Raw genomic sequence first — 115,343 nt, 5'->3', positions numbered from 1 at the left:
TGGTGGCGTCGCACGATCCCGTCCCCGAGCTTCCCTTCGAGCTGGGGGTAGACCGAGAGCAGGTCCTTGGAGAACCGGGCGACGATCTCTTCGTCGGAGAGCTCGAACAAGGCGTCGGCCGACGCACCGCCCGCGAAGCATGCCAGCGCACCGCCCGGCTCGCGCGGTCCGGCTCTGCGCATGGCGGCAGCGTGGTTGAACATCGCCTGGAAGGAGAGCTGCGGCGTGGAGACGCCGAGGAGCCCGTCCCAGGGCTGAGGCCCCTCCTCTTCGGTGAAGAAGCCGACGATCACGTACCGGCCGTAGCGGATCTCGTCGAACGCGTCACGGTGCGTCTGCGGAAGTTCCGGAAGGATCTGCAGCGCGACGTCGCTGGGAACCGTGACGATGGCGCGTTTCGCGCGCAGCCTCACCGGGCGGCCCGCGTCGACGTAGTTCACAACGACCCCGTCTCCGCTCTTCTCCACGGACCGGACGGTCGAGTTGAGCCGAAGGCGTTCCCCGAGGTCCTCGGCAAGGATGTCGGTCAGGGTCTGGTTACCGCCGACCGGCAGGGCGAAGTTCGGCACCTTCGCCGGGTCCGCGAGGGCGAGTCCGATCGACACCACGAGCTGGGTCGCCGCCGTCTCCGCCGGCTCGCACCCCATCCACTGCCCCGACCAGGACCGGACCACGGCCCGGGTCAGATCGGAGCGGACACCGCGCAGGAGGTCGGATGCGAGACGCCTGTCGAGCTTGGCTCGCACCCTCTTCGCCAGCCGGCTGTCGGACTCCAGGAACGGGACGGCCGAGAGGATACGGGCCCCGACCATCGCCATGCCGACCCGGTCCATGAAACTCATCCGCGTGCGGAACATGAGGGCGAATATGTTGGACGTGTCGACCAGGACCCCGTTGAGGACCAGCCCCACGCTCGTGTCGGCCAGCGATCCCATCTCGACACCGTGCCGGTGGAGAGCGTCGATCAACGGTCCGGTCCCCTCCGTGAACTGGGTCCCGACGTTGATCCAGTAGTCGCCCTTCCGGACCGTCTCGACGCGTCCGCCCGGCCGGTCCCCCGCCTCGAGCACAACGACGTCGGCCTTGCCTGCGACGGTCGTCGCCGCCATGAGACCCGACATTCCCGCGCCGACGACCACGACGTCGCAGGTCTCCTCGTCCACACGTTCCCTTGCGGCCATGGCTCGTGACTCCTTCTGCCTGTTCGTCATCGGTCTGCACCGTCGGCCCGGCGGTGGTGATCAGTTCCCGGAGCGGCGCCGCGCCGGGCGTTCCGCCGGCTTCCGTTGATCAGGTCGTTGAAACGGTCGACGGTCCAGATGGTGCGCAGCCCCGAAGCGCCCATCATCAGAGGACGCGGGAAGGTGGGCTTCTTCGCCCAGAGGGTCTTCAGGTCCTCGTGCTGTTCGCCGTCCACGATCAGGTCGGCGATGAGGGAGCCGGCGTACGGCGCCTGGGCCAGGCCGTGACCGTTGCAGGCGACCGAGTAGAAGACGTCGCCGCCGATCGTGCCGGCGACGGGAAGCCATGACGGGGTGATCGCGACCCATCCGCCCCAGGCACGCGCGGCCGCGACGTCGGCGAGCGCGGGGAAGCGCGTTTCGAAGGCACGTGCGAGGTCGGCGACAACCGCCTGGTCCGGCTTCCTCGGGGGAAGCGGGTGGTTCTTCCCCCGCACGAGCCGGCGGACGCCGAACACGATGGTGTTGCGTGAGGTGAGCCGGTAGTTCTCCATGATGTTGTGCTGGGTCACCACCCCCGACCGGCTGGTCCAGCCCAGCGCGGCCAGGCGCGCGGGGTCGATCGGCTCGGTCTCCACCTCGCTGACCCAGATCGGCACGGAGAGCCGCTTCGGAGTGATGGCCAGATCGCCGCCGAAGGCGTTCGTCGCGAGTACGACCTTGTTCGCGCGGACCTCGCCCCCGGGCGACCTGATGACGACGTGATCGCCGTTCCGGGTGACGTCGGTGACGCGTGTCCGCTCGAATACCCGGGCGGTCGACGCGAGCACGGCGCGGCGGACGCCCAGGCTGAACGCGCCGGGGTTCATCGTCCCGCCGACGGATTCGCGCATGCCGCCGAGGAATCCGCGCGGGATGCCGAGCTCCGCGCTCGTGCCCGGTTCGACCTTCGCGCCGGCCTTCCGCAGGAGCTTCGTGACGCGGCGCACCCGGCCCATCTGCCCACGGGACACGGCAGCACAGACGTTGCCCGTCGCCTCGTAGTCGCAGTCGATGTCCAGTCGTTCGATCATCCGCTCCAGGAAGTGCGCGGCGTTCTCGGCGAACCGGACGACACCGGGAAACCTCCTGGGGTAGAGCATGCTCAGGAGCTGGATGTCGCCCCCCGGGGCGCCTGCCACCTGCCCGGCGTTGCGCGAGGCGGAGCCGTAACCGCAGAACTCGGCCTCCAGCAGCACCACGTCCCGGCCGCGCTCCGCCAGCCGCAGCGCCGTCGACATGCCCCCCAGGCCGCCGCCGACGACCGCGACCTCACAGGTGACGTCCTCTCGCAGGGCGGACCGGACATCGCTGGGCGGGTCGGTCCACCCGCTGAAGCTGGTGTACTCGACGTCGTCCGTCTTCATCTCGCTGTTCCTCGATTCGCGTCGTACGCAGTGGGGTTGCCGTTCCGGCTCTCTCGGACCTCAGCTCAGTTCGCGCTTGAGGATCTTTCCGGTGCCGGTCATCGGCAGGCTCGGCACGATCTCGACGATGCGGGGGTACTTGTAGGAGGCCATCTGCTCCTTGCCCCAGGCGACGAGCTCCTCGGCGCTGACGGCCGCATCCCTTTCGAGGATCACGAAAGCCTTGATCTCCTCGCCGTGGCTGTCGTGCGGAACGCCGATGACCGCCGCCAGGCTCACCGCGGGATGGGTGAGCAGTACCTCCTCGATCTCGCGGGGATAGACGTTGAAACCGCCGCGGATGACGAGGTCCTTCACGCGGTCGACGACGTAGTAGAAACCGTCCTCGTCGCGCCGTGCGAGGTCTCCGGTGCGGAACCATCCGTCGCGGATCACCTCGGCCGTCGCCTTCGGGCGGTTGTAGTAGCCCTTCATGACGTTGTGACCCCTGATCGCGATCTCGCCGACCTCCCCGGCCACGGTGACCTCCGTCCAGTCCGGCCGGATCAGCTTCAGCTCCACACCCCAGATCGGGACGCCGATCGAGCCCGGTCGGGCTTCGAGCCGGGGGTCGCTGAACGTGGCGACGGGCGACGTCTCGGACAACCCGTACCCTTCGAGCACGGTGATGCCGAGGCGCTGCTCGACCTGGCTGATGATCTCGACAGGCAGGGCCGCCCCACCGGAGATCCCGATCCTCAGGTGCGCGGCGATCCGTTGGACGTCGATGTCGTCGGTGAGGGCGTTGAGCAGCCCCCACCACATGGTCGGTACCCCGGCGAAGAACGTGATGACCTCGCGGTCCATCAGCTCGACCACCTCACGGGCGGCGAAGCGCGGCACGAGGTGCAAGGTCGCGGCGACCGAGAACCCGGCGTGCATCTGCACCGTCGCACCGAAGGTGTGGAACAGCGGAAGGCAGACCAACTGACTGTCCGCGGCCGGTTCGTTGCGGAACAGCCGGTTGCAGGCCATCACGTTCAGCATCGTGTTGGCGTGGGAGAGTTCGGCGCCCTTGGGCCGACCGGTCGTTCCCGATGTGTACAGGATGGTCGCGGTGTCGGTCGGCTCTCTGACCACCGACTCGAACACGGTGCTCATGCCGGCGAGCGCCTGGCCGAGCGTCTCGGCACCGGCGATCGGACTGGGGGCTTCCGGGTCGGCGGTGATGACGAAGAAGTGCTCCACCGTCTTGACCTCGCGGTGTCCGGCATGGCCCTCCGCGGCCATGGGCAGCTCCGGAGTTCCTTCGAAGCAGAAGTACGCCGAGACGTCCGCGTCGTCGAGGTGGTAGGCGATCTCGCGGCCCTTGAGCAGGACGTTGAGAGGTACCACGACCGCCCCGGCCTTCAGGACGCCGTAGTAGACGATGGGGAAGTAGGGGAGATTGGGGCAGCTCAGTGCGACCTTGTCGCTGGGCTGGACACCGCGGGACACCAGCAGGTTGGCGACCTGGTTCGCCGCCGCGTCGACCTGGCGGTAGGTCAGCCGGTTCGAGCCGAGTACGAGCGCGTCCCGGTCCGGGTACGTGCGGGCGGAGTCTTCGAGGAGGATCGAGAGGTTCAGCATGGGAGTTCTCCAGCGGCGGGGGGTTGGTTCATCGGGCGACGCGGTTCACAGCGGAAGGTCCGGCGAGTCGACGCCGACCACCCGGTCGCCGCAGAACACGCGCACCGACTCGGCCGGGCCGTGACCGCCGATGCCGGCCGGCCCCCAGAAGCTCTGCGCGGAATCGTCGCCGAGGTCCGCGACCTTCGCGCCGTTGACGCGCACCTCGCCGGACTGCACCCGCGAGCCGACCGCGATCGCCCGCTCGACATCGCCGCCGAAGACGTAGGCGTCGAGTCCTGAGGGGTTGGCGTTCGCGATGCGCAGCGCCTCCTCGTCGGAATCGACGGCGTGCACGGACACGAGGGGACCGAACAGCTCCGCGGTGGCCTTCGCCGGGTCGGCCCCGGCGGCGACTGTCGGCGAGAGGAAGAACCCGTCGAGATCCGGGAGTCGGGCCGGCTGGTGGATCGTGGCTCCCAGGGCGCGCAGTCCTTCGATCCGGCTCTCCAGCGTCGCGAAGTGCGGTGCGTTCGAGATCGGGCCGAGCTCGACGCCCTCGTCGAGGGAGTGACCGACCACGACCTTGGCGATGCGCTCGGTCAGCGCTTCGAGCAGCGGCCCCACCAGGCTCCGGTGGGCGAGCACCTTGCCCGGCCCCTCACACCATTGGCCGTTCAGCTTGGTCATTCCCTCGAAGATGCCGTCGGCGGCGACCTCGACGTCGGCGTCGTCCAGGACGAGCGCGGGGTTGTTGCCGCCGAGCTCCAGCTGAAGGACCTTGAAGTCCTCCGCGGCGGCGCGGGCGATCGCACGGCCGGCGACCGGGCCGCCGGTGAACGAAACGACCTTGATGCGCGGGTCACCGGTCAGCGCGGCGCCCACCTCGCCGCGGCCGTGCACGAGTTGCAGGGCGCCGGCGGGCAGTCCGGCTTCGACGAAGCACTCGACGATGATCTGGGCGCTGCCCGGAGCGTGCTCCGACGGCTTCAGAATCACCGGGCACCCCGCCGCGACCGCGCTCACGACCTTGGCCGCGGGGATGAAGCTCGGGCCGTTCCACGGGGTGAGGATCGCGGCGGGTCCCCACGGGACCTTGTACAGGCGGACGTCACGGCCGTCCGCCGCCAGCGCTCGCACGCGGGGGATGCTCAGCAGTTCCGCTGCCGTCGCCCGGATCCTGGCGGGCAGGAAGGCGGCCACCTTCCGCGTGACGCCGATCGGCACGCCGCTGGTCAGGGAATCCGTGCGGGCGATGTCCTCCGCTCGGCTCTCGACGAGCACGGCGACGCGTTCCAGCATGTCCGCGCGCTCTCGACGGGCCCCGTCGTCCCACCGGCCGACGCCGTACAGGCGCTCCGCGTGCCGCAAGGCCCGTTCGACGTCCCGGGGTCCGGTCGTGACCATGGGGTGCACCGGCCGGCGGGTGTTGGGGTCGACGTTCCATTCGCCTTGGACCGTCTCGCAGTCGCTCCAGGCGTCCGCGATGTAGTTCACCGGCCGGGGGACGGCCGTCTCGCTGCTCGACATATGAGTCACCTCCGCGTCCGTGTTCCTCAGGCCTTCAGGTCGACGACGACGCGGGTCACGTCACCGCTGCGCATCGCCTTGAAGCCCTCGTTGATCTCGCCGAACGGGATGACCTGCGTGACCATCTCGTCGAGCAGCAGCCGCCCCTGCTGGTACAGGCGTGCGAGCTGGGTGATGTCCTGGCGCACCTGACCGGAGCCCATGTACGAGCCGATGAGGCGCTTCTCGCCGAAGAAGAAGTCCGACGCGGGCAGGGTGAGCTCGGTACCTGCCGGGGCGATGCCCACCAGGGTCGCGGTGCCGGTCGCCCGCAGCACCGACAGCGCCGTGGCCGCGGTGCGCGCCGAGCCGACGGCCTCGAACGAGTAGTCGACCCCGTCGCCCAGCAGGTTCCGCACCTCCGCGGCGACGTCGTCGGCGCCTCCGTGCACGACGTGGGTCGCGCCGTAGCCGCGCGCGGCCTTCAGTCGCGCCTCGTCCAGGTCGATCGCGACGATGGCCGAGGCCCCCGCGAGCCTGGCTCCCTGGATGATGGCCGATCCGACGCCGCCGCAGCCGATCACCGCGACCGTGCTCCCCGGACGCACCCGGGCGCCGCGGAAGACGGCGCCCACGCCGGTGATGACACAGCACGACAGGAGACACCCCACGTGCAGCGGCACCGCGTCGTCCAGCTTCACCAGCGCGTTCTCCCTCATGAGGGTGTGCCGCGAGAACGCGCCGATGTCGCCGAGCCGCTCGACCGGCCGGCCGTCCGCCAGCTGGAAAGCGGGACGCGGACGTCGCCGGATCTCCTCGGTGCGCAGGCACTGCGTCGACCGGCCGGCCTCGCAGTTGACGCACCGGCCGCACGACGGCGTCAGCGCCCCGACCACGCGGTCGCCCGGGCGCAGCCCGGTCACCGCGGAGCCGGTCGTCTCGACCACGCCGGCCACCTCGTGTCCCACCACCACCGGCAGACCGGTCGGCACCGTTCCGGTCATGTAGTGCAGATCGCTGTGGCACAGACCCACGTGGGAGACCGCGACGCGCACCTCGTCGGGCTCGGGATCGTCCACCTGGATCGCGGTCATCTCGAGCGGCTCGTTCACCGCGGTGAGTACCGCGGCCTCTGTGTCGATCACGTCCAAGTCTCCTCTGTCGTTCGTTCCGTGAAAGTGATGCGGTGTCGCCCCGTCCCGGAGCTATGCGCCGGCGCCCTTCGCGGCCCAGAAGCCCTCGATGCCGGCGCTGAACACCCCGCTCTCCCAGGCCTTCTTGGCGGCGACGTCCTCACGGGCGAAGGCCTGCTCGATCTCTTCGGGCTGCGGTCGCAGGAGCGCCAGGTGAAGCGCCGTCGTGTTGCTCTCCGGGGTCCAGGCGGCCACCAGGTCGATGGCCCGGTCGACGAGTTCGTCCGACGCGACGATCTCGTCCAGGAGACCGATCCGCAGGGCCTCCTCGGCGCCGATCCGCGGCGAGCCGAGGACCATGCGCATCGCGTGGTTCCGGACGAGGCGCGTCAGCAGCAGGCTCGACGCGTTCGAGATCGTGATCCCCCGGCCGTTCTCCGGCTGGTAGAACTCCGTCGCCGGGGTTCCGATCCGGGCGTCGCAGCAGAGGGTGATCTCCGAGGCGCCGCCGACCGCGAGACCGTTCACCGCCGCGATGACGGGAACTCGCGTCTCCACGATGGCGCGTGTGATGTCGTGGAAGCTCTCGAACGCGCCCCGGACCTCCTCGTACGAGGTCGGCACGGACTGGAGGTCCTCGCCCGACGAGAACGCCCGGCCCTCGCCGGTGAGCACGATCCCGCGTACGTTCTCGCCGGAGCCGTATGCGCGGACGGCGCGGGCCAGCCGCAGTCGCGTGGCGACGTCCATGGCGTTCAGCTTCTCCGGACGGCGCAGCGTCAGCACCGCCACACCGCGGACGACCTCGACGCCGAGGGAGTCCGTGGGCGGGACCTCGGGCGCGCCCGCGGTCCCGCGCCGGGTGCCCAGGTCGTAGGTGACGCCGGGCTCGGCCGCGGCGCGCTCCTTGAGCGCCGGCTTGGACACGCGCTCGGACGGTGTACGGGGGAAGTCGGCGACGAACTCGACGTAGCGCGGCACCTTGAAGCGGGCGAGCTGCCGACCGGCCCGGTCGATGATCCGCGCGGCGGTCGTGCGGTCGGCCGGCATCCCGGCGGCGAGCTGGACGAAGGCCTTGACCTCCTCGCCGAACGTCTCGTCGGGTTCGGCGACGACCGCGCTGGCCACGACCGCGTCGTCACGTTCGAGCACGGCCTCGACCTCGGCGCTCGCGATGTTCTCGCCGCCGCGACGCACCATGTCCTTGATCCGCCCGACCAGTCTGATGCCGCGGTCAGGCCGGCGGACGACGACGTCTCCGGTGTGCAGCCAGCCGTCCCGCAGCACCTGGGCGGTGTCCTCCGGACGGTTCCAGTAGCCGCGCATCATCGGCTTCCCCGAGACGATCAGCTCACCTGGCTCGCCGTCGGGCACGTCGGCGCCCTGCGGATCGACCACCCGGACCCGCTTGGTCGGCACCGGAAGCCCCAGGCTCCCGCTTCCCACGGCAGTCACGTCGTCGACGGGAGCGACCATGTCGACGCCGGACTCGGTCATACCGTAGATCTCCCGCCACGGCGCGCCCCAGCGTTGCTCCAGCTGGGCGTGGAGCCCGACCGGAACGCCTGAGCAGAGCACCAGGCGCACCTCGTTGTCCAGGTCGTCGAGGCCCGGCGGCTGCTTGAACAGCAGCGTCGGCATGGATCCGAGCACGTAGAAGAAGGTCGCGCGATGGCGGCGGACGTCGGCGAAGAAGCCCGACGCGGAGAACCGCGGGAGCACGACCAGCGGGGCCCCGACCGTCAGGGCGAGCGCGGTGTTCCACTGCGGGTCCATGTAGGAGAACGGCTGAGCGGTGAGCAGGACGTCCTCGGCGCCGAGTCCGGTCGCCGCGGCGCAGGTCCAGCCCAGCCGCACCCAGTAGTCGTGGGTGAGCATGCACGCCTTGGGGAAGCCGGTGGTGCCCGACGTGTACTGCAGGTTCGCCAGGGTCTCGCCGGTGGGGCGCACCTTCGGAGCGGTCGCCGGGAACGGCGCGGAGCCGTCATCGGCGACGTCGACGATGCGCAGCTCCGCCAGGTCGTGCTCACCGGCGGCGACTTCCGTCAGGAGAGCCGCCCGCTCGCGGTCGGTGAACACGACCCTGGCTCCCGAATCGCGCAGGAGGAACGTGAGATCGGCCCTCTTGTACGAGGAGTTGACCGGCACCACCACAGCGCCGGCCTTCAGTGCGGACAGCCACACGACGGGCCAGTGCACGATGTTCGGGAGCATGATCGCGACGCGGTCGCCCGCCTGGACGCCGTCGACCTCGATCAGCCGGTGCGCCAGCCTGGAGGTCCAGGCGTCGATCTCGGCGAAGGTCCAGGATTCGTCGCCGAAGCGCAGGAACTCCTGATCCGGCGATCGCCGCGCGCGCTCGGACAGCAGGCCGGTCAGCGTCGTGGTGGAGGGGTCCTCCCCCATCTGCCCGGGCCTGACGGCCGGTCGCGGACGGTGCGGGACCACGTTTCCCTCTGGCGTTTCCTTCACGACCACGGATGCTTCCTCTGCATGGGACGTTCTCCTCGGTTCTCTGCCTCGATCGCGGCCGGCGCTTCCCTGGCCGCGACGGGATCGTGGCTGCTCAGGCGTCGGCGGGGCTCTGTTCGCGCCGGTCCGGCTCCGCGTCGGCCGACTCGTTGTGGGCGTGCAGGGCGCGGTAGGCGAAGTAGTACGTGCACATCTGGAAGGCCCAGGTGCTCAGCGCGGCGATGTAGAAGAGGGTGTGCGCCTCGTCGTCGCCCGGGATGCGGACGAAGTCGTAGGTCGCGGCGATGGTGAACGCGGCAGCGGTCGCCAGTCCCGCCACGATGGCCGTTCCCCTCGCGCCGATCGCCCAGAGCCGCTTCGAGAAGTAGATCAGGAACAGAGTGGTCAGCACGTTGACGACGACGTAGAAGATGTCCAGGGCCAGGCCCAGCCGTTCGCCGAACAGCTGCAGGAGGAGTCCGACACCGGCCGCGAACGCGAACACCCCGACGTCGGTCGCCTTGGACGGCTTGTACCGGTGCGTCGCACCCATCAGGCCCATGACGAGAATCAGCGTGATGCCGACCGACCGGGAGAACGCGTCGAGGAAATGCGCCGCGGTGTACATGGGGCTGTCCTCGTCGGCCCCCAGGAGCGCGTAGACGAGGAAGTTCGTCCCGGAGGTGGCGACGATGATCCATTCGAGGCCGAGCAGGTAGTTCCCGTATTCCCGGATGAACTTCCATCCGAAGGTGAAGCCGGCCGTGATCATGAACACGTCGGCGAGCAGGAAGAGCGCTGCTTTGAGTTCCATGTGTCCTCGGTTCCTTGAAAGCCTCGTCGGCCTCCACGGCTCTGCCGAAGGTCTCGGTCGAGCGAGACCGGCGAGGGCCGGGGCGTTCACGAGGGGGTAGACATTCATGCTGCTGCATCACGGTCGACCGATCAAGTCATCTGACCAACTATTTCCGCAAAGCTGCTGCGGCCTGGGCTGATGCCGCCGATCCGCCTGTTAGCCTGGTCGCTGACTTGATCGATCGTCCAACTTCGGCAGGGGGCACAAGTGGCACGCGTACCGGCGGCCGAGCGGCGCAACGACCTGGTGAACGCCGCCATCCAAGTGATCGCGAGCCACGGCGTCGACGGGGCGACGACCCGCCGGATCGCCGAGCAGGCCAACGCTCCGCTGGCGACGCTGCACTACTGCTTCCAGTCCAAGGAGCTGCTGTTCGCAGCCGTCTTCGAACGGCTGGCGGAGCGGTACCGCGAGGTTCTGGTCGCGAACGACGTGCACGGCGACGTGAGCGCGACGGCGCGTGCGATCCTCCGCGGACTCATGAACTGGTATCTCAAGTCCTCGGATTTCGCCTCCGCGACCATCGAGCTGATCAGCTGGGCGCAGCGCACGAGGGAGCATCCGGCCGAGGCCGTGTACAACGCGGCGTTCAAGGTCATGCGCTCGATCCTCGAGAGAGCGGCCTCCGGACAGGACATCGCGCCCGAGACGATCGACCAGATCACCTACGTCGTCGGCGCCCTGTCGGACGGCTACGTCATGAACTGGCTGACGTACGCCGATCGCGCCCAAGCCGCCCGGCAGGCGGAGGTCGTCATCGACGTCCTCGATGCGTGGCTGGCCGCGAAGCTCGCCTGATCACGAGCAGCGCCGCCGGGTCCGCCGGGCACGGCGGTGGCCGGCGGACCCGAGTGCGTCCGCCGGCGACGGCAGGCGGACGCACTCGGATCCCCTCGTCACAGCCGCTTCACGGATTCCTCGACGATCCACGTCATCGTCGGATCGTCGCTCCTCATCCATTCCGGATGCCACTGGACACCCAGAACCGGTGCGTCCGGGAGCTCCACCGCCTCGACCACGCCGTCGGCCGTCCGGCCCGTCACGACGAGCCCCTCGCCGCAGCGACCGACTGCCTGGTGGTGCCAGGAGTTGGTGACGGTCCGCGCTCCGAACAGTCCCGCCACGATCGAGCCGGGCCGGAAGGTCACGAGGTGATCGTCCGTGCCGTCGGTGAGCGCGGCCTCCTGCGACAGGTGCCGCACCTCGCCGGGCGGCAGGTCGGCGATGAGCGTGCCGCCGAGCGCGACGTTGAGGATCTGCATGCCCCGGCATACCGCGAGCACCGGGATCCCTCGGTCGAGCGCGGCGCGCACGAGTGCGAGCTCGTACGCGTCCCGCTCGGCGTCGTGGACCATGGGGTCCGTACGCGGGTCGACGTCGCGGACCACGGCCGGGTCCCCGCCCCAGCACGCCGGATGCAGGTCCTGCCCGCCGGTGACGACGACGCCGGCCAGCCAGTGGCAGACCGCCTCCGGGTCCGTCTCGTACGAGAGATTCACCGGGAGCCCGCCGGCCCGTGCGATCCGGATGCCGTAGTCCGACATGTAGCTGTCGGCGCAGCGATCGCCGTACCGGGGGTCCGCGCCCCTGATCAGGTCCAGCCGGATCCGCCGACCGGTGATGCCGATGAGCGGCCGCGCCGGGGCCGACGCAACTCCGTTCCCGCTCACGGCAGTTCGAAGTAGCGGGTGGACTCCCACGGGGAGAGTTCGGTGAACGGGTCCCCGCCCGCGGTGTGGAACTGCATCCACTCCCACCGGCGTGATCCGACCCAGTAGTCCACGAAGTCGGAGCCGAGGAGGTCGCGCAGGATCGGATCGGCTTCGAGCGCGGCGGCGGCCTTCGTGATGGTGTCCGGGAGGCGTGTGATGATCCCGGGCGGCATGCACCACGCCATGTCGGTGACCGGCTCCGGCGGTTCGATCTTGCGTTCCAGACCTGCGATCACACCGGCCAGCACGCCGGCCAGCGCGAGGTACAGGTTCGCGTCCGCCCCCGGGACCCGGTACTCCAGGCGGGAGTACGACGGATGTCCGCACACCGCCCGGACCGCGGTGGTCTTGTTGCTGATGCCCCAGCTGACGGTGACCGGCGGGCCGCTGAGATCCACCAGGCGCCGGTACGACGTGATCTGCGGGAGCACGATCGAGCAGTTGCCCTCGATCGTCGCGAGCAGGCCGCCGATGGCGTGGCGCATCGTCTCCGACGGCCCCTCCTCCGCGTAGAACGTGTTGACGCCGTCGCGCTGCAGAGACAGATTGATGTGCGAGGCCTGTCCGTAACCCGCGGTGGGCTTCGCCATGAAGGTGACCGTGTGCCCGCGGTCGAACGCGACCTCGCGCATGATCTGGCGGGTCCGTGCCCAGGCGTCACCGATCGTGATCGGGTCGCCGGGAGCCAGGTTGATCTCGATCTGGCCGGCGGCGTCCTCGTCGCTCCAGGCCTCCCACTCGATGCCGACCGCGTCGAGCCGGTTGGCGACGGCCTTCATATAACCGGTCCAGTCCTTCGACTTCGCCAGGTGGTAGGCCGTACCCGCGCTCCCGCCGAGGGGAGTCAGGTCGCGGTATCCGCGTGCGCGCGCCTCGTGGACGGACTCCTCGAAGACGGTCGCCTCGATCTCGACGGCGACGGTCGCGGTGAAGCCGAGCGAGGCGAGGCGGCCGACCATCTTCCGCGTGAGGTTGCGCGGACAGAGAGGGACCGGCGTGCCGTCCTTCAGCCAGTAGTCGCCGACCACGGCGTCGAGACCCGGCTCCCACTCGACCAGGGTCGACATGTCGGGGCGGAAGTAGACGTCGTCCAGATGCCCGCGCCAGTCGGGGAAGGCGAAACCCAGGGCCGGGGCATTGCCGAGGTCGAGCCCGAACAGGAGGTCGGCGAAGGCGAACCCCGAGTTCACGCCCGAGGCGAACTTCTTCGGCGCCACGGTCTTGCCGAGGAACGAGCCGTCGTGGTTCGTCGCCTCGAGCCGGACGGCCCGCGTTCCGGCATCGCGGACGTCAACTCCCGCGACGGGCTGGGTGAGTTCAGACATCGTAACGAACCTTCCAGGATGCGCCGACCATGACCGACAACTGGGAAAGGGTGCCCTGAACCCCGAGCACACCCGTGGACAGGACAGCCAGCAGGTCGTCGGCTCCGGAGAACACGCCGGCGAGCGCCTCGGGGGCTCCGGCGATCAGGTACTGCGTCGTGCCCTCGCCGAGCACGACCTGCTCCAGGCCCTCGGGGCCTTCGGTGACCGCGACGAGCACGTCAGGAATCCCCGGCACGGAACGCGCTGCAGTCCAGAAGTGCTCGGCGGCTGCCTGCCAGCCCGGTACCGGCGGCGACAGCGCGAACAGCACGTCCGCGGCGAACTCGGCGTCGCCCGAGGGAGCGTCAGCGGGCGCGAAGCGGGCGTTCAGGTCGACGGTGATCGCGGCGTCGGGTTCGGCGGGGGCTCCGCTCGAAACGGCGACGACGCCGCCGCCGAAGGTGATCGTCGCCGCCTGCGGCGTGTCGTGGGACCGGATCGCCACCGTGGCGGCCGCCTTCCGCAGCAGAGGGAGGGCATGGCCCGCGCGGGCGGAATCCCGCAGGGTGCGGCCGATCAACCGAACGAGGGGAGTCGCATCGTCCTCGATTCGGATGACGACCTCTCCGGCCGCCTCTGCGCCGGACACCGCAGGGACCGTAGTGGTTTCGGTCATCCTCCAGTCCTTTCGACTTCGGGAGATCGCGCGCGCCGCGCATCGGCCGCTCCGGATCTCGCATGGGGTGATCGACTTGGTCAAGTGACTCGATCAGATGACTAGGATGGTGGGGCACGGGTTACCACATGTCAATGACTTCAGAGAGGTCCCGCCGTGAACGAAGCGCAGCCGCCGTACTGGGATCAGCTGGACGCCGATGCGCGGTTCGTCGCCCGCCTCATCGCCGAAACCCTCAAGGAGCCGGTGCGCGAACTGGGTCCGGAAGCGGCACGGAGACTCCTGGCGACCACACCGCCGGAGCAGCCCCTCACCCCCCTCGACCGGGTCGATCGCCTGACCCTGCCCGCCCGCTCCGGCGAGCTCCGCGCGCGCCTCTACCACCCGGACGGCTCACCGGCCTCCGCGGACCCCCGCCCGGCGCTGATGTACCTGCACGGTGGCGGATTCGTGCTCGGCACCCTTGACGGAGTCGACGAGGTCTGCCGCGCCATCGCCGCCCGATCCGGGTGGGCGGTGTTCTCCCTGGAGTACCGGCTCGCGCCGGAGCACCCCTATCCGGCAGCACTCGACGACTGCGTCGACGCGTTCGCCTGGCTGCGCCGGTCGGCCGCCGGGCTCGGCATCGACCCGGACATGGTGGCCGTGGGGGGAGATTCCGCGGGCGGCAATCTGGCCACCGCCCTCTGTCTCAAGCTTCGGGACCTGGGGCTCGCGCAGCCCGCGTCCCAGGTACTCGTCTATCCCGCCGTCGACGACTCGTTCGCCACCCCGTCCTGGACCGAGTTCGCCGACGCCCCCCTGTTGACCGGCGCGGACGCCCGCTGGTTCTGGGAGCAGTACCTCGGACCGGACCCTGTGGGAGACGCCTGCCCTCTCGCCGCCCCGATGCGCGCCGAATCGCTGCGCGGTCTCCCGCCGGCACTCGTTCTCACCGCCGCCGTCGACCCGCTTCGCGACGATGCCGAGGCGTATGCCGAGAGGCTGCGGCAGGACGGCGTCGAGGTCACCACGATCCGCTGCGCCGGTGTGTTCCACGGCTTCTTCACCGAAGTGGGCGTGTTCGCCAGGACGGACGAGGCGATCGACCGGGTGGCGCGCCACCTGCGGGACGTCGCCGACACGTGAGCATGCGCGGCCGCGCAACTCGATTCGCATTCGACTATTGACCGCCGCTCGGGCCGCTGACTAGCCTGACTTGGTCATACGACCAAGTCGAATGACCAATACCGGCTCCTCGGCGTACCGAGGGTGCACGGCCCCGCCGCGGCTGACGGCCGGATGCCGCCCGCGTTTCGACTACCCGAAGGCAGATGCATGACAGACAAAGCCCCCGCCGCCGCCCCCGTCGTCGACGTCCTCTGTGTCGGTGCGGGATTCTCCGGCCTCTACGCCGCCTACAAGGTCGCCGAGAAGGGCTGGACATTCGCCGGATTCGAGGTCGCGCCCACCGTCGGCGGCACGTGGTACTGGAACACGTACCCCGGTGCGCGGTGCGACGTCGAGAGCGTCTACTACTCGTACTCGTTCAGCGAAGAGCTTCAGCAGGAATGGACCTGGAGCGAGCGCTTCGCTCCGCAGGCCGAGATCCTCCGCTACATCGATCACGTCGCGGACCGCTTCGACCTGCGCCGGCACTTCAGCTTCAACACCCGGGTGACCTCGGCGACCTGGCTCCCGGACGAGCGCCTCTGGGAGGTGGCCCTCGACTCCGGCGAGACCCGGCGGGGCCGCTATCTGCTCGCCGGCTCGGGAGGCCTCTCGACGCCCAAGGACTTCGACGTGCCGGGCCTGGAGAACTTCGCCGGGACCACGGTCTCGACGAGCCGGTGGAACATCCCGCTGAGCGATCTGGCGGGCAAGCGCGTCGCCGTCATCGGCACCGGGTCGTCCGCCGTGCAGTGCATTCCACTCATCGCCGAGGTCGCCGAGCACCTCACCGTGTTCCAGCGCACCCCCAACTACGTGTTCCCCGCCCGGAACGCCCCGCTGTCGGCGGACGTCGTCGGCGAGATCAAGGGCAGTTACGCGGCGATCCGCGAGGAGTGCCGGCACTCGCTCGGCGGCATCCCGGACCGCATCCCGGATGCCGCGGCGTTCGACGTCTCCGACGAGGAGCGGCGCGAGCGCTACGAGAAGGCCTATGAGCGCAGCGGATTCACCGGTGTCGGCGGCGAGTTCTCCGATCTGCTGACCGACGCGAGGGCCAATGAGACCGCGGCGGAGTTCGTGCGCGAGAAGATCCGCCAGATCGTCCAGGACCCCGGGACCGCCGCCGTCCTCGAGCCCCGCTTCCACGCGCTCGGCGCCAAGCGCAGCTGCTTCGGCACCGACTACTACGAGACCTTCAACCGCCCGAACGTCTCGGTGGTCTCCCTGCGTGACCAGCCCATCGACACCATGACGAGCGACAGCATCGTCACGGCGGGCGGCTCCTACGAGGTCGACGCCCTCGTGATGGCGATCGGGTTCGACGCCTTCACCGGCCCCCTGTTCGCGCTCAACGTCTCGGCCCCGGAGTCCGGCAGGCTGCAGGACGCGTGGAGCGACGGAGTCAGGACGTACCTGGGCATCATGACCGCCGGGTTCCCGAACTTCTTCATGATCGCCGGACCGCAGAGCCCGGCACTGGCGAGCAATGTCGTGGTCACGATCGAGCAGGCCGTCGACTGGATCACCGATCTGATCGGACACGCGAGGGCGGAGGGCGCCGAGGTCGTCGAGCCGACGGCCGAAGCCCAGGACGACTGGGTGAAGATCACCGAGGACACGGTGAACCAGACGCTGTACGCGACCACCGACTCCTGGTACCGGGGTTCGAACGTGACCGGCAAGCCGGCGACGTTTCTCGGCTATGTGGGCGGCGTCGGCAAGTACCGCCGGATGTGTACCGACCTCGCCAAGCACGGCTACCCAGGCATCGGGCTCGACGGCGCGACCGTCGCCCGCCGTATCGGCCGCATCGACGAGGAGATCGCATGAAGGTCGTGCACCAGCGCTATGTCGCCCACTCCGAGGCACACTACGCGGGGAACCTGGTCGACGGGGCCTTCGGGCTGAAGCTGTTCGGAGACGCCGGCACGCACCTGGCGATCACCATCGACGGCCACGAGAGCCTGTTCGCCGGGTACGCGTCGGTCGAGTTCCTCGCCCCGGTCCGCGGCGGCGACGTCGTCGAGGCCGAGGCCCGCCTGGCGTCGAAGGGGACCCGTAGCCGGACCGTCGACTTCGAACTGCGCGTCATCTGCCGCACGGTCGACGACTCCGGCCGGGCCGAAGTGCTGGCAGAGCCCATCGTCGCCACCCGGGCCCGAGGCACCGCCGTCGTTCCGGCCGACGCCGGAACGACGGCTCGGTGACCGTCGGGGGGAGGGCCCTCGACGCGTAGACGCACGGCGCGGTGGGGCGTTGCATCCCCCTTTCCAGGCAGGGAGTTCGGCCAGGCCCGGTCCGGGGCGATGCGGGATCAGCGGACCGGCAACGGTGGTCGCCGACGGCACTCACCGTTGCCGGTCCTACTGCGTCCCTGATCCCACACGGCGGCCGGGCAGGATCCGGCAGCTGGATGGTGGCCGGGGCGGGCACGACCGTGCCCGCCCCGGCCACCCGCGTACTACGCGGCCGTGCCCCAGACATGCCGGTCGGCGCCGTCCGGGCCGTCACCGCGTCGGGGCTCGGGCGGTCGGTCGCGGTCGGCAGGGGTCGGGACGGAAGGGAAGCGCACGGAGCCTCCGGGTAGTCGGGGTGATGGGTGAAGTGACGGCGACCGGTTCGGGACACGGGGCTCCGGCGGACGTCGGCGTATCGCCCTGCGCCGGGCCGTCCACCGGTCGGGTGCCGTGCCGGCTGCCCGAGCGGCGACCTCGCTGTCGCCGTCGGCATGGCAGGCCGGGAGCCTGACTCGATCTCGAATCGAATTTGAGTTTAGAGCTGTACGGTGATGGACTGTCAAGGCCCGTCGAGGGCGCGAGCGCTCCGGCCGTCCACTGCCGTGGCCGGCGGAGGGCCGGCCTCGCGGTGGGGTCGGCCTCGCCGCCCGCTCCGCCACCGCCTTCAGGACAGGCGGGCGACCGGGCCCTTGGATACGTTGCACTCATGGAGCAGGACGTCTCCGCGTTCCTCGGCCGCCTGGCGCGTGAAGTGAGGCCGCGCTCGAACCAGTGGGCCGGCCTCCTCATGCAGCGCATGCGCGGCGAGCTTCCGGAACTGTGGGAGGACGAGGACCTCGCCCGGGTCGCGCTGAGCGAGACGGTCGACCACGTCACGGCCTTCCTGGACGGGCTGGAGCACAACCGCGACGTGACGCGGGCCGAGCTGCCACCTGCCGCCCTGGAACTCGCTCGCCGATTCGCCGAGGGCGGCGTACCGATCAGCACGCTGCTCCGCGCCTACCGCCTCGGGCACGTCACCCTGCTCGAGCTGTTGCAGGAGGAAGCCGCCCGGCTCACCGACGACCGGCAGCTGACCAACGACGCGATCCTCCGACTGATCGCGACGGCGTTCGCGTACGTCGATCACGGTTCGGAGCAGGTGGTCACCGCCTACCAGGAGGTACGCGGCCGGCGGATGCAGCGCAGGCTCTTCCTGGCCAACGAGGCGAGCAGGCGGATCGGGACCACACTCGACACCGCCCGTACCGCCCGGGAGCTGGCGGAGGTCGGCGTGGACCACTTCGCCGACCTCGTCACCGTCGACCTCCTCGAGTCCCTCCTCCGCGACGGGGGGCCACAGCCGCCGACGGACGCACCGCTGCTGCGACGCATCGCCCAGCGATCCGCCCTGGACGGCTCTCCGGACTCCCCGGTCGGCACGGGCCGATCGCACACCTACCCGGCGGAGTCGGCGCCGGCAGAGGCGCTGGCCACGGGGCGGCCCACGCTGCTCCGGGTCACGACACCGGACGCCCCCGCACCATCGACACCGGACGCCCCCGCTCCCCCGGCGCCGCCCGGCCCGCCCGACTTCGGCATCCACTCGGTACTGCTCCTGCCCCTGCACGCGCGAGGCGCCACCCTGGGCCTGGCCCAGTTCGCCCGCGATCGCACCGCCTCGCCGTTCGACGACGAGGATCTTCTGCTGGCACAGGAGATCGCGGCCCGGGCGGCGGTGTACATCGACAACGCCCGCCGGTACACCCATGAACACACCACCGCACTCACCCTCCAGCGCAGCCTGCTACCGCAGGGGCCGGTGGACCAGTTCGCGGTCGAGACGGCCTCCCGCTACCTGCCCAGCGGGTCCCGCGCGGGAGTGGGCGGTGACTGGTACGACGTGATCTCGCTGTCCGGCGCCCGGGTCGCCCTCGTCGTGGGCGATGTCGTCGGCCGCGGCCTGCACGCCGCCGCCACCATGGGCCGCCTGCGGACCGCGGTCCGCGCTTTCGCCGACCTCGACCTGATGCCCGACGAACTCCTCACCCATCTCGACGACGTGGTCATCCGCCTCCAGAAGGAGGAGGCCCGCGAGGGAGCCGAGATCAGCGCCACCTGCCTGTACGCGGTCTACGACCCCGCCACCCGTCTCTGCTCCCTCGCCAGCGCCGGGCACGTGCCGCCGACCGTGGCGACCCCCTCGGCCGGTTCCAGGGCGGTCGACCTCCCGGACCTGCCGATCGGTCCGCCGCTGGGGCTGGGTGGACTTCCGTTCGAGACGGCCCAGTGGGAACTGCCGGAGGGCAGTCTGCTCGCCCTCCACACCGACGGCCTCATCCAGGACCGTGCGCGTGATGTGGGCGCCTCGCTGACGCTGCTGAGCGACACCCTCGCACACGCGTCACGGTCTGCGATGACGCCGGACGAGGCCTGCGAACGGCTGCTGACCAGGTTGCTCCCCGAGCGCCGCGTCGACGACGTCGCGCTCCTGGTCGCGCGCACTCGGGCACTCGATCCCAGCCACGTCGCCACGCTGCACCTCCCCTCCGACCCGGCAGCCGTCTCCGGCGCCCGCCGCTTCACGACGGAGACGCTGACCGCCTGGGGACTCGACGAGCTCTCCTTCGCCACGGAGCTGATGGTCAGCGAACTGGTGACGAACGCGATCCGCTACGGCAAGCCGCCCGTCCACCTGCGGCTCATCTTCGAATCCACCTTGACCTGCGAAGTCTTCGACACCAACAGCACCGCCCCCCACCTGCGCCGCGCCCGGACCTTCGACGAGGGCGGCCGCGGCCTCCTGCTGGTCGCCCAGCTCGCCGAGCGCTGGGGCACGCGACACGGCCGCGAGGGCAAGGTCATCTGGGCGGAACAGGCGCTCGCACAGCCGCACCTGCCGTGACCGGGCGCCGACCACGCCGCGGCCCTCGCCCCTGGTCCTCCTCCGACGGGACGCCACCGTGCGCCGGGGCAGGTCGTCACCTTCCCGACCGCGCGGCCGGGACGACCGCGCGGTCACGACGCGCCCACGGTGGGCACGCCGTGGGCGTCAGCCGCGCGGCCCTGACCCTGCGGAGGCGTACGTCTCGAGGTAGGCGGTGACGAGGCGGCGAGCTTCGGCGATCGTGGCGTCGTCACCTGCCGGAGAGCGCCGGAACGCGACATCGAAGAGCCGACTGCCCACCTCGAAGGCGAGCAGCAGCGGCAGCACGGGCGTGTCGGCGAGGACGAAGCCCCGCTCCACAAGGTGGCGCCAGAGCCGCTCCGCCTGCGCCTCGTCGAAGGCGTGCACCAGCTCGTCGAGCGTCCTGTGGCGTCCCGCGAACCACAGTTCCGTGCAACTCGGGTGCCGACGGAAGTAGTCGAGGTGTAGGTCGATCATGACGTCGACGGCCTCGGGCAGCGTCCGCGCCGTCGGACTGTCCAGAGCAGCGCCGATCAGCGTGTCGAGCTCGCCCATGTGCTGCTTCAGGAGGTCGGCGTCGACCTGATGCCGGTCGGGGAAGTAGTGGTACATGGAGGCGGTCGGGATGCCCGCACGTTCACCGATGGCCTTGAGCGTGGCGGCCTCGTAGCCCTGCTCGCCGAGCAGCGCCGCGGCGGCGTCGAGGATGGCGCGCCTGCGCTCCTTCCCGCGGCGCTGTACCACGGTCGGGCGAGCCGGTGGGGGGCTTGTCGTTTTCTTCTCGAACACGATTCGAGATCGTATCAGCGACGCTCCCGATTCTCACGCGAGCGAAGGTTGACAGGTTCCGCACGACTACCCTTAGAGTCGAATCCGAATCGAGATCGATTACGCGTCTCGGCCAGGCTGCCGCCGCCCCATGCCCGGCCGGTCGGCCCCAAGGTCGCGCTCGACGCCGGACTCGCCCCACTCAAGGAACACCGATCATGCACTTCGCCTTCGACCCGCACACCGAACTCCTCCGCGAGAACCTGCTCGACCTGATGTGGAGTCACGTCCACGCGGCGGAGCCGGTGTTCCAGCAGCAGCTCGGGGCTCTCGACGACCGCTGGGCCTGGGACTCGGTCCCGGTCCTCGGCGACCTCCGAGCCGAGGCCCGCCGCCGTGGCCTCTGGAATCTCTTCCTCCCCGGTCACGAAGGGGGCGGCCTGACCCATCTGCAGTACGCGCCTCTCGCCGAGATCACCGGCCGCTCGCCGGACCTCGCGCCCGCCGTCCTCAACTGCGCGGCTCCGGACACCGGCACCATGGAAGTGCTCTCCGTGTTCGGCACCGAGGCACAGCGCAGGGAGTGGCTGGAGCCGCTCCTCGCCGGCGAGATCCGTTCCGCGTTGGCGATGACGGAACCCGACGTCGCCTCCTCCGACGCCACGGACATCGCCACGTCGATCGTGCGTGACGGCGAGGACTACGTGATCAACGGCCGCAAGGGGTGGATCACGGGAGCGATGAACCCCAACGCCCGGGTGTTCATCGTGGTGGGCAGGACGGACCCGGAGGCCGACCGGCACCGACGGCAGTCGATGGTCCTCGTACCCCGGGACACCCCCGGCCTCGAGATCAGACGCGCCATGGAAGTCTTCGGCTACGACGGCCACGGCCACGGCGGCCACGCGGAGATGGTGTTCCACGACGTACGCGTGCCGGCGGCGAACCTCATCGGGCAGGAAGGCGACGGCTGCGCGATCGCCCGCGCCCGACTGGCCCCGGAACGGATCCATCAGTGCATGCGCCTCATCGGCGTCGCCGAACGGGCCATCGAGCTGATGTGCGCCCACGCCGAGGAACGCGTGGCCTTCGGCAAGCCGCTCGCCCGCCAGGGTGTGATCCGCGACTGGATCGCGGAGTCCCGGGTACGGATCGAGCAACTGCGCCTCCTGGTACTGAAGACCGCCTGGCTGATGGACACCGTCGGCGACAAGGGCGCCCACACCGAGACCCAGGCCATCAAGATCGCCACGCCCCGCACGGTCCAGTGGATCCTCGACAAGGCGGTCCAGACCCACGGCGCGGCCGACCCCTCCCTCGACTTCCCGCTCGCCCGCACCTACGCCTGCATCCGCTCCCTGCGCTTCGCCGACGGCCCCGACGAGGTGCACAAGAACGCCCTCACCCGTGCCGAACTCAGCCGAAGGGCCACCGCAGGCGACGGTCGAGCGGCGGGAGCCGGCCCATCGCGGCACCTCATCACCTCGGCCAGGAAGCACCCGTGACGAGGACGTGTCCCAGGAAACGATCGAGGGGCCGTTTCAGATCTCTCTGAAACGGCCCCTCGACCTGCGACTCTTTCGAGTCGGGACGACAGGATTTGAACCTGCGACCCCTTGACCCCCAGTCAAGTGCGCTACCAAGCTGCGCCACGTCCCGATGCCCGTGCCCCCGGCGTTTCCCCCGGTGGCGGCGTGCAAGAGAACATTACCTCACTCCGTGCGACGCCGGACGCACCCCTCGGGGGTGTGGGCGGCATCGGCGCAGGCCGGGCGGGTTCGGGAGAGAATGGCGGCGTGGACAGGACGCCGAGGGACCGGGACGTGGAGGGGCGCGCGCGCAGTGGGCGGCCCCGGGACGGGTTGGGGCGGCCGTTGCCGTACGGGGCCGAGGGGGTGCCGCGGCAGCCCGAGGGCGTGGTGCGGAGCCCGGAGGCGACCCTGCGCGAGGCGCAGCGGCTCCTCGACGCGGGGATGCCGTTCCACGCGCACGAGGTCTTCGAGGACGCGTGGAAGAGCGGGCCCGCCGGGGAGCGGGATCTGTGGCAGGGGCTCGCCCAGCTGGCAGTTGGCCTGACGCACGCGGCACGGGGCAACGCGGCGGGCGGGGCACGGCTGTTGCTGCGCGGCGCCGCGCGGATCGCCGGGCTGTCCGATCCGTATGGGATCGATGTGGGCGGACTCGTGCGGTGGGCCCGTGCACTGGCCGACCGCGCGGGCGAGGTGACGGACGCCGCCGACGAGGCGCCGCGTCTGCTCGGGGAGTGACACGGCGCCCGGGACGTGTCACCAGGTGAGCGGCAGTTCCAGGGGCGCGCGGTGGATCATGGTCGGCCGCATCACGACCTCCTGGTCCTTCGCGAGCCGAAGTCCGGGGAAGCGGCGGGTGAACAGCTCCAGGGTGAGCCGGAGTTGGGTGCGGGCCAGCTGGGAGCCGGGGCAGCCGTGCGCGCCGTGACCGAAGCCGACGTGGCGCGTGGGGCTCGCGGGCCGTGTGATGTCGAAGGTGTCGGCGTCCTCGTGGCGGGCCTCGTCGCGGTTGGCGGAGCCGTACGCGACGAAGAGGGTGGCACCGGCGGGCAGTTCGGTGCCGGCGAGGACGACCGGGCGGGTGGTGGTCCGGCGGAACCCCTGGACGGCGGTGTCGTAGCGGACCGCTTCCTCCACCGCCCCGGGTATGAGCTCGGGCCGGGCGCAGAGCAGCTCCCACTGGTCGCGACGGCGCAGCAGGTGGTGGAGCGCGGTGCCGATCAGGGCCGTGGTGGTCAGGTGTCCTGCGATGAGGATGTTCTGGAGGTTGGAGACGAGTTCGCTGCGCTGGTCCCGGGTGAGTTCGCGGGGGCCGGGCCCGAGGCCGGTGTCGGGGGCCAGGGCGGCGACCATCGTGGAACAGAGGTCGTCGCGCGGCCGGGCGCGCCGGTCGCGGGCGTAGCGGTCGAGGAGGTGCTGGAGGGCGAGCACGTCCTCGGCGGCGGCGAGCTGCTCGTCCTCGGTCATCGGCCGGAAGAGGAGCTGTTCGGCGCGGTGTCCTCCGTGCACCGCCGCGGGCACGTCCTCGGGCTCGAACCCGATGAGCCGGCCGATGACGGCGCCGGGGAGCTCACGGGCGTAGGACGCCATCACCTCGGTCCGGCCGTCCGCGGCGAAGCCGTCGACGAGGGTGGTGGCGACCTCGGTGGCGTACGAGGTGAGGGCCGTGACGCGCGCGGAGGAGAGGCCCCGGTTGATCGGCGCGCGGTGGCGGCGGTGGGCGGCGCCGTCGGTGGAGACGACGGTGGGCCGTTGGCCGAAGCCCCGGGAGAGGACGCCGAAGACGGCGGGCCCGGGCAGGACGTCGGGCCGCAGGGCCTGTGCGGAGGAGAAGTCCTCGGGCCTCAGCAGCACTTCGCGGACGTCGGCGTCCCTGGCGACCAGCCAGGCGTCGAGTTCGGGGACGAAGGTCAGACCGGCGGCCTGCCGCGCCTGTGCGTAGAGGGGGTACGGGTCGCGCTGCAACGCGTCGAGCAGCTCGTGACGTGCGTACGTCGTCGGGTCCACGCTGCGCCTCCGGAACGGGGAAGGTGCGGAGCTCGGGCAGGTGCGAACACGGTGCGCTCCCGCCATGGTGACCGGCGCCGTGTGCCCCTGGCTACGCCCCGGAGGCGTTCAGCGCGCGACGCAGCACGGAGGTGTGGCTGACGGAGGGGTCCTTGGCGGCGGTGAGGAGGGTGACGCGGCCCTTCGCGGCGAGGGTGCGCAGCCCGTCGAGGGCCTCGGCGGCGGCGGGTTCGGCGAGCTCGTCCTCGTACCGCCGGCAGAACTCCTCGTACGCGCCCTCCGCTCCGTGGTACCAGCGGCGCAGCTCGGTGGAGGGGGTGAGCGCCTTGGGCCATTCGTCGACGTGGGCGTCGGCCTTGGCGAGGCCGCGCGGCCAGAGCCGGTCGACCAGGACCCGTACGCCGTCGTCGGGTGAGGGGGCTTCGTAGATCCGTCGGACGCGGACGTCGGGGGCAGCGGAGGGCATGGGTCCAGGGTGCCGGAGGGGCCGGGCGGTCACACCTCGGCGCGCCCCGTCGGCATCAGCGCGGGCAGCAGGACGGAGTCGACGAAGACGCGCATGGTGGAGGCGTCGGCGAACCGCTCCTCGAAGAGCCGCTCGATGCGGAGCATGCCGAGGAAGCAGGGGGCGACGAAGCCGACCGCCGGGTTCTCCGGGTCGATCTCGCCGCGTTCCGCGGCCCGCCGGAGGATCTCGTCGAGCGCCGCGATCTCGGGGCTGATGACGGTCTCGCGGAGCGCCTCACGCAGATCGGGGTACTGGACGTACGCCTGGCTGACGGCCTCCATCACCTCCGCGTCCCGGTCGCGGCGGGTCGCGGCGAGGTGGGCCGCCTCGCGGAGGTCCCCGGCGAGGGAACCGGTGTCGATGCCGGCGAAGAACACGCAGCGCTGCTTGGCGAGGGCGGCGGTGACGAGCTTCGGCTTGGTCCCCCACTGACGGTAGAGCGTCGCCTTGCCGCACTTGGTGCGGGCCGCGACGCCCTCCATGGTCACCGCGTCGTAGCCGCCCTCCCGGAGCAGGCAGAGCACGGCCTCGTACAGCTCGGTCTCCCGCTCGGGGGTGATCTTGCTACGGCGGGCGGCTTCGGTCGCGGCCTGCGTGGACATGGCTTCCTCCCGGACAGCTCTCTGCACATACGAGAGTAGGGGGTGCACAATCGAGACGCAAACGTATCGAGACGCTTGCGTCTCGATGAATTCGGATCTAGGCTTCCTCCGTTTGCAGGCGATTTGACGGGAAAAAGGGGCCGGGTATGGCTGCCGGGATACGCGGGACACGTCCCACCGGACCGGGGCCGACCGCTACCCCGAACCCCCCGGACGGACGGAGCCGCCCGAGACCGGCACCGGTCCGTGAGCTGCTGCTCGTCACCGCGCTGTTCGTCGTCTACAAGTGCGGCCGGCTCTTCGCGAACGGCCACGAACTGCGGGCCTTCCACAACGCCGACCGGATCTGGGACGCGGAGCGGGCCGTCCACCTCCCGGGCGAGGGCTCCGTACAGACCCTGCTCCTGCACGGGGAACTCCTCGTCCGCGCCGCGAACACCTACTACGCGGCCGTGCACTTCCCGGCCACGATCGCCTTCCTCGGCTGGCTCTACTGGCGCCGCCCCGACCACTACGTGTGGTCGCGCCGCGTCCTCGCGCTCCTCACCGCCGCCGCGCTCGCGCTGCATCTGCTGATGCCGCTCGCCCCGCCCCGGATGCTCGACGCGACGGGGCTCGTCGACACGGCGCGGGTCTACGGACCGTCGGTGTACGGCGCGACCCCCGCGACGGACTCGATGGCGAACCAGTTCGCCGCCATGCCGTCGCTCCACTTCGGCTGGGCGCTGATGGTCGCGATCGGCCTGATCGCCGCGACCCGCACGCCGTGGCGGTGGCTCTGGCTGCTCCATCCCGCGCTGACCCTGCTGGTGATCGTCGGCACGGCCAACCACTACTGGTTCGACGCGCTCGCCGCGGCGGCGCTGCTCGGCCTGGCGCTCGCGGCCGTACGGACTCCGGGCAGCGGCCCCGCCCCGTCCGGCGGCCTCCCGCGCGTCCCGGCGCCCCGGCCGGCGGGGGCCCTGCGATGAACGGCCTCCAGGGCACCGTGTTCGCCGTCCTTCTCTCCCTGGTCTCCGCGGCGGGGTACGCGCTCGCCGCGGTCGCCCAGTCCCGGCTCGCCGCGGCCTCCGAGGGAGGACACGGCGCGCTCCGCGCACTGCTGGCGAACGGCCGGTGGTGGTCGGCGGTCGGCCTCAACGCGGCGGGCGCACTCGCCCATGTGGCCGCGCTGCACTACGGGCCGCTGACGCTCGTTCAGCCGCTGGGGGCGCTCACGCTGGTGGCGGCGCTGCCCCTGGGGGCCTACTGCGCGCGGCGGCGGGTGACCCGGGCGGAGTGGCGCGGCGCGCTGTGGACGCTGGCCGGCCTCGTCGGCCTGATCTCGGTCACCGGGCCGGCGACCCCGGGTGACGCGCTCAGCCTGCGCGAGGCCCTGGTCGTCGCGGCCGTGACGGCGCTCCTGATCGCGGCGCTCGCCAGCGGCGGCCTGCGCCGAGGGCCGCGCGAAGGCATGCGGCCGCCGGGCGGGGGCGAGAGCTCACGAGCACGGGGCGACGGCGCGCCCGGGCGGGGGCCGGGGCGGTCGGCGGGACGCGGGCCGGCGACGAGCCGAGGGTCGGCGACGGGGCGAGGCTCGGCGGGGCGAGGGCAGGTGACGGGGCGAGGGCCGGTGACGGGGCGGGGGCTGGTGACGGGGCGGGGGCTGGGGCATGCCACGGCGTCCGGGATCGCCTCCGGGGTCGGCTCCGCGCTGACGCAGACACTGACCGCGGCGCTCGCGCGCGAGCTGCCGGGCGGACCGCCGGCCTGGTGGCAGACGGCCCTCATCGCGGTGCTGATCTCCGCCTTCGCGGTGGGCGGACTGCTGCTCTCGCAGACCGCCTACCGAGGCGGACTCGCCGCGCCGCTCGCCGTCGTGAACCTGTCCAACCCGGCCGCCGCCGCGATCATCGGTGTGGCCCTGCTCGGCGAGACGTTCCGTGCGGGCGCGTGGGGCTGGCTGGTCGCGGCCGCCGCCTCGGCGGTGGCGGCGCGCGGGGTGGTGCTCCTGACGACCGGAACGGGAAGCGCCCCCGCGCAGCAGCCCCCGTCGCCGTCTCCTGTGGTCGCCTCCGGGCAGCCGCTCCCCGCACCCCGCACGGACGACCCGACGACCGCCCCGGCACCCGCGCCCGTCCCCGGCTGACGACCGACGGCGACCCCGGCACCCGCGCCCGTCCCCGGCTGACGACCGGCCGCCAGCGGGTCCGTCGCGGACCGGTCGCCGCCCTCCGTCCCGGCTACCGCCGCGAGGGGGCCCTGCCCCCGGGTGCACCGGTCGCCGCCCGCCAGTCGGAGTACGGCGAGGAGTTGCCGCGCAGGCTGCGCCTGGTCCGGGCACCCGCACAGGACGACGCCGCCACCGGAACCGCCACTTTCGTCACCTTGACGAAAACCAGCCGGGAGCCCTATCGTCAACGTGACGACAAGGGGGAGTTCCCATGGCCGACATCACCCGCCGCGCCGGCTGGCGCCATCTGCGGTCCGCGCCCACGGCGCACATCCGTCACCACCGGCGCGGACGCCTCGTCCACGACGGGACGGGACTGAGCTTCTGGTACCGCTCCCTGTCCGCGGCGCTCTCCGAAGTTCCGGTGAACGACCGGGAGCTGGCGATGGCCTTCCACGCGCGGACCGCCGACTTCCAGGACGTGAGCGTGCAGTCCACCGTCACGTACCGGATCGGCGAGCCGGAGGCGGCGGCCACCCGGCTCGACTTCTCCATCGACCCGGACACGGGCGCGTGGCGCGGGGCGCCGCTGGAGCAGATCGCCACGCTGCTGACCGAGACGGCCCAGCAGCACGCGCTCGACGTCCTGGCGCGCACGCCGCTGGCGGCGGCGCTGGTCGACGGCGTGGCGGCGGTACGGGACCGGATCGCGGACGGTCTTGCGGCCGAGCCCCGGCTGCCGGCCACCGGGATCGAGGTGGTGGCGGTGCGCGTGGTGGCGATCCGTCCGGAGCCGGAGGTGGAGCGGGCGCTGCGCACTCCGGCCCGTGAGCAGATCCAGCAGGAGGCGGACCGGGCGACGTACGAGCGGCGGGCCGTGGCGGTCGAACGCGAGCGGACGATCGCCGAGAACGAACTCGCCAGCAAGATCGAACTGGCGCGCCAGGAGGAGCGGCTCGTCGAGCAGCGCGGCACCAACGCGCGCCGCGAGGCCGAGGAGAGCGCCGCCGCCGATGCCGTACGGGCGGAGGCGGAGGCGGTACGGAAGGTCCGGCTGGCGCGGGCCGAGGCGGAGGCGGCGCGGGAGGTCGGCGAGGCCCGGGCGGCCGCGCAGGCGGCGTGGCTGCGGGTGCACGGGGAGGTCGACGCGGGGACGCTGCACGCGCTGGCCGCGACCCAGGCGGCGCAGAACCTTCCGCGCATCGAGAGCCTGACGGTCTCCCCCGACGTCCTGACCACCCTGCTCGGCCGGCTGGGCGGCGGCGGGGCGTCGTCGTGAGCCTGGCGCCGCGCGCGGTGCTCGTGCACCGCGTCACGGAGTACGAGGAGCTGCTCGCGCGGCACGGTACGCACGGGCAGGCGGCGTTCTTCCTGTCGAGCCGGGGCCGGGGCATCGAGGACGTACGGCTGCGGCACGAGCGGAACCGGCGGGGGCTCGCGGAGGTGGCGGCGGCGGTGCCGCTGTCGTGGCGTCAGGCGAGGGTGGAGCGGGCGGATCTGGACCGGTTCCTGTTCGGGCCCGAGGACGTGGTCGTGGTGGTCGGGCAGGACGGTCTGGTGGCCAATGCGGCCAAGTACCTGGACGGGCAGCCGGTCGTCGGCGTCGACACGGACCCGGGGCGGAATCCGGGGGTCCTCGTACGGCACCGGGCGGCGGACGCGGGAGCGCTGCTCAGGTCGGCGGTCGCGTCGGCGGGGCGGACGGGGGTGGACGAGCTCACGATGGCGGAGGCGGTGACGGACGACGCGCAGCGGCTCCTCGCCCTGAACGAGATCTACCTCGGGCCTCCGAGTCACCAGACCGCGCGCTACACCCTGGCGGTCGAGGGCGCGGGGTCGGCGCCGGAGCCGCAGGCGTCCTCGGGGGTCCTGGTCGGGACCGGCACGGGCGCGACGGGGTGGCTCCGCTCGCTCTGGCACGAGCGCGCCGCCCCGCCGGCCCTCCCCGCCCCGACGGCCCGCCGCCTGGCCTGGTTCGTCCGCGAGGCCTGGCCGTCGCCGACGACGGGCACGACGCGGGTGGAGGGCGTCCTGACCGAGGGCGAGTCCCTCCACCTCACGGTGGAGTCGGACCGCCTGGTCGCCTTCGGCGACGGCATGGAGTCGGACGCCCTGGAACTGACGTGGGGCCAGACGGTCCACGTGGGCGTGTCGAAAACGGCCCTCCGCCTGGTGGGGTGAGGCGGGCGCACGGGGCGGGGGCGCGGGCAGGGTGCGCCGGGGGCGGGCGGGTGCGGGCGGGGCGGGGGCAGGGTGCGCGCCGGGCGTCCCGCGGCGGCCCCGCCGCGACGTGCCACCTCGCGGCCGGAAAGCGTCGTCGGGTGCCGGGCGGCCGCGTCGCGGTCGCTAGGATCGGGCCGCTTCGCCCGGTTCGCCCCCCCTCACCGCCCCGTGCTCGCCCGGCTGTCGAAGGAACGCCCATGGCCTCCCCCACCCCCGGTACGCTCCACATCGCCCGCGCCACCCTTCAGGACTGGGCGCTCGTGCGTACCTGGGCGGCCGCGGAGGGGTGGAACCCGGGGGCGTCCGACGCCCCGGCGTTCTTCGCGCAGGACCCGGAGGGGTTCTTTCTCGGCCGGATCGACGGGGAGCCCGTCTCCGCCGTCTCGGTCGTCAACTACGGCGACCGGTACGCCTTCCTCGGCTTCTACCTCGTCCGCCCCGACCTGCGCGGCCGCGGCCACGGCCTCGCGACCTGGCGGGCCGGCCTCGCACACGCCGGTGACCGGACGGTCGGCCTCGACGGGGTCCCCGACCAGCAGGACAACTACCGCCGCTCCGGCTTCGCCCCGGCCTACCGCACGGCCCGGTACGTCGGAGACCCGGGCGCGGCAGGAGCCCCCGCGCCGGACGTGGTCCCCGCCGCCCAGGCCGACCCGGCCGCACTCGCCGCGTACGACAGCGCCTGCCACCCCGCCGACCGGCCGCGCTTCCTCGCACCGTGGCTGACCACTCCGGGCCACCGTGCCCTGGTACGGGTCACCGGCGGACGCCTCACGGGGTACGGGGTGGTGCGGCCGGCCGAGGAGGAGGCCCGCATCGGGCCCCTGTTCGCGGACACCCCCGCGGACGCCGCCGTCCTCCTGGACGCGCTCGCGGCCGAGGCGCGGGCCTTCGGCTCGCCGCACATCGCGATCGACGTCCCCGAGGTCAACTCCGCAGCCGTCGCGCTCGCCGTGGAACGGGGCCTCGAGCCCACGTTCGAGACGGCGAGGATGTACACGGGGGCGGTCCGGCCGGTGGCACGCGACCGGGTCTTCGGCGTGACGACACTCGAACTGGGTTAGGACCCACTCGAACTGGGCGAGGCCCGGGACCGCAGCGGGGTCCCTCTGTACCGAAATCGCCCCCCAAGGCCGCTTTGTACGGCGACATTTCCGCCACGAAGCCGGCGGGCGGGCCACCCTTCCCCCCAACCCCCGTGTGCCCCGCACACCCTCCCCCGCCCCCCTCGGGGGGTGACAAGGGTTTTCCCCGTATCGGGTTCATCTCGCCGTTCCCTACTGTCTGCCGCACCGGCAGATCCCATCCCCCGAACCCCGTGACAGGTTCATGGGGAGCGGTGGGTAGTGTCCGCCGGTGACGGCCTTGACCCGGGCCGTCGTGTCGCCGGTGGCGGCGCACGGGCCCCCCAAGCCCAGGGACCGACGGACCGCGACCCCACATCGCCCCGTGGATCCCGCGCCGCCGCCACTGCTCCGCACCTACGTCGTGCCTGAAAGGGAACACCTTGAACAGTTCCAGGCGGAGACTCATATCCGTCGTGGTCGCGAGTGCCGCGATCGTCGGCGCCGCTGCCACCTCCTCCGGGGCGTTCGCCGCCGCCCCGGCCGCTGCCACGCCGAAGCCCGCTCCGGCCGCGCAGGCGATGACCACGCTGCCCAGCGCACCGGTCGAGAAGGTCATCGTCACCTACAAGACCAAGACCGCCGAAGCCGGCTCCAACGCCGCCGCGAAGACCGACGCGGCCGCCAAGGGCGCCGTGACCGGCGAGAGCCTCTCCTTCGAGCGCCGCCTCGCCGGCGGCGCCGCGCTGGTCGACCTCGGCGGCAGCGCCACCAAGCAGGACGTCACCGAGGTGATGGCCGCCTTCCGCGCCGACCCGCAGGTCGCCTCGGTGGAGCCCGATATCCGCGCGTACCCGATGGCTGTCGCCCCGAACGACACCGACTACGCGAAGCAGTGGGACCTCTTCGAGGCCACCGGCGGCATGAACGTCCCGACCGCCTGGGACAAGACGACCGGCTCCGGTGTCACCGTCGCCGTCATCGACACCGGCTACGCGGCCCACACCGACCTCGCGGCCAACATCGTCAACGGCTACGACTTCATCTCCGACTCCGCGGACGCCCGCGACGGCAACGGCCGTGACACGAACGCCAAGGACGAGGGCGACTGGAACGCCACCGACAACGAGTGCGGCCTCGGCTCCAAGGCCTCCAACTCCTCCTGGCACGGCACCCACGTGGCCGGCACCATCGGCGCGGCCACCCACAACACCAAGGGCATCGCGGGCATCGCGTACGACGCGAAGATCCAGCCCGTGCGTGTCCTCGGCAAGTGCGGCGGTTCCTCGGCCGACATCGCCGACGCCATCACCTGGGCGTCCGGCGGCTCGGTCCCGGGCATCGCGGCCAACGCGACCCCGGCGAAGGTCATCAACCTGAGCCTGGGCGGCGCGAGCTCCACCTGCCCGAGCGTCTACCAGAACGCGATCAACGGCGCCGTCTCGCGCGGTACCACCGTCGTCGTCGCCGCGGGCAACAGCAACGCCAACACCTCCGGCTTCACCCCCGCGAACTGCTCGAACGTCATCACCGTGGCGTCCACCAGCCGCGAGGGCAACCGTTCGTTCTACTCGAACTACGGCACCATCGTGGACGTGGCCGCGCCGGGCGGCGAGACCCGCCGCGCGACCGACACGCCGGGCACCGTCACCACCCCCGAGAACGGCATCTACTCCACGCTGAACTCGGGCGCGACGACCCAGTCGACCGAGAACTACAAGCCCTACCAGGGCACTTCGATGGCCGCGCCGCACATCGCCGGCCTCGCCGCCCTGCTGAAGTCGGCGAAGAGCAGCCTCACCCCGGCCGAGATCGAGTCCGCGATCAAGGCCAACGCCCGTCCGCTGCCGGGCACCTGCACCGGTGGCTGCGGCACCGGCATCGCCGACACCGCGAAGACCGTGAACGCGGTCACCACGACGACGCCGCCTGCCGGCAACGTCTTCACGAACGCGACCGACGTGACGATCTCCGACAACACCACCGTGTCGTCCTCGATCGCCGTCACCGGCCGCACCGGCAACGCCCCCGCCGCCCTCAAGGTCGGCGTGGACATCAAGCACACCTGGCGCGGGGACCTGGTCATCGACCTGATCGCTCCCGACGGCACGGTGCGCAACCTGAAGGCCTCCTCCAGCTCGGACAGCGCCGACAACGTCGTGACCACGTACACGGTCGACGCGTCGAGCGAGGTCGCCAACGGCACCTGGAAGCTGCAGGTCCGCGATGTGGCATCGGGTGACACCGGCTACATCAACTCGTGGAACCTCACCTTCTGATCCACCCCTGAACCACCCCCCACAACAGCATCACTGCTGGTCAGCGGCGCGCTCGTGGTCTACACCACGGGCGCGTCCTGGCGTGATGACCGGCGTCGGCTGTCCGTATGCCGGACAACAGGCCTGGACTGCGCCGCTGCGCTCCGTATTCTCTGCCTCACGGGGCTCACGGGCAGGGCCCGAGTGCCGGAGGGGGTGGACACGTGACGACAGCACACCTCCCTCCACGCCCCGGGGGCGTGGGGGCACCCCCCGCGCCGGTGGGCCGGGAGGAACTGCTCTCCAGACTCGAACGCGTCCTGCACTCGCGCGGCCGCGCGCTCCTCACCGGCACCGCGGGGGTCGGCAAGACGGAGGTCGCGGTCGCGGAGGCGGCCCGGGCGGAGTCCCGCGGCGAGACCGTCCTGTGGCTGGCCACGCTGCCGGCCGACCGTGACATACCGGGGGCGGCGGCGGCCGCCCTCGTCGCCTCGGCGGCGGCGACGGTGACCTGGCCCGCGGCGGGCGACCCGGCGGGCCCCTTCGCGCCCGAGACGCCCCGGAGCGGTGCCGCTCTTCCGGGCGTTCCCGCGCCGCGTACCGACGCGGGAGCGCCCGCGCCGCGTACCGACCTCGCCCCCGACGGCGACCCCGCGCGGCAGGCGGGCCCCGCCGACCCCGCCGCGAGCGGTGCCGCCCACGCCGGTCACCCGGTTCCTGCCGGTCACCTCCCCCGCCACCCCGAGGATCCCGAGGGTTTCCGTGCGGCCGTCGGCCCGGTCACCGCGTCCGGGGTCTTCGACGGGCTCCCCGGGCCCCAGCGGACCGCCGTCGCGATGCTGTGCCGCGAGGCGCCCCTGCACGACGGCGGCTGGGACCCGATCGCCCTGCGGCTCGGCATCGCCCAGATCCTGCGGGCCCTCACCGCGCGCGGCCCCGCCCTGCTCGTCGTGGACGGGGTCCAGCACATCGACGCCGACAGCGCCGACCTGCTGCGTTTCGCCCTGCACCTGGCCCCGCCCGCGCTGCGGGTCATCGCCATCGAGACCCCCGAGGCGTACGGTGCCGAGGACGGCCACGACACCCGGCTCTGGGTGCCGTCGGAGGCCGACATCCTGCTCGTACCGCCCCTGCACGCCGACGAGATCGCCGAACTCCTCATCCACCACCGGCTGCCGTCCCGGATGGCCGGGCGCATCCACAAGGCCAGTGGCGGCAACCCACGCCTCGCGCTGGCCGTGGGCCGCTCGCTGGCCGACGCGCGCAACACGCCCGTCCACCACGCCGAGGCGCTGACCCTGTCGGGCCGGGCCCGCGATCTGGCGCGCCAGCTCCTCGGCGCGGCGCCGCCCGACGTCCGGCAGACGCTGCTGCTCGCCGCCCTCGCCCTGCGCCCCACGGCGGCCCTGATACGCCGGGCCGGGCGCCCCGACGCGGAGGCGGACCTCGCGGCCGCCGAGCGCGCCGATCTGGTCTCCCTCGCCGAGGACGGCACGGTCGCCTTCACCGCCGGGCTGCTCCCCTCGACACTGGTCCACGACGCCTGCTGGGCCGATCGCAGCGCCGGGCACGCCGCGCTCGCCGGGGTCGTCGACGACTCGGTCGAGGCGGTACGGCACCGGGCGCTGGCCACGGACATCCCGGACGAGGCCCTCGCCGCCGAGGTCGCCGAGGCCGCCGATCTCGCCCGGCGCCGGGGCAACAGCGCGCTCGCCGCCGAACTGGCCCTGCTGGCGGCCGAGTCGACGCCGGTCCGGCACGCCACACAGCGGATCACCCGGCTCGTGGACGCGGCCGAGGAGGCAGCCCGTGCCGCCCGGGCCGATCTCGCGATGCGGGCGGCCACCGATCTGCTGGCCCGCGACGCGGCCCGCTCCGACCGGGTCCGCGCCCGGCTCGCCGTCCTCGACACCGCGGGCCAGGGGCTGACCGGCCTCGACGAGATGTACGTGCACGCCATGGAGGACTCCGAGGGCGACACCGCGCTGCGGTCCGGCGTCCTGCTCCGGCTGGCCGTCAAGTACGTGCTGGCGGACGGGGATCCGCTGCGCTCGCGGGCCGCGGCCGTCGAATCCGCCGCTCTGGCCGCCTCGGTGGGCGACCCCCGGACGGCGGCGCAGGCCCTGACCGTGCAGGCGCGGATGGACCGGGCGCTCGGCGCATCGGACGCGGAGTCGGTCCTGGCGCAGGCGCGGGGCCTGGAGATGGCGGAGCGTCCGCTCGGGATCCGTAACGCCGCCCAGATCCTGACGATTCGCCACGCGCTCTTCGACGACCGGCTGACCGACGCCCGCGACCAGCTGAACGCGCTGCTTCCGCTGGTGCAGCGGCGCGGTTCGGTGGAGGACACGATCGAGCTGTTCTCCACGCTCGCCGCGATCGAGTCCCGTATCGGGGCCTGCCCGGCGGCGCTCGTGCACGCGGGACAGTCGCTCGCCCTGACCTTGGAGGCGGGCCTCTCCCCCGGGCCCGCCTGGTACACGCTGGCGCTCGCGGAGACGGCCGGCGGCAGCTTCGCCAGGGCCGCCAGCTACGCCCGGCGCAGTGTCCAGGCGTCGGAGGAGGAGGGCGACCGGGTCTTCCTCTCCCGCAGCCTCTACGCCCTGGGGCGCGTCCAGCTGATCAACGGGGACGTGGCCTCGGCCCTGGAGACCCTGCGCCGGGTGCAGGCCAACGAGCGGGCGCAGTCGACCGTCGACCCGTCGATGCTGCGCTGGCACGAGGAGCTGGCGGAGGCCCTGCTCGCCAACGACGCGGCGCAGGAGGCGGCGGAGCTGCTGGCCGAGGTGCGTCCGGTCGCCGAGGGGCTGCGCCGGACGACCGTACTCCTGGGCTGCGACCGTGCGTACGCGCTGTATCTCGCCGGGTGCGGGCGGACCGACGAGGCGGCGGAGCTCCTCACCCGTACGGCCGAGCGGTTCGCCGAGGCCGGACTGCCGCTGGAGCACGGCCGGGCGCTCGTCTCGCTGGCGCGGGTGGAGCGCCGGCGCCGGCGCCGGTCGGCCGCGCAGAGCGCGCTGCACACGGCGGCCACGGTCTTCGAGCGGGCGGGGGCGGCTCCCTGGCTGGCGCTGGCGAGCGAGACCCCGGCCGGGGAGGACTCCCTGCCCGCGCTCTCCTCGCTCACGGACGCGGAGCTGCGGCTCGCGCATCTGGTGGGGCAGGGCGCCAGCAACCAGGAGGCGGCGGCCAAGCTGTATCTGAGCGTGAAGACGGTCGAGGCGCGCCTCACCCGGATCTACCAGAAGCTGGACGTCCGCTCGCGGGCGCAGCTGGCGACGGCTCTGCGCGGCTGACGCCCGTCACACGGTGGGGGACGAGCGGCTGTCCGCCCTCGCCCACCGGATCGCGCAGGTCACCGGCGGCGCGGTCCGCCGCCCTCAGACGGTGAACGGCTTCTGGTTCAGGAAGGCGGGCGCCGGGCTTCCGGTCGTGTAGAGGTTCGGGCTCTGCGTGGCGGGCAGCCGGCTCTGGATCGCGCGGTGGAAGGAGCGGTGGCCGCCGCGGAAGGCGCCCTCGTTCCAGACGCCGAGGAGGGCCTCGGTGAAGGCTCCGTTGACCGGTCCGTCGGAGGCGACCTGGTTGTCCTGGCAGGCGGAGACGAGGATCGCCGTCGGTTCGGCCGCCGCGCCGTCGGGAGACTCCTTCTCCAGGGAGCGCTGCAGCTCCGCGAAGAAGCCCTGGTCCCGCTCGTAGATCTCCTGCTGCTTCGGAACGGGCATCAGCCGGACGCCCGTCTCCGGCTCGGGCGCGCCGGGAAGCTCGATGCCGCTGCCGCTGTGGCAGCAGTCGAGCAGCGCGAGGATCCGGACGCCGTCGGCGCAGCCCTGGAACTCCCGGTACAGCTCGTCGTCGAGGAACTGGCGGTCGTACAGCACGAGCGTCTCGTCGAGCGCGTCCGGCTCGTCGTCGGATCCCGTGACGTCGGGTATCTGCCCGCCATGACCCGAGTAGGTGAAGAGCAGGATGTCGTCGGGGGCGAGTCGCCCCGCCGCCTCGCGCAGCGCGGCGGTGACGCCGTCGACCGTGCACTCGGCGGTCAGCAGGACGGTGTCGGAGAAGCCCGCCGCGCGGGCCAGCCGGGCCATGTCCCGCGCATCGTTCTCGCAGGCCAGGAGGGCACCGTCCCAGCCCTCGTAACGGTCGGGGTCGACCGTGTTCAGTCCGACGTGGATGGACAGTCCGGCGGGCATGATGCGCCTCCTTGGACGGGGTGGGGATCCGGGCGCGGGGGCGGCTGATCGAGTGGCCTGCGTGCCCGGTGCCGAGCGCGACCCTTCATTGCGCGGTACTTACATCGTATGGAACCGACCGATCCTCCGCCTGCTCCACCGCACCCGCGCGCGGGCGGACAGCGCCACGAGTCGTTCGCCGACCGCACCGGCTACGAGGAGGGCTTCCTGGGTCCGGCCGTGCCGCTGCCCCTGCCCGTCCGCGCCACGGTGGAGACGGTGATCCTGCCGTACACCCACTTCACGGTGGTCTTCCGACCGGACCGGCGGCTCGCCGCGTCGACCGGGGTCTGCATCCAGGGCGGGCAGCTGTCCGAGGACGTACACGGGGACGACGCCTGGGAGTTCGACCCACGGCTGCCCGAGGAACAGCAGGCCGGCAGCGAGGTCTACCGGAACAACAGTCTGGACCGGGGCCATCTGGTGCGCCGGCTCGATCCGGTGTGGGGCGCGGCGGCCGTGGCGGCCCGGGCGAACACCGACACGTTCCACTACCCGAACGCGGCTCCGCAGTCGGACGTCTTCAACCAGGGCAAGCAGCTCTGGCAGGGTCTCGAGAACTACTTCCTGGACCACGCGGCCGCGTTCGACCGCAAGCTGATCGTGCTGACGGGCCCGGTGCTGCACGACTCCGATCCGCCCTACCGGGGGATCCAGGTGCCGATGCGCTTCTGGAAGGTGACCGCGTTCATGCAGGAGGGGGCGCTGGCCTCGACGGCGTACGTCCTGGACCAGAGCCCCGACCTGAGCCGGGACGCGGAGCGGGCCCTGGCCGGTGCGAAGCCGGGCGCGCCGCCGCCGCTCGGTCCGTTCCGTACGTACCAGGTTCCGGTCTCGGACGTCGCGGAGCTCACGGAGCTGGAGTTCGGGCCGCTGCCCGACGTCGATCTGATGCCGCCGTTCCGGGCGGCGGAGGATCGCTGGCGGCGCCTGGAGTCGTTCGACGACATCGCCATGCAGGGCTGAACGGGCGGCCCGGCGGGCGGATCGCCCGTTTGCCACCGTCCCGGCCCGGTGAAACCATGACAGGTATCAGTCAGTCGGTCCGCCGCGGCGCGGGGACCGGCTGGACAGGAGGGACGTCCGGGAAGGCCGGGACCGCCGGGCAGGTGCGGAAATGCCGCTCACCGAAACGGAATGGGGACTCGTCACCAGCTGGGTGGGTGAGTACCTCCTCGACACCCCCGATCCCGCCGTCCGGCTGCGGCAGGCCGGTCTCTCGCCGGACTTCGTCACGGATCTCGTGCTCACCCCGGACCGCGACGCCAACGCGCGCCTGGTGGTGGGTTCGGCGCGCAAGGACATCGCCCATCAGCGTGCGCTGCTCGACGCCGTGGCCGGGCTCGACGCGCTCACCGGCGCGGGGAACGCCGAGGCGCGGAGCCTGCTGAGAAGGCTGCGGGAGGACGAGGAGCTGCTGCGTTCCGCCCAGGACCCGTTCCGCACGGTGGTGCTCGCGAACGGGACCGAGGCGTTCATCGACCGGTCCGAGCTGCGTGAGAAGCTGCGCGGTTTCGTCGCCGACCCGGAGCAGACGGTGCTCGTGGTGGACGGCGAGCCCGACAGCGGGCGCTCGTACTCGTACCATCTCATCCGCCATCTGGGGCAGCACTGCGGCTTCCGTCCGGTACGCGTCACCCTCTCGCGCACCTCCACGGCCGCGAGGCTCGTGGAGCGCCTCTCCGATGTCGTGGCGGCGCCGGGCGAGGACCGCTTGCCCTTGAATCCCACACAGTTGAACGATCCACTGCCCTCGATCGACGACGCCGTGCACCGGATCGTCAGCCGGGCGACCGCGGCGGAGGAGCGTTTCTGGCTGGTGCTCGACGAGTGCGACAGGCTCGATCCGGGCTCGGACGTCTGGGACTGCATCGGCAAACTCGCGCTCGCCATCTACGAGCACACGCCGGTCCGGAAGGACGCCGTACCCCGGCTCGTCCTGCTCGGGTACTCCCCCGCGATGCGCCAACTCCCCTATGACATAAGGAAGAACGAGTGCCGGGACACGGCCCGCGTCGTGACCGAGGACGATCTGCACGCGTTCTTCGAGGAGTTCTTCGCCACGGAGCGGCCCGCGCCCGATCCCGCGCGGCTGCCGGATCTGGTCGCCGTGGCGGTCGCCGGGGTGCTCCGCTCGGTCGACACCCCCGGCTCCACGGACAGTTACATGCGCCGGGTGTGCACGGCGGTGGAGGAGACGGTACGCGTCCACCGCTCGCTCGCCCCCGGCGACGACACCCCCGCCCGGCTCGACGCCGCGCTGCGGAGCACGGCCCAGGCGCCGCCGTCCGCCGCCCCCGCCGTCCCGGACCTGCGCCGGGCCTACCGCGAAGCGGCCTGCCTCCTCGACGAGTTCGACCCGGCCCGGCTGCGGCTGCCCGGCGAGAGCGCCCCCACCGGGCGCGCCGCCCTGGCCCTCGTCGACGACTGCGCGGCGCTGGCCGCGCACCCCGTCCAGAGCTGGGTCCTCAAGCCGGAGGTACGCGAGGAGACCCTGAGCGCGCTCCCGGGTCCCGAAGCCGCACGGCGCGCCCTGGAGGCCGCCATCGACGTCGTACCCGACGGGCCGGGCCCCGAGCGCACGGCCCTCGCCCTGCTCTCCGGCCTCCCGTCCGAGCTCTCGACGCTGGGCGTCGAAGGGCTCAGCGACACCCTGCGGGCCGTGCTCTGGCTGCGCAGGATCCCCGGCACGAGCGGCCTGCCGGACGTCGACGACCTGCAACACCGCCTGGAGCGTGCACGGTTGCTCCAGCCGATGGAACGGCTGATCGAGGGCACGGTCCACGGGCGGCAGCGCGAAGTCGACTCCCTGCGCGCGTACATCGAGCTGCCGGCCGAGCCCGCCGAGCCGCCCGTCCTGATCCACGGCGTGGGCGGCATCGGCAAGAGCACCCTGCTCGCCACGTTCCTCGTCGAGAGCCTCCGGGACTCCCCGGACGGATTCCCCTTCGCCTGCATCGACTTCGAGCGGCCCACGCTCTCCATCCACGAACCCGCCACCGTGCTCGCCGAGATCGCCCGGCAGCTCGGCATTCAGTACCCGGACCGACGGGCCGCGTTCGACGCCCTCGCCGACGCGTGCGAGGAGACCGCGGCGGCCCAGCGGGGCGAGCGGAACCAGCTCGACGAGCTGTACCAGCTCTCGGCCACCCGCGCGACGCTGGGCCGCGACTTCTCGGCGGGTTTCCACGCCCGGGCCAGCGCCCGCGAGCAGGAGCTCGCCGGCGACGTCGCCGAGCTGGTCGCCGAGGCGGTCCGCACGCCGGAGGGCGGCACGGCCCCGCCGCTGGTGATCGTCATCGACTCCTTCGAGGAGGCGCAGTACCGCGGTTCGCCGGTCATGGGCCGGATGTGGGCGATCTGGACGGCGCTGCGCGCCGCCTATCCCCGGCTGCGGTTCCTCGTCGCCGGACGCGCCCCGATCGAGCACCCGGCCAAGGTGCTCGCGCCGCGCACGATGGAGATCGGCGAGCTCGACCACCCGGCCGCCGTGGACCTGCTGATGTCCTGCGGGGTGGCGGACGAGACGATCGCCCGCGACCTCGTCGACCGGATCGGCGGCCACCCGCTCAGTCTCAAGCTCGCGGCGCGGACCACCGTCCTCCTGGGCGCCGGCTCCGAACCCCTCGGCGACCTGCTGCGGAGCCTGCCCTCCCGGCGGCGGTACTTCCACCACCAGGTCGACCAGATGCTCATCCAGGGCACGCTGTACGACCGCATCCTCAAGCACATCGCGGACGACGCCGTACGCGCCCTGGTGCAGGCGGGTCTCGCGCTGCGCGTGATCACCCCGGAGCTGATCCAGGAGGTGCTCGCCGAACCGGCGGGGCTGCGCGTCGACTCCGCGCAGGAGGCCCGGTCGCTCTTCGGCCGGCTGGTCTCGCGGCTCGACCTGATGGAGTCGGCGGGCCCGCAGGCCGTACGGCACCGGGCCGATCTGCGCTCGATCATGCTGCGGCTCTCCGACAGCGCGCGGACGGACCTCATGCGGGCCGTGGACCACCGCGCGGTGGAGTACTACGCCGCCCGCGAGGGTCCCGCCGCGCGCGCCGAGGAGATCTACCACCGGCTCCGGTTCGGCCAGAACCCCCGTGCGGTGGAGCGGCGTTGGCAGTCCGGCGTCGCCGGGTACCTGGCCGGGGCCGACCGGGACATGCCGCCCCGTTCGGCCGCCTTCCTCCTCGGGAAGCTCGGCGGGCACGTACCGGACCGGATCATGGCCGAGGCCGATCAGGAGGACTGGGAACGGATCGCGGCCCGCGAGGTCGAGGACCTGCTCACGCAGGGGTACGTGGAAGGTGCGGCCGAGCGGCTGACCGAGCGCCGGCCGTGGACCCCGTGCAGCAGACTGCACGGGCTTCTGGTGGAGACCCTGGCACGGTCCGGGCGGATCGCGGAGGCACGGGAGAGCGCCGAGCGGGCCGTGGAGGGCGCGGGCGAGGCGGCGTGTGACAAGACCCGGCTGGAGCTGCTCCAGCTCTCCGCACGGCTCGCCCAGGACGAGGGCGACCTCACGGACGCCGCCCACGACCTCCAGGAGGCGGAGGACGTGGCGGCCGGGCTCGGCCTCGCCCACGAGTCGATGGGCGTCCTGGTGGCCCGTTCGCGTCTGGCGGCGCTCTCGGACGAGGGCTCCGCGGAGACGGACGTACGCCTCGCCCGGACCCTGCGCGACATGCCGGACGAGGAGCTGGCACGCCAGCCGGCGCTGGCGCGGGCCGCCGCGGCCACGGCGTCCCGGGTCGACCCCGAGGTCCTGGAGCACACGCTGCGGCTGGTGGGGCTGCCGGCCGACGACGAGGCGGTGATCGACGCCCTCGTCCGCTGGATCGACGCGGCGATGGCCGATGAGCCGCAGCTGCGCCAACCCCTGACCCGGATCCTGGAGTCGGCCGCCGGAGCCCGGCGGACGCAGCCGCCGCCGAACGCCGTACACGCCGTCGGGCACCCGGCCGCGGAGGCGCCCGTGAACACGGCCGCGATGCCACGGGCCGAGGTGGAGCGGGCTCTCCGGGAGGCGCGCAGGCGCGGAACCCTGGACAGCGTCGCCTGGCGGGCGCTCATGCTCCGCGACCGGAGCGGTGACCTGGTCGAGGGGGTCGCCGCCGCCATGGACGCCGGCACCCCGGCCCGCGGCCCCGCCACGGAACCCGCCACGGGCAGGGGCGGGACGGGCCTGTGGTCGCAGCCTCCGCCCGACGCGGCGGAGGGGGCGGTGCGGGCGGTGCCGTACCTCTCCGCCGAGGATCTCGTACGGGTCCGCAACGCGGCCCTGGACGCCGGGCTCGCCGAGAGCGAGGTGCGGCGGCTGCTCTTCGCGGGCACCACCGCGCACTTCCGGGCGAGCCTGCCGACGATGGACAGCCCCCTGCGCCAGATGCACTCCGACCTGGACGTGATGAACCAGGTGGAGCGGCTGATCGACGGGACGGTGCCGCTTGAGGTCTGGCTGCGCAACGCCATCTCCCAGACGGTCGAGTCGGGCCCGCTCACCGTCCTTCAGCGCGCCCTGGACGACGTGGCGCGCGACGCCGCCGGCGAGCCGGACCTGCCGGCCGGTCCGCTGCCCGCCGAGACCAAGGAGGAGATCATCTTCCGGGACGACACCGTGCCGTTCGAGTTCCTGCACGGCGGCGTCCTGGCCGGTGCGTCGGTCGCCCGGCTGAAGGTCCCGCCGTACGAGTCGGGCCGGCCGATGCAGCCCGCCTACCCGCACGCCGGTACCGGGTGGCTCATCGCGCCCGGGCTGCTGATCACCAACCACCATGTGGTGAACGCCCGTACGCGCGCACCGGGCGTACGGCTCAGGGCCGCCGAGGACGACCTCCAGCTCCAGGTGCGCAACTCCCGCTCCCGCTTCGACTTCGGCGCCGACGAGACCGAGACGGAGGAGGCCACGGCGGGCGCGCTCGTCGCCTGGGACGAGGGGCTCGACTACGCGCTGATGCGCCTGACGGACGGCGTGCCGCCCCGCCCGGTGCTCCGCGTCGCGAGCGTGCCGCTGCTCCTGAACGGGCCTGATCCGGTGGCGGTCAACATCATCCAGCACCCCGGCGGGCAGCCCAAGCGCGTGGCGCTCCGCAACAACCTCGTCTTCGAGGCGGACGAGCGGGACGTGCGGTACTTCACCGACACCCGCAGCGGATCGTCCGGTTCACCGGTCTTCACCGACGACTGGACCGTGGTGGCGCTCCACCGCGGCACGCGCAGGGTCGAGGAGGTCGCCTACCAGGGCAGGACGACGGCGTTCGTGAACGTCGGCACCCAGATGAGCCGGATCATGGCCCATCTCAAGGAGGCGAGACCGGAGTTGTACGAGGAGATCACGGGCGCCCAGTCGGCGCCGGCCACCCCGGAGACCCACATGTGGGCCGCCTGAGACGAGAGGTCCCGGGCGCCGAGCGGTGCGGGCGGAGTGGCCGAGAGCGGTGCGGGCGGAGCGGCCGAGAGCGGAGAGGCGGAGGTGGCGGGAGATGGAGACACGGTACGGATCACCGGTCGCGACCGGTCCCGAGCAGGTCTTCGGCGACCTGCGGGGCGTCGCCGCGCGGGTGCGCGGACACCTGGAGGCGGAGATCTCCGAGTCGGTGGAGGAGCTGCCGGCGGACGAGGCCCCGGCCGGCCAGATCTCCCGCTTCGCGCAGGAGGAGCGGGCCCGGGTCCTGGAGGCGGGGGTCGCCGGGCTGGAGAAGATGGCCGCGGACCGCGCGGACGAGATCGACGAGGACGAGTACTTCGGGGTGGAGGCGATCGTCCTCCTCGAAGGCCGGCCCGCGATCCTGGTGCAGGGTCAGGACTTCGCCGCGCAGGACGGCGACTGGTCCGTCCTGGAGGCCGGCCGGGCCGCGATCCGTGAGTCGATCGCGCGGGTGGGCCGCGTGGAGGTGACCGGCCACCCCAGTCTGGACTGGGTCGGCACGGCCTTCCTCGTGGGTCCGGAGACGGTGATGACCAACCGGCACGTGGCCGTGGAGTTCAGCCGCGCGGAGGACGCGGGCTGGTCGTTCCAGCAGGGGATGACGGCCCGTGTCGACCCGGGCGAGGAGATGGCCGCGGCGGAGCGGCCGGCGGGCACCGGACCGCCTCCGTACGAGGTCGCCGAGGTGATCGGCATCCACCCGGACGTCGACATGGCGCTGCTGCGGGTCGTTCCGCCCGGCGGAGGCGCGCTGCCCACCCCGCTCGCGGTGGCCGCCGACGCCCCCGCGAACGTGCCCGGCCGGCCGGTGTACGTGATCGGCTACCCGGCCTGGGACGGACGCCGCAACGAGCCCGAGTCGATGCGGCGGATCTTCATGGACGTCTACAACGTGAAGCGCCTCCAGCCGGGCACGGCGACGGAGTTCACGCCCGGCGGGCTGGTCATGCGGCACGACTGCTCCACCCTCGGCGGGAACAGCGGCTCCCCGGTCTTCGACCTGACGGACCACCGGGTCCTCGGCCTGCACTTCGGCGGCCGCTACCGGTTCGGCAACTACGCGGTGCCGCTCTGGGAGCTGATCGACGATCCGCTGCTGGAGCGGGCGAAGGTGAACTGGGTCTGAGCGGCACCGCAGCCCGGCCTGGTGAGGCGCTTCACTCCCCCGCGGCCTCCGCGGCGATACGGTCGAACTGCGCGCCCATCGCCTCGGCGAGCGCCTGGGCGGCCGACAGCGGCCGGACCATGACGGTGAAGTCGTCGATCCGCCCGTCCTCGTCGAAGTGCAGGAAGTCGCACCCCTGGATCCGGCGGCCGTTCACGGTCGCGGTGAAGACGAGGGCGTGGTCGCGGCCGGCGGGGTCGGCGATCTCGCGGACGTACTCGAAGTCCTCGAAGACGCGCATCACCCCGCGCAGGATCGCCCCGGTGATCGCCTTGCCGGCGTACGGCTTGAAGGCCACCGGGCTGGTGAAGACGACGTCTTCGGCGAGCAGCGCCACGATGGCGTCCCCGTCACGGTTCTCGACCGCCTTGCGGAACGGGTGCATGAACCCTCGCTCAATAGTCAACTAATTGAATAGGCGAGAGCGAGGCTAGGGGCGGGCCCGGGCGTTGTCCAGACCGGGCGCGGCCCCACCGTCGGAACGGCTCTCAACTGCGCAGATGCGACGCACCGTTGAGGTCCAGGATCGTTCCCGAGGCCCATTCGGCCGCAGGGGAGGCGAGCCACAGCACGGCCGCCGCGATCTCCTCCGGCGCGGCCACCCGGTCGAAGGGGCTCTGGGCGCGGATCGCCGCGCCCTCGGGGCCCTCCAGACGGGGAGCGACCCGTTCCGTGGCGAAGAAGCCCGGGGCGACCGAGGCGACGCCGATGCCGTGCGGGGCGAGCGAGACCGCGAGCGACTGGCCGAGCGCGTGGACGGCGGCCTTGGTCGCGCCGTAGGCAGGGTGGTCCGGTTCGCCACGGAAGGCCCCCCGGGAGCCGATGTTGACGATCCTTCCGCCCCGGCCCTGGTCGATCATCCGCCGGGCCGCGAGATGGCTCAGATTCGCCGTGGCGACCAGGTTCACGGCCACGTGCCGCTGCCAGACGGCGACCCACTCCTCGTACGAGGTCTCCGCCAGGGGGTGCCGGATGTTCACCGCCGCGTTGTTCACCAGCACATCGATCCCCCCGAGCGCCTCCACGGCCGTGTCCGCCACGGCCGCGGCCCCGGCCGGATCCGCGAGGTCCCAGCCGATCAGCACGTGCCCGGTACCGGTGAGGGAGTCGAGGGTGGCCCGGGCCTCGTCGGCACGGGAACCGAAGTGGACGGCGACCCGGTCGCCGTTGGCGGCGAACGCCTGCGCCACGGCGCGGCCCAGGCCCCGCGAGGCGCCGGTGACGAGGACGCGCCGACCCGATGCGGGCAGGTTCATGGAAGCTTCGCCTCTCTGACGACGACGTGCGGCACCTGCGACGATACGGGCCGGCCTCGCACGAAGATCATCGAGGGTTTCGTGCCGCCGCCGCCGGATGCGGACGCGGTTCGCGTACCCCTCGATTCGCCCTGGATTCGCCCTGGATGCGACGGCGTGGACGTACCCCGCCCGACCGGGCCGACGCGCGCCCGCACCATGGAACGTGGCCGGCCAAGGGATCCGCCGGACTCGTCACGACGACTGGCGGTCCGCTCCCGCGGCGCGATGATGGAGGGGACCCGTGCGCCCGCGCCGTGGACGTGCAGTGGTGGCGTGGTGGCTGCGGGGAGGAGGAGGGATGCGGTCTGGATGAGCATGGCGGCGTTTCCCCCGGCCGGCCAGGACCCGGCGAGCGCTGAGCTCGCCGTGGAGCCCGGTGGGCTTCTCGACGTACTCGGGGTGGCCGCCGTCGTCGTGGACACGACCGGCCGTATCGTCCTGTGGAGCCCGCAGGCGGAAACGATCTTCGGATACGCGGCCGCCGAGGCCCTCGGCCGGCCCGCCGCCCCGCTCCTGGTCGACCAGGACCACCGGGACCGGGTGGTGACCCAGTTCGAGCGGGTCATGTCGGGCGGCGGACCCTGGGCCGGAGTCTTCCCGGTGCGTCACAAGGACGGCCGTACGATCCCGGTCGAGTTCCGCAACACCCGCCTCCAGGACGACGAGGGGCGTGTCTACGCGCTCGGCCTGGCCACGGACGCGGCCACCACGCGACGCGTGGAACAGGACCTCGCCCTGTCGGCCCGGCTGGTCGCCCACTCCCCGATCGGCCTGGCCGTCTTGGACCTCGACCTCCGGTTCGTCCTGGTCAATCCGGCACTGGAACGGATCGACGGCCGTACCGCCGCGGGCCATCTGGGCCGTACGTTCAGCGAGGCCGTCGCGTCACCGGACGCCGAGGCGCTGGAGGGGGCGCTCCGTGAGGTGCTGGAGACCGGGGTTCCCGTCCTCTCCAGAAACGTGCGCGGCTCCGTCCGCTCCGGCGGGCGGGACGGGAGGGAGCAGATCTGGTCGATGTCGCTGTACCGCCTGGAGACCTCGGGGCAGCGCGTCGTCGGGGTCGCCGTCTCGGTCGCGGACATCACCGACCAGCACCATGCCGCCAGGGCGGCCGCACGCGCGAGGCGCCGCCTCGCGGTGATCGCGGACGCCTCCGAGCGCGTGGGCACCACGCTCGACCTGGATCTGACCGCCCACGAGCTGGCGGATCTCGTGGTGCCCGAGTTCGCCGACATCGCGGCGGTGGACGTCCTGGAGGACATCCTGACCGGGCCGCACCCCGGCGGGACGCGGGCCTCCGGACCGGCCGTGTTCCGCGCCCTGGCGGTGAAGGCCGCCTACGCCACCCCGGCGGAGGAGGCCGCCGACCCGGTCGGCAGACCGGCCCGTTACGGCATCGAGCGGCTGGTCACCCAGTGCGCCCGCACCGGGCGCCCGGTGCTGGTCGAGCACGTCACGGAGAAGGACCTGGCCCGCATCGCCCGTGCCGGCTCCGCCGCCGCGCTGCTGCGCAAGGCGGGCCTCCACTCCTACCTCGCCGTCCCCCTGCGCGCCCGGGGTGTCGTCCTCGGTGTGCTCGACCTGAAGCGCGCGCGCAACTCCGTACCGTTCGACCAGGACGACGTCCTGCTGGCCGGGGAGCTGGCGGCCCGGGCGGCGGTGGCCATCGACAACGCCCGCTGGTACCGCCACCAGAGCCAGGCGGCCCTGGCGCTGCAACGCCACATGCTGCCGCACGGCCCGGCGCGGCTGAACGGGCTCGACGTGGCCTACCGCTACCAGCCCGCCTCCGCGGCGGTCGAGGTCGGCGGGGACTGGTTCGACGCGATCCCGCTGCCGGACGGCAGGACGGCCCTGGTCGTGGGGGACGTGATGGGCAGCGGTATCAACGCCGCCGCGACCATGGGGCAGGTGCGCACGGCCGCCCGCACCCTCGCCGGGCTCGGACTGTCGCCCTCCGTGGTCCTGACCCACCTGGACCGTACCGTCGTCGACCTCGGCGACGCGATGGCCACCTGCGTGTACGCCGTGTACGACCCCCACGAGGGGCGCTGCCGGATCGCCAACGCCGGACACCCTCCGCCCGTGCATGTGCCCACCGGCCGGCCGCCCCGCCTTCTCGACCTGCCGACGGGCGCTCCGCTGGGCGTCGGCGGGGTCCCCTTCGAGACCGTGGAGATCTCCTTCGCGGCCGGTGACGAGCTGGTGCTGTACACCGACGGCCTGGTGGAGACCCGTGACCAGGACATCGATGTCCGGCTCGCGGCCCTCACCGACCTGCTCGGCCAGTCCTCACTCCCGCTGGAGGAGACCTGTGACCTGCTCCTGGGCGCGCTGCGAGGCCCCGACGACCACGACGACGTGGCTCTGCTGATCGCCCGGGCCCAGCCTCTGTACGGCACGTGGAACGGCCGAGAGGAGGAGACACCGTGAGTGACACGCCCTTCCCGCGTGACAGCCTCCTGCCCGTCCCCGAGGGCACCGCCGGTGCCCTGCTCGACGGCCGGGGACGGATCAGCGGCTGGACCTCGGACGCCCGGGCGCTGCTCGGCCGGCCCGCCGCCGATGTCGTCGGCCTGTCGGCGCGCGCCCTCCTCGCGGACCCCACGGCCTGGCCCGCGCTCGTGACGGCGTACGCGCGGGGGGCGCGCGGGGGCGAGGCGGTGCTGCGCACGGGCGCGGGCGAGCACGCGCACGTCGTCTTCCGGGCCTTCGACCTCGCCGACGTGGGCACGCACGACGGCATGGCGGGGGTGGGGACCGGAGCGGGATGCCTCGTCCTGGCCGCCCCGGCGGCGCTGGCCGTCCGCTGGCATCAGGACCGCGCGTTCGTCAGGGAGCTGTTCCTCCAGGACCGGGTGGGACTCGCCGTCTTCGACTCGGGGCTGCGGCTCCTGCGGACCAACACCCACCTCCTGCCGTACACCGGCGTGCCCTCGGATCTGCGCGGCCGGCGGCTGAGCGAGTTCCTCTGGCCCGGGGACGCGGCGGCGATCGAGGAGAAGCTGCGCGAGGTCCTGCGCACGGGCCGGCCGCTGATCCGGGCGGAGAAGGTCCTGCGGACCATCGAGGATCCCGGGGGAGGCGTGGTCATCGCGATCTCGGCGTTCCGCCTGCAGGCACCCGACGGGCAGGCCCTGGGGGTGACGGCGCTCTTCACCGACGTGACCGAACTGCACCGGGCCGGCCAGCGCCTGACGCTGTTGCAGCACGCCACGGCCAGTGTCGGCGGTTCCCTGTCGGTCAGGGAGACGGGCAGGGAGCTGGCCACCGCGCTGGTGCCCGGCCTCGGCGATCTCGCCGTCGTGGAGATCGCCGAGGCGGTGACCCTGGGCGAGGAGCCGGTGCCCGACCGGGAGGGGCGGCTGCGGCTGCGCCGTACCGCCGTGGCGGGACGGCCGGCGGCCGAGGACGGAGATGTCGCCGCGGACGTCGGCCTCGTCGTCGTCGAAGGCGACGGCGACGGCGCCCCCGGACCCGACAGCTCCGGCGGCTACCCGATGACCATGACGGCCGCGCTCCGCGCGCGGGGCATGGTGCTCGGCCGGGTGTCCGTGAGCCGGAGCGCCGACCGCGGTCCGTACGAGAGGGCCGACGAGGACCTGCTGCGCGAGATCGCCGGCCGCGCCGCCCTCGCCCTGGACAACGCCCGGCGCTTCACCCGTGAGCGCCGCGCGGCCGTCGGTCTCCAGCGGAGCATGCTGCCGCCCACGCAGACCGAGACGGCCGCGGCGGTCACGTCGGGCGTGTACCTCCCCGCCGACACCACGACCGGCGTCGGCGGAGACTGGTTCGACGTCATTCCGCTCTCCTCCGCGCGCGTCGCCCTGGTCGTGGGAGACGTCGTCGGCCACGGCCTCGCGGCCACCGCCACCATGGGAAGGCTGCGGACGGCCGTACGCACCCTCGCGGACCTCGACCTCGAACCCGACGAGCTGCTCACGCACTTGGACGACCTGGTCTCCCAACTGCTCGCGGAACCGGAGGAGACGGACAGCGAGGAACAGCGGGAGCGCGAGAGCGGTGAGCAGAACGGCTACCGCCGCGACGGCGACCACGACGACGGCTGGCACATCGGCCACCCCTCGTCCCCCACCGGCGCGACCTGCGCGTACGCGATCTACGACCCGGTCTCGCTGCGGTGCACGGTGGCCTCCGCCGGCCATCCGCCGCCCGCCGTGGCGGACCCGGACGGCAATGTGACGTACCTGGAGGTGGACCCGGGCCCCCCGCTCGGGGTCGGCGGGCTCCCCTTCGAGATGACGGAGGTCGACCTGGCCCCCGGATCCGTCCTCGCCCTGTACAGCGACGGACTGATCGAGGGAGGGGACGGCGACCTGGACACGGGCATGGCCGACCTCGCCGGCCGGCTGGCCCGACCGGGCGCCCTGACGCAGTCCCTGCGTGAACTCGGCCGCGAGATCGTCGCGGGCCGGCACCGCCCCGGTGACGGGCACGGCGAGAGGCTCGGGGACGGACTCGGGGACGACGTCACCCTGTTGCTCGCCCGCACCCGGGCCGTACCGCCCGAGGACGCCGTCCTCTGGCCGATCGACGCCGATCCGGCGGCGGTCGGCACCGTACGGGAGGCCGCCGCGACACAGCTGCGCGCGTGGGGACTCGAGGAGCTCGTCTTCACCACCGAGCTGGTGCTGAGCGAACTGGTCACCAACGCCATCCGGTACGCGGGAGGGCCGATCGACGTACGGCTGATCCGCGTCGCCGGCCGCCTGATCTGCGAGGTCTCCGACCCCAGCGCCACCCACCCCCGGATGCGCCGTGCGCGGCTGACCGACGAGGGCGGCCGCGGCCTCTACCTGGTGGCCCAACTCGCCACCCGCTGGGGCAGCCGCTACAGCCGGAGCGGCAAGACCATCTGGGCGGAACAGGACTTCCCGCCCCCCGCCGGCTGACGCGGCGTCCGCCCGGACGCCGCGCCCCGGGCGGAGCCGCCGCCGCTCAGCCGGCGGCGACGGGTGTGAGGAGCACGAAGTCGGCGCCCGCCGGGTCGAGACAGACGGCGAGCCGGCCGACGCCCTCCGCGTCCTCCGGTCCCATCTGCACGCTGCCGCCGTTCGCGGTGACCTTGGCGACCGCGGCGTCGCAGTCCGCGACGGCGAAGACGGGGTGCCAGTACGGCCGTCCGTCCGCGAGGGCGAGGTTCTCCGCGGGCATGCCCATGACGCCGCCGTGCATGCGCTCGTCGGGGAGCCCGGCCGGGGTGATCACGGCGTACGCGCCTCCGCCGCCGGGCAGCTCCATGTCGCTGAACTGCCAGCCGAAGACGCCGCCGTAGAACTCCTTCGCGGCCGCCGCGTCGCTCGTGTACAGCTCGGTCCAGGAGAGCGAGCCCGGCTCGTCCACCAGCTCGACGCCCTTGCTCGTGCCCGGCTGCCAGACGGCGAACTGTCCCCCCAGCGGGTCGCTGTACTGCGCCATACGGCCCCACTCGTCGAGCTGCATCGGCGCGACCCGGACGGTACCTCCCGCCCGCTTCACCGTCTCGGTCGTGTCGTCCGCGTCGGCGACGCTGTAGTAGAGCATCCAGGCGGAGCGCGCGCCCTCCTCGGTGAGCCTGCCGAGCCCGGCGACGATCTTTCCGTCCTTCCGGAACATCCCGCCTTCCATGCCCTCCGCCTCGCCCATCGACTCGTACTCCCAGCCGAGCACCGCGCCGTAGAAGGCCGCGGCGGCCGGGACGTCGGGGGCACCGAGGTCGAGCCAGCAGGGGGAGCCGGGTACGAAGTCAGTGGTGATCATGGCAATGGCCTTTCGCAGATCCGGGTACGTGCTCAGCCTTGCACCGGACACCGCCCGTCGCCCGTCGACGCGGCGCGGCACGGGGGCCGCTCCCCACCCCGTACGGCCGCCCCAATACCGTCCCTTACCGGCCACGCGCAAGGTGTCGTCCGGAGAATCCTCGCCCACGCACTAGACTGGCGGGCTGTTTGGCGCCGGAACGGAACAACCCGGGCAGACCCGGGCTCCGTCGGCGACCCGGACGTTGCCGGGAACGAGACGCGAGGTCCGATGGCAGCCACACCCGAGCCCGGTGAGGTCACTCTGCTCGACGGCGGGGACGCGTGGGACGAGGAGTCCGGCAAGTCCGCCCGGTTCTCCGCCGGCCCCGCCGCCCCGGTGCGCACGCTCGTCGACATCTTCGAGGCGTCCGTACGGGCCCACCCCGACGAACTGGCCCTGGACGACGGCCGCACCCGGCTGACCTACCGGGCGCTGGCCGCCGAGGTCGAGCGCCGGCGGCGCGCCCTGGCGGAGGCCGGAGTGGGGCTCGGGGACCGGGTCGGCGTCCGCGTGCCCTCCGGGACCAACGAGCTGTACGTGTCCGTCCTCGCCGTGCTCGCCGCGGGCGCCGCCTATGTGCCGGTCGACGCGGAGGACCCGGACGAGCGGGCCGAGCTGGTCTTCGGCGAGGCCGGGGTCCGGGCCGTCCTGGGCGCCGCGCAGCGGATCGACCTGACCGACCGTAGGGGCGACGGTGCGCCCGCGAGCCGGCCCGGCCCCGAGCACGACGCGTGGATCATCTTCACCTCCGGCTCCACCGGCAGGCCCAAGGGTGTCGCCGTCAGCCACCGCAGCGCCGCCGCGTTCGTGGACGCCGAGGCCGCGCTCTTCCTCGTCGAGGAGCCGATCGGACCCGGCGACCGGGTCATGGCGGGACTCTCCGTCGCCTTCGACGCCTCCTGCGAGGAGATGTGGCTGGCCTGGCGCTACGGCGCGTGCCTGGTTCCCGTCCCCAGGTCCCAGGTGCGCAGCGGCGCCGACCTCGGCCCCTGGCTGGTGGAGCAGGAGATCACCGTGGTCTCCACCGTCCCCACGCTCGCCGCGCTCTGGGAGCCGGAGGCCCTCGACGAGGTCCGGTTGCTGATCTTCGGCGGCGAGGCCTGCCCTCCGGAGCTGACACAGCGTCTGGTCACCGAGGGCCGCGAGGTGTGGAACACGTACGGCCCCACCGAGGCCACGGTCGTCGCCTGCGCCTCGCTCCTGACCGGTGAGGAGCCCATCCGGATCGGTCTCCCGCTGAACGGCTGGGAACTGGCCGTGGTCGACGAGTCCGGCGAGCCGGTGCCGATGGGCGGCAGCGGCCAGCTGGTGATCGGCGGCGTCGGGCTCGCCCGCTACCTCGACCCCGAGAAGGACGCCGAGAAGTACGCCCCGCTGGAATCCCTCGGCTGGGAGCGGGCCTACCGCAGCGGCGACCTGGTCCGCGCCGAGCCGGAGGGGCTGGTCTTCCTCGGCCGCGGCGACGAGCAGATCAAACTCGGCGGCCGCCGCATCGAGCTGGGCGAGGTGGACGCGGCGCTCCAGGCCCTGCCCGGTGTCGCCGGCGCGGCCGCCGCCGTCCGCACCGCGCGCAGCGGCAACCAGCTGCTCGTCGGCTACCTCGTCACCCAGGACGGCTGGGACCACGCGGCGGCCGTCGAGCGGCTGCGCGCCGAACTGCCCGCCGCCCTCGTGCCGCTTCTCGCGCCCGTCGCCGAACTGCCCACCCGCACGTCGGGCAAGGTGGACCGCGACGCGCTGCCCTGGCCCCTGCCCGAGGCGGAGACCACCGGCCCGGCCGAGCAGCTGTACGGGACCGAGGCATGGCTCGCCGAGCAGTGGAGCGAGACCCTCGGGGTGGCGGTCACCCGCGCCACCGACGACTTCTTCGCGATCGGCGGCAGCAGCCTGGCCGCCGCACAGCTCACCACCCGGCTGCGTACGCGCTATCCGAGCGCGGCCGTCGTCGACATCTACCAGCGGCCCACCCTGCGCAAGCTGGCCCGGCACCTGGAGAAGTCCGTCCAGGACGACGGCGCCGTCCGGACCGTCGCACCGGTCCCGCTCCGGTCCGGGGTCGTACAGACCCTGCTGCTGCTCCCGCTCTTCACCGTCGTCGGGCTCCGCTGGACGGTGGCGCTCCTGGCTCTGGGCAAGGTGGTGCACTGGTTCGGGCCTTACCCGTGGGCGCCGGACGCCTCGTGGTGGCTCGTCGCCGCCGGCGCGGCGCTGCTGTACAGCCCGCCCGGCCGGCTCGCGATCGCGGCCGGTGGCGCCCGGTTGCTGCTGCGCGGGGTGAAGCCGGGTCTCCACCCGCGCGGCGGACGCGTCCACCTGCGGCTGTGGACGGCCGAGCGGCTTGCCGAGTGCGTCGGCGCGACCTCGCTCACCGGCTCGTGGCTGGAGCGGTACGCACGGGCTCTGGGCGCCAAGGTCGGCCCCGACGTGGACCTCCACTCGCTGCCGCCGGTCACCGGCATGCTCAAGCTCGGCCGCGGCTGCGCCGTGGAGTCCGAGGTGGATCTCTCCGGCTACTGGCTGGACGGCGACCGGCTGGTGATCGGCCCGGTCAAGGTCGGCGCGGGCGCGGTGGTCGGCACCCGCAGCATGCTCTTCCCCGGGGCGCGGGTCGGCAAGCGGTCCGAGGTGGCCCCCGGCTCGGCCGTGGCCGGGCAGATCCCCACCGGTCAGCGCTGGGCCGGAGCTCCGGCGGGCAAGCTCGGCAAGGCCAAGCGGAACTGGCCCAAGGAGCGGCCGGCGCGCGCGCTGCGCTGGCGGGCCGTGTACGGCACGACCGGCTTCCTCCTCACGGCTCTGCCCGTGCTCGCCGCCCTGCCCGCCCTCCTCGTCGTGAGCCGCTTCGTGCCCGCCGGCGCCGGGCTCGCCGAGGCGCTGCCGGGAGCGCTGCTCGCCGTGGTGCCCGGGGCGCTCGCCCACGGTTTCGCGTACGCGTCGCTGGTGCTGGTCGCCGTACGGCTGCTCAGCCTCGGGCTGCGCACCGGCAGCCATCCGACGCACAGCCGGGTCGCATGGCAGGCGTGGACGGTCACCCAGCTGATGGACCGGGCGCGGGAGACGCTCTTCCCCCTCTACGCCGGGCTCATCACCCCGGTCTGGCTGCGCCTGCTCGGGATGAGGATCGGCCGGGGAGCGGAGGTGTCCACGGTGCTCGCCCTGCCTAGCCTGACCACCGTCGGCGAGGGCGCGTTCCTCGCCGACGACACCCTGACCGCGCCCTACGAGCTGGGCGGCGGCTGGGTGCGGATCGGTCACTCCGAGATCGGTCGCCGGGCGTTCCTCGGCAACTCGGGCATGACGGCGCCGGGACGCTCGGTGCCGGACGACGCCCTCGTCGGTGTGCTCTCCTCGACGCCGAAGAAGGCCAAGAAGGGCGGCTCGTACCTGGGTCTGCCCCCGGTCAGGCTGCCGCGGTCCGCGGCCGACGCCGACCGCAGCAGGACGTACGAGCCCTCCGCGCGTCTGCTCTGGGCGCGCGGTCTCGTGGAGCTGTGCCGGCTCGTTCCGGTGTTCTGCTCGGCAGCCCTCGCGGTCCTGACCGTGGCGGTCCTCTGTCTCCTGGCCACGACGACCGGTCCGGGGCTCTGGGGCGTCGCGCTGCTGTCCGGGGCGGTCCTCCTCACCGCCGGCGCGGCCGCCTGCCTGGTCTCGGTGGCCGCCAAGTGGCTGCTCGTGGGCCGCCACCGGACGGGCGAGCACCCGCTGTGGTGCGGCTTCGTATGGCGCAACGAGCTGGCCGACACCTTCGTCGAGGTGCTGGCCGTGCCGTGGCTGATCGGAGCGGTGCCGGGGACGCCGTTGCTGTCGCTGTGGCTGCGCGGGCTCGGCGCACGGATCGGCCGGGGTGTGTGGTGCGAGAGCTACTGGCTGCCCGAGACGGACCTGGTCGTGCTGGGGGACGCGGTCAGCGTGAACCGCGGCTGCGTGTTGCAGACACACCTCTTCCACGACCGGATCTTGAGGACGGATACTGTGGTCCTCCGCGAGGGCGCCACCCTGGGCCCGGGCGGAATCGTCCTGCCCGGCAGCACGGTCGGGGCCCGCAGCACGCTGGGTCCGGCCTCTCTCGTGATGGCCGGGGAGTCGGTCCCCGCCGACACCCGCTGGCTGGGCAATCCGATCGAGGCGTGGCGGGCCTGAGCGGGCGGCACGGGCACAGCACAGGGCAGGAAGCGGGAGCGGCAGTGGGCGGCGAGCGGACATCGGGATCGGACCCGTACTTTCCGGACCACGGCGACTCCCGGTACCGCGTCCACCGGTACGAACTCGCCCTGGAGTACCGGCCCGGCCCCAACCGACTGGCCGGGACAGCCCGGCTCAGCGCGATCGCCGGCCGGGCACCGCTCACCGAGTTCCACCTCAATCTCTCCGAGTTCAAGGTCGGCCGGATCCTCGTGGACGGCCGGGCGCCGCACTACACCCACCGCGGCGGCAGGCTCCGCGTCCGGCCGGCCAAGCCGCTGCCGGCGGGCGCGGCCTTCACCGTGGAGGTGCACTACGCGGGCAACCCCAAGCCGGTGCGCAGCCCTTGGGGCGGGCTCGGCTGGGAGGAGCTGACCGACGGCGCGCTGGTGGCCAGCCAGCCCGTCGGCGCGCCCTCGTGGTACCCCTGCAACGACCGGCCCGCCGACAAGGCCTCGTACCACATCTCGGTCAACACGCCTTCCGCGTACACCGTGGTGGCGGGCGGCCGGCTGCTCACCCGTACGACCAGGGCGAGCACGACCACCTGGGTGTACGAGCAGTCCGCGCCCACCTCCAGCTATCTGGTCGGCCTCTCCATCGGCATGCATCAGACGGTGCTGCTCGGGGACCCCGGCCTCGGTGGTGTGCCGCAGAGCGCCCACGTTCCGGCGCACCTCCTGCCCCGCTTCTCCCGCGACTTCGCCCGGCAGCCCGCCATGATGAAGCTGTTCGAGGAGCTCTTCGGGCCCTATCCGTTCGGCGAGTACGCGGTGGTCGTCGCCGACGAGGAGCTGGACGTCCCGGTGGAGGCCCAGGGGCTCTCCCTCTTCGGCGCCAACCATGTCGACGGCGCACGGGGCTTCGAGCGTCTGGTCGCCCACGAGTTGGCCCACCAGTGGTTCGGCAACAGCGTGACCATCGCCGACTGGCGGCACATCTGGCTGAACGAGGGGCTCGCCAAGTACGCGGAGTGGCTCTGGTCGGAGCGCTCCGGCGGCCGTACCGCGCAGGAACTGGCGGCCGCCGCGCACCGGATGCTCTCCGCGCAGCCGCAGGACCTGAAGCTCGCCGACCCGGGTCGCAAGCTGATGTTCGACGACCGTCTGTACGAGCGCGGGGGTCTCACCGTGCACGCGGTCCGCTGCGCGCTGGGCGACACCGCCTTCTTCCGCATGCTGCGCGACTGGGCCACCGTGCACCGCCACGGCGTGGTCACCACCGCGGGCTTCACCGCCCACGTGGCCCGCCACGCCACCGAGCCGGTGGACGAGCTGCTCACGGCCTGGCTGTACCAGCCGTCCCTCCCGCCCCTGCCCTCACCCCACGGTTCGCCGTCGATACCGGAGCGGCCCGCCTACCCGCCCACGAACGGCGGCTCGACGGGCCGGGGCCGATCCTCCGCGTAACGCCGGCAGGCCTCGGCCGCGCCGCCCCTGGCTCGTCTACGGCTGCCGTGCGACGAACGCGGGTCGCAGCGATGGGTCCACCGGGTCGTACAGGCGGTGGAAGACGGGGGTGGCGGAGCCCGAGATCGGGGGGACGATCCAGCTCCAGTCGGCGGGGGTGGACCTGCCGAGACGACTCTCCTGTGCGATGTGCCGGAGGAACCGCTCGGACTCGGTGTGGTGGTCGGCCATCGTCACCCCCGCCCGCTGGAAGGAGTGCAGCACCGCCACGTTGAGCTCGACCAGCGCCCGGTCCCGCCACAGCGTGCGCTCCGAGGACCGGTCGAGTCCCAGCCGCTCGGCCACCACGGGGAGCAGGTCGTAGCGGTCGGCGTCGGCGAGGTTGCGGGCGCCGATCTCCGTGCCCATGTACCAGCCGTTGAACGGCGCCGCCGGATACCGTACGCCGCCGATCTCGAGGTCCATGTTGCTGATGGCCGGCACCGCGTACCAGCGCAGCCCCAACTCCCTGAACCACGCGTGTTCGGGGTGGCTCAGGGGCACCTCCAGTACGGAGTCGTCCGGCAGCTCGTACCACTCCGGAGCCGTGCCGGGCCGCTCCTGGACCAGCAACGGCAGCACGTGGAAGGGGCCGTCGGCCCGCTTCCACCCCAGTGCGCAGGCGCGGGCGGTCAGCTGTGCGCTGACCGGGTCGCCGATCCAGCCGCCGTCGGGGCTGCGGTGACCGGCGTAACGGACCAGCTGGTCGTTGACGATCCGGGGCCCCGGACGACCTGGCCGCTCCGGGGCGAACACGGAGATCACCGGACGGATCCGGCCGCCGTTGCCGGCCGTCCGCAGGTGCTCGAAGCACTCCGCGGCGATGGCGTCGGCGGAGGATGTCTGCCTCAGGTCGCGGACCACGAGGCTGCGCCAGTAGAGCCTGCCGATGCAGCGCGCCGCGTTGCGCCAGGCGACGCGCGCGCCGAAGGCCAGCTCGTCGGGGGTGTGCTCGTAGGTGCCGGTGCGATCGATCTCGGACCGCACCTCACGGACTCTGCTCCCGGCGTCCCCGGCGCCCGGCCGCTCATGATGGAACTGCCGGATGAACCGTTCCGCCTCGTGCGGGTCCGTGGCGTGCCGCGTCCCCACCGCCCCGGGGTCGACGCGCGCCCCCGGGACAGGGGCGGCCCGCACGTCGTCGGACGTGTACGGACAGGTGCCGCTCTCAGGGGCGGACTTCCGGCGGCGACGCAGACTGAAGACCAATGTGTTCCCTCCCGGCCTCCATGACTACCGTATGAATATGCGCAAGCGGGGAGAGTAGTCACTTGTCGCATGAAAACGGGGCCGCGCTGGTATGGTGCCGGGCGCCCGACGGCGGGTCCCTCTCCCTGACCCCCCAGGGGTGGGGAACCCTGTGCCGTGGCACCGATGCGTACCGTGAGCGCCCGGGGGCCCGCGCCGCGGGGAGGTGCTACAACTGGGATGGTGAGCCCGTCTCGTCTCTCGTGCCCGGCCTACCGGTGCGGTCGAACCTAGGCAGAAGATTCGGAAGCGTCGCCGGACAGGTCTTCGTCCTTCAGGTGGCGATCGTGGTGCTGCTCGCCGCCGGGGCCCTGCTGGCCCTCGTGCTCCAGTCGCGGCACGCCATCGACGGTGACGCGCGCAACCGGTCGGTTTCCGTGGCTCAGACCTTCGCGCACTCCCTGGGCCTGCAGGAAGCGCTGAGGTCGCCGGACCCGTCCGCGATCCTGCAGCCTCTCGCCGAGGAGACACGCAAGGACGCAGGCGTGGACTTCATCGTGGTGATGGACACGAACGGCATTCGCTACAGCCACCCCCAGCCCGACCGCATCGGGGAGCGGTTCGTCGGCACGATCGAGCCCTCGCTCGCCGGCCAGGTGCACACCGAGAGCGTGGAGGGGCCGCTCGGTAAGGAGATCCAGGCGATCGTGCCGGTCACCTCGCCCGAAGGCGAGGTCGTCGCCCTGGTCTCGGCAGGTCTGACGGTGGAGAGCGTGACCGGCCTCGCCGACCGTCAGCTTCCGGTCATCCTCCTGGCCACCGCCATCGGTCTGGCTCTGGCCACCGTCGGCACGGCGCTGATCAGCCGAAGACTGCGCCGCCAGACCCACGGGCTCGGCACGCAGGAGATGACCCGCATGTACGAGCACCACGACGCGGTGCTCCACTCCGTCCGCGAAGGGGTACTGATCACGGACGGCGAAGGACGACTCCTCCTGGCGAACGACGAGGCCGGACGGCTGCTCGGCCTGCCGGACGACGCCGAAGGACGCCCCGTCGACAAGGTCGGCATGGATCGCCGCATGGCGGAACTGCTGCTGTCCGGCCGGGTGGCCACCGACGAGGTGCTGGAGGCCGGGGACCGGCTGCTCGTGGTCAATCAGCGGCCCACCCGCCCGCAGGGCTCGGCGGTCACCATCCGCGACTCCACCGAGATGCAGCTCCTGAGCAGCCGGGTGGAGACGGCCCGCAGGCGGCTCAAGCTGCTCTACGACGCCGGGGGTGACATCGGCACCACCCTCGACGTGGTGCGCACAGCGGAGGAACTGGCCGACGTCGCCGTTCCCCGGTTCGCGGACTTCGTCACGGTCGACCTGGCCGACCCGGTACTGCAGGGCGACGAGCCCGGCCCAGGCGCCGACATGCGGCGCACCGCGGTCAGCGGCATCCGCTCCGATCACCCGCTCTACCCGCTCGGCAGCCTGATCGAATTCCTGCCGTCCACGCCGCAGGCCCGCGGATACGGCACGGGGACAGCCGAACTGGTGCCCGATCTCCATGACGCGCCGGGCTGGCACGCCCAGGACGCGCCGCGGGCATCGGCGATCGTCGGCTACGGGATCCACTCGCTCATCGCGGCTCCGCTGAAGGCCAGGGGCGTCGTGCTCGGGGTGGTCAACTTCTGGCGATCGCAGAAGCCGGAACCGTTCGACGAGGACGATCTGTCCCTGGCCGAGGAGCTCGTCGGCCGCGCCGCCGTCACCATGGACAACGCCCGCCGCTACACCCGCGAACACAATCTCGCCGTGACGCTCCAGCGCAGCCTGCTGCCGCGGGATCTGCCCGAGCAGAGCGCCGTGGACGTCGCGCACTTCTACCAGCCCGCCCAGTCCGGAGTGGGGGGGGACTGGTTCGACGTGATCCCGCTACCGGGCAGCCGGGTCGGGCTCGTCGTCGGAGACGTCGTCGGGCACGGCCTGCACGCCGCGGCCACCATGGGGCGGCTGCGCACGGCGGTGCACAACTTCTCCTCCTTGGACCCGCCGCCCGACGAACTCCTCGCCCGTCTCGACAACCTCGTCCAGCGCATGGACCAGGAAGGCGACAGCGCTGCCTCGGACGGCGGCGTCCTGGGCGCGACCTGCCTGTACGCCGTCTACGACCCGGTCTCCCAGAACTGCACCATGGCACGGGCAGGACACATGCCCCCGCTCGTGGTCGCCCCCGACGGCACCACGACGATCTCGGAACTGCCGGCCGGCCCCCCGCTGGGGCTGGGCGGCATGCCGTTCGAGGCCGTGGACCTGCACCTGGCGGAAGGCAGTCAGCTGGTCCTGTACACCGACGGACTGGTCGAGGAGCGGGGCCGGGACATCTCCGAGGGCGTGGAAAGGCTGCGCACGGCGCTGAGCCACCCCGACCGAGACCCGCACGCCAGCCGCCGCGCCGTACTCGACGCCCTGCTCCCCAGCCGGCCCTCCGACGACATCGCGCTGCTCATCGCCCGGACCCGGACCCTGGGCCCCGGCCGGGTCGCACAGTGGGACGTACCGTTCGACCCGAGCGAGGTCGGCACCGTGCGCAGACTCGCGGCCGACCAACTCGAGGAATGGGGTCTGGAGGAACTCGCCTTCACCACGGAACTGATCCTCAGCGAGCTCATCACCAACGCCATACGGTACGCCGCCGCGCCGGTCCGCGTCCGTCTGTTGCGCGATCGCACTCTGACCTGCGAGGTGTGGGACGGCAGCAGTACCGCCCCGCACCTGCGGTACGCCGCCACCACGGACGAGGGAGGCCGCGGACTGTTCCTGGTGGCGCAGCTCAGCGAGCACTGGGGCACCCGGTACACACCGGAAGGCAAGGTCATCTGGGCCGAACAGGTCCTGCCCGCCGCCGGGAGTGCCCTCTCCTAGGCCACAAGGGCCCTGGTCGCCGAACACGACCAAGGGGCCGTTTCAGATCTCTCTGAAACGGCCCCTTGATCTGCGACTACGAGGCGAACCTCTCGTCGGGACGACAGGATTTGAACCTGCGACCCCTTGACCCCCAGTCAAGTGCGCTACCAAGCTGCGCCACGTCCCGATGCCCGTCTGACCTGGGGTTTCCCCGGGCCGAACGCGCATGAGAACAATACCGCACTTCCCCGGGTGGTCACGAACCGCTTTGCGGGCGACCCCGGACCGCCGCTCACGCCTTCGGGCAGCACTCTGCGCGCCGGGATGGCCACAGTGCGCGACGCCACCGTGCTCACCCCCGCTCCGGAGGCGCCCCCACGTCCGGGTGCTGCGCCAGGAGCCGGCGCGGGGCCGCCTGGCGCCAGGAATCGGCCAGGATCGCGCGGAGCTCGCCCTCGTCGTCAAGGGCGCCGATCCGGACACGCACCCACGCGTATCCGTCGTCGTGCCCCTCCCGCATGAAGAACTTCTCGGGCTCGGACGCGAGCAGCTCCGCCCGCTCCTCCTTGGGGCATTTCACCCCTATCGCCTGGTCGTCGTCGTCCAGCGAGGCGAAGATCCTGCCTCCCGGGCCCGCACGGAAGGTGGGCATGCCCCAGGCGAGCTTCTCCTCCGCCCCGGGCAGCGAGAGCGCGATGCGCCGTACGTCGTCGGCAGTGGCCATACGTCGACCGTACGACGCGCCACTGACAGCGACACCCGGACGCCGTCCGGAATCGGTGGTTCCTCCGAGATGGACCGCGATGGCGAACAGATGGCCATTGAGAGGGTCCGACCTCTCTCAAGGCCATATGCCCACCATTGTTTTGCCTTTGGCATGTGGCAGAAAGATGCCCAAGCGGAATGCTCTGGCGACCCGCTCGAACAGGCCAACTCCCCCAAAAACACAGCCTGATTCACACGTCAACCGCTCCTGTTTCAGACAAACTGCGTGGCGATATTGATCCGTCCCAGAAAGATCAACACCATGGAGTGTCGGCCTGTTCGGGACGGGGCCACTGCCGATGCACCACCTGCTCGAACAACCGAGCGAGCAGGCGTTTCGCAGGGGAGGGACTCGTATGGACAGCTACTTCACCAGCCGACTTCATCGTCAGCTCAGGGAAACCGTCAGGGACTTCGCGGAACGTGAGGTCCGGCCGCGGATAGCCGAAATGGAATCGTCGCGGTCGGTGCACCACGAACTGTCCCGGCTCATCTGCGAACAGGGCTGGCTGGGAGCGACAATCAGCCAGGAGTACGGCGGAATGGGCGCCGGGCATCTGGCGAAAACCATCATCATCGAGGAACTCTCACGGGTCAGCGGCGCCATGGGTGCGATGGTCCAGGCCTCCCAGCTCGGCACCGCCAAGATCGTGCACTTCGGCAGCGACGAGCAGCGCAAGAGCTGGCTTCCGGCCATCGCGGCCGGTGAGTGCCTGCCGACCATCGCCGTCACCGAGCCCGAGTCCGGAGGTCATGTCCTCGGCATGACCGCCGGCGCGGTCCGCGACGGCGACGACTACATCCTCAACGGCAGCAAGGTGTTCGTCGGCAACAGCCACGTCGGCGATCTGCACGGCGTCGTGGTCAGGACCGGTCCCGGATCGAAGGGTCTGACGGCCTTCCTGGTCGAGTCCGATCGCCCGGGGTTCCGGCTCGGACCCCAGCAGCCCGCCATGGGGCTGCACGGCTTCAGCTTCGGCGAGCTGATCTTCGAGAACTGCCGGGTACCGGCCTCGAACAGGCTCGGCGACGAGGGCGACGGTCTCGCCGTCGCGTACTCCTCCAGCGTGCTGTACGGCAGGGCCAACCTCACCGCCGTCTCACTCGGCATCCACCAGGCGATCCTGGAGGAGACGACCCGGTTCTGCGCGGAGCGCCACCGGTACGGCAAGCCCCTGCACCACCTGCCCACGGTGAAGCTGAAGCTGGGCCAGATGCAGTCCCGGCTGATGACGGCCCGGCTCGCCGCCTACCACGCCGTGCATCTCCTGGACCGAGGCCAGTCCTGCGACGCGGAGTTGATGAACGCGAAGCTGGTCAACGTGGAGTCGGCCATAGACTCCGGCCGCAACGCGATGGAGATCCACTCGGCCGCCGGTCTCTTCACCGACCGCCCGATCGAGCGCTACCTCCGCGACGCGCACCACATCTTCGCCCCGGCCGGCACCTCCGACGTCCAGCTGCTGCGGCTGGCCGAGGTGGCTCTCGGCCAGGACAAGGGCAGTTGGTCCGAGCGGCTCTCGGAGCTGGTCAAGCTGGATCCCGTCCACGCCTGACCGCGTTCCCCGCCTGACGTACCCGCCCGACTCCGTGGGTACAGCAGCGCCCCGGCACGACGACGATGCCGTCCCGGGGCGCGACCGTGCGTTCTCCGCGTGAGGTCAGATCAGCCCTTCCTCGCGGCGGTGGATCTGCTCCACCAGCTCCGCCGCGAGCGACTTGATCGTCTCCAGTCCGGCGCGGCCCCACGGCCGTACGTCCGTGTCGACCACGCAGATCGTGCCCAGCGCTATGCCCGTACGGTCGATCAGCGGAGCGCCCATGTACGAGCGGATGCCGATCTCGTCCACGACCGGGTTCCCGGCGAACCGCGGGTAGTCGCAGACGTCCTCCAGGACGAGCGCCTTGCGGCGCACGACCACGTGCGGGCAGTAGCCGTGGTCGCGGGCCATGTAGCGGCCGACGTCGCCGCCGGCCGCCGCCGCGCCCAGGTCGCTGCCCGAGTGGGTGCCGGCCGGGGTGTGCAGCCCGGCGAAGAACTGCCGGTTCTCGTCGATGAAGTTGACCATCGAGTACGGCGCGCCGGTCACCTCCGCGAGCCGGTGGGCGAACTCGTCGAACGCCGGCTCCGGCCGCTCCCCGAGGCCCAGTTCGCGCAGGCGGCGCACCCGGGCGGGCGCCTCCTGGTCGACGGGGGTCAGCAGCAGATGACCGGTCGGGTCGTAGGTCATGACGGTGCTCCGTAGCTCGGCACGGGGGCCGGGATGGTGGTGAGCAGATGCTGGACGAGGGTGAGGAGGGTGCGGATGCCGGCGCTGGAGATCCGGGCGTCGCAGAGCACGACCGGTACCTCGGGGTTGAGGTCGAGCGCCGCCCGCACCTCGTCGGGCTCGTAGCGGTAGGCGCCGTCGAACTCGTTGACCGCCACGACGAATCCGATGCCCCGCCGCTCGAAGAAGTCGACGGCGGAGAAGCAGTCCTGGAGGCGGCGGGTGTCGGCGAGGACGACCGCTCCGAGGGCGCCCTCGGAGAGCTCGTCCCACATGAACCAGAAGCGCTCCTGGCCCGGGGTGCCGAACAGGTACAGCACGTTCCGGTCGTCGAGGGTGATGCGGCCGAAGTCCATCGCGACCGTGGTCGTGGTCTTGGACTCCACGCCCTCCAGACTGTCGGTGGCGGCGCTGACCTGGGTCAGCAGCTCTTCGGTGCTCAGCGGTTCGATCTCGCTGACCGCGCCCACGAAGGTCGTCTTGCCCACGCCGAAGCCGCCCGCCACCAGGATCTTGAGTGCGGTGGGGAACGGGTCGGTCGCGAAACTCTCGTGGCGCTCAGAGCCGTTGTCGTAGGCCATCGAGCACTGCCTCCAGCAAGGAACGGTCGGTTGGATTGGCGTGGAAGCGGGGCGCGCGGGCGGTCAGCGCCCCGCAGTCCACGAGATCGGAGAGCAGGACCTTGGTGACGACGGCCGGCAGCCGTAAGTGCGCCGCGATCTCCGCCACCGAGGTGGGTCCGCCGCACAGCCCGAGGGCCAGGCTGTGCTCGGGACCCATGTGCGGCTGCGGTGAGGAGCCCGTCGCCATCACCATGGAGAGGAGGTCGAGCGCGGTGGTGGGCTGGGTCCGGCCACCGCTCACGGTGTACGGACGGATCAGCCGGCCCGCCGCGTCGTCGAGCCAGGGCCCCTCCTGGGAGGACACCACGCTCACTGTCCCGCGCGGCCCGCCGCGCCCGCCGCTTGCCTGGCGGGAGTGACGAGATAGGGCCGCACGCTCTTGACGAGCATCGCCATCTCGTAGCCGAGGACGGCGGCGTCCGCCTCACGTCCGGCGAGGACCGCCAGACACGTGCCGGATCCGGCGGTGGAGACGAAGAGCAGGGTGGAGTCGAGCTCGACGACCACCTGCCGCACCTCACCGCCGTCGCCGAACCGCGCGCCGGCGCTGCGCCCGAGCGAGTAGAGCCCGGAGGCCAGCGCGGCCATGTGGTCGGCGGCGTCGGTGTCGAGGCCGTGGACCGACTTGACCAGGCCGTCGGAGGAGAGCAGTACCGCGTTCCGGGTGTACGGGACCCGCTGGACCAGACCGCTCAGCAGCCAGTCGAGATCCGAGGAATGGCCGTTCGGCACATTGCTCGCCATGGTGAATCTACTCCTTGTGCGCGTCACCGGGACGCGGCGGTTCTTGGTGGGGGGCGGGCTGGGATTCGGCGAGTCCGATACCGCGCTGGAAGGCGGCCATCAGACCCGGGTCGTGCAGGGCGTGCTCCTCGGTCTTGCGGGCCGCGGGCTCGTCGCGCAGCTGCGGGACGAGGTGCTCCTGGGCGCGCCGCTTGGGGAGCAGGGGGCGGCCCGGCGGCTGGGCGTGTTCGACGGTCTCCGTGCGCTGCTGGAGCGGGAAGGAGGGGGTGTAGGCCAGGGGCCGGTGGGGCGGTTCGGCCGACGCGGGCTCCTGCGCGTGGGCCGGGGTCCGTACGGGCGGGTGCGCGGGGGGCTGCACGGGCGTGCGTACGGGGGGCTGCTGCACGGGCGGGTGCGCGGGAGGCTGTGCGGGGGTGTGCGCGGGAGGCTGTGCGGGGGTGTGCGCCGGGGGCTGTACGGGTGCGGTGACCGGCGCCGGTGCCGGCTGGGGCGCCGCGTGGACGGCCGAACCGTGCGCCTGGGGGACCTGCTGCATCTGGGGGGCCTGGGCGGGCGACGGGCTCGCGGCCACGGCGGCGGTCTGGCTCTCGTTGCGCGCGAGGCCCTCGGGGTCGGCGCCGAGGAGGCCCTTCGGCAGTACGAGGACGGCCTGGATGCCGCCGTAGATGTTGGACTGGAGGCGTACCGCGATGCCGTGGCGCCGGGCGAGCGCGGAGACGACGAAGAGCCCGATCCGGCCGTCCTGGAGCAGGTGGGCGACGTTCACCTGGTCGGGGTCGGCGAGGAGCGCGTTCATCTTGTTCTGCTCGGTGACCGGCATGCCCAGGCCGCGGTCCTCGACCTCGATGGCGAGGCCCGCGGTGACGTACTGGGCCCGGAGCAGCACGGTGGTGTGCGGCGCGGAGAACAGCGTCGCGTTCTCGACCAGTTCGGCGAGCAGGTGGATGACGTCGGCCACGGCGTGGCCCCGGAGCGTGCCGTCGATCGGGGGCACGAGCTTCACGCGCGGGTACTGCTCGACCTCGGCGATCGAGGAGCGCAGCACCTCGGTCATGGTGACCGGGTTCGACCACTGGCGACGGGAGATGGCGCCACCGAGCACCGCGAGGTTCTCGGCGTGGCGGCGGATGCGGGTGGCCAGGTGGTCGACGTGGAACAGGCCCTTGAGCAGCTCGGGGTCCTCGACCTCGTTCTCCAGCTCGTCCAGGAGCTGGATCTCGCGGTGCACGAGGGACTGCAGGCGCCGGGCGAGGTTGACGAAGACCTCGACCTTCTGCTCGTTGCCGACGCTGCTGGAGAGCCGGGAGGCCTGCACCACGGCGGCGACGGCGGCCTCGTGGGAGCGGGAGAGCTCCTGCCCGAGCAGGTCGAACTCGTCGCCGGAGGCGGCGGAGGGCGGCATCGCCGGACGGGCCGGGGGGCCCTCGCCGCGGCGCAGCTGCTCGACGATCGTACGGAGTTCGCTCTGACCGCGGGCGCTGGAGCGACGTAAGGCGTTGCAGCGGTCGAGTACGGACTTGGCCACCCGGTCCGCGCCGAGCGCGGCGGCGGTCACGGAGGCGACCGTCAGGGCCGCCGCTCCGGTCAGCGCGGCCCAGAGGCCGGGGGTCGGAGTGGCTCCGGTGGACCGGATGGTGAAAAGGACGGCGGCGGCGCCGCCGAGTGCGACCGCGACGGCGGGAAGCACGGAGGTGCGCAGGAGTTGGGGGCGTATGCGGGCTTCCGCCGGGAGCGGGGCCGGTTGCCGCGCGGGGTTGGGAGCCCCCGCGCCGGAAGCGGAACGGGCGCCTGACCGGCCGTGCCGTCCGCCCTCACGGCGTTCGGACCGCGCGGCGGGTGCGCGAAGTTGAGACATGAGTGTCCTTGGTACGTGCCCAGGAGTCGGCGTACTACGGGGGTGTACTACGTGGGTCGGATGAGCCTACCGATGATCACCAACCACCCACTCTAGACGTCAACCGTTCATGTGTGGTGCGCAGTTGGCAAACTTCCCCGGAGAGGCGGCCCACTCTGCTATCACCCTTCGCACGCCAGGCCGAGAACGTATGGCCGGAACGCGACGAGAGGTCGCCGGGGCGGTGGAACGGAAGAGGGTGGAGGCGTCTGTACGCCTCCACCCTCGGTGGAAATCGGCCGTGACCGGAATCTGCCCGCGCGGGCTCGCGCCGGTCCCGACCGCGCTCGCGCCCGCGCCGGGTCGAGCGGGGTCGGGCGGCTCCGACGGGCGGCCCGTCGCCGTCCGCGTTCGCGTTCGCATCGGTTCGGTTCGCACGAGCGGCATCGGCGCGCGGCCGGGCGGCCTTCGCGCGAGCGGCATGGGCGGGCGGCCTTCGCGCTCGCGGCGCCGCGCGGCCTTCGCGCTCGCGGCGGGGGCGGCGCCCCGGCCCCTCGGCCGAGCCTCAGGTGATCGGTGTCGGGCCCGTCAGCGGTCGCCGGCGAGGTCGAGGTCGCTTCCTCGCGTCTCGACGGGGCCCTGGACCGGGCGGGGCCGGCGCCACGGGTGTGCCAGCGGCCGGGTGAGCGGCCGCCACCAGGGGACCACGGGGACGGTTCCGGCGGGCTCGAAGGGCTGGCCGGGGCGGGGGGCCGCGATCACCTGCCCGGACTCCTGCCCGGCGTCGCTCGTCCACTCCCCCGGCTCGGCCCACGCGTGCGGGGCCAGGTTGAAGGTGCCCCAGTGGATCGGCAGGAGCACGCCGTGCGAGCGGCCGCCCTGGAGGTCGAGGTGGGCCTGGACACCCTCGGCGGGGGTCATGTGGATGTCGGGCCAGTACTCGCTGTACGCGCCGATCTGGATCATGGTCGCGTCGAAGGGACCGTGCGCGGCGCCGATCTCCGCGAAGCCGGGGAAGTAGCCGGTGTCGCCGCTGTGGTAGACCCGGTGCTCGGGGCCGGTGACGACCCAGGACGCCCAGAGGGTGTGCTGGGTGTTGCGCAGGCCGCGGCCGCAGAAGTGGCGGGCGGGGGTCGCCGTCAGCCGCAGGCCGCCGACATCGGTGGACTCGTTCCAGTCCAGCTCCCGCAGGCGCGAGGCCGGAACGCCCCAGCGTTCCAGGTGGGCGCCGACCCCGAGGGGTACCGCGAAGAGGGTGTCCGTGGAGGCCAGCACCTTGATCGTGGGCAGGTCGAGGTGGTCGTAGTGGTCGTGGGAGATCACGACGACGTCGACCGGGCCGAGCTCGGCGAGCGGCACCGGCACGGGGTGCAGCCGCTTGGGACCGGCGAAGGCGAAGGGCGAGCAGCGGTCGCCCCAGACCGGGTCGAAGAGAACCCGGTGACCGTCGATCTCCGTGAGGACGCTGGAGTGCCCCATCCAGGTGATGCGGAGGCCCGAGACCGGAGGCTTGGCGAGGTCGGCCAGCGTGGTGGCGTGGACGGGGATCGCGCCCGTGGGGGCGCGGCGCGCCCTGGCCTCCTTCTGGAAGTAGATCTTCGCGAATTCGACGGTGGACCCGGCGGGTCTGGTCCGGGCGGCGACAGGGTTCTGGAAGACGCCGTCCGCGAAGTTCGGCGAGCGGCGGATGCGCGCGAGGCGCTCTCCCTTGGGGTCGGCGCCGAAGGCCTCGGGCCGCAGGCCGCGCAGCGTGGCCCGCAGCGAATGGTCGGATCCGGTGCCGGTCACGGGTCCTCCTGGTGGTCGGGGTCGTTCCATTATGGTCGGCCCGCGCCGCAACCGGCCGGGGCGATGCGCGATACTGAACCGTCATTCAGTAGTGCCCCTGTTTCCGTCCACGGAGAAATACCCATGAGCACCGCCCCCCTGCTGTCCGTCACCTGGTCGGACCACGTCACCGGCCGACGGGGTCATCTGGTGGTCGACCGGCTCGTGCGCGGTGTGGCCAGTGGCGGCCTGCGCATGCGTGAGGGCTGCACCCTGGAGGAGGTGGCCGGTCTGGCGCGGGGCATGACCATGAAGGAGGCCCTGCACTACGACCCGACCGGTCGGTACGTCCCGCTGGGCGGCGCCAAGGGCGGCATCGACTGCGATCCGCGCTCACCGGAGGCGTACGGCGTCCTGGTCCGCTACCTGCGGGCCATGCGCCCCTACATCGAGCGCTGCTGGACCACCGGCGAGGACCTCGGCCTGTCCCAGGACCTGGTCGACCGGGCCGCGGCCGAGGCCGGGCTGGTCTCCTCGATCCAGGCCGTCTACCCGCTCCTGGACGACGAGACGCAGGCCAGGACGAGGCTCGCGGAGGCCTTCGGGGTCGAGGTGGACGGCATCGGGCTCGACGAGCTGGCGGGCGGCTGCGGGGTCGCCGAGTCGGTCCTGGTGGCCCTGGACAGGGCCGGCCTGTCGCGCGCCGGGACCCGGGTCGCCGTTCAGGGCTTCGGGACCATGGGCGGCGCCACCGCCCGCTTCCTGGCCCGGGCCGGACTCAGCATGGTGGCGGTCGCCGACGTGAAGGGCACGATCACCCACCGCGACGGTCTGGACGTCGAGGCGCTGCTCGCGGCACGCGACCCGTACGGCACCGTGGACCGCGGCGCCCTGCGACCCGGCGACAGCGAGGAGCCTGGCGACGCCTGGCTCGCGGTCGACGCCGAGGTCCTGGTCCCGGCCGCCGTCTCGTACGCGATCGGCGTCGACGCGGTGGAGCGGATCCGGGCGCGCTGGATCGTCGAGGCGGCGAACATGCCCGTCCTTCCTGAGGCGGAGGCCCTGCTCGCCGCACGCGGGATCACCGTCCTGCCCGACGTGGTCGTCAATTCCGCCACCAACGCCTGGTGGTGGTGGACCCTCTTCGGCGACATCGGGGCCGACGCGGACGAGGCGTTCGCCCATATCCGCGGGGCCATGCGCGCACTGGTCGGCCGGATGCTGGACCGGGCCGAGGAGGACTGCTCCACCCCCCGCGCGGCGGCGCACGCCCTGGTCGAGGAGCGGCTGCCGGAGATCGCGGAGCGGTACGGCTGGTACTGATCGCGGAGCGGTACGGCTGGTACTGATCGCGGGCCGGCCCGCCCCCGGCGTCCCGGCCTGACTCCGACCGCTCGCCCCACGAGAAGATGATCATGCCCTTGGCATGTTCTTGTAGGCTGACGGGCGTGGCGAGAGTGCGGTTGAGCGTGGCGGAACGGCGGGAGGAGCTGCTCCGTGCCGCCGTCGAGCAGATCGAGGCGCGGGGCGTGGCCTCCGTCCGGATCGCCGATGTCGCGTCCGCCCTCGGAGTCAGCAACGCGCTGGTGCTCTACCACTTCTCGACCAAGGAGAGGCTGGTCGCGGAGGCGTTCTCGTACGCCGCCGAGGCCGACCTCGCCCATCTGCGCCGGCTCCTGGAGCGGCGCACCACCGCCCTGCGCCGGCTCCGGGCGGCCGTCCGGTGGTACGCCCCGACCGGGCAGGCCAAGGGCTGGCGGCTCTGGATCGAGGGCTGGGCGGCCTGCCTCCGCGAACCGGCGCTGCGCGAGGTGGCCGGAGCGCTCGACCAGCAGTGGAAGGCGGCCCTGACGCGGGTGATCGCCGAGGGCGCGGCGGCGGGCGAGTTCCCGTGCCCGGACCCGGCCGCGGCGGCCTGGCGGCTGACGGCCTTCCTGGACGGGCTCGCCGTGCAGATGACGTCGTACGCCGGCTCCCTCTCGCGCGCCGCGATGCTGGAGTGGGCGGACGCCGCGCTGGCCCGGGAACTCGGCCTGCCGTCCCTCGACGCGACGGGACCGTCACCGGTCTAGGCCCTGTCCGCCCACCACCGTGTGTCCCTGCCACGGGCACGGTTCAGAGCAGTTCGTACACCGCCGAGACCGTCACCTGCTCCTCGATCTCGCCCGGCGCCAGGGGAACGCCCGGCGCGGGCGCGGGCATGTCGGCCGCGGCTCCGGCGCCGGGGCGGCCGCTCTCCGTCTCGGTGAGCGACACGAGCCGGCCGAGCCGGTGCCCGCTCAGCCGCGCGTGCTGGGCGGCCTTGTCGTGCGCGTCCTTGTGGGCCAGCTCGCGGGCCCTGGAGCGCAGCGCGCCCGGGTCCGCGACGTCGTAGGAGACTCCGTCGACCCGGCCGGCGTCACCGGTCGCCTCGGTGACCGCGCCGACGACCCGGCCCGCCCTGTCGACGTCCCGGATGGTCGCCGAGACGCTCTGCGAGGCCTGATAGCCCGACACCTTGCTCTCTCCGTTGGTGGCCTGGGTGTAGACCGGGAAGAGGGAGAGGTTCTGGGTCCGGATGTCCCGGTCGGCGACGGACTGCTTCCGCAGGGCGGCGAACAGCTTCTCCGCGGCACGGCTCTGGGCCTCCATGGCCTCCTGCCCGGTCTTGGCCCGCGCCTCGACGGCGACCGAGATCACCGCGATGTCGGGCGCCGCACCGGCGCGCCCGGTCCCGGACACGGTGAGGGTCGCCGGAGCGGGCGCCCTCACGGATGCCGTGGCAGGCGCCGACACGAGGGCGGGCGCGGCGAGGGCGGGCGCGGCGCCGGCGAGCGTGAGTGCGCCCAGTACCGCGCCCGCGACCATGGCGCGGCGGAGGATACGGATACGGTGGTGGTGACGGGTCGTCACAGGCGGTCCCTTCAGCGGTGGTTGCCGGACAGCCCGGCGCGCCCATCCCAGCACCCCGCCCCACCCGGGCCCGTGCGCCACTCCTGCCCGGTCACCCGCTCAGGTCTGCACCACCGGCTCGTACGCCGCCGCGTCGAACCCGAAGGTCCACGCGACCCCCTCGCGCGCGGTCGCCGTCCCGGGCGGCACGCGCAGCCAGTAGGTACGGAACGTCCCGTCCGGCTCCGGGGTCGCGTTGACCACCTCGACCATGACCACGTCCTCGTCGTCCGCGAGCTCGATCCGCCAGAGCACCCCCGTCTCGTCCCGGTCGACCGGCCGGGCCCCCGACTCGTCGAGGTAGCGCTCGTAGCCGTAGTACTCCAGCATCACGCGCCGCAGTTCGGCGTTCTCCTCGGCGCGGATCCGCTCGGGAGTGAGCCCTCCGAGCCCGGCGAGGAACTCCTCTTCGACCGCCATGCCCCGCCAGGCGTACAACGCGAACCCGTCGCGGAAGGCGAGCGCGGGACCGTCGCCCCGGTCCAGGCGCCCGGCCTCGTCCCGGTGCAGCTCGACGGGCCGTTCGCACACCACGGCGACCTTCTCGTACGGCCACCACCAGCCCGCGTGCTCGGCGACCGCGGCGAGCCCGGCCAGACGGTCACCCCGGCCGTCGAAGGCGGCGAGCCAGGCCGCGTCGTGCTGGCCGAGGACCGCGTCGAGCAGCAGCAGGCGCACGGCCGCCGCCTCGACGGGCGTCCCGGCGAGATCGTCCGCGACGGCGGACCGGATCCGGTCGGCCAGCGTCCGCGCGGGGTCCCAGAGCCGGGCACCGGTACTCGTCCAGAGCGCGGTCCAGCCGCGCGGCCCCAGCTCGTCGTGGACCCGGCGCCGCTCCTCCGCCCACGGCCGCGTACGGACCTCGTCGCGCACCGAGCGGCCCGCGTCGGTCAGTTCGCGCAGGATCCCGACGGCCGCCCGGGGCGAGTCGGCCCAGACGATCCGCTCCGGGGCCGCGAGGCCGGCCGTGCGGTAGGCGAGCCGCACCCCGGCCTCCGCCGCCGTCCGGTCGGCCGTCCCGGTGGCGGCCGCCACGGCCCGCCATCTGTCCACCGTCGTCAGTGTCCCGTTCATCTCTCCCCCACTCAGTCCGCGACGATCCGGTACGCGCCCGGTGTGTACTCCCGCTGCCGCACCACCCGGTACCAGCCCTTCGGCAGCGGGATCGGCGCGTGCTCCTCGTGCACCACCCGTCCGCCCGCGGGCAGTTCGAGCACCAAGGGCCCGAAGGGGCCGGGCTCGGCCACCAGCCGGCCGGGCCCCGGGACCGCGTGGGCGTGCCCGGTGACCTCTCCGAGCGCCAGGACCAGCCGGCCCCTGGCGTCTCTCGGCTCCCCCGCCGCGCCCTTCACGTGGTCGGGCACCGCGCTCTCCGCGACGGGCACGATCAGCACGTCTCCCTGCCGGTACATGGCTCTCCCCTCCGTGGTGGACACGCCACGTGTCGACCACGCATTCGACGCTAGAGGCAGCCACTGACAACGGCCTTCCACCGCCCCCGGCGCACGGAGTTGTCAGTCGGGCTTGGTACAACTGCTCGCGTCAGCCGATCAGCGCACGTCCGGTGTCTGGAGCACTCATGACCATTTCGGGATACCTTCAGGAGTTCCACGGCCTTCCCGTGTTCCACTTTCCGGACCGTGACACCGTCGTCGAGCTGCCGGACGCGGCCTCCGTGGCCTGGCGCGTCTCCGGGCCGACGTACTGCGACTCCGACGACGAGCAGTGGGAGCAGTTCTTCGCACGGTTCCTCGCCGCCGTGGACACCACGAGCGTCCGCGCGCTGGTCGTCGGCGGCTGGGACGAGGCGTACGACACCTCCTCCGCCGCGATCGTCACCGCACTCGTCGCGGCCAAGGACCGGCTGCCCGCTCTCGAGGCCCTGTTCCTCGGGGACATGGGCTTCGAGGACTGCGAGATCTCCTGGATCCAGCAGTCCGACGTGACGCCGCTGCTCGCCGCCTACCCGGCCCTGCGGGAGTTCGGTGTGCGCGGGGGCACCGGGCTCGCCTTCCCCCCGATCGGCCACTCCGCGCTGCGTACGCTCGTGGTGGAGTCGGGCGGTCTCGGTGCCGAGGTCGTGCGCGGCATCGCGGGCAGCGACCTGCCCTCGCTGGAGAGCCTGGACCTGTGGCTGGGCACGGACGAGTACGGCGGTGACTCCACGGTCGCCGACCTGGAGCCGCTGCTCGCCGGCACCCGCCTCCCCGCCCTGCGCCATCTCGCGCTCCGCAACAGCGTCATCCAGGACGAGATCGCCGCGGCCCTGGCCGGTGCCCCGGTGGTCGCCCGGCTCGAGCGCCTCGACCTGTCGATGGGCACGCTCACCGACGAGGGCGCCGAGGCGCTGCTCGTGGGACAGCCGCTGACGCACCTCAGCCACCTCGACCTCTCGCACCACTACATGACGGAGAAGATGAGCGAGCGGATCGTCGACGCCCTCACGCCGTACGGAGTGACGGTCGTTGTCGACGACGCACAGGAGGCGGAGGACGACGACGGCGAGGTCTTCCGGTACGTAGCGGTCGCCGAATGACGCCTTCCCCGCCCCTCACGCGCCCGGTGCGGCCGCCGGCATCGCGACCTCGCGAGCACCCGCGCCTCGTCGTGGTCGGCAATCCGGCCAACCGCCGGGTCGCGTACTTCCGTGACGCCGTGCGGCGCGCCGGGCTGCCCGAGGCGCGGGTCGAGCCCTGGCTCGACGTGTTGAGGGGCGGGGCGCGGTTCCACGCGGGCGAGACGGTCCGGCTGGAGTCGCCCGGCGAGGACCCTGACGTGGACCGGATCCTGCGCGGCACGGACGACCCGACCCGGGTCGAGGGCACGGGACGCTGGTACGCGGAGTTCACCGCCGCCACGGCGCGACTCGCCCGGAGCGTCGGCGAGGCCGGGGCGGAGCTGGTCGACGACCCCGCCGAGGCGGCGGTGCTCTTCGACAAGCGGCTCTCCCATGCCCGGCTGAGCGAGGCCCTGGTCCCGGTCCCTCTGTCGCCGACCTCCGGGGCGGACGCCCCGCCGGTGCGGGGCTGGGCGGACGTCCGCGCCTCGATGGCCGCGACCGGGCTGCGCCGGGTGTTCGTGAAGCTCGCCCACGGCTCGTCCGCCTCCGGGGTCCTGGCCGTGGAGACGAACGGCGCCGGCCGGGTGCAGGCCACGACCTCCGTGGAGCGCGCGCCCGACGGACGGCTCTTCAACTCCCTGCGGGTGCGCCGCTACACGACGGAGCGCGAGGTCGCCGCCGTCGTGGACGCGCTCGCCCCCGACGGGCTGCACATCGAGCGCTGGCTCCCGAAGGCGGTACAGGGAGGCCGGGCGGCCGATCTGCGGGTGGTGGTGATCGACGGGCGCGCCACCCACGCCGTCGTACGGACCAGCCGCTCCCCCATGACCAATCTCCATCTCGGCGGAGCCCGGGGCGACCTGGGCGCCGTGCGCGCGGCCGTGTCCGCCGCCGGCGGCCGGTGGTCGGACGCGCTCGACGTGTGCGAGCGGGCCGCCGGCGCCTTCCCGGGCATGCGGTGTGTCGGTGTCGACCTGCTGCCGGCCGTCGGGTGGCGGCGCTTCGCCGTCGGCGAGGTCAACGCCTTCGGTGATCTCCTCCCCGGTCTCACCGGCCTGCCGGGCAGCGGCGCCGAGGGCCTGGACACCTACGCCGCCCAGGTCGCCGCACTCCTCCGCGACAGCCCCTCCCGCACGGCGGGGAGCCGTACGGCGGGGAACCGTACGACGGGGAACCGTACGGCGGACCCCACCCACGCGACCAGCCCCACGGACCCCACCCGCGCGACCAGCCCCACCAGCCCTACGGGCTCCACACGCACCACACGCACCACCCGCACCACAGGAACGAGCCCCACCCCGTGAACCAGCAGCACGCACCCGACATGAACGAGATCGTGGGCAGCCACGACCTTCTCCTGGTCACGCTCGACACCCTCCGGTACGACGTGGCCGCCGAACTGGCCGCCGCCGGCCGCATCCCGAACCTGGCCCGCCACCTCCCCGCCGGGCGCTGGGAGCGCCGTCACGCCCCCGGCAGCTTCACCTACGCCTCCCACCAGGCGATCTTCGCGGGCTTCCTGCCGACCCCGGACGCCCAGGGCCCGCACCCCCGCCTCTTCGCCGCGCGGTTCGCGGGCAGCGAGAGCACCGCCGACGGCACCTTCGTCCACGACACCCCCGATCTCGTCGCGGGCCTCGCCGAGGAGGGCTACCGCACCGTGTGCGTCGGCGGCGTCGGCTTCTTCAACGGACAGGGCCCGCTCGGCTCCGTACTGCCCGGGCTCTTCCAGGAGAGCCACTGGGAGCCCGCCTTCGGCGTCGCCTCCCCCACCTCCTTCGAATCCCAGGTGACGAGGGCCGAGGAGATCGTCGCCGCGCTCCCGCACGAACAGCGCCTCTTCCTCTTCGTCAACGTCTCCGCGCTGCACCAGCCCAACTGGTTCCATCTCCCCGGCGCGACCCGGGAGTCCGGCGACACCCGCGCCTCGCACGCGGCGGCCCTGGAGTACGTCGACCGGCACATCGGCCGTCTCCTCGCCGCCATGAGCAGCCGCCGTCCGTGCTTCGCGATCGTCTGCTCGGACCACGGCACGGCGTACGGGGAGGACGGCTTCACCGGCCACCGGCTCGGCCACGAGGTCGTCTGGACCGTGCCGTACGCCCACTTCGTCCTCGAAGGCCCGCGTCCGGGGGCGGTCGCATGACGACCGAGGCCCCCCGTCCGTACGAGAGCTACGTCTACGCCTACCCGCACAAGACGGCGTACCGTCCGCTCCCGGACCCCGCGCCCTCGCTCGCCGCGCTCTGGCGGGACGAGCCGAAGGACGCCCTCTCGCTCTACGCCCACATACCGTTCTGCGAGGTCCGCTGCGGCTTCTGCAACCTCTTCACGCGGATCGGCGCCCCGGACGAGCTGACGACCCGCTACCTCGACGCCCTCGACCGCCAGGCGACCGCCGTGCGCGAGGCGCTCGGCGACGGCGAGCCGGTCCGGTTCGCCACGGCCGCCTTCGGCGGCGGCACACCGACCTTCCTCACCGCCGGCGAGCTGGAGCGGCTCTGCGACATCGCCGAGAAGCGGATGGGGGCGGATCTGCGCGCCGTCCCCCTCTCCGTCGAGACCTCCCCCTCGACGGCGACCGCCGACCGGCTCGCGGTCCTCGCCGAGCGCGGAGCGACCCGGCTCAGCATCGGCGTGCAGAGTTTCGTGGAGGCCGAGGCCCGCGCCGCCGTGCGCCCCCAGCGCCGCGCCGACGTCGAGGCCGCGCTCGGCCGCATCCGGGAGACCGGGGTCCCCGTCCTCAACATCGATCTGATCTACGGCATCGAGGGACAGACCGAGGAGTCCTGGACCCGCTCGCTCGACGCGGCGCTCGCGTGGGCGCCCGAGGAGCTCTACCTCTACCCCCTCTATGTCCGTCCCCTCACCGGTCTCGGGCGGCTCTCGCCGGCCGCCGACCGGGAGTGGGACGAGCAGCGGCTGCGGCTCTACCGCCACGGCCGGGACCATCTGCTCGCGCGCGGCTACGAGCAGATGTCGATGCGGATGTTCCGGCGCGCCGACGCCGCACCCCAGGGCGCCGACGACTACGCCTGCCAGACCGACGGGATGATCGGCCTGGGCTGCGGAGCCCGCTCGTACACCTCCTCGCTCCACCACTCCTTCGACTACGCCGTCGACATGCGGGAGATCCGCTCGATCATCGACGCGTACACCGAGACGGAGGACTTCAGCCGGGCTCGGGTGGGCCGGTGGGTCGACGCGGACGAGGCGCGCCGTCGCCATCTCCTCCAGTCCCTCCTCCAGGCCCAGGGCATGCCCACCGGCACGTACGAGGAGCGGTTCGGCACGTCTCCGTCGGCGGACTTCCCGGTCGAGCTGGGTCGGTTCGAGGCGCTCGGCTGGCTGGATCCGACGGCCCCCGCCGGCCTGCTGCGGCTCTCGCCGGAGGGCCTGGCCCACTCGGACGCGCTCGGACCGGCGCTGTTCTCCCCGGCCGTCCGGGCCGCGATGACCGCCTACGAGCCGAAGTAGCGGAGTGACGCCATGGACCTGACGATCCTCTACCGGGGGCCGCTCGCCTCCTGCGACTACGACTGTCCGTACTGCCCGTTCGCCAAGCGCCGCGACAGCCGGGATCAGCTGCGCGCCGACCGGGCCGCGCTGGAGCGGTTCGCCGGCTGGGCCGCCGTGCAGACCGGCGACCGGCTGCGGATTCTCTTCACCCCGTGGGGCGAGGGGCTGGTCCGGTCCTGGTACCGGCGGACGCTCGTCGAGCTGTCGCACCTCCCGCACATCGAGCGGGTGGCGATCCAGACCAATCTGAGCTGCCGTACGGAGTGGCTGGCCGAGGCCGACGCCGGGACGCTCGCGCTCTGGTGCACGTACCACCCCGGGCAGACGCCGTACGACCGCTTCCTGGCCAAGTGCCGCGAGCTGACGGCACGGGGGACGCGTTTCAGCGTCGGGATCGTGGGGCTGCCCGAGCACCGTGAGCACGCCCGGCGGCTGCGGGACGACCTGCCGCCCGAGGTCTACCTCTGGGTGAACGCGGCGGAGGGGCACACGTACGCCGACGACGAGGCCGAGGGCTGGACCGCCCTCGACCCCCTCTTCCCGTACAGCCGCCGTCCGCACCGCTCGGCCGGTCTCCCCTGCCGGACCGGCGAATCGGTGATCTCGGTGGACGGTGACGGGACCGTGCGCCGCTGCCATTTCGTCAAGGCCGAGCTGGGCAACCTGTACGACGGCTCCTACCGCGCCGCCCTGCGTCCGCGCGTCTGTCCGCTCTCCGTCTGCGACTGCCACATCGGCTACGTCCACCTGGAGACGCTGCCGCTGTACGACGTGTTCGCGGGCGGTGTCCTGGAGCGGATCCCGGCCGCGCCCGAAGGGGCATGAGCAGACGGGAGCACCAGGTCAGAGCGGCATGAGGTCCGGCCGCTTGGCCGCCACGTGGTCACCCGAGCTCTCGCCCCGCAGGCGCCTGCCGATCCAGGGGACGAGGTACTCCCTGGCCCACAGGATGTCGTCGCGGCGGACCTCCAGCGTGCCGCGCGGCGGGAGCGGCGGCCAGACCTGGTCCGGGTCGGCCGGCACGTCGATGCCGAGGACCTGGGCGGCGCGGAGCGCGACCCGGGTGTGCCCCTCGGGCGAGAGGTGCAGCCGGTCGTCGTCCCAGGCCCGCCTGTCCTGCACCGACTTGAGCGACCACAGGTCGAGGACCGGGCAGTCGTAGCGGTCGGCGATGGCCCGGACGTGGGCCGTGTACGTGGCGATCTTGCCGCGCAGATGCCTGAGGACGGGGACGTCACGGGTGTCGAATCCGGTCGTCACCATGACCGTGCCCACGGCCGACGTCAGATCGGCGACGGCCCGCTCGAAGCGCTCGGCGACGTCGTCGGGGTCGGTACCGGGGCGGATGATGTCGTTTCCGCCCGCGCAGAAGCTCACCAGATCGGGGGCGAGCTCCTTCGCCCTGGGGACCTGCTCCTCCACGATCTGGTCGAGGAGGCGGCCGCGCACGGCCAGGTTGGCGTAACGGAACGGGTCGTGCTCCGGCAGTCGGTCGGCGAGCAGGACCGCGAAACGGTCCGCCCAGCCGACGTACTTCCCGTCGGGCCCGGGATCTCCCACGCCTTCCGTGAAGCTGTCACCGATCGCCGCGTACGACCCGAATACGTGCGTGTCTCTTGATCTCGAATCGTCTGCCACGGGAGCACATCTTTCCCTTATGGGTGTGACCTACGCGACCGTAAGGAGGGGTTGACGCCGGGTGAGATACGCCACCGGTCAAGATTCGACCAAGCCGGAATACGCCGAGGGGCCCGGCACACGGAAGTGCCGGGCCCCTGCGGGTGCTGTCGGTGTGTCAGATGCCGACCCCGTGCTGGCGGAGGTACGCCAGCGGGTCGATGTCCGAGCCGTAGCTCGGGCCGGTGCGGATCTCGAAGTGCAGGTGCGGACCGCTGGAGTTGCCGGTCGAGCCGGAGAGACCGATCTCCTGGCCGCCGGTGACGGTCTGGCCGGCGGAGACGGCGAGGGAGGAGAGGTGCGCGTACTGGGAGTACGTGCCGTCGGCGTGCTGGATGACGACCTCGTTGCCGTAGGCACCGCTCCAGCCGGCGGAGTGGACGGTGCCCGCGCCGACGGCCTTGACCGAGGTGCCGGAGGAGGCGATGAAGTCGACACCGGTGTGGTAGCCGGAGGACCACATCGCACCGGAGGCGCGGTACGGGGTGGAGACGCCGCCGCCGACCGGGGCGACCCAGCCGGAGGCCGCGGTCTTCGCGGGCGCGGACTGCTCCGGGGTGGACGTGGAGGCCGGGGCGGACTCGACCGTGCCGCGCTCGGAACTGCGCGAGCTGCGGGCCTGGTCGGCGTCGGAGGAGGACTTCTTCGCCTTGGGCGCGGCCTTCGGCGCGGCCTTGGGGGCCGCCGGCTCGGCCTTCGACTTGGCGCCGAGCGTGAGCTTCATGCCGGGAAGGATCAGCGACGGGTCCTCGCCGACGACCTGTCGGTTGTCCGCGTAGAGCTTCTTCCAGCCGCCCGCGAGGTGGTGCTCGGCGGCGATCTTCGACAGGTAGTCGCCGCGGACGACGGAGTACGTCTTCGGCTTGGCGGCCTTGTCGGCGGCCGGGGCCTTGGCGGGGGTCGCGGCGACGGCGGCGACGGCCTGCTGGGGCGTCACGGTCGGGGCGGCCTTCTCGGCGGCGTGGGCTCCGGTCGCGCCGAGCAGGGGCAGGGCGACGACGGCGCCACCGGTGCCGGCGGCGACGAATCCGCGTGTGATCGGGTTGACCTTGGGACGGCGGTGCTTACCCTTTGCGGGCATGGCGAATTCCTCTCCGTCGCCTGCGAGGTGAGCTGTCGGGTTCGGACTGGAGATGTCCGGCCGCGCTGCACGCGGCTTCACCCCGAGCCGTCCGGAACGACCGGATCGGCGTACTACCTGGGTCCCCCGCTCCTGCCGTACGTGGGTGGGTGCGGATTCCGGGCGGTGGCAGGATTCGGCGGGTCCGACCGGATTGAGCGTGACGCTAGACGAGCGGGCAGAGGCGGACAAGCCGCAGTTTTCCCCTGGCATTCCGGGGCGTGATATTCACTCGGAATTCCGGTCACCCTCCGTGGATACGGGAAGCTCGATCTCCTTTTCCGGTACGGAAATTGCACAAAACGATCAGGCACGGTCCGTCACTTCTATGACGCTGCTCACGCGCCGAATCCCATCTCCCCTGCAACCAGGGCGCGTTATACCTAAGGGTTCAATTCGGACAGAACACCCAATCCCCCACCCAGGGGTGCGCCGAGGCCCCGGCACCCGGGATGATTGCCCCTGGAATCGATCAGCAGTCGATGCCGATCCGTCAACCTTCAGGAGCACTCGTGACGCAGCAGCTGCCGCAGGTCCCGTCGACCGAACCCGAGCTCACCGGGGTGCGCAACTTCCGGGACGTGGGCGGACTGCCGACCGTGGACGGCGGTTCGGTGCGCTTCGGTCGCCTTTTCCGCAGTGGCCACCTCGCACACGCCACCGAGGAGGACGCGGCCTTCCTCTCCACCCTCGGGCTCCACACGATCTTCGACTTCCGCAATCAGGCCGACCGCAAGATCGAGGGACCTGACGTCGACCTTCCCGGTGTCCGGAACCTGAACATTCCGCTCAACGACCCGGCGGACGGCAAGGAGTTCTGGAAGCTGGTCAGGAACGGCGAGCTGGAGCAGCTCCGCGACGTCCTCGGCGACGGCAAGGCGGCGGCCCGAATGTCCGATTCGTACCGGCAGATGATCGTCGAGCGGACGGCGGAGCACAGCCGCATCCTGCACGCCCTGGCCGAGGACAGCGTCCCCGCCCTCATGCACTGCGCGGCCGGCAAGGACCGCGCGGGTCTCTCCATCGCGATCTCGCTGCTCGCGGTCGGCGTGGAGCACGAGGCGATCGAGGCCGACTACGTGAAGTCGAACGACCCCCACCGCCGCTACAAGGTGCGCCGCAGCTCCACCTCCGCGGACGCGATGGCGCCCGAGGTGATGGAGCTGCTGAGCCCGCTCTTCGACGCCCGGGTGGAGTACCTGCGGGCCGCGTTCGAGACGATGGAGCAGACCTGGGGGACGGTCGAGAGCTACCTCACGGACGGCCTGAAGCTCAGCCCGGAGACGCGGGCGCGGCTGCGCGAGCGGCTCGTCGTCGAGGCCTGACCCTCCCCCGGTCCGCTACTGGTTCTGCCCGCCCAGCGTGAAGAGCAGGTAGAGGAAGCCGGCGAAGAGGTGCCCGGCCACCAGATACGCGAAGAGCCGGAGCACCAGCCCCTTGGGGAACTTGCCACCGCCGCGCTCCTCGCCGGTGACCGGCGCGGACTTCTCGGACATAACGACCCCTTTCGAAGGGCTCAGCGCGGATGCGGGGCTCCGTCGCCGAGACACAGCTCGGCGGCGGGGCTCTGCATCAGCGTGTGGACGAAGAGCAGCTCGGCCCCGCCGCGGCCGGCGGCGCCGATGCGGTGCGGGGTGAGCGAGTCGAAGTGCGCGCCGTCCCCGGGATCCAGGACATGGACGGTGTCCCCGAGCGCGAGGCGTACCTGCCCCTCCAGGACGTGGAGCCACTCCTCCCCGGGATGGACGCGCACGATGTCGGCCCGGGTGGCGTACGGCACGTGGACGCGGAGCGCCTGCAGGGCGCGGCCCGCCCCACCGGCCTGGCGGTAGATCCAGCCGTCGGCCTCGACGGGCTCGGACCGGCCCGCCCGGACGATCGGATCACGCTCGGGCGGAACCTCGCCCAGGAGTTCGGAGACCGTCGTACCGTAGACGCGGGCGAGCGCGAGCAGCATCGGGAGCGAGGGCTGCCGACGGCCCGTCTCGAGCCGGGACAGATGGGCCGGGGAGAGTACGGCCCGCTGGGCGGCGGCCTCCAAGGTCAGCCCGCGACGCCTGCGGAGGGCGCGCAGCTGCGGGGCGACGTCCGACAAGGCGGCGGGCGCGTCCGCCGGGGCCGGTACGTCCGGCGCGGCAGGGTCCGGGGACTGCTCCCCGGGGAGGTGATCCATGCCTCCATTCCGCCAGGATCCTTCCTCTGAGGCAAGTTTCTTGCCCCAGAGGCAAAAGATCCGGGCCGCAGGGGTCAGCGCTGCGCGACCGCCTGCTTGACCAGCGTCTTTCCGAAGTCCCACATCAGCCCGCCGCTGCCGTGGGCGTCGTCCATCACGGCCGTGAAGGAGGTCACGAAGCGGTCCACGTCCGCCTCGTCGACGACGAGCGGCGGAATCAGCTTGATCACCTCCAGATGGTCCCCCGACACCTGCGTCAGGATCCGGTGGCGCTGGAGCAGCGGCACGACGACCATCTGCGCGAAGAGACCCTTGCGGGCGGCCTGGAGCATCGTCCACCGGCTGCGCAGCCCCAGCGACGAGGGCCGCCCGAACTCGATTCCGATCATGAGCCCGCGCCCGCGGATCTCGTGCAGCAGCTCGTAGCGCGGCACGAGCGCCCGGAGGCGTGAGGACAGCAGCTCGCCCATCCGGCGCGCGTGGGCCACCGTGCCCTCGTTCTCCATCACCGAGAGCACGGCGAGCCCGGCGGCCATGGCCTGCGCGTTCGATCCGAAGCTGGCGGAGTGGACGAGGACGCGGTCCATGGACGAGTAGACCTTCTTGAAGATCCAGTCCTTGCCGAGCGTCGCGCCGACCGGGACGTACCCGCCGGAGAGCGCCTTGGCGACGCAGACCAGGTCCGGCTCCACGCCGTCCTCGTGCTGGTACGCGTAGAAGTCGCCGGTCCTGCCGAGCCCGGTCTGCACCTCGTCGGCGATCAGCAGCGCCCCGTGGCGGTGCAGCAGCTCCTGGGCGGCGCGCAGGAAGCCGGGCGGTGACTCGTGCACCCCCTTGCCCTGGACGGGCTCCACGACGAACGCCGCCACATCGCCCGTACGCAGCTCCCGCTCCAGGGCGTCGAGGTCGCCGAGCCCGATCGCGGTGTCGGGCAGCAGCGGGGCGAAGCCGTCCCGGAAGCCCTTCTCGCCGTTGACCGAGAGGGAGCCGGTGGTCAGGCCGTGGAAGGCGTGGGTGCAGTAGAGGATCCTGGGCTTGCCCGTGGCGTACCGGGCGAACTTCAGGGCGGTCTCGACCGCCTCCGTACCGCTGTTGCCGAAGAAGACCCGGTCCAGGTGCGGGCTGTGGGCCAGGAGCTTCTCGGCGAGCAGCCCGGGCAGGGGCTGGCAGTCGAAGCGGGTGAGGTCGGCGAGCTGGGCGTCGAGGACGTCGTAGAGGGCCTTGCGGACGACGGGGTGGTGCCGTCCGAGGCCCATGACGCCGAAGCCGGCCAGCATGTCGAGGTAGTCGCCGCCCTCGGCGTCCCAGAAGTGGGCGCCCTCGGCCCGTACGTAGACCTTGTCGAAGCCGATGGTGCGCAGCATGCGCGGGAGCTGGTGGTTGAGGTACCGGCTGTGCAGCTCGTAGCGCTCGGCGCCGCGTTCGGCGAGCAGTGCCGAGAGGTCGAACTCCGTGCTCATCGCCCCTTCTTCCGGGTCAGTGCGGCGCTGATGTGCCCGGCGATCTCCACCGGGGTGAGGCCGAGGTCGGCGAGCACCTCGCCGCGCTTGGCGTGGGCGAGGAACTGCTCGGGGATCCCGAAGGTCCTCAGGGGGACGTCGACGCCGGCGTCGCGCAGGGCCTGGCCGACGGCGGCGCCCACGCCGCCGGTACGGATGCTGTCCTCGACCACCGCGACCAGCCGGTGCCGCTCGGCCAGCGGGGCGAGGGCCTCGTCGACGGGTTTGACCCAGCGCGGGTCGACGACGGTGCACCGGATGCCGCGACCGGCGAGCAGGTCGGCGGCCTGGAGGCAGACGTCGGCCATGACGCCCACGGCGACGAGGAGCACCTCCGCGTCCGGCCCCGAGGGCTCCAGCAGGACGTCCATGCCGCCGATCCGCCCGACGGCCGGGACCGGATCCCCCACGGTCTCCTTGGGGAAGCGCAGCAGGGTCGGGGCGTCGTCGACGTCGACGGCCTCGCGCAGCTGCGCGCGGAGCTGCTCGGCGTCGCGCGGGGCGGCGATCCGCAGGCCCGGCACGACCTGGAGGACGGAGAGGTCCCACATGCCGTTGTGCGAGGCACCGTCGGTGCCGGTGACGCCGGCCCGGTCCAGGACGAAGGTGACGCCGCACCGGTGCAGGGCCACGTCCATGAGCAGCTGGTCGAAGGCCCGGTTGAGGAAGGTCGCGTAGACCGCCACGACGGGGTGGAGCCCTCCAGTGGCCAGGCCCGCCGCCGAGACGACGGCGTGCTGCTCGGCGATCCCGACGTCCCAGACCCGGTCGGGGAACCGCTGGGCGAACGCCGTCAGGCCGACGGGGTGGAGCATGGCGGCGGTGATCGCGACGACGTCCGGCCGCTCGGCGCCGATCTCGGCGATGGCCTCCCCGAAGACGGAGGTCCAGGAAGGTCCGGCCGACGGGGCGAGCGGTTCGCAGGTGAGCGGGTCCATCGCGCCGACCGCGTGGAAGCGGTCCGCCTCGTCCTCCAGGGCGGGGCGGTAGCCACGGCCCTTCTCGGTGAGGCAGTGCACCAGGACCGGCCCGTGGAAGCGCTGGGCGTGGCGCAGCGCGGACTCGACGGCGGCGATGTCGTGGCCGTCGACGGGACCGACGTACTTGAGCCCCAGGTCCTCGAAGAGCCCCTGGGGCGCGAACGTGTCCTTGAACCCCTTCTTGGCACCGTGCAGCGACTCGTAGAGCGGCTGCCCGATGACGGGCGTGTGCTGGAGGACCTCCTTGCCCCAGGCGAGGACGCGCTCGTACCCGTCGGTGGTCCGCAGGGCGGCCAGATGGTGGGCGAGGCCGCCGATCGTCGGGGCGTAGGAGCGCTCGTTGTCGTTGACGACGACGATCAGGGGCCGGTCGCGGGCGGCGGCGATGTTGTTGAGCGCCTCCCAGGCCATACCGCCGGTCAGGGCGCCGTCCCCGATGACGGCGACCACGTGGTCGGGGCGGCCGGACACCTCGTTGGCCTTGGCCAGGCCGTCGGCCCAGCCGAGGACGGTCGAGGCGTGCGAGTTCTCGATGACGTCGTGCTCCGACTCCTCCCGCGAGGGGTAGCCGGAGAGTCCGCCCTTGCTGCGCAGCTTGGAGAAGTCCTGGCGGCCGGTGAGGAGTTTGTGGACATAGCTCTGGTGCCCGGTGTCCCAGAGGATGCGGTCGTCGGGCGAGTCGAAGACCCGGTGCAGCGCGATGGTCAGCTCCACCACGCCGAGATTGGGTCCCAGGTGGCCACCCGTCCTGGCGACCGCCTGGATGAGGAACTGCCGTACCTCCTCGGCCAGTTCGTCGAGCTCCGCGCCGCTCAGCGGCCGGAGGTCGCGCGGCCCCCGGATGTTCTCCAGAATCGTCATGCTCGGCCCCCTTGTCGTCGGTCGGTCGTACGTCCTCGGCCGTGCGGGAGGCCCGCGTCCGGTGGTGTCGCGGGCCTCCCGTACCCGTCATGTCATCCGCGGTTCCCGGAAACGGTCTCGCGGGCCGCCCTCAGGGACTCCTTCAGCGAGCCCATGGTGGCGAGGACGGCGGTCGGCTCGTAGCCGCAGTGCGCCATGCAGTTGGCGCAGCGCGGGTCCTTGCCGCGGCCGTACTTGTCCCAGTCGGTCTCCTCGATCAGCTCCCGGTAGGTGGGGACGTAGCCGTCGCTCATCAGGTAGCAGGGGCGCTGCCAGCCGAAGAGCGAGTAGTTCGGGATCGCCCACGCCGTGCAGGGGAAGTCCGCCTTGCCCTCCAGGAAGTCCAGGAAGAGAGGCGAGTGGTTGAGCCGCCACCGGCTCCGGTTGCCGCCCGCGAAGGCCTTCTTGAAGAGTTCCCGGGTCTGCTCGACGCCCAGGAAGTGCTCCTGGTCCGGGGCCTTCTCGTACGCGTAGGCGGGAGAGATCATCATCTCGTCGACCTGGAGGTCGTCGTTGAGGTAGTTGAGCACCTCGATGATGGTCTGCGGGGTGTCGGTGTTGAAGAAGGTGGAGTTGGTGGTGACCCGGAAGCCGCGTCGCTTGGCCTCCTTGATCGCCGCCACCGCCTCGTCGAAGACGCCCTCCTTGGCGACGGACTCGTCGTGCCGCTCGCGCAGCCCGTCGATGTGCACCGCGAAGGCGAAGTACGGGGAGGGGGTGAACTTCTCCAGCTTCTTGCGCATCAGCATCGCGTTGGTGCAGAGGAAGACGTACTTCTTCTTCGCGACCAACTGGCGCACGATCTCGTCGATCTGAGGGTGCATCAAGGGCTCGCCGCCCGCGATGGAGACCATCGGCGCCCCGGACTCCAGGACGGCGCCGACGGCCTGGGCGACCGGCATCCGCTGCTTGAGCACACCGGCAGGGTGCTGGATCTTTCCGCAGCCCTCGCACGCGAGGTTGCAGGCGAACAGGGGCTCCAGTTCGACGATGAGAGGGAACTTGTCCCGCTTGCGGAGCTTCTGTTCGAAGAGATAGGTCCCGACCCGGATGGTCTGACGGAGCGGCATGGCCATAACTCGCTCACCTCCTGGGGAGCAGCAAAGAACGGTGCCATTCGAAGAATGCGGGAAGGACGGCACGAAGAACACGGAAAGCCGATATTCCACCGCGTACCGTGCCGATCCGGACCAGTTCATGTTCTGGAGCGTCCACGACCACCCGTACGGCCGCAACCGGGCGGGGTCCGGCGTCGAGAGCCGTACGGAGCGTGGCGGCGGACTCCATGTCCACCGCGATCGCCCCGGTGGCCCGCAGCTCGGCCCGCTCGTGGCCGCGCACGACATGGTCGGAGCCGGCCAGCGGGCCGGTGTGGACGGTCCGCCCGGGCAGCGCCCGGGTCAGCGCCTTCACCAGGAGTTCGGTCCCGGTGCAGGGCGTGGTGCCGTCCGTTCCGCCGCGGGTCTCCTCGGCGACGATCAGGTCCCCGGGGTGCATTCCGGGGGCGAGCCCGGCACAGAAGCCCGAGGCGATGACGACGGCGTCCCGCCACGGGCCGCGTCCCATCACCCGGCCGACGGTCCTGCGGGCGTGGGCCGGGCCCATGCCGGTCCGCACGACGGTGAACGCGCCGGGTGCGCCCGTCCGGTCGCCGCTGCGCAGGGCGAGCTGCTCGATGCCGAGCGCGCAGGCGACCAGCAGCGGCGCCGCGGAGCCGGCGGAGGGCCCCGGCTCTTCGCCCATCAGCCCTCCCTGGAGACGGCCGGTTCGCCGTTCACGTAGCGGCCGAGCGCCGTGAGCGGGAAGACCTGGCGGTAGAGGTGGTAGTTGATCGAGAAGTCCCAGGGGAAGCCGGTTCCGGTGAAGTACGGCTCGTCCCAGGAGCCGTCCGGGCGCTGCGTCCCGGCGAGCCAGGCGACGCCCCGCTCCACCGCCTCGGAGTCGCGCTCGCCGGCCGCGAGCAGGGCGAGCAGCGCCCAGGCGGTCTGCGACGCGGTCGAGGCGCCGTGCCCGATCCAGGCCTGCTCCTTGTACGAGCGCAGGTCCTCGCCCCAGCCGCCGTCCTCGTTCTGCACGGACTCCAGCCAGGAGACGGCCCGGCGGATCGCGGGGTGCGAGCGGGGCATCCCCGCGGCGGTGAGCGCCGGGACCACCGAGCCCGTCCCGTACACGTAGTTGACTCCCCAGCGTCCGAACCAGGCGCCGTTCGGCTCCTGTTCGGCGAGCAGCCACCGGATTCCCCCGCGGGTACGGGGGTGATGGGCCTTGCCCTCGTGGGCGAGCATCTCCACCACGTGGGCGGTGACGTCGGCCGAGGGCGGGTCGACGACCTCGCCGAAGTCGCAGAACGGCAGCCGGTTGGGGAAGGGGCTGGTGTTGTCGGCGTCGAAGGCGGCCCAGGCTCCGTTCTTCGACTGCATGCCGAGGGTCCAGCGTGCTCCGCGTGCGATCGCCGCCTCGACCCTGGAGGGGTCGGGGTGGCTGACGCGGCGCAGCGCGAGGATGACCTCCGCGGTGTCGTCGATGTCCGGGTAGTTGTCGTTGTGGAACTCGAACGCCCAGCCGCCCGGGGGCAGTCCGGGCCTGCGGACGGTCCAGTCGCCGGGCCGGACGATCTCCTCGCCGAGCATCCAGTCGGCGGCCCGGACGAGGGCCGGGTGGTCGGCCGGGAGGCCCGCGTCGGCGAGGGCGATGGTGGCCAGACAGGTGTCCCAGACGGGCGACTGACAGGCCTCGATCATGCGCGAACCGTCCTCGCGCCAGACGGCGAAGCGGTCGAGCGACTCCAGGCCGGCCCGCATGACCGGGTGGTTCAGGTCGTAGCCGAGGAGGTGCAGGGCGATGACCGAGTAGACGGCGGGGGGCTGGATACCGCCCCAGCAGCCGTCGTTCTCCTGGCGTTCGACGATCCAGCGGGCCGCGACGTTCATGGCGGCCGTGCGCAGCCGGCGCGGGGCGACCTTGTGGAAGAGGTGCAGCGCCTTGTCGAGCCGCTGGAAGGCCCCGTCCCAGCTGGTGAGCGGCGCCAGGGCTCCCGGCGGGTTGGGCCGGGACGGATCGGCGTGCAGTTCGTCCAGCGGGAAGGGCGCGGGCCGCACCGGCCGCTTGGCCGAGACGACGGTGAGCGGCACGATGGTCTGCCGGGCCCAGCAGCCGAAGTCGTAGATGTTGAGCGGGAACCACTTCGGCAGGAAGATCAGCTCGGGCGGCAGCTCGGGCAGGTCGTCCCACTTCCACCAGCCGAAGAGGGCGAGCCAGATCCGGGTGAAGACCCGGGAGGCGGCGATCCCGCCGCGCTCGCGGACCCAGGCGGCGGCACGGGCCATGTGGGGGGCCTCGGGCAGGTCCCCGGCGAGGCGCAGCGCCACGTACGCCTCGATGGTGGTGGAGAGCTCGCCGGGTCCGCCGTAGTAGGTGGCCCAGGTGCCGTCCTCGCGCTGTTCGCCGCGGATGAACAGGGCGGCGGCCCGGATGGTCTGCGCGTCCTGGATGCCGAGGAACTGCCGGAGCAGGAGGTCCTCGGCGTCCATGGTGACGTTGGTCTCCAGGTCGCCCTTCCACCAGCCTTCGGCGTCCTGGCAGCCGAGGAGGTGGTCGATGGAACGTTCCGCTGCCCGTCTGGCGGCCTCTTCGAGGCCGGTCGCGGCGGGCGCGGTGGTGGTGTCGCTGGCCGCGGTCGTCCGGGGGCCCATGGCCCCGGCGCTTCCGTCGGTCGTCGCTGTCATGGCTTCCCCTTCGTGCAGGCGGTGTACTGGTGCGTACTTTCTGCTTCACTCGGGTCTGCCGTCGGCCGGCACCGGGTGGCACCGGCCGGCGACCGCGAACTCATATCAGGGTGATGGTGATCATCTCTTCCGTACGACGACGAAGTCGGCGAGCGCGGTGAGCTGGGCCCGGACGCGCTCGGGCATGTCCACCTCGTGCAGGGCCCGGATGGCGATGGTGTGCTGGCGGCGGGCCTCCTCGGAGGTCCACCGGCGGCCGCCGGCCTCCTCGATGAGGGCGGCTCGGGTGGCGAACTCCTCCTCGGAGAAGGAGTCGAAGTCGCTGCTCTTGGCGTCGGCGGCGAGCAGTTCGCCGAGCCGCTCGGAGGCCGGGCCGCCGGCCGCGAGGGCGGCGACGACGGGCAGGGACTTCTTGCGCTGGCGCAGGTCGCTCCAGGTCTGCTTGCCGGTGGACTCCGGGTCGCCCCAGATGCCGAGCAGGTCGTCGACGGCCTGGAAGGCGAGGCCGAGGTGGTAGCCGTACTCCTCCAGCTTGTCCGCCGTGCGGTCGTCGGCGCCGCCGAGGACGGCGCCGATGGAGACGGCGCAGGCGAGCAGGGCGCCGGTCTTGTTGCCCTCCATCTCCAGGCACTCCTCGACGGTGACCCGCTCGCGGTGCTCGTAGGAGATGTCCTGGGCCTGCCCGTCGATGAGCTTGCGGGTGGCGGTGGTCAGCCGGCGGGTGGCACGGCCCGCCTCGACGGTGCCGATCTCCAGCAGCAGCTCGTTGGCCAGCGCGAAGAGCGCGTCGCCGACGAGGATGGCCTGCGCGGGGCCGTGCACCTTCCACACGGTGTCGCGGTGGCGCCGCTGCTCGTCGCCGTCCATCAGGTCGTCGTGCAGCAGCGAGAAGTTGTGGACCAGCTCCACGGCGACGGCGCCGGGGACGCCGACCTCGGGGGCGACGCCCGCGGCCTCGGCGGAGAGCAGCGCGAGGGCGGGCCGGACGGCCTTGCCGCTGTCGCCCTCGGCCGGGTTGCCCTGGGCGTCGATCCAGCCGAAGTGGTAGGCGGCCACGGTGTCCATGGGCGGCGCGAGCCGGTCGACGGCGGCCCGCAGGACGGGGGTGGACAGGGTCCGCCCGCGCTCCAGCAGAGCGGTGACGTCGGCGGTGTCGACGGCCGGATTCACCGGGGGCACAGTCGGCACGGTCTCTCCTCTTGTTCCAGTACTCACACTCATGCCGCCTCCTGCAGCGGATGTTCATGGCGGCGGCCGAGGGCGGAGAGTGCGGCGGCCGCGGCGCTGAAACCACTGCGGACGGCACCCTCCATGGTCGCGGGCCAGCCGGTGGCGGTCCAAGCGCCGGCCAGGTACAGGCCGGGGGCGTGGGTGCGGGCGCCGGGGCGGAGCCGGCCGACGCCCGGGGTGGGGGCGAACGTCGCCGTCCGCTCCCGGGTGACGAAGAAGTCCCGGACGCCGGCGCCGCGTGCGGCGGGCAGCAGGCGCTCCAGCTCCGGGAGGTAGCGCGCGCGCAGCTCGGCGACGGGCGTGTCGATCTCGTCCTGGGCGGCGGACTGGGAGACGGCCAGGTACTGTCCGGCGCCCTTGAACCCGGAGGAGTCGGTGCGGTCGAAGACCCACTGCACCGGGGAGCCGAGCGCGGTGAAGAACGGCCGCTTGAGCACCTTGCGGTCGTAGACGACGTGCACGTTGAGGATGGGCGCGGTGCCGATGTCGAGGAGCCGGTCGGGGTCGTCGAGGGCGCCCTCGGGGAGCAGTTCGTGGGTCTCGCGCTGCGGTACGGCGAGCACGACGGCGTCCGCCTCGATGGTCTCCCCGGGCACCTCGACGCTCCACCGGCCGTCCGCGGTACGGGTGATCCGCTCGGCCTTGGTCCGCAGTTCGGTCCGTACGCCGAGGGAGTCGAGGGCCTTGCGGGCGAGGGTGTCGTGGAGTTCGCCGAGGGGGACGTGCGCCCAGCCGATGTCGGCGGCGCCCGGGTCGGAGAGCAGTCCGGTCTTGAAGACCATGGCGGCCAGGCCCATGGAGGCGTGCGGCGCGGTGGCGTTGAGGGTGGCGACGCCGACCAGGTCCCACAGCGCCTCGACGGTGCGCGGGGACTGGCCGTGGCGGCCGAGCCAGGTGGCGAAGTCGATGCCGTCGAGAGCGGGGTCGCCGGGGTCGAGGCGCTTCAGCGCGAGAGCGGCCCGGCCGACGCTCGCCCGCTCGGCGAGGGAGAGGTGCGGATAGGTCGCCAGGCTACCGGCGAGGTGCAGCGGTACGGGCAGGCCGGAGCGCCGCAGCCGTCCGAGGCGGGGGCCGCGGGGGTGGGCGACGTCGAGGACGGGCACGTCGAGCCGGTCCTGGAGGGGCGCGAGGTGGGCGCCCTCGACCCGGTCGAGGAACCACCGGTAGGCGGTGCAGCAGCGCAGATAGACGTGCTGGCCGTTGTCAACGGTGAGTTCGCCGCGCCGGAAGGAGAACGCGAGGCCGCCGAGCCGCGGCCGGCCTTCGAGGAGGGTGACACGCGCTCCGGCGTCGGCGAGTTGGAGCGCCGCGGTGATCCCGGCGAGGCCGCCGCCGATCACGACGGCGGACGCGCCGTCGCCGGACGCGCCGTGCGGGGTCCTGTCGTCGGCGGTCACGAGGCCTCCCCTGGGGTGCTCGCAGTCAGGGACGCCGTGGCGCCTAGGGCGTGTTTCGAAAGGAGCGTCGTCCGCCCGAAGGGCGGGGCCGGGGGCGTCTGGTGCGTGCGATCGCAAGGCGGAGGGAGGAGAGCGCAGCGGGCTGCGCCGACGACCGACAACGCGGCGTGGGGACACCTCCCGTGCCCGAAGGGCCACGGGGGAGTGCGTGCCGGGCGTTCCCGGCCAGACGGGACCTTCGAAACACGCCCTAGTGGGGTTGCCCGCTGTCCGGGCTCGTACGCGTGCATCAGGCACGCCTCCTGACGGCGCGTCGGGAGATGTGGCGGGTGTCGAGTCCGGACAGTCCGCGCACGGCGACGTACGCCTTCTCGCGGCCGGGCAGCGAGACGCGTCCGCGCAGCACCGCCTCGGGGTCGCGTTCGATGCGGTCGAGGAGGCGGCGGTAGATCCCGGCCATCGCGGCGACGCAGGCTCCGCTGCGCCGGTCGAGCATGGGCAGGAGCCGGTAGCCCTCGGCGAACAGGGCGCGGGCGCGGCGGACTTCGAAGTGGACGAGGCCGGTGAAGTCGGCGCCCGAGGGGGGCGTCCGGCTCGCGAAGCCCTCGCCGCAGCCGAACTTGGCCAGGTCGTCGGCGGGCAGGTAGGTGCGTCCGTTGCCGGCGTCCTCGCGGACGTCCCGGAGGATGTTGGTGAGCTGGAGGGCCAGTCCGAGGGTGTCGGCGTACTCGGGGGCGCGTTCCACGCCCTGCGCGCCCGGCTGGGTGCCGAAGACCCCGAGCGAGAGCCGCCCGATGGCGCCCGCGACACAGCGGCAGTAGACCTTGAGGTCGTCCCAGGTCTCGTACGTCTCGCCGCGTACGTCCATCAGGACGCCGTCGATGAGCTCGTCGAGCCCGACGAGCGGGATCGGGAAGCGCCGGGAGGCGTCGGCGAGGGCCACGGCGACGGGGTCCGTGTCGTCCTCGTCGACGTCGTCCCGGCGGATCCGCTCCAGGAGCGAGCGGGTGGCTTCGAGGCGGTCCCGCTTGGCCTCGGGTGCGAGGGTGCCGTCGCCGATGTCGTCGACGCGTCGCGAGAACGCGTACAGCGCGGACATGGCCTGTCGCTTCTCGGTCGGCAGGAGCCGGATCCCGTAGGCGAAGTTGCGGGCCTGCTGTCCGGTGACGGCCTCGCAGTAGCTGTACGCGGCCTGTACCGGCGCGGACGTCTCCGTCTGTGCCTCCACGGTCCGGCTCACCCCTCTCTCCGCGCTCTGAGCAGGACTGCTCCGGCTTCGCGCATCAGGCTCTGCTTGGTGGGCTTGGGCGGCTGGGGCAGTACGTCGAACCCGCCTCCGGCGGCGGCGATCGCGTCGAGCGCCGCGAGCCCGCCGGCGGTGAAGCCGGCGAGCAGCAGCCGCAGCCTGCCGCGCACGCTGCCCACCAGCGGGACGCCCTCGTCCAGCAGTGCGCGGGCGCGCTCGGCCTCGAAGGCGATCAGGGCGCGCACCGACGCGTTCGCGGTCGGCCGGGCGAGGTCGTCCTCGGTGACGTGGAAGCGCTTCATGTCCTCTGCGGGGAGGTAGATCCGGTCCCGGCCGAGGTCCTCGGCGACGTCCTGGAGGTGTTCGACGATCTGCAGGGCGGTGCAGACGGCGTCGGAGCGGCGGACGCGTTCTGGGGTGGCGGTGCCGGTGATCCCGAGGACGAGCCGGCCGACGGGGTTCGCGGAGAGTTCGCAGTACGCGAGGAGGTCGTCGTAGCTCTCGTAGCGGCGTACCAGCTGGTCCTGGCGGTTGGCCTCGACCAGGCCGACGAAGGGCTCGGGGGTCAGCCCGCGGCGCCGTACGGTCGGCTGGAGGGCGCGCAGGAGCGGGTGGTGCGGGGTGCCGTCGAAGACCCGCAGGAGGTCGGCCTCCAGGGCGTCGAGGAGGGCGATGCGGTCCTCGGCCCGTTCGGGGGGGACGCCGAGGTGGCGGGCGTCGGCTCCGCCGGGCGCGAGGTCGCCGTCGCCGATGTCGTCGACGAGGCGGGCGTAGCCGTAGACGGCCATGAGGTCGTCACGCCAGGCGCGTGGCAGGAAGAAGGGGGCCACGGGGAAGTTCTCGTCCGCGGCCTTGTCGAGCGTGGTGCGCGTGGCGGCGTCGGGGCGCGCCTGTCGGGTTCGCGTCACTGGCCGCTGCCCGACGCGGGGACGGCGACACCCTCGTGGAGCTGGAGATTTCGCGTCATGGCCGTCATATCTCCTGTTCTACACTGCCGATCCAATCCATCCTATTTCGGACACGCCACCGGTCCTGCCCGGAGGGCTCGCCGCCTGACGGCCGGGGATGCCTAGGGGTTATCGCCCCACTTGCCACGAATCAGCACCGCTACAGCTTACGTTGTACAACGCCGAGTGCCTCGTCGGGGTGCCGGACCCCGGGCCGAAACGTCGCGGAGCCGCCAACTTTCCTACAAGGGGCGGCAGTTCACCTTCCGGGAGACCGCCGTTCGGCGCGGGCACCGGAGACGACCAGGGCGAGCGTCGACTCGACGACGTCCGCACGACCCTGCTCGGGGAGACGCCCCAGGGGGCCGTCGAGCAGGAGAAGTGACAGTCCGTGCACGGCCGACCACGTTGCGGCCTCGGCGGCCGGACGGGCGCGCCGTGGGATGCGGCCGGCTCCGCTCAGGGCGTGCAGGGCGTCCTTGAGCAGGGCGAACGCGCGGATCTCGGGTTCGGGTTCGGCCGGGAGGCCGGGCGGTGCCCAGGCCCGGCGCGGGGTGCAGAAGGCCGCCCGGTAGAGACCGGGCTGATCGACGGCGAAGCCGACGTAGCCCCGGCCGAGGGCGGCGAGACGCAGCTCGGCGGCGACGGCGGGGTCGTCGGCGCCCGGGACACGCGCGGCGGCGCGCTCCATGGACTCGGCGAGCGCCCGCTGGGCGTGGACCTTGACGGCTCCGAGCAGCTCGCCCCGGCCGTCGAAGTGCCGGTAGGCGGCGGTGGCCGAGACGCCGACCCGGCGGGCGGCCTCGCGCAGCACGACGCGCTCGGGACCGCCCTCGGTGGCGAGGTCGACGGCGGCGCAGATCAGCGCGTTGCGCAGGTCGCCGTGGTGGTAGGACTTTCCCCCCGAGATCGCTGCCATGGGCTCATCCTGCCCGATGTTGACCGCATGAACATTCCAGGTGGGGCCGGGGCCGGGCGCGTGGAACGCGAAGGCCCCCGCCGGGCTCGGCGGGGGCCTTCGTCGCGGTCCGGGTTACCTCGCGGTCTCGCGCTCGTACGCCCGCAGGACTTCCTCGGTGGGCCCGTCCATCAGGAGCTCACCCTTCTCCAGCCACAGGACCCGGTCGCAGGTGTCCCTGATCGACTTGTTGCTGTGGCTGACCAGGAAGACCGTGCCGGCCTCCTTGCGGAGCTCGCGGATGCGCTGCTCGGAGCGGATCTGGAACCTGCGGTCACCGGTCGCGAGCGCCTCGTCGATCATGAGGACGTCGTGGTTCTTGGCGGCCGCGATGGCGAAGCGGAGCCGGGCGCCCATACCGGAGGAGTACGTCCGCATGGGCAGGCTGATGAAGTCGCCCTTCTCGTTGATGCCCGAGAAGTCGACGATGCTCTGGTAGCGCTCGCGGATCTCTTCCTTGCTCATCCCCATGGCGAGGCCGCCGAGGATCACGTTGCGCTCGCCGGTCAGGTCGTTCATCAGCGCCGCGTTGACGCCGAGGAGCGAGGGCTGACCGTCGGTGTAGACCTTGCCGCTCTCCGTGGGGAGCAGGCCGGCGATGGCGCGCAGCAGGGTCGACTTGCCGGAGCCGTTGCTGCCGATGAGGCCGATGGCCTCACCGCGGTAGGCGGTGAAGGTGACCCCGCGCACCGCGTGCACCTTGCGGACACCGCGGGTGACCTCGGCCTTGCCGCGGCCGAGCATCCGGCTGAGCGCCGCGGTGGCGCTGCCCTTGCCGCCGCCACCGGTGTTGACCCGGTAGACGATGTGGACGTCGTCGGCGATGACGGTGGGAACACGTCCCAGAGTGGAGTCAGCCACGGCCGTACCTCTCCTCGGCCTTCCAGAAGTAGACGAAGCCGCCGATGCCGACCGCGAGGGCCCAGCCGAGCGCCGTCAACCAGACGTGCGCGGGCAGGTTCTCGGAGCCGTAACCGTCGATCAGCGCGAAACGGACCAGGTCCATGTAGACGGCGGCGGGGTTGTACATGAGGACGTCGGCGATCCAGGCCGGCTTGTCCGCGAGCATCACCGGGATCGAGAACATCACGCCGGACGCGTAGAGCCAGGTGCGCATGACGAACGGCATGAGCTGGGCGAGGTCGGGCGTCTTGGAGCCCATCCGCGCCATGACCATGGCCAGTCCGACGTTGAACACGAACTGCAGGAACAGCGCGGGGACCACCAGCAGCCAGCTCGGCGAGGGGTAGCTGCCGAAGGCGATCGCGACGGCCGCCAGCACGATCATGGAGAAGAGCAGCTGCTGGAGCTGCTGGAGCGCGAACGAGATCGGCAGCGAGGCGCGCGGGAAGTGCAGGGCCCGGACGAGCCCCAGGTTGCCCGCGATCGCCCGGACGCCCGCCATGACCGAGCTCTGGGTGAAGGTGAAGACGAAGATTCCGGTCACCAGGAAGGGGATGTAGACCTTGGTCTCCATGCCCCGGCCGGCGTTCAGGATCAGGCCGAAGATCAGGAAGTAGACCAGCGCGTTCAGCAGGGGGGTCGCCACCTGCCAGACCTGGCCGAGCTTCGCCTGGCTGTACTGCGCCGTCAGCTTCGCCGAGGAGAAGGCGAGGATGAAGTGGCGCCGCCCCCAGAGCTGACGGATGTACTCGAAGAACCCGGGCCGGGCGCCGCTGACCGACAGACCGTACTTCGCGGCCAGCTGGGCCGGGGGCAGGCCGTCGTCGGCGGATGGCGGGGCGCTCGTCGCGACCGCACCGTCGTGGGTTGTGTCACTCACAGATCGGAACTTTCGTATTCAGATGCGTGGCGGTTCGGGCACCACGTGTCAGACGACGGGCGGGCGTCCCAGTCGGGTCAGCCGCCACACCGTACGCCATTTCATGGGCCGGCGCGGTCCGCAGGGGGTCGCCCAGCCTTCCCGGAAACCGCCGAACCACGCCTTGAGGGCGGGGACGGAGGGGCGCCGCGCGAGAGTCAGCAGCAGCCAGACACCGAGGTAGACCGGGACGAGCAGAGCGGGGAGGTTGCGCCGGGCCAGCCATACCCGGTTGCGGGCCACGTTGTAGTGGTACGTCGCGTGCCGGGACGGTGGCGTGGTGGGGTGGAGCAGCACCATGTCGGAACGGTAGTCGATCATCCAGTTGGCGTCGAGGGCACGCCAGGCCAGATCCGTCTCCTCGTGCGCGTAGAAGAACTCGTCCGGCAGGCCGCCGACTTCGGTGAGCACCTGGCTACGGACGGCGTTGGCGCCGCCGAGGAAGGTGGTCACGCGCGAGGACCGCATCGGGTCGGACGCGCGCAGCCGTGGGACGTGCCGGCGCTGGGTGAGACCGGTCTCGGGGTCCGCGATCCGGAAGCTGATGATGCCCAGCCTCGGATCGGCGGCGAACGCCTGGCGGACCAGCTCGGCGGTGTCCGTCCGGTCGAGCAGACCGTCGTCGTCCAGGAAGAGCAGGGCGTCGACGGGGCCGCAGGGGCCGTCGGGGCCGAAGGCGTCGATGCCGACGTTGCGGCCGCCGGGGATGCCCAGGTTCTCCGGGAGGTCGATGGTGTGGACGCCCTCGGGCACCCCCGTGACGGGGGCGCCGTTGCCGACGACGACGACCTCGACCGGGTCGCCCTCCTGCCTGGCCACCGAGTCCAGCAGCGCGCGCAGGTCGTCGGGCCGGTTGCCCATGGTGATGATGACGGCACCGAGCTTCATCGCCGTGCTCACGTTCGGCCTCCCCGCGCTGTTCGTCGTCGTGTCTGTCGTCCGCGCCGTCGTCATGTCCCCCGGCCTCACTTCAGCCGGCTCGACGCCAGGATCGACACCAGGTGCAGGACCGTCTGGAGCAGCGCGATGCCCGCGAGCACCGCGACCCCGAGCCGGGTGAAGAACAGCCCGCCCTGGACCGCGTCGAGGAGCGCCAGGACCAGGATCAGCAGGGACGCCTCGATCCCGAGGACCAGGCGGTGGAACTGCAGCGCCGAGGCCGCCCTGCGGGCGAGGGCCATGCCGGAGGAGCGGGGCTCGCTCGCCGCCTCCTTGACGGGCGGCAGCCCGCCCTGGTGGCGCGCGACGCCGACGAGGTCGGTCTCCGCCTTGATCAGGACGGCGCCGAGCGCCGCGAGGGTGCCGAGGAAGGCCCACAGCCAGTCGATACGGCCGGTGCCCCAGATGTCGGCTGCGCGCAGGCCGAAGCCGACCAGCACCGCCGCGTCGCAGAGGTACGCGCCGACCCGGTCCAGGTAGACGCCGTTCAGCGAGAACTGCTTCTTCCAGCGGGCGACCTCGCCGTCGACGCAGTCGAGCAGCAGGTAGAGCTGGACCGCGACGACCCCGAGGACGGCACCCCACACGCCCGGGACGAGCAGGGCGGGGGCGGCGAGCACGCCGCAGAGCGTCATCACGTAGGTCAGCTGGTTCGGCGTGACCTTGGTGGTGACCAGGCGGCGGGTGATGCGCAGCGAGATCTCGCGCATGTACAGGCGGCCGCCCCAGTGCTCTCCGCTGCGCCGGTCCTTCACACCCGCCGGGTGCACGACCGGGCGGAGTTCAGCTACGGATGGTCTTGGCATAGTCGGCGTACGCGTCCCTGATCTGGTCGTCGGAGAGGTCGAGGTGTTCGAGGATGGTGAAGCGGCCGGGACGGGTCTGCGGGGCGAAGGACACGGCCCGGACGAACTCGTCCACGTCGAAGCCCATCTCCTCGGCCGTCACGGGCAGGCCGTGGCGGCGCAGCGTCTCGACGATCCGGAGCGAGCCCTCGGCGGCACCGCGCAGGTGCATCGCGAAGGCCGCGCCGAGGCCGCACTGCTCGCCGTGGCTGGCGGCGCGCTGGGGGTAGAGCAGGTCGAAGGCGTGGCTGATCTCGTGGCAGGCGCCCGAGGAGGGCCGGGTGTCGCCGCTGATCGACATGGCGATGCCGGACATCACCAGGCCCTCGGAGAGGGTGACGAGGAAGTCGTCGTCGCCGACGCCGCCGGGGTGGCGGAGGACCGCCTCGCCGGCGCTGCGGGCCATCGCCGCGGCGAGGCCGTCGACCGGCTCACCGGTCTCGCGGTGGGAGAGCTCCCAGTCCGCGATGGCGGAGAGGTTGGAGATCGCGTCGCCGATGCCGGAGCGGACGTAGCGCACCGGGGCGTCCCGGATCACGTCGAGGTCGATGACCAGGGCGATCGGGGTGGGCACACCGTACGAACCGCGCCCGTTGTCGTTGTCCAGGGTGGAGACCGGCGAGCAGATGCCGTCGTGCGACAGGTTGGTGGCGATGGCGACCAGCGGCAGGCCCACCCGGGCCGCCGCGTACTTGGTCACGTCGATGATCTTGCCGCCGCCCAGCGCGACCACCGCGTCGTACCGCTTGCCCCGTATGGCGTCGGCGAGCTTCACGGCCGCGTCGATGGTGCCGCCGTCGACGGGGTACCAGTCGGCGCCGGGCAGCTCGGAGGCGAAGCGCTCCCGCAGCTTCAGGCCCGAGCCGCCGCTGATGGCGACGGCGATCCGGCCGTTGCTGGAGATCCGCTGGTCCGCGAGGAGCGTGGAGAGGTCCTCCAGCGCTCCCCGGCGGATGTCGACGACGACCGGCGAGGGGATCAGCCGGGTCAGTACTGGCACGCGATCTCACGGCCCTTCGCGAGGTCGTCGTGGTTGTCGATCTCGACCCACTTGACGTCGCCGATGGGCTCCACGTCGATCGTGAAGCCGTCGTCGACGAGCTTCTGGTAGCCGTCCTCGTAGTAGAGGTCGGGGTCGCGCTCGAAGGTGGCCTTCAGGGCGTCGGCGAGGGACTCGGCGGCCTCGGGCTCGATGAGGGTGACGCCGATGTACTCGCCGGTGGCGGAGGCCGGGTCCATCAGCTTGGTGATCTTCTGGACGCCCTTGCCCTCGGCGATGATGACCTTCATCTCCTCGTCGGCGAGGTTCTTCACCGTGTCGAGGGCGAGGATGATCTTCTTGCCGTCGCCGCGCGCGGCCAGCAGGGTCTTCTCGACGGAGACGGGGTGGACGGTGTCGCCGTTGGCGAGGATCACACCGCGCTTGAGGACCTCACGGGCGCACCACAGGGAGTAGGCGTTGTTCCACTCCTCGGCCTTGTCGTTGTCGATCAGGGTGAGCGTGACGCCGTACCGGGCCTCCAGGGCCTCCTTGCGCGCGTACACGGCCTCCTTGCGGTAGCCGACGACGACGGCGACCTCGGTGAGGCCGACCTCCGCGAAGTTCTTCAGCGTGAGGTCGAGGACGGTGGTGTCACCGTCGACAGGCACGAGGGCCTTCGGAAGGGTGTCGGTGTAGGGGCGCAGACGCCGTCCGGCACCGGCTGCCAGTACGAGGCCGATCATGCGGTTTCTCCTTCGTCATGTACGGCGGGTGCTCCCGAGGACACCCAGAAGCGGATGGACTCCACGAGCACCACGAGCGCGACGACGACCGCCATCGCGGTGAGCGCCAGGGTGAAGTCGTCGCCGCGGTCCGCCAGCAGGGCGGCGAGTAGGACCACCAGCAAGGTGCGGCCCTCGTGACCGCCGACGGTGCGCACGAGCCACGCGGGCGGGGCGCCGGTGCCGCCGCGGATGCGGTACACCGTGTCGTAGTGATGGTAGGCGACGGCGGCCACCAGCCCGTAAGCCGCGGGCAGGGCGCCGTTCACGTCGGAGCGGGCGGCGAGGATCAGGACCGTGCCGTACTCGGCGGCCCGGAAGAGCGGCGGGAGCAGCCAGTCGAGCGCCCCCTTCAGCGGCTCCGCGACCACGCTGCCGCTGATGACGACGTACAGCACGGCGGCGAAGACGGTGATCTTGCTGCCGAAGGGTTCGATCAGCGCCGTGGCGAGGAGGAACCCGACGCCGATCACGGCGAAGGCCAGCCGGAACGGCTGTCGCTTCGTCGCGTGGGCGACGAGCTGGGCGAGCGGCCCGGAGTCCGCCAGGTCGGCGAGCGCCTGGGCGGCCCGGTCGGTCCTCTTCGCCTTGCGGGTCAGGGAGCGGAGCACACGGCCGGCCGTGGTGTAGCAGGCTCCGAAGGCGCAGCCGATGATCAGGGCCCAGAAGACGATCCGAGGGGTGGTGACGGCGGTGAGGACCGCGATCATGGCCCAGCGCTCGCCGATCGGCAGGATGATCATGCGGCGGACCCAGACGGTCCAGCCGACGCTGTCGAGCCGGTTGGAGAGGGCCGCGGTGGGGCTCGTGTTCGCCGTGGCGTCGTGGTTGGCCTCGTTGAACGAGAAGTCCACGACATGGCGGCAGGTCATCAGGACCATCGCGCCGAGCGCGAGCGCCCAGACGTCGTCCCCGTTCCGCGCGGCGCCGAGGGCGAGGCCCGCGTAGAAGGCGTACTCCTTCGCGCGGTCGAAGGTGGCGTCGAGCCAGGCACCCATCGTCGAGTACTGCAGGGAGTAGCGGGCGAGCTGCCCGTCGGTGCAGTCCAGGACGAAGGAGACGAGGAGCAGCACACCGGCGGCGACGTATCCGCCGCGCTCGCCGGTGGCGGCGCAGCCGGCCGCGATCAGCGCGGTGAGCAGCGAGGCGGTGGTCACCTGGTTGGGGGTGAGGCCGCGCCGGGCGCACCAGCGGGCGATGTACCGCGAGTAGGGGCTGACGCAGAAGGTGGTGAAGAAGCCGTCGTGGGCCTTCACGGCGGAGCGCAGGCGTACGGCCTCGTCGTCGACGGCGGTGACGGCGGCGCGGGCCTCGTGGCGAGCCTCGGCGTCGGTCGGGACGGCGGCGACGAGCGTGCCGAGCTGAGGCCGGTGCACGGCGACGCCGTCGGCGTCGAGGGCGTCGGCGAGGACGTCGGGAAGGTTCTCGTCGGCGACGGCCGGCGCGGGTGCGACGGGGGCGCCGGGCGCCGGGGCGTGGGCGTCGGTCAGCGCGCGGGCCAGGGCCGGGCGGGCCTCGGGCTGCGCGGTGAGCGCGCCGGGCGCCGCGGCGGCGGGGAAGCGGGGGTCGGTGAGGGCCAGCCGCAGCGCGTGCAGGTGGCCGACGAAGCGGGGGTCGACGACGGCGACCCGCTCACCGGCCGGTACGGCGGCGAGCAGCGCACCCGCGTCCTGCGGGCCGGAGGCGACCCGTACGTCGAAGCCCAGAGACCGCAGATCGCCGTCGAGCGACGATCCGGGTACCGGCGGACCGGTGAGGATGGCGGTCGACAGACGAACTCACTCCTTGGAGCTGACGGGGCGGGCCCTCGGGGCCCATGGCACGGCCCCGGGCACAGCGGCTCTGCCCGGCATCGGGCGGCGGCACGTCGGCTGAGGCTATCGGATGAACGAGGGCGGGAGTTCACCGAGGCTTTGCGGTGCGGACTCCCCCGGGCTCACTCGAATCCGCCCGAGTGGGCCGCACCCGCGGAGATCATCATGGGTGATCGACCGGCCGCCCCACAAACCGTGATCCCGGGCGGCCTGGACCCACCCTCGCACGCCCTCCCGCCAGGCCCGCATCACCGCAGGTCAGATGATATGACAACGGTCTTCAGTACCGTGTTGCACATACCCCCCACCCGTAGTTGACTTGCGAGTCGGGCACCGGACACGACACGACGGGGAGGCCATGTCATGGGGGCTGGACACGACCACGGGCACAGTCACGGAGGGCCGCCGCCCACGGGCACGGCCGCCGCGGCCTACCGCGGACGGCTGCGGATCGCGCTCGCGATCACACTGTCCGTGACGGCCGTCGAGATCGTCGGCGGCGTCATGGCGGACTCGCTCGCGCTGATCGCCGACGCGGCCCACATGGCGACCGACGCGGTCGGACTGGCGATGGCGCTGCTCGCCATCCACTTCGCGAACCGCCCGCCCACGCAGACCCGTACCTACGGCTTCGCCCGCGCCGAGATCCTCGCGGCGCTGGCCAACTGTCTGCTGCTGCTCGGCGTCGGCACCTACGTGCTGTACGAGGCGGTCCAGCGGTTCATCGAGCCGGCCGAGACCAAGGGCGGACTGACCATCGCGATCGCGCTGATCGGTCTGGTCGCCAACATGGTCTCGCTCTCGCTCCTGGTCCGCGGCCAGCAGGAGAGCCTCAACGTGCGCGGCGCCTATCTGGAGGTGCTCGCGGACGCGCTCGGCTCGGTGACGGTCCTGGTCTCGGCGGGCATCATCCTGGCCACGGGGTGGCAGTACGCCGACCCGATCGCCTCGATCCTGATCGGCCTGATGATCGTGCCGCGCACGGTCAAGCTGCTGCGCGAGACCCTCGACGTGCTCCTGGAGTCGGCGCCCAAGGGCGTCGACATGGCGGAGGTCAGGGCCCACATACTGGCGCTGCCTGGCGTCGAGGACGTCCACGACCTGCACGCCTGGACGATCACGTCCGGCATGCCGGTGCTCTCCGCCCACGTGGTCGTGACCCAGGCGGCGCTCGACACCGTCGGCCACGAGAAGATGCTGCACGAGCTCCAGGGCTGCCTGGGCGACCACTTCGACGTGGAGCACTGCACCTTCCAGCTGGAACCGGCCGGTCACGCCGCGCACGAGGCGAAGCTCTGCCTCTGACCCCCTGTTACGGTTGATCTGTACGCGTCCGATCGAGACGCGTACCCGCGAGACGCGTGAGGGTACGAGAGGAGCTGAGGTTGATGACCGTCGCGATGGAGGCTGCCCAGTGCGGCAGCGCCCGGTCCAGCTTCAGCTCCCGGGTTTCCGGCTGACCTGATCTCGGTTCTTCCGACCCGATCACCCGTCGGCCGGGGCCCTCTCACACAAGGGTTCCCCACGTTGTCCGACAACAACGCGCTGTACCACGCCTTCTTCGCCCTGCACCACGGTCTTCCGCGGCAGGGCCCGGGCTCCGACACCACCACCCGCCGTCTGCTCGCGCTCGCGGGTCCGCTCCCCGAGCGGCCGCGCGTGCTCGACCTGGGCTGCGGTCCCGGCCGGTCCGCTCTGCTCCTGGCCGCCGAGGCCGGGGCCGAGGTCACGGCCGTCGACCTGCACCAGCCGTTCCTCGACGAGCTGCGGCAGGCCGCCGCGGCCCGTGGGCTCGGCGACCGCGTGCACACGCTCAACGCCGACATGGGCGAGCTCCCGTTCCCCGACGGATCGTTCGATCTGCTCTGGGCGGAGAGTTCGGCCTACTCCATCGGCTTCGACACCGCCCTGCGCTCCTGGCGCCGACTGCTCGCTCCCGGCGGCACCCTGGTGCTCACCGAGTGCGAGTGGACGGTGCACGAGCCGTCCCAGGAGGCCCGCGCCTTCTGGGAGGTGCACTACCCGCTCCGCACCACGGGCGGGAACACCGCCGCGGCGGTCGAGTGCGGCTATCACGTCCTCGGGGTCGTCCCGCAGCCGGAGAGCGACTGGGGCGAGTACTACGGCCCGCTCTCCGCGCGGGCCGACGCCGCGGACCCGGACGCTCCGGGGATGGCCGAGACGCTCGCCTCCACCCGGGCGGAGCTCGCCATGCGCCGTGACCACGGCGGCGAGTACGGCTACACCGGCTACGCCCTGCGGCCGGCCGACACCCGGTGGCGGACGCGGCCGGAGACCGCGGCCGACATCCCCGTCGTACGGGACGTCGAGGCGGCGGCCTTCGAGACGAGGGCGGAGGCCGAACTGGTCGACGCCCTCCGCGCGGACACCGGGGCCTGGCTGCCCGGTCTGTCGTACGTGGCCGAGGCCCCGGACGGCTCGGTCGCCGCGCACGCGCTGATCACCCGGTGCCATGTCGACGGTGTTCCGGCGGCGGCGCTCGCCCCGGTCGCCGTCGAACCGGCGTACCAGCGGCGGGGCGCCGGGGAGGCCGTCGTGCGGGCCGTCCTCGACGCGGCGCTGCTGCGCGGCGAGCGGCTCGTGCTCGTGCTCGGTCATCCGGAGTACTACCCCCGGTTCGGGTTCGTACGGGCGTCCGAGTATGGAATCAAGCCGTCCTTCGAGGTTCCGGACGAGGCCATGATGGCCCTCGTCCTGGACGGCTCCGGCGCAGCTCCCGGGGGCACGATCCACTATCCGGCGGCCTTCGGCGTCTGACGCACCGCCCGCTCCCGCCGCACCGGATGTACTCCGGTGTGGTGGGAGCGGGCCATGTCCGGCCGCCCGAAGTACGGACAAGTGGCTCTTGTACGGCAGACTGAGGGAGCCCCACCGGGCCGAGACCGAAGCGAAGGACGGTTATGCCGACCACATCAGCCAGCGTGGCTCCCAGCTCGTCGAACGGCGTCCAGCCGAGCGAAGCCCAGGCGTCGATCATGCTCGAACTGGTCGACGAGAACGGCATCACCATCGGTACGGCGGAGAAGCTCGCCGCCCACCAGGCGCCGGGACAGCTGCACCGGGCGTTCTCCGTCTTCCTCTTCGACGAGTCCGGCCGGCTGCTGCTCCAGCGGCGCGCGCTCGGCAAGTACCACTCGCCCGGTGTCTGGTCGAACACCTGCTGCGGCCACCCGTACCCGGGCGAGGCGCCGTTCGCCGCCGCGGCCCGGCGCACGTACGAGGAGCTGGGGATCTCGCCCTCGCTGCTCGCCGAGGCGGGCACCGTCCGCTACAACCACCCGGACCCGGCGTCGGGCCTGGTGGAGCAGGAGTACAACCACCTCTTCGTCGGCATGGTCCAGGCCGACCTGCGGCCGGACGCCGAGGAGATCGAGGAGACCGCCTTCGTGACGGCGGAGGAGCTGGCGCAGCGCCACGCGACCGCGCCGTTCTCGGCCTGGTTCATGACCGTCCTGGACGCGGCCCGTCCGGCGATCAAGGAGCTGACGGGTCCGACCGGGGGCTGGTGATCCCGGGCGCGGCCACGGGCAGCGCTTCCGGTGCCGTGCCCGGCACCGGAAGCCGCGGGATCAGGGGCAGGGCGGCCCAGATGATCTTCCCGCCGCTCGCGGTGTGCTCCACGTCGCAGGCCCCGCCGGCCTCCAGGGCGGTCTCCCGCACCAGAAGCAGCCCGCGGCCGCCGGTCTGACCGTCGTCCGCCTCCAGCGCCTTGGGGCGGTACGGATGGTTGTCCTCGACGGACACCCGGATCCACTCCGCGCCGATCGCCACCTCCACGGCCACTTCCGGGGAGAGCAGCGCCGCGTGCTTGACGGCGTTGGTGACCAGCTCGGAGACGATCAGGAGCAGGCCCTGGACCGTGTCCTCGTGGGCCGGTACACCCTGACGGATCAGCAGGTCGCGTACGGCGTGCCGGGCCTGCGGAACGGAGACGTCGACCGCGGGAGCGGTGAAGCGCCAGACCCCTTCGTAGGACGGTGGCCGGGCGGGGACGCTCCCGCGGCTCTCCATAGTCCGGCTCCCACCCTCGTGCTCGATTGTCGCCACGAGTCAAGTCTTGGTAATCCGCAGGTCCGGACCGGGCTACTGACCAGAAGTCGACACTTATCGACCGCATTTCGATCGGGTGGGTATGCCAACGTCAGTTGTTCGACTGCTCCTGATCTCCTTCTGACATCTTCGGAGGGCCGGTCTGCGCGGTGTCGGACGACGTGCCCGGTGACGTGCCCGGTGAGGCGTCCTGCGAGGCGTCCTGTGACGTGCCCGCCGGGGTGTCCGGAGGCGTGACCATGCTGACGATACGTCGGCCTCCGACACCGATGGCGATCAGTCCGAGACCGTCGAAGAGCAGGGCCAGCGAGAAGAAGACCCCGAGGACGTACCGGCTGCTCTCCGGCCAGTCGAAGAGGACAAGCAGCCCCAGGAGGAGTCCGAAGGCTCCCTGGAGGAGCGTCCAGCCGAACTGCGGTCCGCGCACCACCACGCTTCCCACCAGACGGAAGACCCCGCCGGTGAGGAAGAGCAGGGCGGCGAACATGGTCAGCGCCTCGGCCGACCCCTCCGGGTGGCGGATCACGACGACCCCGGCCGCGATGTTCAGCGCGGCCACCACCACGGCGAGCCAGAAGTAGCTGGTACCGCGCGACTCGATGGCGTGCAGCAGACCGACGACACCGCCGATGAGCAGCAGCCAGCCGAAGAGCAGCATCGAGGTGAGGGTGGCGAGACCGGTGTAGAACAGACCGACGACCCCGGCCAGGACCAGCAGGACACCGAGGAAGGTGAGCCAGCCGAGACTGCGGCTGAGCTTCCTGCCCTCGCGCGCCGCGTCGTAGGTGTCGTCGTGGGCATCCCGGGCCATGGGCTCCTCCTCGTCGGACCCCTTACTGATCGTACGATCGGGGTGCCCGGATAGCATCCGGCGCATGGAGCCCACCGAACCGCGTCTGAGGGTCGTCGTCGTCGACGAGGTCGCCACCCTCGTCATCTCCAACCCGGCCAAGCGCAACGCCATGACGGCCGCGATGTGGCGGGCCCTGCCCGGTCTGCTCGCGCCGCTCGCCACCGACCCGGCGGTCCGCGCGCTGGTACTGACGGGTGACGGCGAGACCTTCTGCGCCGGCGCGGACATCTCGACGCTGCGGGAGCCGGGCGACGAGCAGCAGTCGCTCGCGGTGCGGGCGGAGGAGGCGCTCGCCGCGTTCCCCAAGCCGACGCTCGCCGCCGTCCGCGGCTTCTGCGTCGGCGGCGGCAGCCAGCTCGCCGCGGCATGCGACCTGCGGTTCGCCGAGGAGGGCGCGCGGTTCGGGGTCACCCCGTCGAAGCTCGGGATCGTCTACCCGTCCTCCTCGACCCGGCGGCTGGCAGCGCTGGTGGGACCCTCGGCCGCCAAGTACCTGCTCTTCTCCGGCGAGCTGATCGACGCGGAGCGGGCGCTGCGCACCGGCCTCGTCGACGAGGTGCTCCCGGCCGGCCAACTGGAGAAGCGGGTGGCCGAGTTCACCCGGGTGCTGGTCTCGCGCTCCCTGCTGACCCAGGCGGCGGCGAAGGAGTTCGCGGACGGACGCACCGACCGGGACGCCCACTGGGCGGAGCAGGCACACGGCAGCGGCGACACCGCGGAGGGGGTCGCCGCCTTCCTGGAGCGCCGCGCGCCGCGCTTCACGTACGGGATCTGAGGCCTCGCGATCCCCTCCGCGAGACGTCGGCTCCGTACGCGAGCGTGTGGTCCGTTACGAGGGAAGGGCCTCCGTGGCCGTGCCGCACCAGCGGGCGACGATCTCGGCCGGGGCCTTCTCCGGGGAGCCCGCGTCGTACGGCGGCTGCGGGTCGTACTCGGTCAGCAGCTGGATGGTCTGCGCCGTCGCGTCGCCCGCGATCCGGCCGATGAGGTGCAGCGCCATGTCGATGCCGGAGGAGACTCCGGCGGCGGTGACGTACTTGCCGTCGAAGACGACCCGCTCGCCGGTGGGCTCGACGCCGACCGCCCGCAGCTCCTCGAAGGCGAGCCAGTGCGTGGTGGCCCGGCGGCCGGCCAGCAGACCCGCGGCGCCCAGGATCAGGGAGCCGGTGCAGACCGAGGTGGTCCAGGTGCTGGTGGCGTCGGCGGTACGGAGCCAGTCGAGGATCTCCGGGTCGTTCATGGCCTGACGGGAGTCGGGGCCTCCGGGGACCAGGACGATGTCCGGGGTGGGGACGTCCGCGAGGGTCTTGTCCGCGACGAGGGCGAGGCTGCCCTGGTCGTTGCGGACCGGTCCGGCCTCCTTTGCGACGAAGACGGTCTCGGCTCCGGGGATGCGGGCGAGGAGTTCGTAGGGGCCGACGGCGTCGAGGGTCGTGAAGCGGTCGTAGAGCAGCACGGCGATCTGCATGGTGTTCCCTTCAGCGGTGGTCTGTTTCAGCGAGTGGTCTGTTCAGCGGGCGGTCGGTTCCGCGGGCGGTCTGTTCAGCGGCGGCCTGTTCGACGGGCGGTCTGTTTCAGCGGGCTGTCCGGGGAGCGCTCGGTACGGGTGCGTGGAATCGGCGGCGGTAGTCCGCCGGGGCGGTGCCCATGGCTTTGACGAAGGCCCTGCGCATGGCCTCGGGGGTGCCGTAGCCGGCGGCCCGGGAGACCTCCTGGACGCCGTCGGCCGTCTGCTCCAGGAGCCTGCGCGCGTGTTCCATCCGGACCCGGTCGACGTACCGGCCCGGTGTCGTGCCGGTCTCCGCCTGGAAGGCGCGGGCGAAGTGACGCGGCGAGAGCCGGGCGCGGGCCGCGAGGGCCTCGACGGAGAGGTCGTCCGAGGGATGCTCGGTGATCCACTGCTGGAGGTCCCGCAGGGGCTGCCGCCGGGCGGTCTGGGCGGCGAGCTGGGCGCTGAACTGTGCCTGGTTGCCCGGGCGGCGCAGAAAGACGACCAGGTGCCGTGCGACGGTCAGCGCGGCGTCGCGGCCCAGGTCCTCCTCGACCAGCGCGAGTGCGAGGTCGATGCCCGCGGTCACGCCCGCCGAGGTGGAGAGGGAGCCGTCGCGGACGAAGATGGGCTCCGGCTCCACGTCGACCTCGGGATAGCAGCGGGCGAGGTGGTCGCAGGCGGCCCAGTGGGTGGTGGCCCGGTGGCCGTCGAGGAGCCCCGCCTCGGCGAGCAGCAGGGCACCGGTGCAGACGGAGACCAGACGGTCGGCGCGCGGCGCGTTCTCGCGCAGCCAGTCGATCAGCCGGGGGTCCGGGCGCCGGGTGCCCTCGCCTCCCGGGACGAGCAGGGTGTGCGGGCGGTCCGCCTCGGCGAGCGTCGTGTCCGGCAGCATCCGCAGGCCGCTGTGGGTGCGGACCAGACCGCCGTCGAGCGAGGCGGTCGCGATCGGGTAGGTGCCGCCGCTGCCCGCGACACGCCCGGCGCCCGCGAACACCTCCACCGGTCCGGTGACATCCAGGCTCTGCACGTCGTCGAAGAGGACGACGAGCACGGGTCGCTTCGTCATGGACTCCATCCTTGGCGCGGCCCGTGACGGCCGCAATGACGAAGACCCCACCTTTCCTGCCATCGCCCTTCCTGCCGTCGGAGCCGCGTGGCGGCCCCGCCTTCCGGTCGTACCGACCAGTCGGTAACGTTGCGTCCCATGACCTCTCTGCCGCCCCGCGCGGGCCGCCGCTGCCACCACATGCTCAACCCGATGCACTCCACGGTGTACTTCTCACCGGACCTCGACACCGAGTTCCGGGCCCTCGGCTTCGAGGACCCGTCGGCCATGCGTCTCGCCTCGCGCAGCGCGGCCATGGGCGCCGTCGGCGCCGGAACCGTCGCCGCGGCCTTCTACAACTACAACGTCGAGCTGCTGGCCCGGCACCTGCCGGCCGTGTGGGACATCGCCTCCCCGGCGGACGTGGTGGCCGCGCGGCTGCGGGCCGTCGACACCACGATGCGCCGCCTCCTCGGCGAGGACGCGGTCGCCTCGGCCGAGATGGCGGAGGCCGCCGAGCTCGCCCTGCGCGCCACCGAGGCCTGCACCCGGCACGCCCGGCCGCTCTACTCGGCCCACGCCGACCTTCCGGTCCCGGAGGAGGCACACCTGCGGTACTGGTACGCCGCGACGCTCCTGCGCGAGCACCGGGGCGACGGCCACCTCGTGGCCCTCCTGAGCGCGGGGCTCGACCCGCTGGAGGCGATGGTCAGCCACACCGCCACCGGCATGGGCATGAACCCGCGCTGGGCCCTGGGCAGCCGCGGCTGGCGGCGCGCCGACTGGGACGCCGCGGCGGCCCGCCTGAAGGAGCGCGGGCTGCTGGCCGCGGACGGCGAGCTCACCCTGGAGGGTGTGGCCCAGCGCGACGCCGTGGAGGAGCAGACGGACCGCCTGGACGCCGCCCCGTACGAGCACCTGGGCGCGGCGGGCGTCGAGCGCCTGACGGAGCTGGGCAAGGGCTTCCGCAACGCGGCGTTCCTGGCCGGGGCCTTCCCGGCGGACCTCAGCGACAAGGGCTGACGCGGCCGGGCCGGGGCGCGTGCGGGGTTCCGGGAAGGGAAGCGGCAGAATGCACTCGCAAGCTTGAGGCACGAGAAGGCGAGTCTGGACACCGTGACGACGTCCATCGAAGGCAGGATCGCCGAGGAACTCGGCGTACGTGAGCGACAGGTGAGGGCGGCCGTCGAGCTGCTCGACGGCGGCTCGACCGTGCCGTTCATCGCGCGCTACCGCAAGGAAGCGACCGAGATGCTCGACGACGCGCAGCTGCGCACGCTCGAGGAGCGGCTGCGCTATCTGCGGGAGCTGGAGGACCGGCGGACCGCCATCCTCGACTCCGTGCGGGAGCAGGGAAAGCTGACGGCCGAGGTGGAGGCCCAGCTGCGGGCCGCCGACACCAAGGCCCGGCTGGAGGACATCTACCTGCCCTTCAAGCCCAAGCGCCGCACCAAGGCGCAGATCGCCCGCGAGGCCGGTCTGGAACCGCTGGCGGAGGGGCTCCTCGCGGACCCGTCGGTGGACCCGGTGGCCGCGGCGGCGGCGTTCGTGGACGCCGACAAGGGCGTCGCCGACCCCGCCGCCGCCCTGGACGGCGCCCGCGCCGTCCTCACGGAGAAGTTCTCCGAGGACGCCGACCTGATCGGCGAGCTCCGCGAGCGGATGTGGGGCCGGGGCCGGCTGGCCGCCAAGGTCCGGGAGGGCAAGGAGGAGGCGGGCGCCAAGTTCGCCGACTACTTCGACTTCGCCGAGCCCTTCACCGCGCTCCCCTCGCACCGGATCCTCGCGATGCTGCGCGGCGAGAAGGAGGACGTCCTCTCCCTGGAGCTGGAGCCGGAGGACCGCGAGGACGCCGCGGCGCCCGGCCCGTCCTCGTACGAGTCCATGGTCGCCTCGCGCTTCGGTGTCGCCGAGCGCGGCCGTCCGGGCGACAAGTGGCTGCTCGACACGGTCCGCTGGGCCTGGCGCACCCGGATCCTGGTCCACCTCGGGATCGACCTGCGGCTGCGGCTGCGGACGGCGGCGGAGGACGAGGCGGTACGGGTCTTCGCGGCCAACCTGCGCGACCTGCTGCTCGCCGCCCCGGCCGGGACGCGGGCCACCCTCGGCCTGGACCCCGGCTTCCGTACGGGCGTCAAGGTGGCCGTCGTCGACGCGACGGGCAAGGTCGTCGCCACCGACACGATCTACCCGCACGTCCCGGCGAACAAGTGGGACGAGTCCCTGGCGAAGCTGGCGCGGATCGCGAAGGAGCACGGGGTCGAGCTGGTCGCCATCGGCAACGGCACGGCCTCCCGCGAGACGGACAAGCTGGCGGGTGAACTGATCGCCAAGCACCCCGAGTTGAAGCTCACCAAGGTGATGGTCTCGGAGGCCGGCGCCTCGGTGTACTCCGCCTCGGCCTTCGCCTCGCAGGAACTCCCCGAGCTGGACGTCTCGTTGCGCGGCGCGGTCTCCATCGCGCGCCGGCTCCAGGACCCGCTGGCCGAGCTGGTGAAGATCGACCCGAAGTCGATCGGCGTCGGGCAGTACCAGCACGACCTGTCCGAGGTGAAGCTCTCGCGCTCGCTGGACGCGGTGGTCGAGGACTGTGTGAACGGCGTCGGCGTCGATGTCAACACCGCTTCCGCGCCGCTGCTTTCGCGGGTGTCGGGCATCGGCGCGGGCCTCGCCGAGAACATCGTGGCGCACCGCGACGCGAACGGTCCCTTCCGGTCGCGGAGGGCGCTCAAGGACGTGGCGCGGCTCGGTCCGAAGGCGTACGAGCAGTGTGCGGGCTTCCTGCGGATCCGGGGCGGGGAGGACCCGCTGGACGCGTCCTCGGTGCACCCGGAGGCGTACCCGGTGGTGCGGCGGATGGTGAAGACGACGGGCGGCGAGGTCGCGTCGCTGATCGGCAACACCGGGGTGCTGCGGTCGCTGCGGGCGGACGACTTCGTCGACGAGACCTTCGGTCTGCCGACGGTCTCCGACATCCTGCGCGAGCTGGAGAAGCCGGGCCGGGACCCGCGGCCGGCGTTCAGGACGGCGACCTTCAAGGAGGGCGTCGAGAAGATCGGCGACCTGGTGTCGGGGATGGTCCTGGAGGGCGTGGTCACGAACGTGGCGGCGTTCGGGGCGTTCGTGGACGTCGGTGTGCACCAGGACGGGCTCGTGCACGTGTCCGCGATGTCGAAGACCTTCGTCAAGGACCCGCGGGACGTCGTGAAGCCGGGTGACGTGGTCCGGGTGAAGGTGCTGGACGTCGACATCCCGCGCAAGCGGATCTCGCTGACGCTGCGGCTCGACGACGAGGCGGCGACGGACGCGGCCGGCGGGGGCGCCCCGAAGCGGGAGCGCGGCGAGCGCGGTGGCCGCCCGCCGCAGCAGCGCCGCGGCGCGGGCGGCGGCGGTGGCGGTGGCGGTGGCGGTGGCGACCGGGGGCGTTCCCAGGCCCCGGCCCCGTCGAACAGCGCGATGGCGGACGCCCTGCGCAAGGCGGGTCTGCTGAACGAGGGCGGCGGCGGCAAGCGGCGCGGCCGCTGACGCACGCGGCGACGGGCCCGGCCGGAAGGCCGGGCCCGTCGTCCCGTCTCCGGGCCGTCCCGGCCCCCCTACGCGTTCGGCAGGAAGCGCAGCGCCCATTCCGCGCGGTGGGCGACCGTCAGGTCGTCGTCGTCCGTCAGGGGCTGAAGCAGGGCGCGGGAGCGCTCCGGGTCGGCCTGGACCAGGTCGACGATCTCGGCCGCCAGGGAGTCCTGGTCGTCGCCGAGGTCGACGGAGGAGGCCCGCAGGAGAGCCGGGAGTGCGTCCGGGCCCCCGATCGCGGCGAGGACGCCGCCGAGGAGCTCGCGGGCGTAGGCGTTGCGCTCGACGAGGGCGCGGTCCAGTTCGGCCTGGAGGCGCGGAAGCATCGCCGCGTCGCCCGAGGCGGCGATCTCGTCCGCGAGGTCGATGGTCTCGTCGACGTCGGCGTCGAGGTCGTCCAGCATCTCGGTGAGCCGGGTCAGCAGGTCGGTCAT

92 protein-coding genes, 2 tRNA genes, 1 pseudogene and 1 riboswitch (2 of these 96 only partly in view) are annotated in these 115,343 nt (G+C 72.4%); of the genes and pseudogenes, 37 read left to right on the top strand and 58 right to left on the bottom strand.

The genetic code is table 11. The features are described from left to right. The 7 genes from M5362_RS09480 to M5362_RS09450 form a co-directional block, all read right to left on the bottom strand. Positions 1-1,181, bottom strand: the 5' portion of a protein-coding gene (locus M5362_RS09480; protein ID WP_260226934.1) for an NAD(P)/FAD-dependent oxidoreductase. Its footprint begins 175 nt before the window's first position; 1,181 of the gene's 1,356 nt are visible here — the first part of the coding sequence; the start codon lies at positions 1,179-1,181; the stop codon falls past the left edge of the window. A gap of 26 nt (positions 1,182-1,207) precedes the next feature. After that, positions 1,208-2,587, bottom strand: coding sequence for an FAD-binding oxidoreductase (locus tag M5362_RS09475; protein WP_260226933.1), 1,380 nt, complete (start codon positions 2,585-2,587; stop codon positions 1,208-1,210). 60 nt (positions 2,588-2,647) lie between these two features. Continuing rightward, on the bottom strand, positions 2,648-4,195 hold the full coding sequence (locus tag M5362_RS09470) for a long-chain fatty acid--CoA ligase (RefSeq protein WP_260226932.1): 1,548 nt from the start codon (positions 4,193-4,195) through the stop codon (positions 2,648-2,650). A 45-nt stretch (positions 4,196-4,240) separates the two neighbouring features. Continuing rightward, on the bottom strand, positions 4,241-5,704 hold the full coding sequence (locus M5362_RS09465) for an aldehyde dehydrogenase (protein ID WP_260226931.1): 1,464 nt from the start codon (positions 5,702-5,704) through the stop codon (positions 4,241-4,243). 26 nt (positions 5,705-5,730) lie between these two features. Continuing rightward, entirely contained in the window at positions 5,731-6,828 is a 1,098-nt protein-coding gene (locus tag M5362_RS09460) for a Zn-dependent alcohol dehydrogenase (protein WP_260226930.1), read from the bottom strand. Positions 6,829-6,888: 60 nt separating this feature from the next. Then, positions 6,889-9,222, bottom strand: a complete 2,334-nt coding sequence (locus M5362_RS09455) for an AMP-binding protein (RefSeq protein WP_260226929.1) — start codon at positions 9,220-9,222, stop codon at positions 6,889-6,891. Between the two features lie 160 nt (positions 9,223-9,382). Beyond that, a complete protein-coding gene (locus M5362_RS09450) occupies positions 9,383-10,081 on the bottom strand; it encodes a transporter (protein ID WP_260226928.1) in 699 nt (232 codons plus the stop codon). Between the two features lie 249 nt (positions 10,082-10,330). Here M5362_RS09450 and M5362_RS09445 point away from each other — a divergent pair, with 249 nt between their 5' ends. Further along, positions 10,331-10,921: a TetR/AcrR family transcriptional regulator gene (locus tag M5362_RS09445; protein ID WP_260226927.1), complete on the top strand. Its 591-nt coding sequence runs from the start codon at positions 10,331-10,333 to the stop codon at positions 10,919-10,921. A 98-nt stretch (positions 10,922-11,019) separates the two neighbouring features. Here M5362_RS09445 and M5362_RS09440 read toward each other — a convergent pair whose 3' ends face one another. Genes M5362_RS09440 through M5362_RS09430 form a run of 3 tightly spaced genes read right to left on the bottom strand, consistent with a single transcriptional unit; the run spans position 11,020 to position 13,818 of the window. Next, positions 11,020-11,793, bottom strand: coding sequence for a gamma-glutamyl-gamma-aminobutyrate hydrolase family protein (locus tag M5362_RS09440; protein ID WP_260226926.1), 774 nt, complete (start codon positions 11,791-11,793; stop codon positions 11,020-11,022). After that, positions 11,790-13,160 carry a glutamine synthetase family protein gene (locus M5362_RS09435; protein WP_260226925.1) on the bottom strand — a complete coding sequence of 457 codons (1,371 nt, stop codon included), beginning with the start codon at positions 13,158-13,160 and terminating at the stop codon, positions 11,790-11,792. Before M5362_RS09435 ends, M5362_RS09440 begins: the two co-directional genes overlap by 4 nt. Further along, a complete protein-coding gene (locus tag M5362_RS09430; protein ID WP_260226924.1) occupies positions 13,153-13,818 on the bottom strand; it encodes a hypothetical protein in 666 nt (221 codons plus the stop codon). The genes M5362_RS09435 and M5362_RS09430 overlap by 8 nt, the downstream gene beginning before the upstream one ends. A gap of 156 nt (positions 13,819-13,974) precedes the next feature. Here M5362_RS09430 and M5362_RS09425 point away from each other — a divergent pair, with 156 nt between their 5' ends. The 4 genes from M5362_RS09425 to M5362_RS09410 all read left to right on the top strand — a co-directional run bounded on the left by M5362_RS09425 (position 13,975) and on the right by M5362_RS09410 (position 20,091). Further along, positions 13,975-14,946, top strand: coding sequence for an alpha/beta hydrolase (locus tag M5362_RS09425; RefSeq protein WP_260226923.1), 972 nt, complete (start codon positions 13,975-13,977; stop codon positions 14,944-14,946). A 189-nt stretch (positions 14,947-15,135) separates the two neighbouring features. Then, on the top strand, positions 15,136-16,800 hold the full coding sequence (locus M5362_RS09420; RefSeq protein WP_260226922.1) for an NAD(P)/FAD-dependent oxidoreductase: 1,665 nt from the start codon (positions 15,136-15,138) through the stop codon (positions 16,798-16,800). Continuing rightward, positions 16,797-17,177 (top strand): hotdog domain-containing protein, encoded by a 381-nt coding sequence (locus M5362_RS09415; RefSeq protein WP_260226921.1) that lies wholly within the window; start codon positions 16,797-16,799, stop codon positions 17,175-17,177. Before M5362_RS09420 ends, M5362_RS09415 begins: the two co-directional genes overlap by 4 nt. 736 nt (positions 17,178-17,913) lie before the next feature. Next, on the top strand, positions 17,914-20,091 hold the full coding sequence (locus M5362_RS09410; RefSeq protein WP_260226920.1) for a SpoIIE family protein phosphatase: 2,178 nt from the start codon (positions 17,914-17,916) through the stop codon (positions 20,089-20,091). A gap of 147 nt (positions 20,092-20,238) precedes the next feature. Here the strand turns inward: M5362_RS09410 and M5362_RS09405 are convergent, their stop codons facing one another. Next, a complete protein-coding gene (locus tag M5362_RS09405; protein ID WP_260226919.1) occupies positions 20,239-20,883 on the bottom strand; it encodes a TetR/AcrR family transcriptional regulator in 645 nt (214 codons plus the stop codon). 197 nt (positions 20,884-21,080) lie between these two features. Between M5362_RS09405 and M5362_RS09400 the strand changes: the two are divergent. Then, positions 21,081-22,286: pseudogene (locus tag M5362_RS09400) on the top strand (acyl-CoA dehydrogenase family protein); the annotation flags it as partial. A gap of 161 nt (positions 22,287-22,447) precedes the next feature. On the opposite strand, the gene M5362_RS09395 reads toward M5362_RS09400, so the two are convergent. Then, positions 22,448-22,521, bottom strand: a tRNA-Pro gene (locus M5362_RS09395). Between the two features lie 137 nt (positions 22,522-22,658). Here M5362_RS09395 and M5362_RS09390 point away from each other — a divergent pair. Beyond that, entirely contained in the window at positions 22,659-23,129 is a 471-nt protein-coding gene (locus M5362_RS09390; RefSeq protein WP_260226918.1) for a DUF309 domain-containing protein, read from the top strand. A gap of 18 nt (positions 23,130-23,147) precedes the next feature. On the opposite strand, the gene M5362_RS09385 is transcribed toward M5362_RS09390, so the two are convergent. From M5362_RS09385 to M5362_RS09375, 3 genes are all read right to left on the bottom strand, one after another. Further along, positions 23,148-24,398 carry a cytochrome P450 gene (locus M5362_RS09385; RefSeq protein WP_260226917.1) on the bottom strand — a complete coding sequence of 417 codons (1,251 nt, stop codon included), beginning with the start codon at positions 24,396-24,398 and terminating at the stop codon, positions 23,148-23,150. A 91-nt stretch (positions 24,399-24,489) separates the two neighbouring features. Further along, a complete protein-coding gene (locus M5362_RS09380) occupies positions 24,490-24,864 on the bottom strand; it encodes a DUF488 domain-containing protein (protein ID WP_260226916.1) in 375 nt (124 codons plus the stop codon). Positions 24,865-24,893: 29 nt separating this feature from the next. Beyond that, positions 24,894-25,508, bottom strand: coding sequence for a TetR/AcrR family transcriptional regulator (locus M5362_RS09375; RefSeq protein ID WP_260226915.1), 615 nt, complete (start codon positions 25,506-25,508; stop codon positions 24,894-24,896). A gap of 146 nt (positions 25,509-25,654) precedes the next feature. On the opposite strand from M5362_RS09375, the gene M5362_RS09370 reads away from it, so the two are divergent. From M5362_RS09370 to M5362_RS09340, 7 genes are all read left to right on the top strand, one after another. Next, positions 25,655-26,479 (top strand): phosphatase PAP2 family protein, encoded by an 825-nt coding sequence (locus tag M5362_RS09370; RefSeq protein ID WP_260226914.1) that lies wholly within the window; start codon positions 25,655-25,657, stop codon positions 26,477-26,479. Then, entirely contained in the window at positions 26,476-27,636 is a 1,161-nt protein-coding gene (locus M5362_RS09365; RefSeq protein WP_260226913.1) for a DMT family transporter, read from the top strand. The genes M5362_RS09370 and M5362_RS09365 overlap by 4 nt, the downstream gene beginning before the upstream one ends. A gap of 295 nt (positions 27,637-27,931) precedes the next feature. Beyond that, a complete protein-coding gene (locus tag M5362_RS09360; protein ID WP_260226912.1) occupies positions 27,932-28,939 on the top strand; it encodes an SPFH domain-containing protein in 1,008 nt (335 codons plus the stop codon). Next, positions 28,936-29,841 carry a hypothetical protein gene (locus tag M5362_RS09355; RefSeq protein ID WP_260226911.1) on the top strand — a complete coding sequence of 302 codons (906 nt, stop codon included), beginning with the start codon at positions 28,936-28,938 and terminating at the stop codon, positions 29,839-29,841. Before M5362_RS09360 ends, M5362_RS09355 begins: the two co-directional genes overlap by 4 nt. A gap of 239 nt (positions 29,842-30,080) precedes the next feature. After that, entirely contained in the window at positions 30,081-30,947 is an 867-nt protein-coding gene (locus tag M5362_RS09350) for a GNAT family N-acetyltransferase (RefSeq protein WP_260226910.1), read from the top strand. Between the two features lie 581 nt (positions 30,948-31,528). Then, positions 31,529-33,226, top strand: a complete 1,698-nt coding sequence (locus tag M5362_RS09345; protein WP_260227161.1) for a S8 family serine peptidase — start codon at positions 31,529-31,531, stop codon at positions 33,224-33,226. Between the two features lie 239 nt (positions 33,227-33,465). Beyond that, a complete protein-coding gene (locus M5362_RS09340) occupies positions 33,466-36,501 on the top strand; it encodes a LuxR C-terminal-related transcriptional regulator (protein ID WP_260226909.1) in 3,036 nt (1,011 codons plus the stop codon). 84 nt (positions 36,502-36,585) lie between these two features. Here the strand turns inward: M5362_RS09340 and M5362_RS09335 are convergent, their stop codons facing one another. Next, on the bottom strand, positions 36,586-37,398 hold the full coding sequence (locus tag M5362_RS09335) for a caspase family protein (protein WP_260226908.1): 813 nt from the start codon (positions 37,396-37,398) through the stop codon (positions 36,586-36,588). A 108-nt stretch (positions 37,399-37,506) separates the two neighbouring features. Here M5362_RS09335 and M5362_RS09330 point away from each other — a divergent pair, with 108 nt between their 5' ends. The 3 genes from M5362_RS09330 to M5362_RS09320 all read left to right on the top strand — a co-directional run bounded on the left by M5362_RS09330 (position 37,507) and on the right by M5362_RS09320 (position 44,981). After that, the gene (locus M5362_RS09330; protein ID WP_260226907.1) at positions 37,507-38,403 is read left to right on the top strand and encodes a DNA/RNA non-specific endonuclease; all 897 of its coding nucleotides are present in this window, start codon (positions 37,507-37,509) and stop codon (positions 38,401-38,403) included. Positions 38,404-38,554: 151 nt separating this feature from the next. Then, positions 38,555-43,816, top strand: a complete 5,262-nt coding sequence (locus M5362_RS09325) for a trypsin-like peptidase domain-containing protein (protein WP_260226906.1) — start codon at positions 38,555-38,557, stop codon at positions 43,814-43,816. A gap of 94 nt (positions 43,817-43,910) precedes the next feature. Then, a complete protein-coding gene (locus M5362_RS09320) occupies positions 43,911-44,981 on the top strand; it encodes a serine protease (RefSeq protein WP_260226905.1) in 1,071 nt (356 codons plus the stop codon). Positions 44,982-45,012: 31 nt separating this feature from the next. Here the strand turns inward: M5362_RS09320 and M5362_RS09315 are convergent, their stop codons facing one another. Beyond that, positions 45,013-45,405, bottom strand: a complete 393-nt coding sequence (locus M5362_RS09315) for a nuclear transport factor 2 family protein (RefSeq protein ID WP_260226904.1) — start codon at positions 45,403-45,405, stop codon at positions 45,013-45,015. A gap of 103 nt (positions 45,406-45,508) precedes the next feature. After that, positions 45,509-46,276, bottom strand: coding sequence for an SDR family NAD(P)-dependent oxidoreductase (locus M5362_RS09310; protein ID WP_260226903.1), 768 nt, complete (start codon positions 46,274-46,276; stop codon positions 45,509-45,511). 351 nt (positions 46,277-46,627) lie between these two features. Here M5362_RS09310 and M5362_RS09305 point away from each other — a divergent pair, with 351 nt between their 5' ends. Both M5362_RS09305 and M5362_RS09300 read left to right on the top strand, forming a co-directional pair. After that, the gene (locus M5362_RS09305) at positions 46,628-48,751 is read left to right on the top strand and encodes a SpoIIE family protein phosphatase (RefSeq protein WP_374214433.1); all 2,124 of its coding nucleotides are present in this window, start codon (positions 46,628-46,630) and stop codon (positions 48,749-48,751) included. Then, a complete protein-coding gene (locus M5362_RS09300; RefSeq protein WP_260226902.1) occupies positions 48,748-51,231 on the top strand; it encodes a SpoIIE family protein phosphatase in 2,484 nt (827 codons plus the stop codon). Before M5362_RS09305 ends, M5362_RS09300 begins: the two co-directional genes overlap by 4 nt. A gap of 46 nt (positions 51,232-51,277) precedes the next feature. Here the strand turns inward: M5362_RS09300 and M5362_RS09295 are convergent, their stop codons facing one another. After that, entirely contained in the window at positions 51,278-52,078 is an 801-nt protein-coding gene (locus tag M5362_RS09295; protein WP_260226901.1) for a VOC family protein, read from the bottom strand. A gap of 270 nt (positions 52,079-52,348) precedes the next feature. On the opposite strand from M5362_RS09295, the gene M5362_RS09290 reads away from it, so the two are divergent. After that, entirely contained in the window at positions 52,349-56,257 is a 3,909-nt protein-coding gene (locus M5362_RS09290; protein ID WP_260226900.1) for a Pls/PosA family non-ribosomal peptide synthetase, read from the top strand. A gap of 44 nt (positions 56,258-56,301) precedes the next feature. Next, on the top strand, positions 56,302-57,708 hold the full coding sequence (locus M5362_RS09285) for a M1 family metallopeptidase (protein ID WP_260227159.1): 1,407 nt from the start codon (positions 56,302-56,304) through the stop codon (positions 57,706-57,708). Positions 57,709-57,744: 36 nt separating this feature from the next. On the opposite strand, the gene M5362_RS09280 is transcribed toward M5362_RS09285, so the two are convergent. Continuing rightward, on the bottom strand, positions 57,745-58,956 hold the full coding sequence (locus M5362_RS09280) for a nitric oxide synthase oxygenase (protein WP_261365750.1): 1,212 nt from the start codon (positions 58,954-58,956) through the stop codon (positions 57,745-57,747). Positions 58,957-59,273: 317 nt separating this feature from the next. Between M5362_RS09280 and M5362_RS09275 the strand changes: the two genes are divergently transcribed. Then, positions 59,274-61,850, top strand: coding sequence for a SpoIIE family protein phosphatase (locus tag M5362_RS09275; protein ID WP_374214432.1), 2,577 nt, complete (start codon positions 59,274-59,276; stop codon positions 61,848-61,850). A gap of 95 nt (positions 61,851-61,945) precedes the next feature. On the opposite strand, the gene M5362_RS09270 is transcribed toward M5362_RS09275, so the two are convergent. Both M5362_RS09270 and M5362_RS09265 read right to left on the bottom strand, forming a co-directional pair. Continuing rightward, positions 61,946-62,019, bottom strand: a tRNA-Pro gene (locus M5362_RS09270). Between the two features lie 165 nt (positions 62,020-62,184). Then, the gene (locus M5362_RS09265; RefSeq protein ID WP_260226897.1) at positions 62,185-62,556 is read right to left on the bottom strand and encodes an MmcQ/YjbR family DNA-binding protein; all 372 of its coding nucleotides are present in this window, start codon (positions 62,554-62,556) and stop codon (positions 62,185-62,187) included. A 397-nt stretch (positions 62,557-62,953) separates the two neighbouring features. Between M5362_RS09265 and M5362_RS09260 the strand changes: the two genes are divergently transcribed. Beyond that, entirely contained in the window at positions 62,954-64,153 is a 1,200-nt protein-coding gene (locus M5362_RS09260) for an acyl-CoA dehydrogenase family protein (RefSeq protein ID WP_260226896.1), read from the top strand. Between the two features lie 105 nt (positions 64,154-64,258). Here M5362_RS09260 and M5362_RS09255 read toward each other — a convergent pair whose 3' ends face one another. From M5362_RS09255 to M5362_RS09230, 6 genes are all read right to left on the bottom strand, one after another. Then, positions 64,259-64,828 (bottom strand): GAF domain-containing protein, encoded by a 570-nt coding sequence (locus tag M5362_RS09255; RefSeq protein ID WP_260226895.1) that lies wholly within the window; start codon positions 64,826-64,828, stop codon positions 64,259-64,261. Further along, a complete protein-coding gene (locus M5362_RS09250; protein ID WP_260226894.1) occupies positions 64,825-65,448 on the bottom strand; it encodes an ATP/GTP-binding protein in 624 nt (207 codons plus the stop codon). Before M5362_RS09250 ends, M5362_RS09255 begins: the two co-directional genes overlap by 4 nt. Beyond that, the gene (locus M5362_RS09245; protein ID WP_260226893.1) at positions 65,426-65,797 is read right to left on the bottom strand and encodes a DUF742 domain-containing protein; all 372 of its coding nucleotides are present in this window, start codon (positions 65,795-65,797) and stop codon (positions 65,426-65,428) included. Before M5362_RS09245 ends, M5362_RS09250 begins: the two co-directional genes overlap by 23 nt. A gap of 2 nt (positions 65,798-65,799) precedes the next feature. Further along, a complete protein-coding gene (locus tag M5362_RS09240) occupies positions 65,800-66,234 on the bottom strand; it encodes a roadblock/LC7 domain-containing protein (RefSeq protein WP_260226892.1) in 435 nt (144 codons plus the stop codon). Positions 66,235-66,241: 7 nt separating this feature from the next. Continuing rightward, the gene (locus M5362_RS09235) at positions 66,242-68,089 is read right to left on the bottom strand and encodes a sensor histidine kinase KdpD (RefSeq protein ID WP_260226891.1); all 1,848 of its coding nucleotides are present in this window, start codon (positions 68,087-68,089) and stop codon (positions 66,242-66,244) included. 567 nt (positions 68,090-68,656) lie between these two features. Next, complete coding sequence (locus M5362_RS09230; protein ID WP_260226890.1) at positions 68,657-69,886, bottom strand: MBL fold metallo-hydrolase; 1,230 nt, start codon at positions 69,884-69,886, stop codon at positions 68,657-68,659. Between the two features lie 93 nt (positions 69,887-69,979). On the opposite strand from M5362_RS09230, the gene M5362_RS09225 reads away from it, so the two are divergent. Next, positions 69,980-71,158: a Glu/Leu/Phe/Val dehydrogenase dimerization domain-containing protein gene (locus tag M5362_RS09225; protein WP_260226889.1), complete on the top strand. Its 1,179-nt coding sequence runs from the start codon at positions 69,980-69,982 to the stop codon at positions 71,156-71,158. Between the two features lie 125 nt (positions 71,159-71,283). After that, positions 71,284-71,907, top strand: a complete 624-nt coding sequence (locus M5362_RS09220; protein WP_260226888.1) for a TetR/AcrR family transcriptional regulator — start codon at positions 71,284-71,286, stop codon at positions 71,905-71,907. A gap of 43 nt (positions 71,908-71,950) precedes the next feature. Here M5362_RS09220 and M5362_RS09215 read toward each other — a convergent pair whose 3' ends face one another. From M5362_RS09215 to M5362_RS09205, 3 genes are all read right to left on the bottom strand, one after another. Further along, a complete protein-coding gene (locus M5362_RS09215; protein ID WP_260226887.1) occupies positions 71,951-72,727 on the bottom strand; it encodes an SIMPL domain-containing protein in 777 nt (258 codons plus the stop codon). 99 nt (positions 72,728-72,826) lie between these two features. Next, complete coding sequence (locus tag M5362_RS09210) at positions 72,827-73,840, bottom strand: DUF6745 domain-containing protein (protein WP_374214431.1); 1,014 nt, start codon at positions 73,838-73,840, stop codon at positions 72,827-72,829. 11 nt (positions 73,841-73,851) lie between these two features. Continuing rightward, entirely contained in the window at positions 73,852-74,178 is a 327-nt protein-coding gene (locus tag M5362_RS09205) for a hypothetical protein (RefSeq protein WP_260226886.1), read from the bottom strand. A 167-nt stretch (positions 74,179-74,345) separates the two neighbouring features. Here M5362_RS09205 and M5362_RS09200 point away from each other — a divergent pair, with 167 nt between their 5' ends. Genes M5362_RS09200 through M5362_RS09180 form a run of 5 tightly spaced genes read left to right on the top strand, consistent with a single transcriptional unit; the run spans position 74,346 to position 79,670 of the window. Continuing rightward, the gene (locus tag M5362_RS09200; protein ID WP_260226885.1) at positions 74,346-75,302 is read left to right on the top strand and encodes an STM4015 family protein; all 957 of its coding nucleotides are present in this window, start codon (positions 74,346-74,348) and stop codon (positions 75,300-75,302) included. 26 nt (positions 75,303-75,328) lie between these two features. Next, complete coding sequence (locus M5362_RS09195; protein WP_374214439.1) at positions 75,329-76,630, top strand: STM4014 family protein; 1,302 nt, start codon at positions 75,329-75,331, stop codon at positions 76,628-76,630. Positions 76,631-76,650: 20 nt separating this feature from the next. Beyond that, positions 76,651-77,472 (top strand): STM4013/SEN3800 family hydrolase, encoded by an 822-nt coding sequence (locus tag M5362_RS09190; protein ID WP_260227157.1) that lies wholly within the window; start codon positions 76,651-76,653, stop codon positions 77,470-77,472. Next, positions 77,469-78,803, top strand: a complete 1,335-nt coding sequence (locus M5362_RS09185) for an STM4012 family radical SAM protein (protein WP_260226882.1) — start codon at positions 77,469-77,471, stop codon at positions 78,801-78,803. The genes M5362_RS09190 and M5362_RS09185 overlap by 4 nt, the downstream gene beginning before the upstream one ends. A 12-nt stretch (positions 78,804-78,815) precedes the next feature. Further along, positions 78,816-79,670, top strand: a complete 855-nt coding sequence (locus M5362_RS09180; protein ID WP_260226881.1) for an STM4011 family radical SAM protein — start codon at positions 78,816-78,818, stop codon at positions 79,668-79,670. 18 nt (positions 79,671-79,688) lie between these two features. On the opposite strand, the gene M5362_RS09175 is transcribed toward M5362_RS09180, so the two are convergent. Next, complete coding sequence (locus M5362_RS09175) at positions 79,689-80,483, bottom strand: SGNH/GDSL hydrolase family protein (RefSeq protein WP_260226880.1); 795 nt, start codon at positions 80,481-80,483, stop codon at positions 79,689-79,691. A 157-nt stretch (positions 80,484-80,640) separates the two neighbouring features. Next, complete coding sequence (locus M5362_RS09170; RefSeq protein ID WP_260226879.1) at positions 80,641-81,603, bottom strand: M23 family metallopeptidase; 963 nt, start codon at positions 81,601-81,603, stop codon at positions 80,641-80,643. 4 nt (positions 81,604-81,607) lie between these two features. Beyond that, positions 81,608-81,761, bottom strand: a riboswitch (cyclic di-AMP (ydaO/yuaA leader). A 393-nt stretch (positions 81,762-82,154) separates the two neighbouring features. Here M5362_RS09170 and M5362_RS09165 point away from each other — a divergent pair. Further along, positions 82,155-82,967 (top strand): tyrosine-protein phosphatase, encoded by an 813-nt coding sequence (locus M5362_RS09165; RefSeq protein ID WP_260226878.1) that lies wholly within the window; start codon positions 82,155-82,157, stop codon positions 82,965-82,967. A gap of 15 nt (positions 82,968-82,982) precedes the next feature. Here the strand turns inward: M5362_RS09165 and M5362_RS09160 are convergent, their stop codons facing one another. From M5362_RS09160 to M5362_RS09065, 19 genes are all read right to left on the bottom strand, one after another. Next, positions 82,983-83,138, bottom strand: a complete 156-nt coding sequence (locus tag M5362_RS09160) for a DUF6126 family protein (RefSeq protein WP_260226877.1) — start codon at positions 83,136-83,138, stop codon at positions 82,983-82,985. A 20-nt stretch (positions 83,139-83,158) separates the two neighbouring features. After that, positions 83,159-83,815, bottom strand: coding sequence for an XRE family transcriptional regulator (locus M5362_RS09155; RefSeq protein WP_260226876.1), 657 nt, complete (start codon positions 83,813-83,815; stop codon positions 83,159-83,161). Between the two features lie 74 nt (positions 83,816-83,889). After that, entirely contained in the window at positions 83,890-85,275 is a 1,386-nt protein-coding gene (locus tag M5362_RS09150; RefSeq protein WP_260226875.1) for an aspartate aminotransferase family protein, read from the bottom strand. Then, positions 85,272-87,155 (bottom strand): 1-deoxy-D-xylulose-5-phosphate synthase, encoded by a 1,884-nt coding sequence (gene dxs / locus M5362_RS09145; RefSeq protein WP_260226874.1) that lies wholly within the window; start codon positions 87,153-87,155, stop codon positions 85,272-85,274. The genes M5362_RS09150 and dxs overlap by 4 nt, the downstream gene beginning before the upstream one ends. Before the next feature lie 92 nt (positions 87,156-87,247). Beyond that, positions 87,248-88,270: an adenosyl-hopene transferase HpnH gene (hpnH, locus tag M5362_RS09140; RefSeq protein WP_260226873.1), complete on the bottom strand. Its 1,023-nt coding sequence runs from the start codon at positions 88,268-88,270 to the stop codon at positions 87,248-87,250. Between the two features lie 7 nt (positions 88,271-88,277). Further along, positions 88,278-88,937, bottom strand: a complete 660-nt coding sequence (locus M5362_RS09135) for a 1-hydroxy-2-methyl-2-butenyl 4-diphosphate reductase (protein WP_260226872.1) — start codon at positions 88,935-88,937, stop codon at positions 88,278-88,280. Further along, a complete protein-coding gene (shc, locus tag M5362_RS09130; protein WP_260226871.1) occupies positions 88,937-90,919 on the bottom strand; it encodes a squalene--hopene cyclase in 1,983 nt (660 codons plus the stop codon). Before shc ends, M5362_RS09135 begins: the two co-directional genes overlap by 1 nt. 120 nt (positions 90,920-91,039) lie before the next feature. Next, the gene (locus tag M5362_RS09125; protein ID WP_260226870.1) at positions 91,040-92,140 is read right to left on the bottom strand and encodes a polyprenyl synthetase family protein; all 1,101 of its coding nucleotides are present in this window, start codon (positions 92,138-92,140) and stop codon (positions 91,040-91,042) included. Then, a complete protein-coding gene (gene hpnE / locus M5362_RS09120; RefSeq protein ID WP_260226869.1) occupies positions 92,137-93,546 on the bottom strand; it encodes a hydroxysqualene dehydroxylase HpnE in 1,410 nt (469 codons plus the stop codon). Before hpnE ends, M5362_RS09125 begins: the two co-directional genes overlap by 4 nt. 289 nt (positions 93,547-93,835) lie before the next feature. Continuing rightward, positions 93,836-94,786 (bottom strand): presqualene diphosphate synthase HpnD, encoded by a 951-nt coding sequence (hpnD, locus tag M5362_RS09115; protein WP_260226868.1) that lies wholly within the window; start codon positions 94,784-94,786, stop codon positions 93,836-93,838. After that, a complete protein-coding gene (hpnC, locus tag M5362_RS09110) occupies positions 94,783-95,700 on the bottom strand; it encodes a squalene synthase HpnC (RefSeq protein ID WP_260226867.1) in 918 nt (305 codons plus the stop codon). The genes hpnD and hpnC overlap by 4 nt, the downstream gene beginning before the upstream one ends. 298 nt (positions 95,701-95,998) lie before the next feature. After that, positions 95,999-96,658 (bottom strand): TetR/AcrR family transcriptional regulator, encoded by a 660-nt coding sequence (locus M5362_RS32975; protein WP_261365748.1) that lies wholly within the window; start codon positions 96,656-96,658, stop codon positions 95,999-96,001. A gap of 114 nt (positions 96,659-96,772) precedes the next feature. Beyond that, positions 96,773-97,558, bottom strand: coding sequence for an ABC transporter ATP-binding protein (locus tag M5362_RS09095; RefSeq protein WP_260226866.1), 786 nt, complete (start codon positions 97,556-97,558; stop codon positions 96,773-96,775). After that, the gene (locus tag M5362_RS09090) at positions 97,551-98,480 is read right to left on the bottom strand and encodes an ABC transporter permease (protein ID WP_260226865.1); all 930 of its coding nucleotides are present in this window, start codon (positions 98,478-98,480) and stop codon (positions 97,551-97,553) included. Before M5362_RS09090 ends, M5362_RS09095 begins: the two co-directional genes overlap by 8 nt. Before the next feature lie 48 nt (positions 98,481-98,528). Further along, positions 98,529-99,407, bottom strand: a complete 879-nt coding sequence (locus tag M5362_RS09085) for a glycosyltransferase family 2 protein (protein WP_260227155.1) — start codon at positions 99,405-99,407, stop codon at positions 98,529-98,531. Positions 99,408-99,484: 77 nt separating this feature from the next. After that, the gene (locus M5362_RS09080; RefSeq protein WP_260226864.1) at positions 99,485-100,264 is read right to left on the bottom strand and encodes a CDP-alcohol phosphatidyltransferase family protein; all 780 of its coding nucleotides are present in this window, start codon (positions 100,262-100,264) and stop codon (positions 99,485-99,487) included. Beyond that, a complete protein-coding gene (locus tag M5362_RS09075; protein ID WP_260226863.1) occupies positions 100,242-101,303 on the bottom strand; it encodes an iron-containing alcohol dehydrogenase family protein in 1,062 nt (353 codons plus the stop codon). Before M5362_RS09075 ends, M5362_RS09080 begins: the two co-directional genes overlap by 23 nt. After that, a complete protein-coding gene (locus M5362_RS09070; protein ID WP_260226862.1) occupies positions 101,291-102,028 on the bottom strand; it encodes a phosphocholine cytidylyltransferase family protein in 738 nt (245 codons plus the stop codon). Before M5362_RS09070 ends, M5362_RS09075 begins: the two co-directional genes overlap by 13 nt. Further along, entirely contained in the window at positions 102,025-103,839 is a 1,815-nt protein-coding gene (locus M5362_RS09065) for a CDP-alcohol phosphatidyltransferase family protein (RefSeq protein WP_260227154.1), read from the bottom strand. The genes M5362_RS09070 and M5362_RS09065 overlap by 4 nt, the downstream gene beginning before the upstream one ends. Positions 103,840-104,244: 405 nt before the next feature. On the opposite strand from M5362_RS09065, the gene M5362_RS09060 reads away from it, so the two are divergent. The 3 genes from M5362_RS09060 (at position 104,245) to idi (ending at position 107,411) form a co-directional block, all read left to right on the top strand. Beyond that, complete coding sequence (locus tag M5362_RS09060) at positions 104,245-105,186, top strand: cation diffusion facilitator family transporter (protein WP_260226861.1); 942 nt, start codon at positions 104,245-104,247, stop codon at positions 105,184-105,186. A gap of 222 nt (positions 105,187-105,408) precedes the next feature. Further along, positions 105,409-106,659 (top strand): bifunctional class I SAM-dependent methyltransferase/N-acetyltransferase, encoded by a 1,251-nt coding sequence (locus tag M5362_RS09055; protein ID WP_260226860.1) that lies wholly within the window; start codon positions 105,409-105,411, stop codon positions 106,657-106,659. A gap of 143 nt (positions 106,660-106,802) precedes the next feature. After that, a complete protein-coding gene (gene idi / locus M5362_RS09050; protein WP_260226858.1) occupies positions 106,803-107,411 on the top strand; it encodes an isopentenyl-diphosphate Delta-isomerase in 609 nt (202 codons plus the stop codon). On the opposite strand, the gene M5362_RS09045 is transcribed toward idi, so the two are convergent. Together M5362_RS09045 and M5362_RS09040 are read right to left on the bottom strand one after the other, a co-directional pair. Further along, positions 107,377-107,913: an ATP-binding protein gene (locus M5362_RS09045; RefSeq protein WP_260226857.1), complete on the bottom strand. Its 537-nt coding sequence runs from the start codon at positions 107,911-107,913 to the stop codon at positions 107,377-107,379. The genes idi and M5362_RS09045 overlap by 35 nt on opposite strands. A 130-nt stretch (positions 107,914-108,043) precedes the next feature. Further along, positions 108,044-108,763, bottom strand: a complete 720-nt coding sequence (locus M5362_RS09040; protein ID WP_260226856.1) for an HdeD family acid-resistance protein — start codon at positions 108,761-108,763, stop codon at positions 108,044-108,046. A 64-nt stretch (positions 108,764-108,827) separates the two neighbouring features. Here M5362_RS09040 and M5362_RS09035 point away from each other — a divergent pair, with 64 nt between their 5' ends. Then, complete coding sequence (locus M5362_RS09035) at positions 108,828-109,580, top strand: enoyl-CoA hydratase/isomerase family protein (RefSeq protein ID WP_260226855.1); 753 nt, start codon at positions 108,828-108,830, stop codon at positions 109,578-109,580. A 54-nt stretch (positions 109,581-109,634) separates the two neighbouring features. On the opposite strand, the gene M5362_RS09030 is transcribed toward M5362_RS09035, so the two are convergent. Together M5362_RS09030 and M5362_RS09025 are read right to left on the bottom strand one after the other, a co-directional pair. Beyond that, positions 109,635-110,273, bottom strand: a complete 639-nt coding sequence (locus M5362_RS09030; protein ID WP_260226854.1) for a DJ-1/PfpI family protein — start codon at positions 110,271-110,273, stop codon at positions 109,635-109,637. Between the two features lie 106 nt (positions 110,274-110,379). Next, complete coding sequence (locus tag M5362_RS09025) at positions 110,380-111,363, bottom strand: GlxA family transcriptional regulator (protein ID WP_260226853.1); 984 nt, start codon at positions 111,361-111,363, stop codon at positions 110,380-110,382. Positions 111,364-111,501: 138 nt separating this feature from the next. On the opposite strand from M5362_RS09025, the gene M5362_RS09020 reads away from it, so the two are divergent. After that, positions 111,502-112,365: a hypothetical protein gene (locus M5362_RS09020; protein WP_260226852.1), complete on the top strand. Its 864-nt coding sequence runs from the start codon at positions 111,502-111,504 to the stop codon at positions 112,363-112,365. Positions 112,366-112,458: 93 nt separating this feature from the next. Beyond that, positions 112,459-114,867, top strand: a complete 2,409-nt coding sequence (locus tag M5362_RS09015) for a Tex family protein (protein ID WP_260226851.1) — start codon at positions 112,459-112,461, stop codon at positions 114,865-114,867. Positions 114,868-114,935: 68 nt separating this feature from the next. On the opposite strand, the gene M5362_RS09010 is transcribed toward M5362_RS09015, so the two are convergent. Then, a complete protein-coding gene (locus tag M5362_RS09010; RefSeq protein ID WP_260226850.1) occupies positions 114,936-115,343 on the bottom strand; it encodes a hypothetical protein in 408 nt (135 codons plus the stop codon). Further along, positions 115,340-115,343 carry the final stretch of a 2-phosphosulfolactate phosphatase gene (locus tag M5362_RS09005; RefSeq protein ID WP_260226849.1) on the bottom strand. It continues 725 nt past the right edge of the window, so 4 of the gene's 729 nt are visible here — the last part of the coding sequence; its start codon lies beyond the right edge, outside the window; the stop codon is at positions 115,340-115,342. The genes M5362_RS09010 and M5362_RS09005 overlap by 4 nt, the downstream gene beginning before the upstream one ends.

This window comes from Streptomyces sp. Je 1-79, assembly GCF_025195125.1.
Taxonomy (GTDB): Bacteria; Actinomycetota; Actinomycetes; order Streptomycetales; family Streptomycetaceae; genus Streptomyces.
The sequence above is the reverse complement of the archived record's forward strand: the minus strand, read 5'-3'. Positions and strand labels throughout refer to the sequence as shown.

Bases quoted from the DNA above. Each gene is read 5' to 3' on its own strand.
- M5362_RS09475 (WP_260226933.1), bottom strand. From the start codon at position 2,587: ATGAAGACGGACGACGTCGAGTACACCAGCTTCAGCGGGTGGACCGAC.
- M5362_RS09470 (WP_260226932.1), bottom strand. From the start codon at position 4,195: ATGCTGAACCTCTCGATCCTCCTCGAAGACTCCGCCCGCACGTACCCG.
- M5362_RS09465 (WP_260226931.1), bottom strand. From the start codon at position 5,704: ATGTCGAGCAGCGAGACGGCCGTCCCCCGGCCGGTGAACTACATCGCG.
- M5362_RS09455 (WP_260226929.1), bottom strand. From the start codon at position 9,222: ATGGGGGAGGACCCCTCCACCACGACGCTGACCGGCCTGCTGTCCGAG.
- M5362_RS09450 (WP_260226928.1), bottom strand. From the start codon at position 10,081: ATGGAACTCAAAGCAGCGCTCTTCCTGCTCGCCGACGTGTTCATGATC.
- M5362_RS09435 (WP_260226925.1), bottom strand. From the start codon at position 13,160: ATGTCTGAACTCACCCAGCCCGTCGCGGGAGTTGACGTCCGCGATGCC.
- M5362_RS09430 (WP_260226924.1), bottom strand. From the start codon at position 13,818: ATGACCGAAACCACTACGGTCCCTGCGGTGTCCGGCGCAGAGGCGGCC.
- M5362_RS09420 (WP_260226922.1), top strand. From the start codon at position 15,136: ATGACAGACAAAGCCCCCGCCGCCGCCCCCGTCGTCGACGTCCTCTGT.
- M5362_RS09415 (WP_260226921.1), top strand. From the start codon at position 16,797: ATGAAGGTCGTGCACCAGCGCTATGTCGCCCACTCCGAGGCACACTAC.
- M5362_RS09410 (WP_260226920.1), top strand. From the start codon at position 17,914: ATGGAGCAGGACGTCTCCGCGTTCCTCGGCCGCCTGGCGCGTGAAGTG.
- M5362_RS09380 (WP_260226916.1), bottom strand. From the start codon at position 24,864: ATGCCCTCCGCTGCCCCCGACGTCCGCGTCCGACGGATCTACGAAGCC.
- M5362_RS09375 (WP_260226915.1), bottom strand. From the start codon at position 25,508: ATGTCCACGCAGGCCGCGACCGAAGCCGCCCGCCGTAGCAAGATCACC.
- M5362_RS09370 (WP_260226914.1), top strand. From the start codon at position 25,655: ATGGCTGCCGGGATACGCGGGACACGTCCCACCGGACCGGGGCCGACC.
- M5362_RS09365 (WP_260226913.1), top strand. From the start codon at position 26,476: ATGAACGGCCTCCAGGGCACCGTGTTCGCCGTCCTTCTCTCCCTGGTC.
- M5362_RS09360 (WP_260226912.1), top strand. From the start codon at position 27,932: ATGGCCGACATCACCCGCCGCGCCGGCTGGCGCCATCTGCGGTCCGCG.
- M5362_RS09350 (WP_260226910.1), top strand. From the start codon at position 30,081: ATGGCCTCCCCCACCCCCGGTACGCTCCACATCGCCCGCGCCACCCTT.
- M5362_RS09345 (WP_260227161.1), top strand. From the start codon at position 31,529: ATGACCACGCTGCCCAGCGCACCGGTCGAGAAGGTCATCGTCACCTAC.
- M5362_RS09335 (WP_260226908.1), bottom strand. From the start codon at position 37,398: ATGCCCGCCGGACTGTCCATCCACGTCGGACTGAACACGGTCGACCCC.
- M5362_RS09330 (WP_260226907.1), top strand. From the start codon at position 37,507: ATGGAACCGACCGATCCTCCGCCTGCTCCACCGCACCCGCGCGCGGGC.
- M5362_RS09325 (WP_260226906.1), top strand. From the start codon at position 38,555: ATGCCGCTCACCGAAACGGAATGGGGACTCGTCACCAGCTGGGTGGGT.
- M5362_RS09320 (WP_260226905.1), top strand. From the start codon at position 43,911: ATGGAGACACGGTACGGATCACCGGTCGCGACCGGTCCCGAGCAGGTC.
- M5362_RS09315 (WP_260226904.1), bottom strand. From the start codon at position 45,405: ATGCACCCGTTCCGCAAGGCGGTCGAGAACCGTGACGGGGACGCCATC.
- M5362_RS09310 (WP_260226903.1), bottom strand. From the start codon at position 46,276: ATGAACCTGCCCGCATCGGGTCGGCGCGTCCTCGTCACCGGCGCCTCG.
- M5362_RS09305 (WP_374214433.1), top strand. From the start codon at position 46,628: ATGAGCATGGCGGCGTTTCCCCCGGCCGGCCAGGACCCGGCGAGCGCT.
- M5362_RS09295 (WP_260226901.1), bottom strand. From the start codon at position 52,078: ATGATCACCACTGACTTCGTACCCGGCTCCCCCTGCTGGCTCGACCTC.
- M5362_RS09290 (WP_260226900.1), top strand. From the start codon at position 52,349: ATGGCAGCCACACCCGAGCCCGGTGAGGTCACTCTGCTCGACGGCGGG.
- M5362_RS09265 (WP_260226897.1), bottom strand. From the start codon at position 62,556: ATGGCCACTGCCGACGACGTACGGCGCATCGCGCTCTCGCTGCCCGGG.
- M5362_RS09260 (WP_260226896.1), top strand. From the start codon at position 62,954: ATGGACAGCTACTTCACCAGCCGACTTCATCGTCAGCTCAGGGAAACC.
- M5362_RS09255 (WP_260226895.1), bottom strand. From the start codon at position 64,828: ATGACCTACGACCCGACCGGTCATCTGCTGCTGACCCCCGTCGACCAG.
- M5362_RS09250 (WP_260226894.1), bottom strand. From the start codon at position 65,448: ATGGCCTACGACAACGGCTCTGAGCGCCACGAGAGTTTCGCGACCGAC.
- M5362_RS09240 (WP_260226892.1), bottom strand. From the start codon at position 66,234: ATGGCGAGCAATGTGCCGAACGGCCATTCCTCGGATCTCGACTGGCTG.
- M5362_RS09235 (WP_260226891.1), bottom strand. From the start codon at position 68,089: ATGTCTCAACTTCGCGCACCCGCCGCGCGGTCCGAACGCCGTGAGGGC.
- M5362_RS09230 (WP_260226890.1), bottom strand. From the start codon at position 69,886: ATGGAACGACCCCGACCACCAGGAGGACCCGTGACCGGCACCGGATCC.
- M5362_RS09225 (WP_260226889.1), top strand. From the start codon at position 69,980: ATGAGCACCGCCCCCCTGCTGTCCGTCACCTGGTCGGACCACGTCACC.
- M5362_RS09210 (WP_374214431.1), bottom strand. From the start codon at position 73,840: ATGAACGGGACACTGACGACGGTGGACAGATGGCGGGCCGTGGCGGCC.
- M5362_RS09205 (WP_260226886.1), bottom strand. From the start codon at position 74,178: ATGTACCGGCAGGGAGACGTGCTGATCGTGCCCGTCGCGGAGAGCGCG.
- M5362_RS09200 (WP_260226885.1), top strand. From the start codon at position 74,346: ATGACCATTTCGGGATACCTTCAGGAGTTCCACGGCCTTCCCGTGTTC.
- M5362_RS09190 (WP_260227157.1), top strand. From the start codon at position 76,651: ATGAACGAGATCGTGGGCAGCCACGACCTTCTCCTGGTCACGCTCGAC.
- M5362_RS09185 (WP_260226882.1), top strand. From the start codon at position 77,469: ATGACGACCGAGGCCCCCCGTCCGTACGAGAGCTACGTCTACGCCTAC.
- M5362_RS09180 (WP_260226881.1), top strand. From the start codon at position 78,816: ATGGACCTGACGATCCTCTACCGGGGGCCGCTCGCCTCCTGCGACTAC.
- M5362_RS09170 (WP_260226879.1), bottom strand. From the start codon at position 81,603: ATGCCCGCAAAGGGTAAGCACCGCCGTCCCAAGGTCAACCCGATCACA.
- M5362_RS09160 (WP_260226877.1), bottom strand. From the start codon at position 83,138: ATGTCCGAGAAGTCCGCGCCGGTCACCGGCGAGGAGCGCGGCGGTGGC.
- M5362_RS09155 (WP_260226876.1), bottom strand. From the start codon at position 83,815: ATGGATCACCTCCCCGGGGAGCAGTCCCCGGACCCTGCCGCGCCGGAC.
- M5362_RS09150 (WP_260226875.1), bottom strand. From the start codon at position 85,275: ATGAGCACGGAGTTCGACCTCTCGGCACTGCTCGCCGAACGCGGCGCC.
- dxs (WP_260226874.1), bottom strand. From the start codon at position 87,155: ATGACGATTCTGGAGAACATCCGGGGGCCGCGCGACCTCCGGCCGCTG.
- hpnH (WP_260226873.1), bottom strand. From the start codon at position 88,270: ATGGCCATGCCGCTCCGTCAGACCATCCGGGTCGGGACCTATCTCTTC.
- M5362_RS09135 (WP_260226872.1), bottom strand. From the start codon at position 88,937: ATGGGCGAAGAGCCGGGGCCCTCCGCCGGCTCCGCGGCGCCGCTGCTG.
- shc (WP_260226871.1), bottom strand. From the start codon at position 90,919: ATGACAGCGACGACCGACGGAAGCGCCGGGGCCATGGGCCCCCGGACG.
- M5362_RS09125 (WP_260226870.1), bottom strand. From the start codon at position 92,140: ATGAGTGTGAGTACTGGAACAAGAGGAGAGACCGTGCCGACTGTGCCC.
- M5362_RS32975 (WP_261365748.1), bottom strand. From the start codon at position 96,658: ATGGCAGCGATCTCGGGGGGAAAGTCCTACCACCACGGCGACCTGCGC.
- M5362_RS09085 (WP_260227155.1), bottom strand. From the start codon at position 99,407: ATGAAGCTCGGTGCCGTCATCATCACCATGGGCAACCGGCCCGACGAC.
- M5362_RS09080 (WP_260226864.1), bottom strand. From the start codon at position 100,264: ATGCCAAGACCATCCGTAGCTGAACTCCGCCCGGTCGTGCACCCGGCG.
- M5362_RS09070 (WP_260226862.1), bottom strand. From the start codon at position 102,028: ATGATCGGCCTCGTACTGGCAGCCGGTGCCGGACGGCGTCTGCGCCCC.
- M5362_RS09060 (WP_260226861.1), top strand. From the start codon at position 104,245: ATGGGGGCTGGACACGACCACGGGCACAGTCACGGAGGGCCGCCGCCC.
- idi (WP_260226858.1), top strand. From the start codon at position 106,803: ATGCCGACCACATCAGCCAGCGTGGCTCCCAGCTCGTCGAACGGCGTC.
- M5362_RS09045 (WP_260226857.1), bottom strand. From the start codon at position 107,913: ATGGAGAGCCGCGGGAGCGTCCCCGCCCGGCCACCGTCCTACGAAGGG.
- M5362_RS09040 (WP_260226856.1), bottom strand. From the start codon at position 108,763: ATGGCCCGGGATGCCCACGACGACACCTACGACGCGGCGCGCGAGGGC.
- M5362_RS09035 (WP_260226855.1), top strand. From the start codon at position 108,828: ATGGAGCCCACCGAACCGCGTCTGAGGGTCGTCGTCGTCGACGAGGTC.
- M5362_RS09030 (WP_260226854.1), bottom strand. From the start codon at position 110,273: ATGCAGATCGCCGTGCTGCTCTACGACCGCTTCACGACCCTCGACGCC.
- M5362_RS09025 (WP_260226853.1), bottom strand. From the start codon at position 111,363: ATGACGAAGCGACCCGTGCTCGTCGTCCTCTTCGACGACGTGCAGAGC.
- M5362_RS09020 (WP_260226852.1), top strand. From the start codon at position 111,502: ATGACCTCTCTGCCGCCCCGCGCGGGCCGCCGCTGCCACCACATGCTC.
- M5362_RS09010 (WP_260226850.1), bottom strand. From the start codon at position 115,343: ATGACCGACCTGCTGACCCGGCTCACCGAGATGCTGGACGACCTCGAC.